We start from the raw sequence: 115,343 nt of genomic DNA on the forward strand, positions 1-115,343 counted from the left end.
CTTATCTGACCCACGTGCTCATCGGCACTAGGTCTGTTCAGCATCACTCTGCCTGGCCGCAGCTACTTCCCTATTATCAGGGGAAGAGGCGGTATGCTCAATATACGAGGTCCGTCATTTCTACACGGGCTCAGCCCTTGTCGTCTGCTACGGTTGAGTTCGTGTAGAAATGACGGACCTGACCCCGGAGTTAGGCAGCAATGAAAAACGGCGCCGCAGCGCCGTTCTGTTTTAGTGGTTGCGGTGCACCGAGAAGTGCGCCAGCTGGAGTAGCGATTCCTTGTAGACGCTGTCCGGCAGGTCGGCAATCGCTTCGGCCGCGCGCCGGGCGGCAATCACGGCCTGTTCGCGCGTGTAGTCCAGCGCGCCGCTACTGGTGATGGCGGCCAGGATGGTGTCGAAGTGCTGCTCGTCGCCCTGTTCGATGCAGGAACGGACCAGCTCGCGCTGTTCGGCCGTGCCGTTTTCCATCAGGTAGATCAGCGGTAGCGTCGGTTTGCCTTCGCGCAGGTCGTCGCCGACGTTTTTGCCGATTTCGCTGGCGTCGCCCGCGTAGTCCAGCACGTCGTCGATGAGCTGGAAGGCGGTGCCCAGCGAGCGGCCGTATTCGCCGGCGGCAGCGATCTGGGCGTCGTTGGCGCCGGCCACCAGGGCACCCAGCTCGGCCGCCGCTTCAAACAGCTTGGCGGTCTTGGAGCGGATCACTTGCAGGTAGCGCTCTTGCGTGACGTCCGGGTCGTGCATGTTCAGCAACTGCAGCACTTCGCCTTCGGCAATCACGTTGGTGGCGTCCGACAGAATCTGCATCACGCGCATATTGTTCAGGCTGACCATCATCTGGAACGCGCGCGAATACAGGAAGTCGCCGACCAGCACCGAGGCGGCGTTGCCGAACAGGGCGTTGGCGGTGGCGCGGCCGCGGCGCAGCGACGATTCGTCGACCACGTCGTCGTGCAGCAGGGTGGCGGTGTGGATGAATTCAACCACGGCAGCCAGTTCGTGGTGGGCGCTGCCCTGGTACGAATAAGCGTTGGCTACCAGCAGCACCAGTACCGGACGGATGCGTTTGCCGCCCGCGCTGATGATGTATTCCGCAATCTGATTAACAAGGCTGACCTCGGAATGCAGGCGTTGACGGATCACCGCGTTGACCGCGTCCATGTCGGCGGCAATGGTGTGGGTGATGTTGTTTTGGGTGGCGTTTGGGTTGGCGGCAGACAAGACGAACCTGTGCAGTTAGACTATTGGTGCCGGGATTATACGCCATGCCCCCGCCTCTAGGGGCGCTAGCCCCTGTTTCGTGCAACTAGATTGTTGTATTGCCAATCATGTCTGGCAGGAAAATTGATTGACATACCACGCTCTCGGCCATTTGTGTATAGTTTTTGACGCAAATTCCGTTCCTGTGTATAATCTGCGGTTCCCCGGTTTCTCCGGGGGATTTTTCCAACATTTGAAGAGGTTTCAAATCATGTACGCGGTCATAAAAACCGGCGGCAAACAATATAAAGTTGCTGCAGGCGAAAAACTCAAAGTAGAACAGATACCGGCAGACATTGGTTCCGAAATCACCATTGACCAAGTCCTCGCCGTTGGCGCGGGCGAAAGCATCAAGTTCGGTGCTCCGCTGGTTGAAGGTGCCAAGGTTCTGGTAACTGTTGTTTCCCACGGTCGTCACGATAAGGTGAAGATCTTCAAGATGCGTCGTCGTAAGCACTACCAGAAGCATCAGGGTCACCGTCAGAACTACACCGAAATCCAAGTTGTTTCGATTAACGCCTAATCGCGTATCGACACTTTTTTAGTCAAGGAGCTTTAGCATGGCACACAAAAAAGGCGGCGGCACTACGCGAAATGGTCGTGACTCAGAATCAAAACGCCTGGGCGTTAAGGTTTACGGCGGCCAAACCATCAATGCAGGCGGCATCATCATTCGTCAACGCGGCACCCCAGTGCGCGCCGGCGAAGGTGTAGGCACCGGCAAAGATCACACCCTGTTCGCTCTGGTGGACGGCGTGGTCAAGTTCGTGAAAAAAGGTGAAGGCTCGAAGCAGTTCGTCACCGTAGTAGCAGCGTAATTTACGCTCCGGCCTACCCGTTAGGCCGTTTGTAAGGCGCAAGCCTTCAATCGAAAGGCTCTGCCCATGGTGGAGCCTTTTAGTTTTATGGCGGTACATTATGAAGTTTATCGACGAAGCAAGAATTGAAGTGATCGGTGGCGACGGCGGCAATGGCTGCTCTTCGTTTTGCCGTGAAAAATTCCGCCCGTTCGGCGGCCCTGACGGCGGCGACGGCGGCAAAGGGGGCTCGATCTGGGCCATAGCGGACCGTAACATCAATACCTTGGTCGATTTCCGCTTCTCCAAAATGCACCGCGCCGGTAACGGCGAAGCGGGCCGTGGCGCTGACTGCTATGGCCGCGGCGCTGACGACATGCACCTGCGCATGCCGCTGGGCACCCTGATTATCGATGACGTCTCCGGCGAAATCCTGGCGGACCTGAGCGAACACGGTCAGCTGGAACTGCTGGCCAAGGGCGGCGAGGGCGGCTGGGGCAACATCCACTTCAAGACCTCGACCAACCGCGCACCGCGCCAGAAGACGCCCGGCAAGGAAGGCGAACACCGCGTCCTGCGCCTGGAACTGAAGGTGCTGGCGGACGTCGGTCTGCTGGGGATGCCGAACGCCGGCAAGTCGACCTTCATTACCGCCGTGTCGAACGCGCGTCCGAAGATCGCTGACTATCCATTTACCACGCTGCACCCGAACCTGGGCGTGGTCCGTGTCTCGCACGAGAAGAGCTTTGTGATCGCCGACATTCCTGGCTTGATCGAAGGCGCTGCCGAAGGTGCGGGCCTGGGCCACCAGTTCCTGCGTCACCTGTCGCGTACCGGCCTGCTGCTGCACATCGTCGACCTGGCGCCGTTCGAGGCGACTGTGGACCCGGTCAAGGAAGCCAAGGCGCTGGTCAATGAACTGAAAAAGTACGACGAAGAGCTGGTCGACAAGCCACGCTGGCTGGTGCTGAACAAGCTGGACATGGTGCCGGAAGAAGAACGCGCCAAGAAGGTCAAGGATTTCATCAAGAAGTTCGGCTTCAAAGGCCCGGTATTCGAGATCTCTGCGCTGAGCCACGACGGCACGCAGGAACTGGTCAACGCCATCCAGAAGCATCTGGAAGAAACCCGTCACGTCGAGCAGCGTGCGGAAGAAACCCATATGACGGAAGAGGCGCGCGCGATTTCGTCGATCGATCCGGACGATCCGCGCTTCAAGATCATCGACTAAGTACTCGACTCCCCACCGCATCACCGGCATAATCAGTTATCAGCTGATTATGCCTTTCCATCTCGGCGCCCGTTCTGCCCACCGCAGGGCCGGCGACTGTTAGCGGCAAAGCAGGGCAACCAGCCCGCCAAAATACAGCAGATCCCCCTCCCGCTTGTTTTGAGAATGTTGTCGCACCCATGAATTCCGTCATACAAAAATCACACCGCATCATCATCAAGGTTGGATCATCGCTGGTCACCAATGATGGCCGCGGACTCGATCACGCTGCCATCGCGCGCTGGGCCGCGCAGATCGCAGGCCTGCGCGCATTGGGCAAGCAGGTTGTACTGGTATCGTCCGGCGCAATTGCCGAGGGCATGCTGCGCCTGGGCTTTGAAGCCCGCCCCACCGATATCCACGAACTGCAAGCCTGCGCCGCCGTGGGCCAGATGGGCCTCGCGCAGATTTATGAAACCAGCTTCCGCGCGCATGGACTGGGTACGGCGCAGGTGCTGCTCACGCACGCCGACCTGGCCGACCGCGAACGCTATCTGAATGCGCGTTCGACGCTGACTACCTTGCTGCGGCTGGGGATCGTCCCGATCATCAACGAGAACGATACGGTGGTTACCGACGAGATCAAGTTCGGCGACAATGATACGCTGGGCGCACTGGTGGCCAACCTGATCGAGGCTGATGCGCTGATTATCCTCACTGACCAGAAAGGCCTGTACAGCGCCGATCCGCGCAAAGATCCATCGGCGGTGCTGATCCAGCAGGGCCGCGCGGGCGATCCGGCACTCGAGGCGATGGCTGGTGGTGCCGGCAGCAGCCTGGGACGCGGCGGCATGCTGACCAAGATCCTGGCAGCCAAGCGCGCCGCCAAATCAGGCGCGCACACGATCATCGCTTATGGCCGCGAGAATGACGTGCTGGCGCGTCTGGCCGCCGGCGAATCGATCGGTACCGAATTGGCGGCGCAGACCGGCCACCTGACCGCGCGCAAGCAGTGGATGGCGGATCATCTGCATACCGTCGGCCAGGTAGTGCTGGACGCGGGCGCAGTGCAGAAGCTGACGGGCGAAGGCAAGTCGCTGCTGCCCATCGGCGTGACGGATGTGAAAGGCGAGTTTGGCCGCGGCGCCGTCATCACCTGCGTGAATTCGGACGGCATCGCGGTCGCGCGCGGCCTGTCAAACTACACCAGCGCCGAAACCCGCCGCATCATGCGCAAGCCTTCGAGCGAGATCGAATCCATCCTTGGCTTCGTCGAAGGCAAGGAACTGATCCACCGCGATAACCTGGTATTGGTTTAAGCGCCTGCTGGCGCGGGCGTTTTGCTGCGGTAGTCGCACAGGTCGACCTGGATGCAATTCCAGCATTCGGGCTTGCGCGCCTTGCAGGTGTAGCGGCCGTGCAGGATCAGCCAGTGGTGGGCGTCCTGCAGGAATTCTTTCGGTACGAATTTCAGCAGCTTCTGTTCGACGATGTCGACGTTCTTGCCCGGCGCCAGGCCGGTGCGGTTGGACACGCGGAAGATGTGGGTGTCCACCGCCATCGTGGGCTGGCCAAACGCTGTATTCAGCACCACGTTGGCGGTTTTGCGGCCCACCCCCGGCAGGGCTTCCAGCGATTCTCTATCCTGCGGCACTTCGCCGCCATGCAGCTCGACCAGCATCTGGCACGTCGCCATCACGTTCTTGGCCTTGGTTTTGTACAGGCCGATGGTGCGGATGTATTCGGTCAGTTCTTCCAGTCCCAGATCCAGTATCGCCTGCGGTGTGTTCGCCACCGGATACAGCTTGCGCGTGGCTTTGTTGACGCCGACGTCGGTCGCCTGCGCCGACAGCAGCACGGCGATCAGCAGTTCGAACGGCGTGGTGTATGCAAGTTCAGTTTCTGGTTTTGGGTTGGCGGCGCGGAAGCGCACAAACATTTCGTAGCGTTTGGCTGCGTTCATTTGTTCTCGGATTCTTTCTTGAGGCGCGCGCGTTCCATGGCGGCGGCGATGATGGCGCGTTTGCGTTCCAGCGCGGCGGCCGATTCGGCATCCGCAGGATCGATGGCATTCACTTTCTCCATCTTGGACTTGGCCTTTTCGGCCAGGCGCGCATCGTTTTCCTGCTTGTCGCGCTGGAGGCGCATGGTGCGGAAGTCGTGGCGCTCGCGCGCGGCGTCGGCGTCGGCTTGCGTCCACGCGTCCCAGCCCGTGGTGTCAGTGACCGGGTACATGACGATGCAATCGACCGGGCAGGGCGAGACGCACAGGTCGCAGCCGGTGCACAGCGACGGCACCACGGTGTGCATCAACTTGCCCGCGCCGATGATGGCGTCCACCGGGCAGGCCTGGATGCACAGCGTGCAGCCGATGCACAGCGATTCGTCGATGTAGGCGACCGCGCGCGGCCGCTCCAGTCCATTTACGGGATTTAGCGGAATCACCTTGCGGCCGGTGACGGACGACAGGCGCGCTATGCCTTCGGCGCCTCCTGGCGGGCACTGGTTGATCTCGGCCGTGCCGGCGGCAATGGCTTGCGCATACGGGCGGCAGCCGTCAAAGCCGCATTTGGTGCATTGCGTCTGCGGCAGGGCATCTTCGATGCGGTCGGCAAGGGATGGGGAGGTGGGCACGGCTTGGCGGATGGCGATAAAACGCCATTATAGTAAAACGCCCCGTTGAACGGGGCGTAAGACCATGTTATCAGCCGTGTTTCTTGATGAACTCGGTGATCTGCGGGCACACCATCTGGCGCCAGCGGCGGCCGGAGAAGATGCCGTAGTGGCCGGCGCCTTGCACCACCAGGTCCTGCTGCTTGTCGGCCGGGATGCCGGTGCACAGGTCGTGCGCGGCCTGGGTCTGGCCGGCGCCGGAGATGTCATCCAGCTCGCCTTCGACGGTGAACAGGGCCACGCTCTGGATGTCCTGCGGGCGCACCAGCTTGCCGCCCACCAGCCATTCGCCTTTCGGCAGCGCGTGGTCCTGGAACACGGTCTTGATGGTGTCCAGGTAGTACTCGGCAGGCATGTCGAGCACGGCGTTGTATTCGTCGTAGAACTTGCGGTGCGATTCTGCGGTTTCCTCGTCGCCTTCCACCAGGTGGTTGTAGAAGTCGCGGTGGCTCTGCGCGTGGCGGCCCGGGTTCATGGCGATAAAGCCGGCGTGCTGCAGGAAGCCTGGATAGACCTTGCGGCCAAAGCCCGGGTAGTTCGGCGGCACCGAGTAGATCACGGTGTTTTCAAACCACGAGAACTTCTTCTCGGTGGCCAGGTTGTTGACTTGCGTTGGCGAGCGGCGTGGATCGATCGGGCCGCCCATCATGGTCATGGTCTTCGGCAGCTTGGGATCATTGTCGCTGGCCATCAGCGCGATGGCGGCCAGCACCGGCACGGTCGGCTGGCACACGGAAATCACGTGGACGTCCGGTCCCAGTTGGCGGATGAAGTCCTGCACGTAGTAGATGTAGTCGTCCAGGTGGAACGGACCTTCCGACATCGGCACCATGCGGGCATCGGTCCAGTCGGTGATGTAGACGTCGTGGTCGACGATCAGGCCGCGCACGGTATCGCGCAGCAGCGTCGAGTGGTGGCCGGACAGCGGCGCCACCAGCAGCACGGTCGGCTGTTTGAGTGCCTTGAACTTTTTATCGTCCAGGTCTTTTTTAAAGTGGATCAGGCGGCAGAACGGTTTGTTCACGGCCACGTGTTCGATGATGCCGACGGTTGCACCCTTGATTTCGGTGCTGTCGATTTCAAATGCTGGTTTCTCGTAGTCCTTGCCCAGGCGGTACATCAGTTCGTAGCCGGCAGCGATGCGCTGCGAGAACGGCGTATGGGCGAATGGCGATACCGGATTGGTGAACAGTTTCGAAGAAGCGTCCGCCCACTGCATCAGTGGCGTGAGGAAGGAACGCTGCATTTCATGGAGTTGGTAGAGCATAAGGCATCCCGGTGGTGAGCTTGGTGCGATGCACCAATAGCTGACATCATAAGCCAAATTATAAGAGCTGTGGCCGTGTCGTTAAAGCATTTCCTTGTGCTGATTGGCAAGACTACGTGGAATCCACAGGCAATCTTGTAAGAAAGAATAATACTGGTTTGGGCATAAAAAAAGCAGCGTTCCCGCTGCTTTTTTGTAGGACAGTTGCTTGTCGTTCAGTCGAAGACTGGCGTTTCCACGCCCAGCACTTTGTGCAGCTTCGGCGAGGTGGTGGTGTACTGCATGTGGATCTTCTTGTCCGGGAAGATGTATGGGGCGGCGCCAAAGGCGGCCAGCGCCGCTTCGTGGAAGCCGGACAGGATCAGTTTTTTCTTGCCTGGGTAGGTGTTGATGTCGCCCACCGCAAAGATGCCCGGGACGTTGGTCTCGAACTTCTCGGTGTTCTGCACTTTCAGCTGGCGGCGCTCGATGTCCAGGCCCCATTCAGCGATCGGGCCCAGTTTTGGCGACAGGCCGTAGAACACCAGCAGCATGTCCAGCGGCACGCGGCGGGTGACGCCGTCGGCAGCGGTAACCTTCAGGTGCTCCAGCTTGCCATCTTCCGAGGTTTCAAAGCCGGTGGCGGTGCCAACCAGCAGCTGCATTTCGTAGTCGTCGCACAGCGCTTTCATCTTCGCGACCGAGGCTGGCGCGGCGCGGAAATCTTCGCGGCGGTGCAGCAGCACGACCGACTCCGCTTTGCCGACGAAGTTCAGGGCCCAGTCCAGTGCGGAGTCGCCGCCGCCGCAGATGACCAGGTTCTTGCCTTCGAACTGCGCCGGGTCCTTGACCTTGTAGTGCAGCTGGCTGCCTTCGAAGACTTCGATACCGTCGACTTTCAGCGTACGGGCCTGGAACGAACCGACGCCGGCGGCGATGAAGATGGTCTTGGTGATGAACTTGGTGCCGAGCGTAGTTTCGACGTCGAAGCGGCCGTCGTCGCGGCGCTCGACCTTGGTCACTTCCTGGCCCAGGTGGAAGGTCGGCTCGAACGGCTCGATCTGCTTGAGCAGGTTGTCGGTCAGTTCCTGGCCGGTGCACGATGGCACCGCCGGGATGTCGTAAATTGGTTTGTCAGGATACAGTTCCACGCACTGTCCACCCACCGCGTTCAGCGAATCGATCACGTGGGCTTTGATTTCCAGCAGGCCGAGTTCGAAGACCTGGAACAGGCCGACCGGGCCGGCGCCAATGATGACGGCATCGGCTTCGATGACGCCAGTAGGTGTAACGGTACTATTCATACGTGGGTTTCCTGTGATTTCAGTGTGGCAGCAGCGCTTTACTCAGCTTAGCGTACCAGCAGGTGCAGTTTTTCTTTGACGTCCTTGAACTGGTCCGCTTCCGCCATCGGAGCGACCGTCTTGGTGATCGAAGGCCATTTACGTGCCAGGTCAACGTTGATCTTGATGAACTGCTGTTGATCGCCTGGGACATCTTCTTCTGCGTAAATCGCGTTCACTGGGCATTCGGCAACGCAGACTGCGCAGTCGATGCACTCGTCAGGATCGATGGCGAGGAAGTTTGGGCCTTGGCGGAAACAATCTACCGGGCAAACATCGACGCAGTCCGTGTAACGGCAGCTGATGCAAGATTCGGTGACAACGTGGGTCATAACAGTCCTATCAATGTTGGTGTGCAGCGGCGTCGGCGGCGGGGCGGTGCCTGGCTAACCTCGGCAAAGCACTGTATTTTAAGGTAATTCGCTATTTCTCACAAACAGCGCTTATATACAATACATATAAGCAAATTCATTCGGGGAAAGCGAAACACTTCCTCAACCCCCTTGTAAACTGGCGCGCCACGGACGCAACTGGCATCATTGCGCCTTTGTTTATTTTGAGCAGAGGGGAGCCGCATGGCCGACATCAACATCGTTCAGGAGCATCACCTGGCGCCGGAGCAGGCCCGCGCGGCCGCCCAGCAAGTGGCCGACAAGCTGGCCGAACAATTCGAACTGACTTGCCGCTGGGACGGCGACGTGCTGCGTTTCGAGCGTAGCGGCGTCAATGGCGCGCTGACCTTGCGGCCCAACCAGGCCCAGTTGCAGATCGCTTTGGGCTTCCCGATCAGCATGATGGCGGCAGCGGTGGAGGCCAAGGTGACGGAGAAAATGCGTCAGCTATTTGTTGCTTAAATAAAATTATAGTTGTTGTTTGCAAAATTTAATTGCAAGCATGCATGGACCGTGTGATAATCGTTTCCAATCGATGTCATTCTTTTACTAACTGAAGGAATTCCCATGCGTTCCATGCTTGCTGTTTCTGCTGTTGTTGCTGCTGCTTTCACTGTTCCAGCCTCGGCCGCCGTGATCGACCTGTCCACGCTGAACCTGGCGGGCAGCGCCGCGCTGGTGGGCAACCAGCTGCAACTGACCAATACCACCAGCCAGTCGGGCGCCGGCTGGGTCAAGAATTCCATCTCGACTTCGCAATCGTTCAGCACCAGCTTCTCGTTCTCGCTGCTGGGGAACGATAGCGGCAAAATGGCGGACGGTATCGCGCTGGCGTTCCAGAATGCCGGCAACAACGTCACCGGCAATGGCGGCGGCGATGTCGGTTACTGGAATATCGGCGGCTCGGGTTCGAGCGCAGTGGGTTCGGTGATCCGCAGCTGGCATAACAATGACTACGGCCTGAGCACCAACGGCGTGGTGCAAGGCCTGAAGACTGGCCCGTTCAACCTGGGCGCGTCGAACAATGTGACCGGCACCGAGACCGTGAGCTACAACGCCACCACCCATGTGCTGACCCTGAGCGGCAACTTCCTGGACGGCAGCACCAACACCTCGTACAGCATCAGCGACAGCAAGGTAGTGGACCTGAGCGCCAAGTTCGGCAGCAGCATGTATATCGGCTTCACTGGCGGCACTGGCGGCACCGACGCCGACCAGCGCATCACCGCATTCAGCATTTCGGCTGTACCTGAGCCGGAAACCTATGCCATGCTGCTGGCCGGCCTGGGCATCATGGGCCTGCTGGCGCGTCGCCGCAAAGCCTGCTAAATCATCTGCACCAAAACAAAAGGCCCTTTAAATTTAAAGGGCCTTTTTTTATGACGTCAGATTGATTACTTCAGATCTTCGATCAGGTCGATGTACAGCTGTTTTGCTTCGTCCTGGGTTTTGCCTTTGAGCTCAGCCCATGCATCGTATTTGGCGCGGCCGACGAAGTCGGTCATGCCGGGACGGTCGCCGGTGGCGTCGCCGCTGGACGCCTGTTTGAACAGCGCGTAGATCTTCAGCAGGGTCATGTTGTCTGGACGCTCTGGCAGATTTTTCGAGTCCGCCTGGGCCTGGTCAAATTGTTCTTGCAAACTCATACCGCGCTCCTTGGTGTAATAGATTGATGCGCCATCATAACCGCAGCTGACATCAAAACCGCTAGAGGACGCGCTCCAAAACAGAACGGCGGCTCATTCAGGACCAAGCCTGCATGAACCGCCGTTGCCGATGCCCTAGACAGGCACTGCGTAAAACTCCGGAAGAATTACTTCTTCTTGGTCGGGTTGACTGCCGATTTCAGCGTGGCGCCAGCCGAGAATTTCGGGGTTTTCGACGCGGCGATCTTGATCGCTTCGCCGGTTGCAGGATTGCGGCCTTTACGTGCAGCGCGCTTGGCTACGGAGAAGGTGCCGAAGCCGGTGATGCCTACCGAGTCGCCTTTTTTCAGACGCTCAGTGATGATGGCGATCAGAGTGTTCACTGCGCCGTTGGCGGCAGCAGCGGACAGCTCGGTGCGTTTCGCAAATTCTGCAATCAGTTCGCCTTTTTTCATTACTACCTCCTTGGTTATTGGAGCGCGCAGATTAGCATAAATATTGTTAAAAGTAATGGTTTCTGTATGAAGTAAGCCTTATATTTATTGTCTCGCTGCGTTGCAGCGCAAATAAAGCCTTGTATTTAAAGGGCTTACGTCATTTCTGCAATCCAGCATCATGAGGAAAAAAAGGTTTATGATGAACGTCTAAAGGACGGGATCATGAGCTTTTCAGACGAGACACTGATCGCATACGCCGATGGCGAACTGGACGAGACTACCCGTCTTGCGGTGGAGGCTGCCATGCGCCAGGACAGCAACCTGGCGCGCCGCGTCGCCCGTTTGCGCGCCGCGCGCGATGAGGGCGTGTACGCCGATCAGCACAATCCTGCCGGCCGGCGCGCGCGCGTCGGCGCGCAAGTCAATGCCAAGGTGGTGCAGCTGTCGGCGGTGCGCGCGCAGCGCCTGGCCTCGCAGCAGGCGGCGCGCAAGGCCGCGCGCCGGCACTGGAGCTGGCTGGAATGGAGCGCCCTGGCGCTGGTGATGGTGCTGGGTCTGGCCGCGGGCAAGTTTGGTTTGTCTCACTGGCAGCCGAACTGGTTTGGCGATCCGGCGCCGGCGCCAACGGAAGTGGTGAGCCGCAATGGCTTGCTGGTGGCGCAGGGCAGGCTGGCCATCGCGCTGAGTCAGCAGCTCGGCGGTGCGGCGCCATCGGATGGCGAAGTGCGCGTGGGATTGAGCTTCTTGTCGAATGAGGGCAGCTACTGCCGCAGCTTTACGCTGGTGGGCATGGCGCAGGATCTGGTGGGGATTGCTTGCCGCGCCAGCGAAGAGTGGCGCATACCGGTGCTGGTGCAGAATCCGCGGCCGCTGCCGGCGATGGGCAATTACCGCATGGCGGGGACGGAGATGCCGACGGCGCTGCTGGAAGCGATCGACCAGCGCATCGTCGGCGGCATGCTCGACACGCGGGCCGAACTGGAAGCGCTGCGCAGGAACTGGCAGCGCTAAGCCTGAATTAAACGCCCAGCAGTTCGACGTCAAAGATCAGCGTTGCGTTTGGCGGAATTACGCCGCCGGCGCCGCGCGAGCCGTAGCCCAGGTCTGCTGGAATAATCAGCTGGCGGGCGCCGCCGATCTTCATGCCTTGCACGCCTTCGTCCCAGCCGCGGATGACCATGCCGGCGCCCAGTGCGAATTCAAACGGATCGTTGCGGTCTTTGCTCGAATCGAATTTCGGGCCTTTGCTGCCGTCGTCGTTTTGCAGCCAGCCGGTGTAGTGCACGGTGACGTTCTGGCCGGCTTTGGCTTCAGCGCCTTCGCCCACGGTCAGTTCGATGTATTGCAGACCGGATGGAGTGGTGATGGTGGACATGATCTTCCTTTCATTAGAAACAGGCCCGAATTGTAGCAGGGGCACAGGTTTGCACGTAAAATAAGGTTTTGCTCTTCTAAGCGATTTTTCATGCTCCGCAGTTTCCGCCGTATCGTCCTTTCCTGCGCCTTGCTGGCTGTTGGCAGCGCCCAGGCCAATGTCGTGGTTGTCCTGAATTCCCGTGACGCCACCATACAGTTGCTGGACCAGGCGACGTACAAGGATCTCTCCACCATCCCGGTCGGCAAGGAGCCGCACCACCTGATGGCCACGCCGGATAATAAGTCGCTGATTGTTGCCAGCTCGGTTGGGAATGAACTGATCTTCCTTGACCCCAAGTCCGGCCAGGTGCAGCGCACCATCAAAAACATTCTCGATCCTTACCAGATCGGCTTCTCGCCGGACCAGAAGTGGTTTGTCTCGAACTCGCTGCGTCTCGACCGCGTCGACCTGTATCAATATGACGGCTCGTCCATGACGCTGGCCAAGCGCATTCCGCTGCCCAAGCTGCCGAGCCACATGGCGTTCAATGCCGCCAGCAATATGGTGTTCATTACCCAGCAGGGCAGCGACCAGGTCAGCGCGATTGACCTGAGCACGCAGACCTTGAAGTGGACGCTCCCGGTCGGCAAGCTGCCGGCGGGGATCGCGATGACACCGGATGACAAATATCTGCTGGTCGGCATCATGGGTGCGGATTATGTCGAAGTCATCGACTGGAAGGCGCAGAAGACCGTCAAGCGCATCAAGACCGGCCAGGGCGCGCACAACTTCCGCTCGGCGGGCGATGGACGCTACACCTATGTGTCCAACCGGGTGTCCAACTCGATTAACATCATCGATCAGAAGACACTGGAAAACGTCGGCCAGATCAATGTGCCCGGCGGCCCGGACTGCATGGAAGTGACCGACGACGGCAAGACCATGTGGGTCACGCTGCGCTGGATTAAAAAGGTGGCGGTGATTGACCTGCCAACGCGCAAGGTGGTCAAGCTGATCCCCGTAGGCCGCTCGCCGCACGGTGTGTTCTTCTTCAACTCCGCCCAGCGCTGATGAAATTTACCGCCGCCCTGACCCTGTTAGCGCTGGCGGTGACGCCCGCTGCGCCCGCCGCCGCGCACTGCAAAGGCACGGTCTATCTCACCTTTGATACCGGCAGCCAGTCGCAGGCCGAGCTGATTGCCGATACGCTCAAGCGCCATCACATCCAGGCCAGCTTCTTCCTGGCCAACGAAAAAACCGTGCGCGGCGATTATTCGCTGGACCCGGCCTGGTCGGCGTTCTGGAAAGCGCGCGTGGCCGAAGGCCATGTGATCGGCTCGCACACCTTCGACCACGCCGTGTTCGTGCGCGATGGCGCGGACGGCCAACTGGTCTTCAAGCCCGGCTTTGGCGAGTCGGCCGGCAAGCAGGTCAGCTGGAGCGCCAGGCAGTACTGCGAACAGCTCCAGCGCGTTGACCAGCGCTTTGTCGAACTGACCGGCAGGCATCTCGATCCCGTGTGGCGCGCACCGGCCGGACGCACCTCGCCACGCCTGCTGGAGGCGGGCAGGGCTTGCGGCTACGCGCATGTGGGCTGGACGCCGGCGGGATTCTCGGGCGATGAACTGTCGAGCGAAAAGTATCCGAATACGGTACTTCTGCAAAAGTCGTTGCGCATGCTGAAGGGCGGCGATATCGTGCTGATCCACATGGGCATCTGGTCGCGCAAAGATCCGTGGGCGCCGGCCAATCTGGAGCCCCTGATTAGCGGTCTGGAGCAAAAAGGCATGTGCTTCGCGACCCTGCGCGAGCATCCCGATTACGCAAGCGTGTTTAAAAAATGATGCAAACCCTCTCGGACTGGCTGGGCATTGCCCAGGGCTGGTTGTTTGAAACCGTGGTCCAGCCGCTGGTGTTCCAGCTCGGCCTGGGCGAATTTATCGAAGACGCTTTCGAAGGCACGGAATGGCTGCTGATCGGCGTACTGGAACTGGCGCTGCTGTTCCTGGTGCTGCGGCCGCTGGAAGCGATGCTCCCGGCGCAGAAGATCACCGATCCGCGCGCGCGCTGGAACGACTTTCTCTATACCGTGCTGCACCGCGTGGGCGTGTTCTCGGTGCTGATCTTCTTCACGCTCGATCCGCTCATGGATGGCGTGGCCGCCGCGTTGCGCTTTGACGGCTTCCATCCGTTCAACCTGGAAGCGCTGTGGCCGGGCATCAGTCCGCTGGGCGCGTTCTTCGTGTATTTCGTGGTGCTGGATTTCTTTGATTACTGGTATCACCGCTCCTCGCACAAGTTCAACTGGTGGTGGGGGCTGCACGGCCTGCACCACAGCCAGCAGAACCTGAACTTGTGGAGCGACAACCGCAACCACATCCTGGACGACCTGCTGCGTGACGTCTACATGGGCGTTATCGCACTGTGCATTGGCGTGGAGCCGGCACAATATGTGATCCTGGTGTCGGTGTCACGCATCCTGCAAAGCCTGCAGCATGCCAACGTGCGTCTGCACTTTGGCTGGCTGGGCGAGCGCCTGCTGGTGTCGCCGCGCTACCATCGCATGCATCATGCGATTGGCGTTGGTCATGAAAATCATGATGGCAAACTGGGCGGCTGCAACTTTGCCGTGCTGCTGCCAATCTGGGACATTGTGTTCCGCACCGCGAACTTCAGGCCGGAATTTGTCGCCACCGGCATCCGCGACCAGCTGCCCGGCACGGGCGCCGACGGCGTGGTCATGCCGGGCCGCGATTATGGCCGCGGCTTCTGGTCGCAGCAGTGGCTGGGATTGAAACGCATGGTTGAATATGCACGCAAGGAGGTGGTTTGATGGTGGGTGTTGTACGCGCATGGGGCCGCGCCTTCCTGTCCCAATGGCACGGCAAGATGCTGCTGATGAGCGTTGCGCCCTTCCTGCTGGCGCTGGGCGTCTGGGCGGTGGCGCTGTATTTCTATCTGCAGCCGCTGATTGATTATGTGCAGGCGCAGTTCGTGGAATATAACGGCTTCAGCTACAGCAGCAGCTGGCTGACTTCGCTCGGCCTGGGCACCTTGAAAACAGTGGTGGTGCCCTTGATCGCGATGCTGGCCCTGCTGCCCTTGATGATCCTGACGTCGCTGATCTTCATTGGCGTGGTGGCCATGCCCATCATCGGCCGCCATGTCGGCCTGCGCCATTATCCGCAGCTGGAACAGCGCAAGGGCGGTTCCATCCTGGGCAGTGTAGGCGTGGCGCTGGGTGGCATGCTGATCTTTATGGGTTTGTGGGTACTCACCTTGCCGCTGTACTTCTTCCCGCCGCTGGCGGTGGTGGTGCAGGCGCTGCTGTGGGGCTGGCTCACCTGCCGCGTGATGGTGTATGACACGCTGGCCGACTACGCCAGCCGCGACGAGCGCCACCAGATCCTGGCCGAACACCGCTGGCGCCTGCTGGCGATTGGCGTGGTTTCCGGCGCGGCCGGTGCGCTGCCCGGCGCGATCTGGCTGGGCGGCGTGATGGCGGTGGTGATGTTCCCGTTCCTGGCTGCGCTGTCGATCTGGCTGTACGTACTGATTTTTATCTTTACCGGTTTGTGGTTCGCGTACTATTGCATGGATGCGCTGGCGCAGTTGCGCGCGCAAGAAGTCATTTCTAAGGAGTAGGCATGGCAATCGGACTCATTATTATTGGCGATGAAATCCTGTCGGGCCGGCGCGTCGACCAGCACTTCCCCAAGGTGCTGCAAATGCTGACCGCGCGTGGCCTGCAACTGACCTGGGCCGAGATTCTGCCGGATGATCCGGTCCGCATCACCGATACGCTGAAACGCACCTTCGCCAGCGATGACATCGTTTTCTGCTGCGGCGGCATCGGCGCCACGCCGGACGATCACACGCGCCAGGCCGCCGCCGACGCGCTGGGCCTGCCGCTGGTACTGCATGAACAGGGCAAGCTCAACATCCAGCAGCGCATCGTGCAGATGGCGCAGGAAGCGGGGCAGACGGCCGACCTGAATTCGGCGGAAAACCTGCACCGCCTGAAGATGGCCGAGTTTGCCGAAGGCGCGGCGCTGGTGCCTAACCCGTACAACAATATCGCCGGCTTTGCGCTGCGCAAGCATTACTTTGTGCCGGGCTTCCCGGTCATGGCCTGGCCCATGATTGAATGGGTGCTGGATAATCACTACGCCGACCTGTTCAACCGCGAGCCGCGGCTGGAGCAGTCGGTGCTGGTGTACGAAACGGCGGAGTCGGCGCTGACGCCGCTGATGGTGGCGCTGGAAAAACAATACCCGCGTGTCAAAGTATTCAGCCTGCCCAGCGTGGGCGATGCCAACACGCGCCGCCATATCGAGCTTGGCGTCAAAGGCGAACCGGTGCAGACGGCCACCGCGTTTATCCAATTGTGCGACGAGCTGCGCAAGCTCAATGTAGAGTTCAGCAACATTTAGTGCGCGCTGTTAATCTGATCTAGTGCAGCGGCGTTCTTTCTTGCGGGAGAACGCCGTTGTTTTTTTGCGAAAAAATAACGGCGCAGTAAAATTATTGTGCGTCTGCTCCGGTTGGCGACGCTCTGATGTGGTGGAATGGAAGCTAGTAAGTTTGAGTAAACATCGACCGGTTTGAATCATATGTTAAGCAATCGTCGTTTCCGCCGGCCCCGTCTCGTTGTACGCGCAGTACGCAAATTGCGTGCAGGTGCGGCAGCATTTGGCTATCGCCGCAAGCGCCATCTTAGTGTGGTGCCGCCACCTACTCCCGAACAAACTGAAGCCCATCTGGCACAGGCGCAAATGGACCCGTTGCCGACGCCGCAAGAGGGCGGTACACCGAAGAAGAGCAAGCGCTCGCGCAATGCCTTTTTGCTGGTGCTGCTGATAGGTATTTCGTTTGCCGCTTACTGTGGCTATCGCGAAACGCTGACCTCGTCCGTGCAGGCGCGCGTGTTCAGCGACCTGGCCGGCAAGATGACTTACAAGGTCGAGCCGGGAGCCAGCAAGTCGATCCGCTTCCCGCACGACAGTCCGTACGATGAACGGCTGGGTTATGCGGGCCTGCCAGACTACATCGGCAAGCTCAGTGCGCGCGACTACCAGGTGTCGGCGCAGGCGCGCATGTCGGCCAAGATGACCGAGCTGGTGGACATGGGCGTGTTTGCCACCTACCGCGAAAAAACCAAGACCGGCCTGACGATCTATGACTGCCGCGCGCAAGAGCTGTTTGCCGCCAGCTATCCGGAACGTATCTACAATAAATTCGAGCAAGCGCCGCCGGTGCTAGTCAGCAGCCTGCTGTTCATCGAGAACCGCGAGCTGCTCGATAACACTTACCCGAAACGCAATCCCGCCGTGGAGTGGGACCGGTTGGGCAAGGCCGTGATCGAGAAAAGCGTGAGCGCCGTGGCGGGCGGCCACCGCGCGGCCGGCGGCAGCACGCTGGCGACGCAGATTGAAAAATACCGGCACTCGCCGGAAGGCCGCACCGGCTCGATGAAGGACAAGCTGCAGCAGATGGTGTCGGCCAGCCTGCGCTCCTACCAGGATGGACCGGATACCAGCAAGGTACGCCGCCACATCGTGCTGGAATACCTGAACACGGTGCCGCTGTCGGCCAAGCCGGGCTATGGCGAAGTCAATGGCATCGGCGACGGCATGTGGGTCTGGTACGGTCGTTCGTTTGATGACGTGAACAAGCGCCTCAACGGCAAGCTGGATCAGCCGGATGCGGAAACCGCGCTGGTGTTCAAGGAAGCGCTGAGCCTGATGATTGCGCAGCGTCGTCCGAGCTATTACCTGGGCGATGGCGCGGCGGACCTGGAAGTGCTGGCCAACAGCCATCTGCGCATCCTGGCCAACGATGGCGCCATCACGCCAGCCATGCGCGACGTGGCGTTGCAGCAGCACCTGCATCCGGCCACCGGCAATGGCTTGCAGCTGGCGCCGCCGCAAACCTTCGTCAGCCGCAAGGCCTCGAATGCGATCCGCAACCACCTGGCCAACCTGCTTGGTGACAACCGCATGTACAACCTGGACCGCCTGGACCTGACCGTGGTCAGTACGCTGGATGCGCAGGCGCAGACGGCCGTCACGCAAGTGCTGCGCGACCTGCGCGATCCGGACAAGGCCAAAGCCGCCGGCCTGACCGGCAAGGGCATGCTGGGCAACGGCGATCCGGCCAATGTGGTGTACAGCTTCACCTTGCTGGAGAAGGGCGAACAGAACAACCTGCTGCGTCTGCAAACCGACAACTTCGACCAGCCGCTGGACATCAACGAAGGCGCCAAACTGGACCTGGGCTCCACCGCCAAGCTGCGCACGCTGGTGACCTATCTGGACATCATGGACCAGCTGCACAAAAAGTACAGCGGCATGGATGCGGCCGCGCTGGGCCAGGTCAAGGTTGACCCGCAGGACAAGCTGACGCAGTGGGGCCTGGACTACTTCAAGGCGCTGCCGATGGACAAGCGCGAACTGACGCCGATGCTGAACGCGGCCATGGAACGCAAGTATTCGGGCAATCCGGGCGAGGGCTTCTTCACGGGCGGCGGTCTGCACCACTTCGGCAACTTCTCCAAGGAAGACAACAGCAAGATCCTGACCGTGACCGAAGCGCTGCGCCACTCGACCAACCTGGTGTTCGTGCGCCTGATGCGCGACGTCGCCAAGTACTATATGTTCTCGGTGCCCGGCTCGTCGGCCTCGCTGCTGTCGGATGCGGATGATCCGCGCCGGGCCGGTTATCTGGCGCGCTTTGCGGACAAGGAAGGCAAGGAATTCCTGGCGCGCTTCTACGCCAAGTACAAGGGCAAGCCGGAGACGGAGCTGGACAAGATCCTGCTGGCGAATATCCGCAGCACACCGGTGCGGCTGGCGGTGATCCACCGCACCGTGTATCCGCTGGCGACGCAAGAACAGTTTGCCGCCTTCCTCAAGGAGAACCTGCCGTCGCAGAACGAGGTACCGGAAGAGCGCGTGGCCAAGCTGTACGACCAGTATGCGATCGACAAATGGTCGCTGGCGGACCGCGGCTACCTGGCCAGCGTGCATCCGCTGGAATTGTGGATGGCGGCGTATCTGCGCCTGCATCCTGGCGCGACCCTGAGCCAGATGACGGCGGCCAGCGAGAAGGAACGGCAGGAGGTGTATCAGTGGCTGTTCAAGACGCACCGCAAGCACGCGCAGGACAAACGTATCGCCGGCCTGATCGAGGTGGAAGGTTTCATGGAAATCCACAAGCAGTGGAAGAAGATGGGCTATCCGTTTGAATCGCTGGTGCCATCGTATGCGACCACGCTGGGCGCGTCGGCGGACCGTCCGGCGGCGCTGGCGGAAATGATGGGGATTATCGTCAACGGCGGCGTGCGCAAGAGTTCGCAACGTGTGACCTCGCTGCACTTCGCCAAAGGCACGCCGTATGAAACGCTGGTGACCAAGGCGCCGCCGACCACCAATGAACAGGTGATCTCGCCTGAGGTGGCGCGCGTGGTGGCGGATGCGATCCGTGGCGTGGTGTCGGATGGTACGGCCAAGCGCGTGAAGTCGGCGTTTGTATCGGCCGATGGGGCGATTATTCCGGTCGGCGGCAAGACCGGTACCGGCGACCAGCGCTTTGATGTGTATGCGGCCGGCGGCCGGTTGATCGAGTCGCGCTATGTGAACCGTTCGGCGACGTTTGTGTTTAACATCGGCGAGCGTTTCTTTGGTTCGATGACCGCGTATGTGCATGGACCGGAGTCGAAGAACTATGACTTCACCAGCGCGCTGCCGGTGCAGCTGCTGGTGGTGCTGGCGCCGCATCTGATGCCCTTGATTGAACCGCATGCTGCGCCCAAACCCGGCGCGACGCCGCCAGCGGTGGTGATGCGTACCGGGGGAACAGCGCCCGTCGCCGTAACGCCGCCACTGCAGGCCTGCGGCGGTTAACCTTACCCCGCAACCTGCAGGCCTGGGTCTGACCCCGTTCGGGGTCAGACCCTTTACTTTTGGGGTTTCCCTTGCGTTGTTGCTTATTTCTTGGCAATGTATCAGCCCATGAAACCTCTGCGCCATCACATGTCCAAGATCCTCAAATTCACGCAGTTCTCGATCCGGGATCTGGTTGTTGCTGCCGCCCCCACGGTGTTGCTGATTGTCGGTGTCTGCCTGCTGGCTTACTGGCTGGTCGATCCGGCGCCGCCGCGCACGGTGCGTCTGGGCACGGGGCAGGAAAACTCCGCCTACGAAGACTTCGGCAAGAAGTATGCAGCTGCGCTGGCCAAGCATGGCGTCAAGGTCGCGCTGGTGCCGTCCGCCGGTTCCAGCGAAAACCTGCGTAACCTGAAAGAAGGCAAGGTCGATATCGCCTTCGTACAAAGCGGCTCCACCAACGAGGAAGCGGCCGAGCGCGAAGGCTTGTCCTCGCTGGGCAGCCTGTTCGTTGAGCCGCTGTGGCTGTTCCTGCGCGAAGAGAAGGGCAAGCCGCCCATCACCCAGCTGACCCAGCTGCGCGGCAAGAAAATCAACTACGGCCCGAAAGGCGCCGGTTCGCCGCGCCTGTTCCGCCAGATTCTTGAGCTAAATGGCGTGGAGAAGGGCGAGGTCGAACGCTTCTCGCTGGCGAATACGCCCGCTACCGTGGAGCTGCTGGAAGGCCGTATCGACGGCCTGGTGTTCACCTCCGCACCGGAAGCGCCGCTGATCCAGATGCTGCTGCAAACACCGGGCATCCGGCTGTTCGACTTCAACCAGGCCGAGGCGTACTCGCGCAAGCTGCCGTTCCTGACGCATGTGATGCTGCCGCAAGGGATTGTCGACCTCGGCCGCAACATCCCGTCCGAAGACTATAACCTGATCGCGCCGACCGCCACGCTGGTGGCCCGCGAAGACCTGCATTCCGCGCTGGTGGACCTGTTCGTGCAGGCGGCCGCCAGCATTCATGGCGGCGCCGGCTGGTTCCAGCAGCAGGGCCAGTTCCCGTCGGCCAAGTACACCGAGATTCCGGTGGATCCGGAAGCGGCCAAGTACTACAAGAGCGGTCCGCCGTTCCTGCAGCGCTACATGACCTTCTGGCTGGCGAATTTCTTTGACCGCATGTGGGTGCTGGTGGTGGCGCTGGGTGCGCTGATCCTGCCGCTGTCGAAAGTGGTGCCGCCGCTGTATGTGTGGCGCATCCGTTCGCGCGTGTACCGCTGGTACGGCCAGTTGCGGGCGGTGGAGCAGAAAGTGGAGGAGGCGCCGCAGGCGACGCGCATGCAGGTGTATGAGGAGCAGCTCAAGCGGCTCAATGAAATCGAAGACCTGGTCAATCAGGTGTCGATCCCGCTGTCGTTTGCCGATGGCTTGTATGGCTTGCGCAGCCACATCCAGTTCGTGCGCAAGCGTATCCTGTTCCTGATGGGCGAGGCGTCACCGACCGCACCGGAAGCCGTCCCTGTTTAACCCGGTACGGCGGGGTCTGACCCCGTACGGGGTCAGACCCCAAAACCGGCGCTGTGCGGGGTCAGGCGCCGATCCAGGGCAGGTCGGCGTGGCACCAGCCGCTGACGTTCTTGCGGTGGCCACGCTCGTCCCTGTCGCCTTCAAAGCCTTCCAGGATGTCGTAGCAGTGCTGGTAGCCGTGTTCGGTGGCCAGCTTGGCTGCACCACGCGAGCGCACGCCGGAACGGCACAGGAACAAAATCACCTGGTCCTTGCGTGCGATTCCGTTCAGCTGCTCAATAAACTCATGGTTGGCGTTGCCGCCAGGGTAAGTATTCCACTGCACCGCACCATGTTGGGCTTCTGGTATCGCCACCCGGCCCACCCAGTCACGCTCGGCGTTGGTACGCACATCGACCAGCTTGACGGCATTTTCCAGACCGATCAGCTCAAACGCTTCCTGCGGCGTCACCGCGCCCGCATAGGGCCAATCCCTGCTGCGGCTACGGGCAAGGGCGAGGATCTCATCTATTTTGCTCATAAGGTGTTCCGGTAATAAGTTTAAGTTTATTATATGGCGTCCGCGCAAACCCGCGACCCCAATGCACCAAAACCATGCGCTTTTCAGAAAAAATCCTAAAATGCACTCATAATGTGCGAAATGCGGGAAATGCACCAAATAGGTGCGCGATTGATCTGCAGTAAATAGCGTTTCGGGCTGGCACGGATACTGCTTAGTAAGGCCTCACGAGTTCCACATATTCCCTTTAGGAGATACGCATGGCAATCACAGCCGCAGAAGTTCTGAAAATGGTCCAGGAAAACGAAGTTAAATTCGTTGATTTCCGTTTCGCTGATACCCGTGGTAAAGAACAGCACGTTACCGTGCCAGTGTCGGCTTTCGACATCGACAAGTTCGAATCGGGTCACGCGTTCGACGGTTCCTCGATCGCCGGCTGGAAAGGCATTGAAGCTTCGGACATGATCCTGCTGCCGGATCCAAACACCGCGCGCATCGACCCGTTCATGGAAGAGACCACCCTGTTCATGCAGTGCGACGTGATCGAACCTGCTGACGGCAAGGGCTATGACCGCGACCCACGCTCCATCGCCAAGCGCGCTGAAGCCTACCTGAAATCGTCGGGCATCGGCGATACCGCTTACTTCGGCCCAGAACCAGAATTCTTCATCTTCGACAGCGTACGCTGGAAGATCGACATGTCGGGCTGCTTCGTCAAAGTGGACTCCGACGAAGCGTCGTGGTCGACCGACAAGGAAATCGAAGGCGGCAACAGCGGCCACCGTCCTACCGTCAAAGGCGGCTACTTCCCAGTACCACCAGTGGACAGCTTCCAGGACATGCGTTCGGAAATGTGCCTGATCCTGGAATCGCTGGGCATCCCGGTGGAAGTGCACCACCACGAAGTGGCTGGCGCTGGCCAGAACGAAATCGGCACCAAGTTCTCGACCCTGGTTGAGCGTGCTGACTGGACCCAGAACCTGAAATACGTGGTCTGGAACGTCGCCCACAGCTACGGCAAAACCGCGACCTTCATGCCGAAACCTATCGTTGGCGACAACGGTTCGGGCATGCACGTGCACCAGTCGATCTGGAAAGACGGCAAAAACCTGTTCGCTGGCGACGGCTATGCCGGCCTGTCGGAAGACGCGCTGTTCTACATCGGCGGCATCATCAAGCACGCCAAAGCACTGAACGCGATCACCAACCCAGGCACCAACTCGTACAAGCGTCTGGTACCTGGCTACGAAGCACCAGTGAAACTGGCGTACTCGGCGAAAAACCGTTCGGCATCGATCCGTATTCCACACGTGGCCAATCCTAAAGGCCGCCGTATCGAAACCCGCTTCCCGGATCCACTGGCCAACGTCTACCTGTGCTTCGCAGCGCTGCTGATGGCAGGTCTGGACGGTATCCAGAACAAGATCCACCCAGGCGAAGCAGCATCGAAAGATCTGTATCACCTGCCGCCAGAAGAAGATGCACTGATCCCAACCGTCTGCGCATCGCTGGAAGAAGCACTGGACAACCTGAACAAAGACCGCGAGTTCCTGACCCGTGGCGGCGTGTTCAGCGATTCGATGATCGATGCTTACATCGAACTGAAAATGCAAGATGTACAACGTATGCGCATGACCACTCACCCTGCTGAGTTCGACATGTACTACTCGCTGTAATCGCAACGCGCCGGCCCGTCCGGCGCCTGCGGTACCAGCAAAGAACGCGGGGCAGGCTGTGCTTTCCCCGCGTTTTTCTTTGGATACTGTATATTCGGGATGGACAGTTTCCACCCACGGATTACGAATGACAACGAAGTTGAAACTCAGTGTGCTGCTGGCGCTGTTGGCCTCATCGGCGGCACATGCACAGATTTACAAATGCCAGCTGCCCGGTGGCAGCGTGGAGTACACCGACACCAATCGTGGCAGCTACTGCAAGCCGATGGACCTGCCCGGCATGACGATACCAGCGCCGCCACGCCGCACCGCGCCTTCACCGCGCAATGCGCAGCCGGCGCCGGTCGCAACACCCGGTAGTTTTCCCCGTGTCGACAGCAGCGAGCAGCGCGCGCGCGACGATGACCGCCGCGGCATTCTGGACGAAGAACTGAAAGCGGAAACGCAAAAGCTGAACGACCTGCGCCGCGAGTTCAACGGCGGTGAGCCGGAACGGCGCGGTGACGAGCGTAATTATGCGAAGTACCAGGAACGGGTGGCGGCGCTGCGCGACAGCATCAGCCGCTCGGAAAAAAATGTCGATGCCTTGAAACGTGAGATTGCCAATATCCGATGAGCATAGTCAGTAACATCGCCGCCCGCGCGGCTGCCGCGATTCACCGCCCGCCATCGCTGGCCGGGCTGGAGCTGCTGGCGTCCGCCGTGGTGCTGCTGGATGGCGAAGGCCATATCGTCTACGTCAACGCCGCCGCCGAGAACCTGCTGGAAAGCTCGCTCAAGGCCTTGTCGCGGCAGACGCTGAGCGCGCAGTTCGTCAATCCCGATGAACTTGAGAATATCTGCACGCAGGCGCGCGAGCACAAGTTTTCCGACCTGCGCCAGGACCTGACGCTGGAACGCGCAGGACGCGATCCGCTGCATGTACACAGCATCGTGTCGGCGCTGGATGAACCGGCCGGTCATCTGCTGATTGAGCTGCGCGAGCATCTGCAGCACCTCAAGCTGGACCGCGAGGAGCGTATCCTCGATCAAAGCCAGGTCAACAAGGAACTGATCCGCAACCTGGCGCACGAGATCAAGAATCCGCTGGGCGGCATCCGCGGCGCCGCGCAGCTGCTGGAGATGGAGCTGCCGGGCGCGCATGCGGTGCAGCTGCGCGAATACACGCAAGTCATCATCAAGGAAGCGGACCGCCTGCAAACGCTGGTGGACCGCCTGCTGGCGCCGCACCGCCGGCCGCACATCGTAGGCGACGTCAATATCCACGAGGTGCTGGAACGCGTGCGCAGCCTGATGCTGGCGGAGTTCCCGTCCGGCCTGACCATCCTGCGCGACTACGACGCATCGATCCCCGAGTTTCGCGGCGATAAGGAGCAGCTGATCCAGACAGTGCTCAACATCGCCCACAACGCGGCGCAAGCGCTGTCGGCCCAGATCGAGGCAGGCGACGCGCAGATCGTTTTCAAGACCCGCGTGGCGCGGCAGGTCACGCTGGCCAAGGTCCGTTACGGGCTGGCATTAGACTTGCATATCATTGACAATGGACCGGGTATCGCACCCCAGATCCGCGACCGCATCTTCTATCCGCTGGTATCTGGCAGGGAGGGCGGTAGCGGCCTGGGACTGACCTTGGCACAGACCTTCGTGCAACAGCACATGGGCGTGATCGAGTGCGAGAGCCGGCCTGGATTTACGGATTTCCGTATTCTGCTGCCGTTGCCATAAGCTGCGGCGGGCAGTGCGGACCGAGTCCCTTGATTGACGATCCATCGCGGAATACACACAACACATGAAGCCAATCTGGATAGTAGACGACGACGAATCGATCCGCTGGGTACTGGAAAAAGCACTGGCCCGCGAGAACCTGGCCACCAAGAGTTTTGCCAACGCGCGCGACGCCATCGCCGCGCTGGAGTACGAGACGCCGCAAGTGCTGGTGTCCGACATCCGCATGCCGGGCGACTCCGGCCTCGATCTGCTGCAACTGGTGAAGTCGCGCTTCCCGGGCCTGCCGGTCATCATCATCACCGCCTTCTCTGATCTGGATTCCGCCGTTGCGGCGTTCCAGGGCGGCGCGTTTGAATACCTGGCCAAGCCGTTCGATATCGACAAAGCGGTGGAGCTGATCCGCCGCGCACTCGATGAGAGCTTGCGCGAAACCAGCGTGGAGTCCGGCCCGGCCGAGACGCCCGAAATTCTGGGCCAGGCGCCGGCGATGCAGGAAGTCTTCCGCGCGATTGGCCGCCTGTCGCAATCGAATGTGACGGTGCTGATTACCGGCGAATCCGGCTCCGGCAAAGAGCTGGTGGCGCGCGCGCTGCACAAGCACTCGCCGCGCGCATCGCAGCCCTTCATCGCGTTGAACACGGCGGCGATTCCGAAAGATCTGCTGGAGTCCGAACTGTTCGGTCACGAGCGCGGCGCCTTTACTGGCGCGCAGACCACGCGCCGCGGCCGTTTTGAGCAGGCGGAAAACGGCACGCTGTTCCTCGATGAAATCGGCGACATGCCATTCGATTTGCAAACGCGCTTGTTGCGCGTGCTGTCGGATGGCCACTTCTATCGCGTCGGCGGCCATCAGCCCTTGAAAGCGAATGTGCGCGTGATTACGGCGACGCACCAGAATCTGGAGCAGCGCGTGCGCGAAGGCTTGTTCCGCGAAGACTTGTATCACCGCCTGAACGTGATTCGCCTGCGCCTGCCCAGTTTAAGGGAGCGCCGCGAAGACATCCCTATTTTGGTGCGTCACTTCCTGGTGCAGAGCGCCAAGCAGCTCGGCGTCGAAGCCAAGCGCATGAGCGACGCAGCGCTGCAGTTCCTGTGCAGCCTTGAGCTGCCGGGCAATGTGCGCCAGCTGGAAAACCTGTGCAACTGGATTACGGTGATGGCGCCCGGCCAGACGGTGGAAGTCAAGGATCTGCCGCTGGAGCTGACGCAGGAAAAGGGCAGTGCATCATCCGGCTCGTCGTCGCCGGCGTCGGTGCCGGAGACGTATAGCGCGCAGCAGCATCATGGCACGGTGACTTCGGTGTCGTCCGCCGCCGAGGCAAGCAGCCCGGCGGGTTCGCCAGATGCGTGGCTAGGTTTGCTGGAGACGCAGGCCGCGCAGATGTTGAGCGGAGGTCAGCAGGAAGTGATGGCAGTGCTGGGCCGCCAGTTTGAATCGGCACTGATCCGCACAGCGCTCAAGCACACGCACGGCCGCAAGAACGATGCAGCGGTACGCCTGGGCATCGGCCGCAACACCATCACCCGCAAGATCGCCGAACTAGGCATCGACGGCGCAAAGGACGACTGACAGCCCCGTCATTCCCGCTTTCGCGGGGATGACGTTAGCTGCTGAGTTGTACTAGCCATCTGACACACGTTGCCTGATTGACGACCGGCAGCATCCGCCCCCCATCTCGGACCTTCGCGTTATTCGTACCTAATCAATCCGAAATTTTTCCCGTCACTAATTCATCTTGAATAGGGCGACGATAAATTTACCTGCAAGTCGACGAAGTTCAAATAATGCGGAGGCAACAAGACCAGCCGCGACAAGGATTGGGCCAATTTCGTTATCGCCGAAGACTAATAATCCAACGCCGACGATGAAGAAAAGTGCGCAGAACGCGTGGTATGCTTTTCTAGTGGAACGTTGCAGCTTTTGCTGCTGCTGCGCACGCTTAGATTCGAATTCAGCTTGACTATTTAGGTCTTCCACCGTCGACTTAATCTCTGTTTCAATATTTTTTAAGTTCCGCGTGTCGAGTATCTTGGACAGTGCTATACGCGCTTCCTCAACTAGAGAGTCCCTCCGGGTGGCAATGAGATAAGCAATTTCATCATCGCTCATTCGGGAGTACGTTTCTTGAAAATAAATGACTTTTGATTGATCCATATTCTGCTCTAATTTCCATCCTTGGGACCGCTTGTGGCCGTTAGCGTCGGTTCAGCTACTCTCGCGCTTTGGTCCCGAAGGACCGGTTTGGACAATGCTACCACCGTAAACGGAAATGTCTTCGTGCTCAATTCGCAAATTCAAATGCCAAACCCAGAGTCCGCACATTCCATCAGCGACGTGATTTAGACGATATCCATCAGCTCCAGCCGCAAACTCGCGCATTTTCGGATCATAGTCAGCAAGAGCTGGCGCCGTTAATAAGAAGGACGAGAGCGCATCGCCTGGGGTAGCTGAGTCGTATTGTTCGTACGCGACAGCGAAGTCAGAAAAAATTCCTGAAACAGTAAAAAGCATACAAGCCTACGTGCCTTCGATTGAAAATTTCAGAAGTAACTTGAAGGCGGCAGTTCCGCTTTTGGCCGTTAGGAGATCGGGAGGATATCATCGGGATACTCCCTCGCTGCATTCCACTCTTCCTCGGTCATACCCTCATGCACAAGGCGACGGCGCCAGGCACGATTGAGGTGCGCAAAAACATGGCCCAGATCAACACGATACGATTCTTCCGAATATTCTGGATCGGATGAAATGGCTTTGATTAAGCTTCCCAAGTGCTCGTGGGCGTCGTCCAGCTCGTACATCAGCATAGCCGAGCCAACCGGATGATCTGTAGGATTAATCATTTGAAAATTTAGTTATTCAGAGGTCTGCTGTTGGCCGGAATCGGTCCCGCATGCTTCTCAATAGCCGTCGGGCAGTTCGATAAATGACAATTTCACCCCGTAGTGTGCCAGTTGTCGCCCCGCCGCGAGTAAGAAATTATGTGCATTGTCATCGGGCTGATGTTTGCAAAATACGCTAATCCTGACTTGTCGATCCGCGGCATCCGGGACTGACTCTAAAAGTTGACCACTTCGTATGAAATCCAGATACCGCCCAATCTTACCTTCGAGTTTTTCGAAATGTTCTGAAGCAGTGTCCCACGGTAGGTGGTCTGAGATTGTGAGCACCACTTCGCCACTCTCTTTCGAAATTCCGAGGCCATCAATTACTTCAAAATTTTCTACCGTCATAAATTTTCCTTGTGGATCAGCGGCAGTTTCTGGCCAAAACTTGAAGTCAGGTTATGACGCATTGCTAACGTTGAGAACTAAAGTGCTCGAAGCAGGCGAGAATACTTGCAGAAGTAGATGGCTTCGGCACCTGCCGTGTTGTGTTGATTTTTTCATTATCAAAGAAATTGTTGTTAAGTGTCGCCTAATGGCCGGAACGGGTTGCGGCCGTCACTGCTCTTTGTACCACTGCGCAAGCGGACCGATATTCCATATATCGTTCTTCGAGGTGAAGCTGAAAGTCGTACGTGAGATGAGTTCCTTAGTTAGACAGAAATTTATCCCTCGAAAACCTTTCGCCAAAAAACCAAAATCAGTCTGAACGAGCCAAGCATGATCCTTTTCGGGGTATGGAGCCATTTCCAGTACACCTGACTGTATATCGGCAATGATTTCATTCGATTCTATCGCTTTGATTTGAAGCCACGCACGATCCGCATCCCGAGGCGCTGAAACATAAAATTGCTTGCCTTTGCATGTTGCAAAGTTGTCGATCACGTGAACCCCAATTCCGTACTTTTCCGCCGTACTTGGATCAATATCATGCTGCACCAAAGGAGCAACCGAAAGACCATAAGCAACGGACGACGTGAACGCGATAAATGTCGTGAGAAGCACTGCCGAGATTTGACGCATTGATTTCATTTTTCTAAAGGTCCGTTATTGGCCAAACCCGGCGAAGTTTATTCAAGGTAAGTCTTAAATCCTGACATAAAAAGCCTCTCCGCGTACGTTTTGGCAGCATCTTCGTCCGAGAAGTCGCAGACATTATTTCGTGACAACGCGCTCTTCCATGAAAATTCTGGCTCAGCGAATGCACGCACCAGCTGCAAACGAAGCTCTCTCCCAATAGGTGTGCCAGCTTCAACTTCCCTCCGTAAGCAGTCCTGCGCGTCTTGTTCGCTAAGACCGATATCTGCAGAAAAATAGTTGCTGAGAATGTAATCTATATTTTTGAACATACCCAAAAGATAAAATTGCAAAGGGCCGGTTCTGGCCGCTAGCGGCAACCATTAGGCGGATTTCCATACTGCCAAGAACATAACGTACCATCGCCAGCTAATTTGAAAATATCAAACTCGCCATATTTTTCTGAAATTGCGATGGCAAATATGCCCTTGCCATAGAAGTATCCGTGGACGACGACCACGTCCTCACAGGCTCTATATTCATTCGGAATCTCAGACTTCCTACACTTATGCTCTGATACCGCTTGCTGAACCTTAAAGGCGCCGCCCTTTTTGACTATGTACTGGGCGAAGTAATCTCCAATCTCAACTTCTACAGCCTGTGCTCGCACATTTTGGTGACGGACGAGCTTATTGCGATACACGATAGCATCAAGTGGTAACCACCCTTGAAGAGGTCGATGATCAATATCTATCCAGTATCCACGAACGAATACCCATTTTTCGCCATTGACCGTTGCAACTGTCAGCACGCACGCTCGATCTCCAAATGAAACCGGCGTCATGTTAGAACTACGGTCTGCAGCGACTGCAAGCAATTCTGGAGAGTCTACTGCTATGAAAGCAGCGCCATCGTTCCTGGCTCGAAAGCAATCCACATCAATGGCCCCGGCTTGGCTAGCCAACGCAAGCGTAATCCCAAAAATGAGTACTTTCATTTGGCGATTTATTTCGATGGTGACTTTATGTATAGCAATTAGAGGTAATCCGAACGGCTGCTTGTGGCCGGTATCAGCCGCGTAGCACTTTAACTTATCTGACAGCTCGTGTCAGATCAAGTCGTGACTACTAGCGCTGAGTGCCACGGCGTCTGCGCCGGCGGCGATACGCATTGGGGGGGCGGCATCCGTCGCTGCCAGCCACACCGCCTCTGCCACATCGATCGCTTCTGTCACTTCCTCCGTCGATTGCGCCCAGCCTGCAAACACGCTATCCGTCAGCTCCGCATAAGCCTCCGATAATTGAATCCGCTGCTTCGCGTTCGCGCCAAAGCTGGTGCCGGGTGCGCGCCCCGGCAGCACCACATGCGCGCGGATGTTGAAGTGCTTGAGCTCCAGTGCCAATGATTCCGTGAACGCATTCACCGCTGCCTTGCTACCTGTGTAGACCGACAACAGCGGCAGCGCTTTCAGGGTCACGCTTGACGTCACGTTAATCACCACACCAGCGCGGCGTTCGCGGAATTGCGGCAGCACTGCTTGCGTCATGGCGATGGTGCCCAGTGTGTTGGTCTCGAAGACCTCGCGTGCGGTGGTCATGCTGCTGCCTTCCAATGCACCCAGCATGCCGATGCCGGCATTGTTAACCAGTATATCGACAGGTCCCGCCGCCTCGATTAGACGGCGAATGCTGTCTGCATCGGTGACGTCCAGCGGCAGCACGCGCAGGTGCGCGGAACGTGGCAGCAGGTCTTCGCGCGGATGGCGCATGGTGGCGATGACGTTCCAGTCGCGCTCCAGAAAATAGCGCGCGGTTTCCAGGCCAAAGCCGGACGAACAACCGGTGATGAGGATGGTTTTCATGTGAACTCCAGTGAGGTGAATGTGCCACCACTGTAGTTGTCTGCCGCAAGACTGACTATAATCGTTAGTCCACGGTTCATTAGCAAGAGTCCAGATATGGTTGATCCACTTGCCGAAGTTGTCACCCTGCTGCAGCCGCGTGCGCGGTTTTCGAAAGTTGTCGGCGCTGCGGGAAGCTGGCGTGTGCGCCGCTCGCACGCGGGCCAGCCTTTCTACTGCGTGGTGCTGGAAGGCGAGAGCTGCCTGACCGTCGGCGGCGAGGCGCCGTTGCCGCTGCAGCAGGGCGATTTTGTGCTGATTCCCGAGTCGCACGACTTTGCCATGACCAGCATGCAGCCGCCACCACACGACGTCCCCGACGCTGCACCGGCTCAGCTGCCACACGGCGAGTTCCGCCTCGGCGACATCGGCGGCGCGGCGCAAACTGTGCTGCTGGTCGGCCATTGCGAGTTCGCTTCGCCCGATGCGACGCTGCTGGTGTCGCTACTGCCGCAGCTCATCCACATACGTGGCGAGCAGCGCCTGGCCACCATCGTGCAATTGGTCAGTGGCGAATCGCGCGCGCAACGGCCGGGGCGCGACGTCGTACTTGCGCACCTGCTGGAAGTGCTGCTGATTGAAGCGCTGCGTTCAAGCGCGGGCACTGCTGCTTCGCCAGGCCTGCTGCGCGGGCTGGCCGATGAACGGCTGGCGCAGGCGCTGCGCCGCATGCATGGAGAAATCACCGCGCCATGGACGGTGGCGCAACTGGCGAAGGAAGCTGCCCTGTCGCGCTCCGCTTTCTTTGACCGCTTCAACCGCGCCGTGGGCGTGGCGCCGATGGCGTATCTGCTGCGCTGGCGGATGGCGCAGGCCAGGCATCTGCTGCGCTCGCAGAACAGCGTGGCCGAGGTGGCGCAGCGTGTGGGCTATGGATCTGCCAGCGCTTTCAGTGTCGCCTTCACGCGGCACGTGGGTTTGCCGCCTGCGCGTTACGCGCTTACGCTGCCGAACGCGCTGCCCGCTTGATCGTCTGTGGCGGCACGCCGTAGGCGCGGATGAAGGCGCGGCGCATGCGTTCGGGATCATCAAAGCCCACTTCGCGCGCCACCACGTCGATGGCGTGATTGCCTTCTTCGATCATGTTGCGCGCCGCTTCCACGCGCAGCGTCTCCACGGCCTTGGCTGGCGATTGCCCTGTCTCCAGCCGGAACGCGCGGCTGAACTGGCGGCGGCTCAGGTGCGCCGCATCGGCCAGTTCGTCCACTGACAAGGGCTTGCGCAGATTGCGCTTGGCGTAGGTCAGGGCGGTCTGGATGCGGTCCGATTTGGGCTCCAGTTCCAGCAGCGCCGAAAACTGCGATTGGCCACCGGTGCGACGGTGATACACCACCATCTTGCGTGCCACCGCGCGCGCCAGTTCAGCGCCGTGATCAGCTTCCACCAGGGCCAGCGCCAGATCGATGCAGGCCGTCATGCCGGCAGAACTCCACACGTTATCGCTCTGGATGAAGATACGGTCTTCCTCCACCTTCGCCTTGGGATACAGGCGTTGCAGCTCGCGCGCCAGCGCCCAGTGCGTGGTAACGCGGCGGCCATCGAGCAGGCCCGCTTCCGCCAGGCAGAACGCGCCGGTGCAGATACTGGCCGTGCGGCGCGATGCCAGGCTGGCTTCACGCAGGAAGTCGAGAAAGCCTGGCGTGGAGCGGATCAGGTCCATGCTGCCTGCGACCATGATGGTATCGAAGGCCGGCGCGTCAAAGCGTTGCGTCACCACCGGCACGCCGGCGGAACTCATCACCGCACCGCCATGCTCGGACAGCATGTGCATGTCGTAATACGGCCCGCCCGGCATGGCGTTGGCCACCTCGAAGACGGTCACCGCTGCCAGGTCGACGATCTGGAAACCGGGGAAAAGCATCAAACCGAGGGATTTTTTCATGATGTCCCAAAATGAGGTATCTACGTCACATGGGCCTTAGTCTGCGCCTCTACACTGGCCCTGTCAACTTAATCAAAGGAGCAGACAACATGACAACCGCAATGATTACCGGCGCGTCCTCGGGCATAGGCGCAGTGTATGCAGACCGTCTGGCCCGCCGTGGCTATGACCTGGTCCTGGTGGCGCGCGATGGCGCCAAGCTGGCCGCACTGGCGGCCCAACTGGAGGCGACCACGGGCCGCAAGGTGGACACCATCGCCGCCGATCTGGGCGTGAACGCAGACCTGCGCCGTGTCGAGCAGCGTCTGGCCAGCGATGGCAGCATCGGCCTGCTGGTCAACAATGCCGGCCTGGGTGCGGTGAAGCCGCTCATCGACTCGACACCGGAAGAACTGGACACCATGATCAATGTGAACGTGACCGCATTGACGCGCCTGACCCGCGCCGTGGCACCCGGCCTGGTTGCGCGCGGCGAGGGCGCCATCATCAACATCGCATCGATTGTCGCGCTCAAGCCGGAGCTGCTGAATGGCGTCTACGGCGGCAGCAAAGCCTTTGTGCTGGCGCTGAGCCAATCGCTGCACCATGAGCTGGGTGGCAAAGGCGTGCAGGTGCAGGCCGTGCTGCCGGGCGCGATTGCGACGCCGTTCTGGGACCGTGCCGGCCATGCAGTCGAGAACCTGCCTGCCGAGTGGGTGATGACGCCGGAAGATCTGGTGGACGCCGCACTGGCAGGCTTCGACCAGCGCGAGCTGGTGACAGTGCCGTCGCTGCCGGACCTGGAAGACTTCAACCGCATGGAGCAGGCGCGCCATGCGCTGGCTGCCAACCTGTCGCGCAACAAGCCGGGCGTGCGTTACTTAACCGCCGCGTAACCCGGCACGGCAACGGTTTGAGGTAAGCTCTTGGCTGACGAAGCCAGGGGCTTCGCTTTTTTGTGATGGAAACCGTATGCTGATTAATTGTGTGGCCTACCAGGATGGCAAGAAACTGGCTGACATACCGGTCGAAGACATCAGCGAGTATGTCGAGAAACCGGAAACCTTTGTATGGGTGGCGCTGCGCGACGCCCTGCCTGAAGAACTGGCCAAGATGCAGGAAGAATTCGGCCTGCACGAACTGGCTGTGGAAGACGCCAGCCGCGGCCACCAGCGCCCGAAGATCGAGGAGTATGGCGATTCGCTGTTCGTGGTGGTGAAGACGATTGAATGCCATGAGGGTGAAGTGGCGGTGGGCGAAGTCGATATTTTCGTCGGCCAGAATTATGTGCTGTCGTCGCGCGACGGCCAGAGCCAGCAAGGCTTCCTGGGCGTGCGTGCGCGCGCCGAGAAAGAGCCGCACATGCTGCGCCTTGGCCCGGCCTTCGTGCTGTACGCGCTGATGGACGCAGTGGTGGACCGCTACTTCCCGGTGCTGGATATGCTGGAGACGGAGCTGGAAAAAATCGAGGAGATGATCTTCACGCAGGGCCGCCAGCGCGACAATATCCAGCGCCTGTATGAGCTGAAGGGCAAGGTCACGCTGGTGCGCCACGTGGTGTCGCCGCTGATGGAAGCGGTGGGACGTTTGCATGGTGGCCGCGTGCCATCGATGTGCCAGGACACGCAGGACTACTTCCGCGATGTGCACGATCATCTGCACCGCATCAGCAGCTCGCTGGACGGCATCCGCGACACCATCGCCACTGCGATGCAGGTCAACCTGTCGATGGTGGCAATAGAAGAAAGCGAAGTGAATAAACGGCTGGCGGCATGGGCGGCGATCTTCGCGATCGTTACCGCGTTTGCGGGCCTGTGGGGCATGAACTTCAAATACATGCCGGAGCTGGACTGGAAGTATGGCTACCCGATGGCGGTCGGCGTGATGGTGGCGGTGTGCCTGTACCTGCACCGGCGCTTCAAGAAATCCGGCTGGCTGTAGACGAAAAAAATCCCGGCGGCCTGAGCATACTCAGGGCCGCCGGGAATCGGCGATCAACGATTAGAAGTCGTAGGTCGCGCGGACGTAAGCAGTACGGCCGGTTGGGTCGGTGTAGCGCGGGTCATAGCCAGCCTGGAAGTGGCCCGACTGGTACGACAGCGGCGGTTCACGGTCAAACAGATTGCGCACGCCAACGGTCAGGGTCAGACCGCGCATTGCGGTCCACGAGCCGTAGCCATCGAACGTGGTGTACGACGCCACGTGGTGGGTTGGATCGTTGTCGGTGACCTGATCGACATAGCCCGATTTGTAGTGACCCGTCAGACCGGCGCCGAACTTGCCCTGATTCCAGTTCAGGTTCAGCGTATTTTGCCAGCGGAAGATAGGACCGTCGCCCGAGTACACGCCCACCTTGTTGTGCATCTCGTCGCCCGCAAAGTTCTGGTACTCATACTTGTGTACCCAGGTACCGTTGTAGGCGAAGGTGAAGTTGCCGTAGTCCTTGGTGCGCAGACGGTAGTTGGCCGAGAGGTCGACACCGTTGGTGTTCATGTCGCCCAGATTCTGGGTGCGCAGGTCCAGGTAGCCGCAGGTGACCGGGTTAGGGCACTGCGAACCATCCACGGCCAGGTTGCCCGAGGCGTTGCGGATGATGTGCGAAGCGAACAGGTCCGGGTTGTTCAGCACGTCGTAGTCAGCCAGGCTGCCGATCTGCTGGGTCAGGCGGATCGACCACCAGTCAGCGCTTACCGACAGGTTGTTGATCGGCTCCCACACCACGCCCACGGTACCGTTTTTCGAACGCTCAGGGCTCAGGCCTTGCTGGCCACCGTTCAGCACCTGGAACTGCTGGTCGCAGTTGGCCGATGCTGGCTTGCCTGGCTGCGGTACGCCGGCCGGGCAGTTTTTCGGATCGTTCAAGGTGTCGGCCGCGTTGGTGTACGCGTTGCCAGCGTTGATGTCATACAGCGACGGCGCGCGGAAGCCCTTCGAGTACGAACCGCGGAACAGCACTTCCTTGGCCGGCTGGAAACGGAAGCCGAGTTTCGGATTGGCGGTATGGCCGAAGTCGCTGTACTTGTCGTAACGCACGGCAGCGGTCACGTCCAGGTTTTTCAGCACCGGCACGTTCAGTTCGCTGAAGAAGGCCGAGACGTTGCGCGAACCTTCGTTCAGGGTGTTTGGATCGATACCGGTGGAGGCGATTACCTTGGCGGCAAATTCAGGATTCGCTGCGCTGCGGAATTCCTGGTGCTCGTATTGCACGCCAACTGCCAGGCCTGCCTGGTGGCCGTTCTGGAACCAGTCGCCGACTTCGCGGCTGAGCTTCAGGTCAGCGCCCTTGCTGGTGCCCTTGGCGTTCTGGATGTTGCCGTTCAGTGCGGCGCTGTTGAGCAGCGCGGTGCCGGCGGCGCTCTGGTCGCCAAACGGATTGATTACGCCATCCAGCACGCCCTGGGTGATGATGCCGCCGTCGCTGTAGCCGTACAGGTTTTCCTTGACCTTGTTTTCATTGTAGGTCACGGCGCCGGTGTAGTCCCAGCCAGCCAGCACGCCGGTCATCGAGACCACCAGGCGTTGCTGCTTGTTGATGTTCTCGTCAGCACGGGCGCCGTTAGGCAGGTCGCGCCAGCGTGCGCTGACGAAGCCAGGCTTGACGCCGGCCGTGGCTGCGCCGTCGGCGTCCATATAGTTTGGATCAAGGCCGGCTGCGGTTGGGAAGTAAGGATTCGGCGTGCCGTCCGGACGCAGGCGATTCATGTACAGGCCGCCGTAAGGGACCGGGGCAATCGCGCTCTGGACCTTGCTCTGGGTCGACAGGAATTCAATGCCCAGCTCGTGGTTTTCATTGATCTTGACGGTAGCTTTGACCAGGCCGGTGGTGCGCTCGCTCTTCGGCACGTAGTCCACGAAGGACGAGGTGGTCATCTGACACTGGCCGTTTTTGCCTGGGATCAGGTGGCTGCCGGTGGTGCAGCCTGGGCCGGCAGGGTTACCCGCCAGGTCGCCTTGCGCCCAGTTGGCCGGGAAGGTCGAGGCCGACAGGCCGCCCGCATAGCGGGTGTTGAAATCACGCTGGGTGCCGCCGATGCGGTGCTGTTCCTGGTGGTCCACCATCGCGAAGATGTTGAAACCGTTCTTGTCCAGGTCGCCCCAGCCGTAGCCGGCATTGAAGTTGTTGGCAAAGCCGCCGTCGTGCTGCGGATTGTCCGCGCCCACGGTGATGGTGCCGCCCTGGTAGTCTTTCTTGGTGATGAAGTTGATCACGCCGCCCACTGCATCCGAACCGTACAGCGCCGAGGCGCCGTCACGCAGTACTTCCACGCGTTCCAGGGCGGCAAACGGGATCATGTTCAGGTCAGGCGCCGAGCTGTCGTAGGCATTGTTCGCCAGGCGACGGCCGTTCAGCAGTACCAGCGTCTTGTTGGCGCCGATGCCGCGCAGGTCGGCAAACGAGGCGCCGCCGGTGCTGGCGCCGACGACCTGGCTGGTGCCCTGGGCCGCTTGCGACACGCTCAGGTTGGCCATGACTTGCTCGATCGTGGTAATGCCTTCCTTCTTCAGGTCAGCCATCTTCACCACGGTGACCGGCACCGCAGTCTCAGCGTCGATACGCTTGATTGCCGAACCGGTAATTTCTACGCGCTGGATCGGCGCGTCTTGGGCAAATGCCGGTTGTGCCAGCATCAGGGCGGCGCCGCTTGCAAACATCACACGCAGCGATCGCGACAAAACAGTTTCCATCATCATTGATCAACTCCTTGGGGGTGTTTCTTGCTTCTTTGTTATTGAAACTTACACTATGAATAATCCATCACTGAAATTATTCAGGCGAGTCATCAGACCACTCGCCGTCGCACACGGTCAATTGTGCTTCTGTAACAGCTTTGAAATAAACAACACTTCCTGCGGTTTTTCCCAAAAATAACGACTTTTTTACACAAAAATACAAAGTATTTGGATATTTATAGCGGGAACGTGCTAGCGCAGGGCGAAATATAAAACCATGTTTACGCGGATAAATAACGATACAATTAACCTGACTTAGCGATGGGGAGTCAGGCAATGAGCGAGCTAGAAGAGGCGGTGCCGCTGTTCGATGCGGCCGATGGGCGGGCGCTGGCTGAGGCTGCGCTGCGGTCGATTACGACGTCAACCTCGCGTGCCCGTGGCGACGACTTCCTGCGCATCCTGGTGCGCGATCTGGCGCATGCGCTGGATGTCACCTACGTCATTGCCGGCCGCGTCATCACCATGGACGACGGCGATGAGGGCATCCGCACGCTGGCCGTATGGGCCGGCCAGGACTATTTGCCGAATATGGAATACAGCCTGCGCCATACGCCGTGCCAGGACGTGACCGACCAGTGCATGTGCTTCCACGCCAGCGGCATCCAGGCCGATTACCCGGAAGACACGCTGCTGGTCGATATGAAGGCGGAAAGCTATATCGGCATGCCCATGATCGATACGGAAGGCAAAACGCTGGGCATCCTGTCTGCCATCGACACCAAACCGATTTCCGAGGACAAGCGCCTGCTGGCGCTGTCGCTGCTGTCGATTTTCGCGGCGCGCTGTGCCGCCGAGTTGCAGCACCAGGAGCGCGAGCAGCAGCTGGAAGCCAAGGTGCAGCGCCGCACCGAGGCGCTGCTGGCAGCCCAGGCGACACTGGTGGAGCAGGAAAAAATGGTGGCGCTGGGAACGCTGGTGGCGGGTGTGGCGCATGAGGTCAATACGCCGATCGGCGTGGCGGTCACGGCCGCGTCCACCATGACCAGCTATGCCGAGGATTTATTCAAATGCGTCAGCGGCGAGCGCGTCAGCCGTTCCGAACTGCTGGTGACGGTGCAGCGCTTGCGCGAAGGCGCCCAGCTCATTGAGCGCAATCTGGCGCGCGCGGCCGACCTGATCGGCAACTTCAAGCAGTTGGCAGTCGACCAGGGCAGCCAGCATGAATCGGAGGTGCGGCTGCGCGAGCATGCGCTGAGCGTGGTGTCGGCCCATGGACCGGAGTTGCGCAAGGTGGGCATTACAGTGGAGGTCGATATCGCCGCCGATCTGCGCACTCGGCTGGACACGGGGCGCTGGTCGCAGGTGTTGTCGAACCTGCTCATGAACGCGGCCAAGCATGGCTATCCCGATGGTGGTCCGGGCAAGGTGACGCTGGCCGCGCACATGGCGCTGGAAGGCGGCGCCTACTGGCTGCTGCTGGAGTTTGCCGATGACGGTATCGGCCTGACGCAGGAAGTGCGCGAGCGCCTGTTTGAACCCTTCTTCACCACCAAGCGCGGGCAGGGCGGTTCCGGGCTCGGCATGCACATCGTGTACACGATTGTGCACCAGATGGGCGGGCAGGTGGCGGTGGCGCCAGGGACGCCGGGCGCCGGCTGCCGCATCAGGCTGCGGCTGCCGGTCCGGAGTGCCAAGACTTAGGCTTGTTGCGCGGCCATCGACAGCGCCACAGCTTCCGCCACCTTGATGCCATCCACGCCGGCGGACAGGATGCCGCCCGCATAGCCCGCGCCTTCGCCGGCCGGGAACAGACCCAGCGTGTTCAGGCTTTGCAGCGTATCGTCACGGCGCTTGATGCGGATCGGCGACGAGGTGCGAGTCTCCAGGCCCGTCAGCACGGCGTCATGCTTGAAGTAGCCCTTGATCTGCTTGTCGAACGCTGGGAAGGCTTCGCGCAGCGCGGTCACGGCGTACTCCGGCAGGATCTGCGCCAGGTCGGTCAGCGTGATGCCCGGTTTGTACGACGGCACCACGGCGCCGAACTCGGTGGACGCGCGGCCGGCCACAAAATCCCCCATCAGCTGGCCTGGCGCATTGTAGGTGCCGCCGCCTAGCTTGAAGGCTTGCTCTTCGAGGTCGCGCTGCAGGGCGATGCCGGCCAGCGGATGGCCCGGATAATCGACTTCCGGTGAAATGCTGACCACAATCGCGCTGTTGGCGTTGCGCTCGTTACGCGAGTACTGGCTCATGCCATTGGTGACCACGCGGCCCGGTTCGGACGCCGCCGCCACCACCGTGCCGCCCGGGCACATGCAGAAGCTGTACACGGCGCGGCCATTGGACGCGTGGTGCACCAGCTTGTAGTCGGCCGCGCCCAGGATCGGGTGGCCGGCGCTGGGACCGAAGCGGCAGGCGTCGATCAGCGATTGCGGGTGTTCAACGCGGAAGCCGATCGAGAACGGCTTGGCCTCGATATACACGCCGCGCTCGTACAGCATCTCGAAGGTGTCGCGTGCGCTGTGGCCGATGGCCAGGACCACGTGATTGGTGACGATCTGCTCGCCGCTCTCCAGCGTGATGCCACGGATCTGGCGGCCGTTGGCGGTTTCTGCCACATCGATGTCGGTGACTTTGCTCTCGAAGCGGTATTCGCCGCCCAGCGCCTCGATGGTTTCACGCATCGATTCCACCATCTTGACCAGGCGGAAGGTGCCGATGTGGGGCTTGCTCACATAAATGATCTCTTCCGGCGCCCCGGCCTTGACGAACTCGGTCAGCACCTTGCGGCCGTAGTGTTTCGGGTCCTTGATCTGGCTGTACAGCTTGCCGTCCGAGAAGGTGCCGGCGCCGCCTTCGCCAAACTGCACGTTCGATTCCGGATTCAGCTTGCGCTGGCGCCAGAAACCGAAGGTATCGACAGTACGCTCACGCACCACCTTGCCGCGCTCGACAATGATAGGGCGCAGGCCCATCTGCGCCAGGATCAGCGCGGCCAGCAGGCCGCACGGGCCGATGCCGATCACCACCGGGCGCTGGAAGTCCGGGTGGGCGGCCAGCGCCTTGCCGTCGGCAACGAATTTATAGGCGGTGTCCGGCGACGGCATGATGTGCACGTCGTTGTGATGACGCTGCAGTACAGCGGCTTCGTCCCTGAGCGCGATATCCAGCGAGTAGATCAGGACGATCGCCGACTTTTTGCGGGCGTCGTAACTGCGTTTATACACGGTAAAGCCGAGCAGGTCGTCGGCCGTGATGCCCAGGCGCGCAATGATGGCGGGCGGCAGTTGTTCTTCCGTATGGTCCAACGGAAGCTTGAGTTCATTCAGTCTCAGCATGGTGAGTGTTCCGGCAGGTGATAGGGCTCCGTAGCTAGCGGAGAGCGTCGCGGCCAGTCCCCTCGGACAGCGGCCGCAGGCGTTATTTTACCTGCTCAGGCGGGGTGCGGTCTAATCCCTGAATTGGTTCATGAATTGATTTTTTAAAGATAATGCCGGGATTATTAATCTGGATTATGTGGGGTTTATTTTATATTTAAATCAGATAATCCGATAAAACATACTTCATTAATAAAGTTAAAAATGCACCTCGATATGCACCAATTTCGGGCGGATGCACCTAAAACGGGCGTTGCGGGAAAACAACGATAATGCTTTTGGGTAATAAACGTTGCTATAACCATTTTGACATGCCCATGACAGTCAAGCGCAGTTTTGTAACAACAATGATACACAAGGTGCATTGCGCTGCACAAATATTAAGTAAAATTCAATTGAATGTCGGCAATATCAATGCAAATAATTACCTTGATTATCAATATTTAATTTTGATTTACGTCGATTTACATAAACAAAAGTATTGTTACATCTCGGGTTGGTAGATGTGCAATGAAATACCTTGCAGTGCAGCAAAAGAAAATTGCGTAAAGTTCTTGCATTGTTGCGCTGCTTACGTTCCGTTGTTTTCACGAAACATTGCTCCCCCGTTGTTGACAGTTTTGGCGGCCCAATGGTTTCATGCACTGCACCTGCAAATAACCATTTTGTCAGGTTTAATAAGTGAGATTCAGCACCGTTGATAATCGACCCAGGGCGGTTCAGCCCCATGGTTAATATCCATCACAGGTTAAAAGAATCCTTAGGGCTGGCCACGCAATATGCCGGTTTTTTTAAATAAAACATGGCCTTTTGATGGTTTAGGTTTCTCCTCCAACCGGGGAGTTTAATAATGGGAGTTTTACAATGATTCAAGAGAAAATGATGTCGCGTACCTTGCGTACTGTGTTCGCCAGCTCGATGCTGGTGGGCATGACCGCAATGATGCACAACGCTATTGCACAGGACGCGGCACCGCAGCAGAAGATTGAATCGGTGCAAGTGACCGGTACCCGCATTACCACCCCAGGTACGACTTCGACCAGCCCGATCTCGTCGATCAGTGCGGAAGAAATCAAACAGTCCCAGCCTGTCGCTGTTGAGGAATTCGTCAAGGCACTGCCAGCGGCCGTGCCATCGATCGGCCCTGGCACCAACAATGGTACCGGCGGTGGCGCTACCATCGACCTGCGTGGTCTGGGCGCAAACCGTACCCTGGTGCTGATTAACGGCCGCCGCATGGTGCCGTTCAACCTGAACGGCACGGTCGACACCAACGCCATTCCAATCGCGCTGCTGAGCCGCGTTGACCTGCTGACCGGTGGCGCATCGGTGGCCTACGGCGCGGACGCAGTGGCCGGCGTGGTCAACTTTAATCTGAAGAAAAACTTCCAGGGTCTGGATATTTCGACCTCCTACGGCGGCACCGCTGATCAGCATGACGGCAAGCGCAAGCGTACCGACCTGACCTGGGGCGCCAACCTGGACGACGGCCGCGGCAATGTGGTACTGAGCGTCGGCAAGACCTCGGTTGATGCGGTAACCCAGGGTTCGCGCGACTACGGTAAAGTCAGCCTGAGCTCGGTGAGCGGCAAGGCCACCGGTTCCGATACCGGTATTCCGTCGACCTTCATCATCAGCCCGGTGAAAGGCGCCAAGGGCGGCCTGGATGGTACTTACCAGATCGATCCGACCACCGGCAAACTGTTCACCCCATCGGTGCCATATAACACCAATCCGCTGAACTACTACCAGACCGGTCTGGACCGTACCCAGGCAACCGCGATGGCCAACTACAAGGTCAACGATTACGCTGACGTGTACAGCGAAGTGTTCTACACCACCAGCAAAGTGGCGTCGACGCTGGCGGAGTCGGGCACCTTCCAGAACTCCTACAACGTGCCGATCGGTAACCCGTACATTCCGGCAGCAGCGCGTCAACAGATCTGCGACCAGCGCGGTATCGCTGCGGCAGACTGCGTGGTCGGCGGCACCACCATCGTTCCGATGACCATCGGTCGCCGTTTTGTTGAGCTGGGCCCACGTATCAATGCCTTCGACAACAAGACCCTGCAATACACCCTGGGTGTCAAAGGCGATGTGGCCTGGGACTGGACCTACGATGCATCGTGGACCCGTGGCGTGTCGGACCAGGTTCAGCTGAAGCAGAACTGGGGTTCGCTGTCGAAAGTGAACCAGGCGCTGAATGCCCTGAACACCACCACTTGCGTCAACACCGCCAACAAGTGCGTACCACTGAACGTGTTCGGTGCCGCCGGCTCGATTACGCCAGAACAGCTGGCCTTCATCAACTCGAGCGCGATCTCGATGCAGCACGTGCAGCAGGACGTGGCCTCGATCAACTTCTCGGGTGACTTCGGTAACAAGTTTGTCAGCCCATGGGCAGGCGCGCCGATTGCGATGGCAATTACCGCTGAAGAGCGCAAAGTGGAAGCCGGCAACCAGTCCGACGCGGCCACCCAGATCCAGGGTGAAGTGCTGGGTTCGGGCGCACCGACTCCAGACCGTAACGGTAAATTCACGCTGCGCGAACTGGCCATCGAAACCCAGATCCCGCTGGTCAAGGACAAGCCGTTTATCCGCGCCCTGAATGCTGACCTGGGCTACCGCGAAACCGAGTTCAAATCGGGCTCGAACGGTTCGCAGAACTACAGCAGCTGGAAAGTTGGCGGCGAATGGGAACCGGTCAAGTCGATCCGCTTCCGCGGCATGGTACAAAAAGCCACCCGTGCACCAAACGTCAACGAACTGTTTGCGCCACAGGTGACCAACCTGTCGAATCTGGCGGTTGACCCTTGCGGCAAGGATGACAAAAACCCAGCCCAGGCCAACAAGGCGGATGCCAACAAGGCGGGTACCCTGTCGAACCTGTGCCGCCTGACCGGTGTGCCAGAAGCGACCATCGGTTCGCTGGGGCAGCCATCCTCGGGCCAGATCAACAATCTGACCGGCGGCAATCCTAACCTGGGCCCTGAACAAGCCAAAACCAAGACCCTGGGTCTGGTGTGGGAGCCGATTCCTAAGCTGGCGGTGAGCCTGGACTGGTACCAGATCAAGATCACCAAGGCGGTGTCGAGCCTGAGCGTGTCGGACGTGATTGACGGTTGCTACAAAAACAACCCAACCTACGTCATGAACGACTACTGCGCGATTGTCGGCCGCGACCCAGCAACGGGCGGCTTCAACGGTGTGGGCTCGAAGGGCGTACAAACCCCGCTGTCGAACGCCGGTTCGCAAGAAACCTCCGGTATCGACCTGGGCGTGCAATACAAGCTGCAGGCTAAGACGCTGAACCTGGATCCTAAGTTCGGCAACTTCGACCTTGGCCTGAACTACACCCAGGTACAGCGCTTCACCTTCCAGGGCACCCCGACCTCGATCAACCGCGACTGCCTGGGCTACTACTCTGTCGCTTGCGGCAACGTGGCAAATGCTCCAGTGTTCAAGCGCAAGTTCAACCAGCGCACCACCTGGAACGTTGGTCAGTTCGCTCTGGGCTACAACTGGCGTTACACCAGCGCGGTCGACATCGAACCGCTGGCGCAGTTCCCTAAAGCTGGCGCGGCACCGACCTTCCTGGATCAGTTCACGCACATCAAGGCCTACAACTATGTGGACCTGTCCGGTGTGTACAACTACTCGAAGAACGTGCGTCTGAGCCTGAGCGTCAACAACGTGGCTAACAAGAAACCACCTATCGTTGGCGCCAACGTCAGCACCACGTCGGTTGACAGTGGTAACACCTTCCCGCAGACCTACGATGCCATCGGTCGTTATGTCACCTTCGGTGCAAACGTGAAGTTCTAAGCTTCAGCGTTGCATAGAAACTAAAAACCCCTCGCAAGAGGGGTTTTTTTATTGGTGCTTATATATTAGAGGCCGCCCCAGGCCGCACTTAATATGGCGACCGCGGCCAGCGCGGCGGTCTCGGTGCGCAGGATGCGCGGCCCCATGGCCAGCGGCAGGGCGCCGTGGCGGATCGCCAGCGCTTCTTCCTGGTCGCTGAGACCGCCTTCCGGCCCGACCACCAGCGTGACCGCCTGCGGCGGCTGGTGGCGCGCCCAGTCGGCCAGCGACTGTTCGGCGCGCGGGGTCAGGATGATGCGCCGGTGCAGGTCCTGCTGGGTGATCCACTGCTTGTAGTCCTGCGGCGGCGCCAGCTGGGCCAGGCGGTTGCGGCCGCTCTGTTCGGACGCCGAGACGATGATGCCGCGCCAGTGGTCCAGCTTCTTTTCCGCGCGCTCGGCCGATAGCCTGACCACGCAGCGCTGCGCCGCCAGCGGCTGGAAGCTGGACACGCCCAGTTCGATGGCTTTTTCGATAATCCACTCCATCTTGCTGCCTTCGGGCAGGGCCTGGGCCAGGGTGACGGCAAACGGCAACTCGGCCTCGCGCGGCGTATGCGCCTTGATTTCGGCGTTGGCGCTGCGGCGCGCAATGTCGGTCAGCGCCGCCGCGTACTCGCCGCCGTCGCCATTAAACAGGGTGATCAGGTCGCCCGGCGCCAGTCGCAGCACCTGGATGTGATGGGCAACGGCCTCGGGCAGGGCGACAAGCTGGCCGATCGCCAGGGGCTGGGGGCAGAAAAAGCGGGGCATGGCGTGGTATCCGGTCAGGTTAGAGCCGCAATTTTAAATGGTGGATGTCATCGTCTGGTAAAATAATGGGCTCAGCAAGCGTCGAGCGCGTGCCAGCACCAGCGCCCCTTGTGCCCAGTTTCCATACTTTCGTGATATCAACGATGACTTCTACGCTCCCACACACCCAAATGGCTAACGCGATCCGCGCGCTGGCAATGGACGCCGTCCAGAAGGCCAACTCCGGCCACCCAGGCATGCCGATGGGCATGGCTGAAATCGCAGTGGCACTGTGGAGTGGCCATTACAGCCACAACCCGGCCAATCCGAAATGGGTGAACCGCGACCGCTTCCTGCTGTCGAACGGCCACGGCTCCATGCTGCACTATGCGCTGCTGCACCTGAGCGGCTATGCGGTGAGCATGGATGACATCAAGGCCTTCCGCCAGATGCATTCGAAGACCCCGGGCCACCCGGAAGTCGGTTACACCCCGGGCGTGGAAACCACCACCGGTCCGCTGGGCCAGGGTATCGCCAACGCGGTCGGCATGGCGCTGGCTGAATGGCTGCTCGCGAGCGAATTCAACAAGCCAGGCCTGGACGTGGTCGATCACTACACCTACGCCTTCGTCGGCGACGGCTGCCTGATGGAAGGCATCTCGCACGAAGCGTGCGCGCTGGCCGGCACCCTGGGCCTGAAAAAACTCATCGCGCTGTACGACGACAACGGCATCTCGATCGACGGTAAAGTCGAAGGCTGGTTCACCGACGACACCCCGGCCCGTTTCGAAGCCTATGGCTGGAACGTGATCCGCGCGGTTGACGGTCACGACGTTGCTGCTGTCTCGGCTGCCATCGCGGCCGCCAAGCAGGCCGGCAAGCCGACCCTGATCTGCTGCAAAACCGTGATCGGCAAAGGCTCGCCTAACCTGCAAGGCGGCGACAAGGTGCACGGCGCCGCACTGGGCGAAAAAGAAGTCGCTGCTGTGCGCGAATACATCGGCTGGAGCGCCGCCCCATTTGAAATCCCGGCAGACATCTACAGCGCATGGGATGGCAAAGCCAACGGCGCCAAGCTGGAAGCCGACTGGGCCGCCAAATTCGCGGAATACAGCGCCAAGTTCCCGGCTGAAGCCGCTGAACTGAGCCGCCGCATGGCCGGCGACCTGCCAGGCAATTTCGATGCGGCGCTGGCCGCCGGCATCGCCTCGACGGTCGAGAAGAAAGAAAACATCGCCACCCGCAAGGCCAGCCAGAACGCCATCCAGGCACTGGCGCCGGTGCTGCCGGAATTCCTGGGCGGCTCGGCCGACCTGACCGGCTCCAACCTGACCAACTGGAAGGAAATCGTGCCCGTGCGTTCGGGCCAGCCAGGCAACCACATCAACTACGGCGTGCGCGAGTTCGGCATGTCGGCGATCATGAACGGCGTCACCCTGCACGGCGGCTACATCCCGTTCGGCGCCACCTTCCTGACCTTCGCCGACTACAGCCGCAACGCGCTGCGCATGGCCGCGCTGATGAAACAGCGTTCGATCTTCGTGTTCACCCACGACTCGATCGGCCTCGGTGAAGACGGCCCGACCCACCAGTCGGTCGAGCACGTCTCGTCGCTGCGCCTGATTCCTAACCTGGACAACTGGCGTCCATGCGACACCACCGAATCGATGGTGGCCTGGGGCGCGGCAGTCAAGCGCCAGGATGGTCCTTCGACGCTGATCTTCTCGCGCCAGAACTTGCCGTACCAGGAACGCAGCGCGGCGCAGATCGCGGACATCCAGCGCGGCGGCTATGTGCTGCGCGAAGCGGCTGACGCCAAAGTCACGCTGATCGCCACCGGTTCGGAAATCGAACTGGCCCAGGCTGCCGCCTCGGCGCTGGCCGCGGAAGGCATCGTGGCGCGTGTGGTGTCGATGCCATCGACCGATGTATTTGACCGTCAGGACGCTGCTTACAAGGCGGCGGTATTGACCAAAGGCGTACCACGTGTGGCCATCGAAGCTGGCGTCACCGATTTCTGGTACAAGTACGTTGGCCTGGAAGGCGCTGTGGTCGGCATCGATACCTTCGGTGAGTCGGCTCCCGCAGGCGTGCTGTTCAAGCACTTCGGCTTCACGGTAGAAAACGTGGTGGCGAAAGTCAAATCTGTCATTGCTTAATCTATAATTGCTTGTTGCATTACCTATATTTTTAATCAGGAGCAAAGTATGACGATCAAAGTTGCAATCAATGGCTATGGCCGTATCGGCCGTAATGTGCTGCGCGCTTTCTACGAAGGCGGCAAGAAACAAGACATCCAGATCGTGGCAATCAACGATCTGGGCGATGCCAAATCGAACGCCCACCTGACCCGCTACGACACCGCCCATGGCAAGTTCCCTGGCACCGTGGAAGTCGACGGCGACAACATGATCGTGAACGGCGATGTGATCCGCGTGTTCGCGCAGCGCAACCCGGCTGAAATTCCATGGGGCGACCTGGGCGTGGACGTGGTGCTGGAGTGCACCGGCTTCTTCACCACCAAGGAAAAAGCCTCGGCCCACCTGAAAGGCGGCGCCAAGAAAGTCATCATCTCGGCCCCAGGCGGCAAAGATGTGGACGCGACCATCGTCTACGGCGTCAACCACGGCGTGCTGAAAGCGTCGGACACCGTGATCTCGAACGCGTCGTGCACCACCAACTGCCTGGCCCCGCTGGTCAAGCCGCTCAACGATGCGATCGGCCTGGAAAACGGTCTGATGACCACCGTGCACGCTTACACCAACGACCAGGTGCTGACCGACGTCATGCATGAAGACCTGCGCCGCGCCCGTTCGGCCACCCAGTCGATGATCCCGACCAAGACCGGCGCTGCTGCCGCGGTCGGCCTGGTGCTGCCAGAGCTGAACGGCAAGCTGGACGGCTACGCAATCCGCGTGCCGACCATCAACGTATCGATCGTTGACCTGTCGTTCATCGCCAAGCGCGACACCACCGTGGACGAAGTCAACGCGCTGATGAAAGCTGCTGCCGAAGGCCCGCTGCAAGGCGTGCTGACCTACCAGACCGAACCGCTGGTGTCGGTCGACTTCAACCACAACCCGGCTTCGTCGAACTTTGACGCTACCCTGACCAAAGTGTCGGGCCGCCTGGTCAAAGTATCGTCGTGGTATGACAACGAGTGGGGCTTCTCGAACCGCATGCTGGACACCACCGTGGCACTGATGAACGCCAAGTAATTCCCGGCGTCATTGCGCCCAACCCTCGCGCGTGCCAGTACTTGCAGTACTGGCCGCAGCGAGGGTTTTTTTTTAAGTCCGCTTGTGTGGACGCCAGCCAACCAGGCAAGCAATTGTGAAGTCGTCCGCGCGTTCTTTTGCCTGTCTTGCACCTCAGTTAAGAAGAGCGCAATATTTATCGCGATGGGTCCTATGGAAACTCCATCTCACGCGATGGCAGGGAGAGTGCTATATTGTCAATTGCAAATAACACAATTTCATTCCATGAATCTTCTGATGATCACCGGCTTAGTGCTGGCTACCTCGGCGCCGCTGCCGGTGCAGGCGCCGCTCAGCACGCCGGCGCAATTCCGCCAGATTGCCCGCCATCCGAGTTTCAACGTGGTGGTGCAGCCACCGGGAACCCGGCACATCCTGCTGGTGGGCAGCATCGATGCCAATATGGCGGCCATGTTTCAGCAAGCCCAGGCCCATGACCCGCAGATCGATACCGTGATGATCGACTCCTACGGCGGCAACATCAACAGCGCGATGGAGATTGCCGCCTTGATCCGGCAGCGCAAGCTGCACCTGATCGTGGATGGCCGCTGCCTGTCGGCGTGCGCCAATTACCTGTTTCCCGCTGCGCTCAGCAAGACAGTGCTGCCGGGCTCGGTGGTGGCTATCCACGGCCTGAGCGCCACGTATTATGATGATGGGCAGCTCAAATCGGCGACTGAGTCGCAGGCGTACGATGTGTTCCGTTCGTCGTCCCGCACCGCTGACCGCGAGGTGTTCAACCGCCAGCTGGCGCGGCAAAGCGAATTTTACCGGCAGCTAGGTTTGCGGCCGGAGGCACACAGCACCTTCAGTCATTATCTGGCGCATCGCAAGGCGCTGTTTGGCACGGATATGATAGACGCAGCCCAGCACGCGCCTGGCTGTCCGCCAGCGCAGATGTGGGCGCTCGATCAGCAGCAATGGCAGGCGATGGGCGTGAAGGGCATTACCGCGTACTGGTATCCGGCCACCAGCGAACAGCGGCAGCAATTGCTGCGCGACCTGGGCATGCCTGCCGATTATTTTTACTACGGTGCCGGCGCTGATCTGGAGCAGCTGTGCCGGCCTTCGCTGGCGACGCGCATCCGCAACTGGTTTGTGAGCCGCTAATAAAAAAGCCTGCCGGGCGCAAACCCGGCAGGCTGTTGCCGCTGCCCCGAAGGGCAGGGAGGCATAGGATTACAGCGAAACGCGCAGACCCAGGTAGTAGCGGCGGCCGATCGGATCGTAGGTCGATGCGTCGGTCTCGGTACCGGTGGTGTCGCCTGGCAGACCACTGATGATTGGTGGCGCTTTGGCGTTGAACGCGTTGTTGATACCCAGGTAGACCTGTACCGATTTCTTCACGTCATAGGTGAATTGGAAATCGTTGTAGGTACGGGAACCAACACCCACGCTGCCTGGTGCAATGCTCAGGCTCTTCAGGAACTGGTCATCCAGTGCCACTGGGCCGGTGTAGGTTGCGGTCCAGGTGGCGCCGAAGCTACCCCATTTGTAGGCGGTGTTCAGCACAGCCTTGCTGCGTGGCGCGTTGATCTGCGCCGAGGTGACTTCGCCAACGTCGTTATTGCGCTCTGCGTCAGGCGTGGCTTTGTTCCACAGTTCACGCAGATAGGTGTACGACAGCTGGGCGCTCAGACGGCCAGGGCCGACGCGGTCAGCCCACGACGCGGTCAAGTCCAGACCTTCGGTGCCGGTGCCACCGCTGTTGGTGACGGCGGTGTTGCTGTACTGGATAGAACCGGCGCTCAGGTTACCCGTTTGCGCAGGACGGCGGGTGATGAATTTGCAGAAGGTCTGATTGTTCTGGTTGTAGCACTGGTCCAGAGCATACTGACGGTCGGTCGACACGATGGCGTCCGAAATCTTGATGTTGAAGTAGTCCGCCGTGAAGGTGAACTTGCTCAATACCGGGATCGAACGTGGGGTGACAACGAAACCAATGGTCGTCGAACGGCCTTTTTCTGCCTTCAGGCCCGGGTTGCCGCTGTTGTAGCCGCTAATACCTTGCTGATCCGCTTGGCCCAGCGTGAAGACGCCGCCGTGGGCTGCCATATTTGCTGCGACGCCTGGTGCGGCTTTGCAGTTGGTGGCCAGGGCCGAAGTGGCCGACGACGACACGCCTTCGCATGGGTCGACCAGGCCAGTTGGGAAGTCCTGGCTAGGTGCGGTGTACAGCTCGTTGATGTTCGGCGCACGGGTCGACTGGGCACGGGTACCGCGGATCTTGAAGTCCGAGGTCACCGCCCACTCACCACCAGCATTCCAGCTGTTGGTGCTACCGACGGTCGAGTAGTCGCCATGGCGGAAGGTACCCAGGAAGCTCAGTTCCTTGGCGAACGGCTTATCCTTCAGGATAGGCACGCGGGTTTCAACGAACGCTTCACGGACGGTGAAGTTACCGAAGGTTGGTGGAATCGCGTTACCAGCGTTCAGGCCAGCCTGGGTCAGCGGGTCAGGGATGGAGCTCGAATCTTCGCTGCGCCATTCGAAACCGGCAGCCAGGCCAACTTTACCGGCTGGCAGGTCGAACAGCTCACCGTTGATCGAAGCGCCGGCCAGCTTCTGGGTCACGGCAGTTTGCAGCGAGCCAGGTGCGGTCACGTATTTCAGTGCATCGGGCGAGATGGTGTTGTAGCCAAAGATGTTGATTGGTACGCAACCTTCTGCTGCGGCGTTGGCGTCACGGCAGACTGGTTTGCCACTGGCGTCAGGCACGGCATCCAGCGCGTAGCGCAGGTTAGGAATGTTGACCTGGCCGGTCGAGCTTTGCGCTTCCTTGGTTTTGCCGTACGAGATGTAGGTCTCGTAGTTCCATTCTTTGGTGAATGGCAGCGTGCCTTTCAGGCCGGTGGCCAGACGGAAGGTGCTGCGGTCCGCGTCAGAGTGGCGTGGGCCGAATTCCGACAGGCGGCGGGTGAAGAAATAGTCAGGAATACCGTCGCCGTCGTTGTCGCTGATGCGGTCCCACAGGTATTGCGGCACCAGCGGGTTTTTCACCAGCTTGCCGTTGACGATGGCGCCTGCAGGCACCTGGCCGCCCGTACCTTTGTAGATCTGGTCCGAACCCAGCGGGAAGGACTCGATATTGGTCGAGACCTTGGTCTGCGCGTAAGTACCTTCAAAGAAGGCGCTGTGGTTTTCGTTCAGCGCGCGGGTACCGTTCAGCGAGAACAGATAGCGTTCGGTCGGGACAGCGATGGTACGCAGGGCCGAGCGGTTGTAACCGGTCGCGGCGCCGCCGTTGGTGCCGTTTTGGTTCCAAGGAATGACGTTACCGTTCTTATCGTAGGTAAAGTCGCTCGCGTCGCTGTAGAAGTGGCCTTGTGGCGCGTAGCCCGAGTAGTTCGGGCTCTTGGCCACGAAGGCCAGGTCAGGACGGCCTTTGACGATGGCCGAAGTCTGGTCGAGCGCCGAAGCATCGCGGTCGCGCGAGAACACCGGACCCTGCTTCGAGTAGCCGAAGTGGCCCATGATGTTGCTGGCGCCGTCGGCGCTGCTGGTGCCGAAGGTCAGCGCGATCTTGCGCTTGTTGTCGTCGCCTTCGCTGCTGCGGCCGCCCTGGGCATCCAGCAGCACGCCTTCGAAGTTTTTCTTCAGGATGATGTTGACCACACCGGCCACCGCGTCCGAACCGTAGGTTGCGGAGGCGCCACCGGTCAGCAGTTCAACGCGTTCGATGAAGTCGGTTGGAATGGTGTTCAGGTCGACTGCGCTGCTGCCTGGCACGCCAGACACAAAGCGACGGCCATTGACCAGCACCAGGGTACGCGAGTCACCCAGGTTACGCAGGTTGACGGTCGATACACCGCCACCCGAAGTCAGGAAGTTCGAGTTGGTACGGCTCAGGCTTGGGGTACCCATGGTCGGGTTTTTCTGCAGCAGATCTTGCAGGTTGACGGCGCCGGAGGCGGCGATGTCAGCCGAGCTCAGAATCTGCAGCGGCGATGGCGATTCGGCGCCTGGCGAGGCAATGCGCGAACCGGTAATCTGGACTTTCTGTACGGCTTCCGCCGGTGCAGCTTCCTGGGCAAATGCTGCTTGTGCGCTCATCGCCATGCCGACTACGCAGATCATGCGTACGGAACGGGACAACACTGTTTCCTTCATCATTGCGGAACTCCTTAGGTGTATTGAAACAACTCTCCGTTATTTTTTTGTTAAAGTTTAAGTTTAACTGGTCAACTTTAACGAGTTCGCAGGCATGTTGTAAACGTAAAAGGCCGTAAAAAAGCAGCTATTCGCAAAAAAGCAACAGTACCACCGTTGTAACAAATTGTTTCGATTTGGCATGTGGAAATAAACCTGGATTAACTCAGGCGAAGTTAATCAAGCCCCGTAATAACCGGGAAATGCCTTATCTGATTGAACCCTGAAATAGTGCGCTGGCCGCACCGACCTGTATAGACGTATTCAGCGCATTGGGGCAGGGGACAGGGCGGGAAAAACCTACGCGAATTACGTAAGGGCGATTCTTAAAAAATGTCGGATATAACCCATGTGAAATACGGTGAACTGCTAATTTTTAGCGGGTTTATGCTAAAAATCGTCGTATTTTACTCGGGACTGCACCAGCGTAGGGCAGTGTAAACACAGGGGGAAGGCCCGGTCCGGACGGACCAGGCGGGGGCGGGCGCAGATGCTTACTTGTAAATGCCGGAACCGATCAGGAAGTCATCGACACGTTCGACATAACCCGATTTGGATTCAACCGCTTTAGTAACTGGATTAGGCCATTTAAAATCGACCCAGCCCTTTCCTTTATTTTTAGCGGTATCCACCATTTCCTTAATCATGGCCTTGCCTTCATTATCTTTTAAACCGATTAAAGGCTTGCCGACCATTTTGGGATTATTACCGTGCGCTAAAGCCACGCCATTCAGGTCATACACATATATATACAGGTCGCGGTCATGGAAGGTGGGGTTGGCCGGGTCCGAGATGGCGGCGAAGGTCTTCTCCTTGCCGTCCGACTTGACCATGGCCACCGCCTTCTTGACCATGGCGACGGCCTCGTCCGCAGTTCCGCGGTCGGCCGCCAGCGCGGGGCCGGACAGGATCATGCAGCTGAACGCCAAAGCAGAGGCGCCGAAAAGTGCTCTCATATCGATCTCCTTTATGTGGTGAAACTGCTTCCTGAAGTATTGCACCTTTTGAAAAAGTTATTGTTGTTGATCGGCAACATTAACGCCGAAGATGGCTTGCCATAGCGCGGATACCTGGGCCGCGTGCTGTTCCACCAGCTCGGGCGCGATACGCGCCAGGTCCTGGCCTTGCAGGCGCAGCTGGTGCTGCAGCTTGCGGTATTGGCGGTAGGCATCGGCCACCCTGGCGGCCAGCCCGGCGTCGATCAGGCCCAGTTCGCCGCACATGCGCAGCAGCGCGATATTGCCGAAATTGGCGGTAAGTTCAGGATAGGCCGCCGCATGCTGCAGCACCAGGAACTGCACGATGAACTCAATGTCGATCATGCCGCCCGGGTCCTGCTTCAGGTCAAACAGGGCGCTGTGGTTGGGCTTGGCGTCGTACATGCGTTGGCGCATGGCCAGCACCTCCTGCTTGAGCGGACCATCGGCCGGCCGTTCCTTGCGCAGCACCGCCTCGCGGATCTGTTCGAAGCGCTGGCCGATGGCGGTGTCGCCCGCGCAGTAGCGCGCGCGCGTGAGTGCCTGGTGTTCCCAGACCCAGGCGGAATTGCTCTGGTACTTCTCAAACGAGGCGACACTCGACACCAGCATGCCGCTGGCGCCGTCCGGGCGCAGCGCGGTGTCGATGTCAAACAGGATGCCGGCCGAGGTGTGCGAGGTCATCCAGGTGATGAAGCGCTGCGCCAGCTTGGCGTACTGGGCCGGCGCATCCTGGTCGGCATCGTCGTACAGGAAAATCACGTCGAGGTCGGATACATAGCCCAGCTCCTTGCCGCCCAGCTTGCCATAGGCGATCACTGTGAACAGCGGCACGTCGCGGTGGCGTGTGGCCACGGTATGCCACACCGCCTTGATGGTGGCGGCGACGATGGTGTCGGCCAGCGCCGACAGGTAGTCGGCCAGCTTTTCCACGGTGAGGTCGCCGGCCAAGTCCTGCGCCAGCAGGTGGAACAGCTGGGCGTGGTGGATTTCCCGCAGAATATCCATCTGTCGCTCGGTGTCGCCGGGCGCGGCCGCCAGCTGGGTGTCGATGTCGGCGGCCAGCGCCACCGGGTCGAACACGGCGTTGCGGATGCGGTCGTCGAGCAGCTCATCGAGCAGGATCGGGTGCTGACTCAGGAACTGCGCGGCCCAGCCGCTCGCATGCACCATGCGGATCACGCGCGCCAGCGTGTGCGGGTATTCGGTCAGCAGCGACAGGTAGGCCGAGCGCCGTGCAATCGCTTCCAGGAAATCCAGCAGCCGGCCCAAGGTGGCCAGCTGGCTGCCGCCGCTGGATTCCTGCGCCGCCTGCACGATCAGCGGCAGCGCCGTGTTGATCAGACCTTGCAGCCGGTTGCGGCTGGCTTCCGGCATGGATTGCAGGCGTGGCGCCTGCCACGTGGCGATCAGGCGCTTGGTGGCCGCTTCCGGATCGTCAAAGCCCAGCGCATGGAAGCGCGCCACCATGACTTCGCGGTTGTCGGGATCGGCGCATTCATTGCTCGACTGCAGTTCGATATCGTTGTCGCTGGTTTCAGTCTTGTCCGAAAACATTTCGTCAAACTGGCCGGCAACGAAATGGCGGTGCGCTTCGAGCTGGCTCAGCAGGGTGGCCACATCAGGCAGGCCCATCATTTCAGCGACGGTCTGGCGGTCAGTGTCGTTGGCGGGCAGGGTGTGGGTCTGGGCATCGTCCAGGTATTGCAGGCGGTGCTCGAGGTTGCGCAGGAAGGTGTAGGAAGCCAGCAGCTGGTAGACGATGGCGTGGCTTAGCAAGCCTTTCTCGGCAATGATGCGCAGCGTGGTGCGCGTCGAACGGTCGCGCAGCGCGGCGTCGCGGCCGCCGCGTATCAGCTGGAATACCTGGGCCAGGAACTCGATCTCGCGGATGCCGCCGCGGCCCAGCTTGACGTTGTTGCTGCGGTCGGGATGCAGCCGCTCCTGGCGGTTCACTTCGGCGCGGATCTGCGCATGCATATTGCGGATGGCGTCGATCACGCCAAAGTCCAGGTAGCGGCGGAAGCAGAACGGCCGCACGATGGCGTCGAGCGCGGCGATGTCCTCGGCGCGGCCGGTGACGGCGCGTGCCTTGACCCAGGCATAGCGCTCCCACTCGCGGCCCTGGACGATGAGATAGCGTTCGACCATGCCCAGGCTGGCCGCCAGCGGGCCGGAGCCGCCGTTGGGCCGCAGCGCCATGTCAACCCGGAAGGTGTAGCCGTCTTCGGTGATTTCGGCCAGCGCGGCAATCAGCTTCTTGCCCAGGCGCACAAAGAATTCGTGGTTGGACAGGCTGCGCTGGCCCGGGCCGGCCGCCGTATCGCCGTCTTCCGGGTAGACAAAGATCAGGTCGATGTCGGACGAGACATTGAGTTCGCCGCCGCCTTGCTTGCCCATGGCCAGCACGATCATTTCCTGTGGCAGGCCGGAATCGCGGCCGATCGGCTGGCCGTGTGCGGCCACCAGTTCCACTTGCAGTTCGGCCATGTGTTGCTGAATGGCAAAATCAGCAAAGCGCGTCATGGCTTCCACCACCTCGGCCAGGTTGGCCTTGCCCTCGAGGTCGCGCCGGATCAGGGTGCACACCAGCAGGTTGCGCAGCCGGCGCATGGCGCGCATCAGCGGCAGTGGCGGGGCGCCTGAGGGAACGGCCTGGGCTTCTTTGGCTAAAAAGTCAGCAAGATTGATCTGGGCAAGCGATAATTGCGCCAATTCATCAGTTTTGGCGGCGCGGTCGGGAGCGGCAGCCAGCCAGCGCTGATAAAAACGGGAGACAGACGGTGAACTCATGCGCGGGATGTTTCCTCTATTGGTAACGGCGTGTAAAGCATGGTAATCCGGCGCATTTCTCCCCCTCCGGGGCGCGGTTTCAGCGGGGGGATGGGGTAGAATTGCTGCGCAGGCATAAAAGCTTGAAAACCGAGTTTAGCGATTTATTTACCGCATGGCCTGATTTATTAGCGTATTGATGCAAAAACCAGAGGAGGAGACCGTGACAGGCGAGGGGCCATTGGCCGCGCGCTGGCATCGGCTTCGTGCCGCCTACCGTATCTGCAACCTGGCCACCCATCACGTGCTGGGCTTCACCTTGAAGCTGGCGCTGGTGTTGTATTTCGCTTTCACCATTCTGTTCCTGACGCTGCGCTATGCGGTGCTACCGAATATCGACCACTACAAGGGCGATATCGAGCAGGCCGCGAGCCGCGCGGTCGGCAATCCCGTCACCATTTCCCGTGTTTATGCCTCCTGGAACGGCTTCCGCCCCAATCTGTTCCTGGGCGACGTGGTGCTGCACGACCAGCGCGGCCGCCCGGCGCTGAGCTTGCCGAGCGTGTCGGCCACGCTGTCCTGGTGGACGCTGGTCACGGCCAATCTGCGCTTCCACGCGCTGGAACTGACGCGGCCGGAACTGGACATCGTGCGCGAAGCCGATGGCAAGCTGTACGTGGCCGGCATTTACCTCGACCTCAACCAGCCCAGCGACGGCAAGGGCCTGGACTGGCTGCTGCTGCAGCGCGACATCGTGATCCGCGAAGGCCGCCTGCAATGGACCGACCGTCAGCGCGCCGCGCCACCGCTGGTGCTGGACAATGTGGCCGTGGTACTGCGCAACCAGTGGCTGCACCACCAGTTCGCGGTCCACGCGACGCCGCCGGCCGCACTGTCGGCGCCGCTGGACCTGCGTGCCGACTTTACGCACCCAGCCTTTGGCGCGCGCACTTCCAACGTCTCGATGTGGAAGGGCGAAGTCTATGCCGACATCCGCAATACCGATTTGCTGGCGTGGAAAGCCTGGGTCGATTATCCGTTTGAACTGAGCAGCGGCACCGGTTCGCTGCGCGCGTGGGTGGGCGTGGACCAGTCGCGCCTGACCAGCTTTACCGCCGACGTTGGCCTGAGCAACATCACCGCTGTGCTGGGCAAGGAATTGCCACTGCTGGACTTGCAGCAAATGAGCGGCCGCATTGCCGCGCGTGAAGACATCCGCCCGCCGCTGGCGCGCAAGGGCGCAGTGACGCCAGCATTTGGTGCGCTGGCCCACAGCATCGAACTCAACAACCTGACCCTGACCACGCGCGATGGCCTGGTGATGGCGCCCACCTCGCTGTCGGAAAGCTATGTGGCCGCGGCTGGCGCCAGGCCGGAGCGCGTGGAAGTGCGCGCGCGCCAGCTGGACCTGCAAACGCTGGCCGGTCTGGCCGAGCGCCTGCCGCTCAACGAGCATCAGCACAAGCTGGTGGCCAGCTTTGCGCCGCGTGGACTGCTGCAAAACTTTTCCGCCGAATGGCAGGGCGCGTTCCCGGCCTTGCAGACCTACCGCGTCAAGGGTGACCTGGTTGGACTGGGCCTGAAACCGCAGCCGCCACGCCCGGCGCAAGCGAAAAATGGCAAGACGCCAGCAATTGCCGGCATGCCGGCGCTGCCCGGCTTCGACAACCTGAGCGGTGCGATCGACGCCACCGAAAAAGGCGGCAGCTTCCAGCTCAACTCGCAGCAGCTGGTGCTGCAAATGCCGGACTACTTCGACCAAGCCTCGATGCCGTTCGACCATCTGAACCTCAAGGCGCGCTGGTCGTTTGAAGCGGACAACCAGCTGCTGTTCCAGATCGACGCCATGGACTTCGAGCAGGAAGGCTTGCGCGGCACGCTGCAGGGCACGCACACCATCCCGCTGGCGGGCAAGGGACCGGGCAAGGCCGACCTCAGCGGCACGCTGACCGGGTTCCAGCTGAACCGCATCGGCCGCTACCTGCCGGTGCAGACCCCGCACGACCTGCGCCACTGGCTGACCGGCGCACTCGAAGGCGGCGTGGCGACCGACGTTGCGCTGCGTCTGCGCGGCGACCTGGCGCACTTCCCGTTCCACGGCGACAGCAATGCCGACAAGGCGCGCGGCGAATTCCGCGTGGCCGGCAAGCTCACCGAAGGCAAGCTCAACTACGAACCGGGCCACTACCATCTCGATGGCAAGGAACTGGGCAAGGATGGCAAGCCGCTGCCGCTGTGGCCACAAGCCGAGCACATCAAGGGCAGCTTTGTGTTCGAGGGCGCGCGCATGGAAATCCGCGGCGATACCGCCACCACGGGCGGTGTTGCGCTGAGCAATGTGAAGGCGGTGATTCCCGACCTCGGCATCCACGACTCGATGCTGGAAATCGATGGCAATGCGGCCGGGCCGATGCAGGAGTTCCTCAAGTACGTGGCCAACAGCCCGGTGCTGGAATGGATCTCGCACTTCACCGATGAAACCCAGGCCAGCGGCAATGCCAAGCTGGCGCTGAGTTTGCGCATCCCGCTGGCGCACGCGATCGATACCAAGGTGCAGGGCACGCTGCAGCTGGCCAACAACGACATCACGCTGATGAGCGACCTGCCGGTGGTGCAGTCGTCGCAGGGCAAGATTGAATTCAACGAGCGCGGCGTCAACCTCAACCAGCTGAGCGGCAACTTCCTCGGCGGTCCGGTGTCGATTACCGGCGGCAGCCAGAAGGACAACGCCATCATCGTCAAGCTGGGCGGCCTGATGACGGCCGACGGCTTCCGCCAGGCGTATCCGATGCCGGCCATGCAGCGCCTGGCGGACCACTTCTCGGGCAGCACGCGCTACAGCGGCACGGTGACGGTGCGCGACCATCAGGTGGTGGTGGCGGTGGATTCCAGTCTGACCGGCTTGGGCCTGAACCTGCCCGCGCCCGTCAAGAAAACCCAGACCGACAACATGCCGCTGCACTTCGTGCTGGCCAGCGGCCTGACGCCGGACGCTGCCGGCCTGCTGCATGACGATATCCGCATTGGGCTGGGCAGCAACATCGCGGTGCGCTACCAGCGCCAGAAGCTGCCCAAGCAGCACTGGAAACTGGTGCGCGGCGGCATCGGCGTGAATGCGCCCGCGCCCGAACCGGACAGCGGCCTGACCTTCAACATCAATCTGCGTGAACTCAATGTCGATCACTGGCTGGACTTTGGCGACCTGATCGGCGGCAAGGGTGCACCGGCGACACCGGTACCGGCAGCGGCTGCAACGGACGCCACCGACATCACGCAGTATGTGATCCCGGACGCGGTTGCCGCGCGCGCCAGCGAGCTGGTGATCGGCGACCGCAAGCTGGAAAACGTGGTGATCGGCGTGACGCATCAGAAATCCATCTGGCAGGCGAATATCGATGCCACCCAGGCCAGCGGCTACCTGACGTGGTCCGAGCCGTCCACCGGCGCCGGGCTGGGCAAGGTGACGGCCCGTTTGTCATCGCTGGTGATCCCGGAGTCGGCGTCAAACGAAGTGCAGGACCTGCTGGATGGTAAGAGCGCAGCGGCCACCATCCCGGCGCTGGACGTGGTGGTGGACCGTTTTGAACTGTTCAACAAACAGCTGGGCCGTCTGGAACTGCAAGCCAATAATGCGCTGCTGCCGAATACGCGTGAATGGCGCGTGAGCAAACTGTCGCTGGCCAATCCGGACGGCGAGCTGACCGGCACCGGCAAGTGGATCAGCAAGGATGGCACGCACAACACCAGCCTGAATTTCAATCTGGCCATCAACGACGCCGGCAAGCTGCTGGACCGCTTTGGTTTTGCCGATACGCTCAAAGGCGGCAAGGGCTCGCTCAAAGGCGACATTGCCTGGAAGGGCTTGCCTTACGCGCTGGACCTGCCGAGCCTGTCCGGCCAGATCACCATGAATGTCGAGAAAGGCCAGTTCCTCAAACAGGACCCGGGCGCCGCCAAGCTGCTCGGCGTGCTGAGCCTGCAAGCCTTGCCGCGCCTGCTCAAGCTGGACTTCCACGACGTGTTTTCGGAAGGCCTGGCGTTTGACGGCATTAGCGCCAACGCCAGCATCAACCACGGCATTGCCAAGACTGACAACCTCAAAATGCATGGCGTCGCCGCTACCGTGCTCATGGACGGCAGTGCCGACATCGCCAATGAAACCACCAATCTGCACGTGGTGGTGATCCCGGAAGTGAACCTGGGCACGGCGCCGCTGGTGTATGCGCTGGCGGTCAATCCCGTGATCGGCCTGGGCAGTTTCCTGGCGCAGCTGTTCCTGAGTGCGCCAGTCATGAAAGCACTGACCTATCATATGCAGGTGACCGGCCCGTGGAAAGCGCCGGTGGTCACCAAGCTCGACGCCGCCAAAGCAGACCTTCCGCCCAAAGGAGCGCCATGAATACCGTAGCCGCCATACAAATGATTTCGTCGCCATCGGTGAGCGACAACCTTGCCACCGCGCGCCGGCTGGTGAGCCAGGCCGCGCAGGATGGCGCCCAGCTGGTGCTGCTGCCGGAGTACTGGGCCATCATGGGCCTGAACGACAGCGACAAGGTCAAGGTGGCCGAGCCGCTCGGCAGCGGACCGATTCAGGACTTCATGTCCGGCCTGGCGCGTGAACTCAAGATCTGGCTGATCGGCGGCACCCTGCCGCTGGCCTCGGAGGATGCCGAGAAAGTCATCAATACCACGCTGGTCTACAACCCGCAGGGCGAGCATGTGGGCCGCTACGACAAGATCCACCTGTTCGGCTTTACCAAGGGCACGGAGTCGTACAACGAATCGAAGACCATCGTGCCAGGCCAGCATGTGGGCGTGTTTGACGCGCCGTTCGGCAAGGTCGGTCTGTCGGTGTGCTACGACCTGCGCTTCCCGGAATTGTTCCGCGCCATGGGACCGGTGGCCTTGATTGTGTTGCCGGCGGCCTTCACCTACACCACTGGCATGGCGCACTGGGAAATCCTGTTGCGCGCGCGCGCCATCGAAAACCAGTGCTATGTGCTGGCGGCGGCGCAGGGCGGCAACCATCCGAATGGCCGCCGTACCTGGGGCCACAGCATGCTGATCGACCCATGGGGCGCGGTCAAGGCCGTCTTGCCCGAGGGCGAGGGCGTGGTGCGCGGCGAGATCGACCTGGCCTATATGGACGGCGTGCGCGAGAGCTTGCCGGCACTGAAACACCGCACCATGTGATATCCACTACAATTGCGGTAACACCTAACAGAAAGCATCACCATGAAGCCATTTGAACCGAACCTGTCCTCCCTGGCCGTTGCGCGCGATATCCTGCTGACGCCGTTCGGGCTGGACGAGGGCAAGCTGCTCAAGACGCTGGGCAGCATGTTCACCCACAAAGTCGACTACGCCGACTTGTATTTCCAATTCACTAAAAACGAGGGCTGGAGCCTGGAGGAAGGCATCGTCAAGACCGGTAGTTTTTCTATCGATCAAGGCGTCGGCGTGCGCGCCGTGTCGGGCGACAAGACGGCTTTCTCGTACTCGGATGAAATCTCCGAAGCAGCGCTGCTGGATGCCGCTGCCGCTACCCGCACCATCGCCCGCGTTGGCGCTGGCAAGATCAAGGTTGCCGGTTCGATGAACCATGTGGGCGGCCGTTCGCTGTACCTGCCGCATGATCCGCTGGTGTCGCTGGACGCCACCGCCAAGGTCAAGCTGCTGGAGCGCATTGAAAAAATGGCGCGTGCCAAAGACCCGCGCGTGGTGCAAGTCATGGCCAGCCTGGCCGGCGAGTACGACGTGGTGCTGGTGGTGCGCAGCGATGGCGTGCTGGCCGCGGATATCCGTCCGCTGGTGCGCGTCTCGCTGACCGTGATCGTCGAACAGAACGGCCGCCGCGAAGTGGGCTCGGCGGGCGGCGGTGGCCGCTACGACTACGGCTACTTCAGCGATGCGTTGCTGGACCAGTACGCCACCGAGGCCGTCAAGTCGGCCGTGGTGAACCTGGATGCGCGGCCGGCGCCGGCAGGTCCGATGACCGTGGTGCTGGGCCCTGGCTGGCCAGGCATCCTGCTGCACGAAGCGATCGGCCACGGCCTTGAGGGCGACTTTAACCGCAAAGGCTCGTCGACCTTCGCCGGCCGCATCGGCGACCGCGTGGCCGCCAAAGGCGTGACCGTGGTGGATGATGGCACGCTGGCCGACCGCCGCGGTTCGCTGAATATCGACGACGAAGGCAATCCGACCCAGTGCACCACGCTGATTGAAGACGGCATCCTCAAGGGCTACATCCAGGACACCATGAACGCGCGCCTGATGAAGATGCCGGTGACCGGCAATGCGCGCCGCGAATCGTTCGCGCACCTGCCGATGCCGCGCATGACCAATACCTACATGCTGGGCGGCGACAAGGATCCGGGCGAGATCCTGGCATCGGTGAAGAACGGCCTGTATGCGGTCAACTTCGGCGGTGGCCAGGTGGACATCACCAATGGCAAATTCGTGTTCTCGGCCAGCGAGGCGTACATGATCGAGAATGGCAAGATCACCTATCCGGTCAAAGGCGCGACGCTGATCGGCAATGGTCCGGAAGTGCTGAACCGCGTCTCCATGATCGGCAACGACATGAAGCTCGACCCTGGCGTGGGCGTGTGCGGCAAGGAAGGCCAGAGCGTGCCGGTGGGCGTCGGCCAGCCGACGTTGCGTATCGACGGGGTTACCGTCGGCGGCACCGCCTGATTTTTTTTGCCCCCGGCGCCGGGGGTAAAGTTTTGTGGGGAGGCGTTCTGGCCGAAAAAAATTGCTTGCCAAGGCGCGAACTATGGCGTTATAGTCAATCCATGACCAAATTCTTCTTTACCGGCTGGTTTTACTTTAGCTTTCCAACCCAAAGGCGGTGGAGTAGCGGCCGGTGCACGTAGAAGCAAAAACGAGTCCCAGCAGAATCCCAAAAAAACCGCCTCCCGATGAGGCGGTTTTTTTTTTACCCCGATTTTTTTAGATCACTTGGAGAACAGCAATGCCCCGTACCGATGATTTGCGCATCCGCGAGATGAAGGAACTGACGCCACCGTCCCACCTGATCCGCGAATATGCGTGCACGGAAGCGGCTGAGCAGACGGCCGCCAACGCGCGTATCGCGCTGCACCGCATCCTGCACGGCCAGGATGACCGTCTGATGGTGGTGATCGGCCCGTGCTCGATCCACGACCCGAAAGCGGCCATGGAATACGCGCGCCGCCTGGCGCCGCTGCGCCAGGCGCTGGCGGGCGACCTGGAAATCGTGATGCGCGTCTACTTCGAGAAACCGCGCACCACGGTGGGCTGGAAGGGCCTCATCAACGACCCCTACATGGACAGCAGCTTCCGCATCAACGACGGCCTGCGCATGGCGCGCGAACTGCTGCGCGACATCAACGAACTGGGCCTGCCGGCCGGCACCGAGTACCTCGACGTGATCAGCCCGCAGTACATTGCCGACCTGATTTCCTGGGGCGCGATTGGCGCCCGCACCACCGAGTCGCAGGTGCACCGCGAGCTGGCGTCCGGCCTGTCCTGCCCGGTTGGCTTCAAGAACGGCACCGATGGCAACACGCGCATTGCGGTCGATGCGATCAAGGCCGCGTCGCAGCCGCACCACTTCCTGTCGGTGACCAAGGGCGGCCACTCGGCCATCGTCTCGACCAATGGCAATGAAGACTGCCACATCATCCTGCGCGGCGGCAAAACGCCGAACTACGATGCGGCCAGCGTCGACGAAGCCTGCAAGGCGATCGCGGCCCAAGGCCTGGCGCCGCGCCTGATGATCGACGCCTCGCACGCCAACAGCTCGAAGAAGCCGGAAAACCAGATCCCGGTGTGCGCCGACATCGCCGGCCAGGTGGCGGGCGGCGACAACCGCATCGTTGGCGTGATGGTGGAGTCGCACCTGGTCGGCGGCCGCCAGGACCTGGTGCCAGGCAAGGAACTGACCTACGGCCAGTCGGTCACCGATGGCTGCATCGATTGGGACAGCAGCGTGCAAGTGCTGCAAGGCCTGGCTGCCGCCGTGCGCCAGCGGCGGCTGGCCACGCAAGCTGCTGAAAGCGCTTCCAAATAAGCCTCTGCGGCCCCAATGGCAAATTGGGGCCGTTTTTTTTGCGTTTGACTAGCAAGGTTGTTGTACGTACGCCAATCGTTACATATGTACGGTTGACAGTTAATTTACTGGCATGTTTTTATATTAACCATGGCCGGTGCCGTTGCTCACCTTCCTGATGTAATTCCCCAAATTTAAAGAATTCCCGCGTTCCAGCTTATCCAGCTCAGGGCGTTGGATTGTTGCATCCTAAAAAAACAACTGGAGGTTAGATATGATTCAAGAAAGAGTGCTGTCCCGTTCGTTGCGGTTGATGTTTTCGGGCGGTGTGGTTGCCAGCATGGGCCTGCTGGCGTTGCCTGCCATGGCGCAAAACGCGCCAACGGACAATCAACCGATGCAGCGGGTGGAGATCACCGGGTCGTCGATCAAGCGCATCCAGAAGGAGGGCTCGCTGCCCGTCCAGGTGCTGACGGCGGCCGAGATCAAGCAGACTGGCGCGACCTCCGCCACTGATCTGATCCAGATGCTGCCATCGATGCAGGGCTTCGTGCCGGCCTCGAGCTCAGTCAACGGCGGCGGCGCCGGCGTGACGACCGCGTCCTTGCACTCGCTGCCCTCGAAATACACGCTGGTGCTGCTGGACGGCCAGCGCGTGGCGCCTAGCGCCCTTGGTACGGGGCAGGGCGGCGGCTATTCGGTCAACCTGTCCAGCATCCCGCTGGAAGCGATCGAGCGTGTCGAGATCCTGACCGATGGCGCTTCCGCGCTGTACGGTTCGGACGCGATTGCCGGCGTGGTCAACTTCATCACCAAAAAGAACCTGACCAAGGGCGAAGTATTTGCTACCTATGGTCAACCGAAAAAGAATGGCGGCAAGTGGAGCAGTGCCGGCCTTACCAAAGGCTGGGGTGACCTGGAGTCCGATGGCTGGAACGTACTGGCCTCGTACAGCCACGAAGAGCAGCAGCGGATTGCCGCCTTGCAGCGCGATTTTTCAGCGCCCGGCGCGTTCTTCAAGTTCAGCTCCAATGGCAAGCAGTACTATTACGACCAGCGTACCGGCAACACCGAGCCGGCCAACATCCTGTTCAATGCCCGTCCTAAAGGCACGACAGCTGATACTGCAGGCTACGCCATCAATCCTTACCTGGCCGCCAATGGCAACTGCGGCAATCCGCTGGCGGGCCCATCCGGTACGCAATGCCTGTTCAACTACGCGTCCACCGTGGAAGATGTGCCCGGCACCGTGCGCGACAGTGGCCTGCTGAAGGGGACGCTGAAAATCAATGAAAACACCACCGCCTGGGCGGAGCTGGTGTTGTCACAGTTTGCGATGACCGCGCAATACGCACCGTCGGCACAGCAGATGGGCGTGAATGCCACCGACCGCTTCCCGGCCCTGTACCAGAAATATGTGCAGTCTTACCTGGACGCCAACGGCCTGGAAAACCCGAGCGGCAACGCCACGCTGAACTATCGTTCGGTGCTGATCGGCGGCCGTGCGGACAAGTATGAGACCACCGCGCGCCACTTCGCTACCGGTATCGACGGCTCGGCATTTGGCTGGACCTACAATGCGGCGCTGATCCTGTCGGAAAGCAAAATCAAAGACACGGCCGCTGGCGGCTACACCGACTTCGGCATGCTCAATGACCTGGTCGCACAGGGCAAATACGATCCGGTCACCGGCCAGGGCGCGAGCCAGCTGCAGCCAGCGCTGTTGAACGGCACGGTATTCTCGCGCACCAAATCGACGCTCAATACCTTGCATGCGGGCGTACAACATGACCTGTTCTCGCTGCCAGGCGGCACCTCCATCATCTCGCTGGGCGGCGACTATACCAAGACCAAGTACACCACCGATTACCATCCGCTGATCCTGTCCAACTCGGGTTTTGTGACCCAGCCGGCGTCGAGCAATTATCCGGTGGGCGGCAACTATGGCCAGGTGCCGTTCAGCGCCAAGCGCGACAACTGGGGCCTGTTCACCGAAGTGCTGCTGCCACTGCATAAAACTGTGGAAGCGACCGTGTCTGGCCGTTATGACAGCTATGACAAAGTGCACAGTGACTACATCTTTGGCAGCGTACCAAACGCCGACGGTCTGCTCCCGCTTTTGCCTAGCGGTGATATTGGCAATACCGCCAGCGCCGGCACGTACAAGCTGAGCCTGAAATGGACGCCGACCGATACTTTGCTGCTGCGTGCTGCTTACGGTACCGGTTTCAAGACCCCCAACCTGAGTGACGTCGCCGGTGCCAATACCTACAACGGCAGCACCGCCGGCAGCTATATTTGCCCGTTCCCCGGTTCGGCAGGCTGCCAGCCACGGCAATCGCAGTACGATCTGCTGATCGGCCCCAACAGCCAGAGCGGCTCCGCTGGCCTGCAGCCTGAGAAATCCAAGCAGTGGACTCTGGGCGGCCGGATTGAACCACTGCCGGGCCTGTCGCTGGGCCTGGACCTGTGGAATGTGCAGATCCGCGACCAGATCCTGTCGGCCGGTGTGCCGGAGCAGGAAGGTTTCCGTGATCCGCAGACGTATAAAAGTCTGTTCGTGAATCCTTACTATGATCCTGCCGGCTACACCACGATTGCTTATCTGCAGGCGCCAGTCAACGGCGGCGTCGCCAACTACCGCGGTATCGACTGGGACTTCAGCTACCGCAGCAAGACCGCTATCGGCGATCTGCGCGCGGCCTGGAACGGCACCTATATGCTCAAGCAGAATTACACTACGCAAGGCAACGGTACGGTGTATTCTGACCTGGGCCGTTTTGGCCAGGACAATGCCGTGGTGTTCCGCGTCCAAACCAATCTGAGCCTGAGCCTGACCAACGGCAAGCTGACCAATTTACTGACCGCGCATTACAAGTCGGGCTACCGCGACCAGGAATACCCATTTGGTTCGGCGATATCAACGGTGAATCCGGATGGCAGCGTTGGCGATCCGATCGCCTTCAATGGGAGAGACGGCGCACCTGAACCGCTGCGCGTGCCGTCGTACACCACCTTCGATTGGCAAGGCAAGTATGACTTCGGTAACTTTGCGCTGACGGCCGGGATTAAAAACCTGTTCGACCGCAATCCACCGCTGACCTTGCAGAACGCCGGTGGCGGTAACCAGGTGGGCTACGATGGCCGCTACACCGATCCAGCCGGCCGTTCGTTCTACATCACGGGCAACTACAAGTTCTAAGTTGGTTCGTGACGCAAAAAAAATCCCGGCAGTGCCGGGATTTTTTTTTGCTACTACTGCTGATGCGATCAGAACGCGTAGCTGCCGCGCAGGTACAGCGAACGGCCGACCGGATCCGTGTAGCGTGGATCGTAGCCTTTCTGGAACAGCGTGCCCTGGTTCGAGAACGGTGGCTCTTTGTCCAGCAGGTTTTTCACGCCGGCGGTCAGGGTCACACCCTTGAAGCCGGTGTAGCTGCCCGACAGGTTCCACAGCGCGTACGATGGCACCTGGTTCTTGTACTGGTCAGGGATGTCCAGATTCTGGTCGGTGTAGCCGGACTTGAACGACTGTGCCAGCGTGGCGTTCCAGACACCCAGGCGCCAGTTCAGCGCCAGGTTGTGCTTCCAGCGGAACACCGGATTGTTGGCAGCGTAGCGGCCGACGTTCTGGATGAATGGACCATCGCGCTCGTCCTGGTACTCATACTTGTGGACGTAGGTGCCGTCCAGCGTCAGCGTGAAGTTGCCGGCGCTGGTGGCGCCCGAACGCAGGGTCAGGGCGACGTCGACGCCGTCGGTATTGACCTTGCCCAGGTTTTCCTTCAGGTCCAGGATGGCGTACGGCGAGCCGTCAGGATTGCGCAGGAAGCGCGCCTTGTATTTCTGGTAGTCGCCATAGATGGCTTCTTCCGGCAGCGCGTTGATCTTGTCCTTGAGGCGGATGTTCCAGTAGTCGATGGCCAGCGTGGCTTGCGGAATCGGCTCCAGCACCATGCCGACCGAGAAGGTCTTCGATTTTTCCGGGCTCAGGTTCTGATTGCCGCCCTGCAGTTTGAACTGTTGCAGGTCGCAGTCACGCAGCGGGTTGGCGATCGGGTTGGACGACAGCACACCGCCCGGGCACAGGACCGGATCGTTGTACGAGTTGTTGGTGTCGTTCTTCGATTGCGGCGCGTTCTTTTCAAACAGCGTCGGTGCACGGAAGCCGGTCGAGGCCGAACCGCGCAGCAGCACCTGCTTGGTCGGCTGGTAGCGCACCGCCAGTTTCGGATTGGTGGTGCTGCCGACGTCGCTGTAGTTGTCGTAACGGACTGCCGCGTTGACATCCAGGTCCTTGATCAGCGGCAGGCTGATCTCGCCGAACACGGCCTTGATGGTGCGCGCGCCATCGGTCGACTGCGAACCCGACAGGCCCGACGAGGCGGCCTGGCCGGCGATGTCGCGGTTGACGAAGAAGTCCGCTTCTTCACGGCGCAGTTCGGTACCGACCGCCACTGCCATCTTGCCGCCACCCATTTCCATGAGTTCGCGGCTGGCTTTGGCGTCGATGCCGGTGTTGCGGGTCTTGCCGTTCTGGACCTGGCCGCGCAGCGCAGTGGTTTCCAGATAGGCCTTGCCGGCGGCGTCCTGTTTGCCGAACGGATTCAGGATGCCATTCGCCACGCCGGCGGCAAACTTGGCGTCGTTGACGTAGCCGCCCGTGAAGTACTCGGCCGAACGGCTTTCCGACACGGTGAAGCCCGCCTTGTAGTCCCAGTTCTTGAACAGGCCTTCGGCCGCAATGCTCAGACGGTCAGCCGCGCCCTTGGAGTTGATCTCGCGCTGACCGGCTTCGGTCGGACGCCAGTTGACCGACAGCGGCTCGCCGGACAGGCCAGGCATGGCCGGTACACCGCCCGAATTGCCTGGATAGTATTTGCTGGTTTTCGGCAGTAGCAGGCTGGTCTGCGGTGGCGGTGCGGTGTGCGATACCACATCGTTTTCCGAGTGCAGGTACTCGACCGAGGCCAGGTGGTCGCCGTTGATCTTGAAGGTGGCCTTGCCGAAGAACGAGGTCTGCTTTTGTTCCGGCAGATCGTCGATCTGGCGCGTGTAGTCCTGGCGGCAGGTGCCGTTGCTGGCGCGCGGCACCGAGTTGGGCGCGTCGCAACCGGTGGCAAAGCCCGGGTTGCCGGTGGCGCCCGATTTCGGATCGAAGTAGTTGCCCGGGAAGGTGGTGCCCGAGGTCAGGTTCAGGCCGCGCGACGGGATCACGCCGGTCTTGGAGAAGTCACGCTGCTGCGAGGTCAGGATCTCCAGTTTGTGGTGGTCGAACACGCCGAACACGTTGTAGCCGTCTTCGTCCAGATTGCCGAAGCCGCTCGAAATATTGATGCGCTTTTCATCAGCGCCGACTTTGCGCGGCAGGATCGCTTCCGCAGTGATCGTGGTGGTCTGCACCGAGCGTTTGGTGATGAAGTTGATCACGCCGCCAATCGCGTCGGTACCGTAGATCGCCGAAGCGCCGTCGCGCAGCACTTCCACGCGTTCCAGGGCCGCGACCGGAATGATGTTCAGGTCGACGCTGGCGCCATCGTAAGGGTGATTGGCGATGCGGCGGCCATTCAGCAGCACCAGGGTTTTGTCGCCGCCCAGACCGCGCAAGTCTGCGCTGGACTGGCCGCCGGTTGGCAGGCCCGAGCTATTGCCGCCGACCACGTTGCCGGAGGTAAAGCTGGAGCTGTTGGAGGGGATGCGGTCCAGTACTTCCTGGGCCGTGGTCAAACCTTGTTTGACAAAGTCGTCCGCCTTGATGACGCTCAGCGGGTTGGCGGTTTCCGACACCAGACGCTTGATCGAGGAACCGGTCACTTCAACGCGCTGGATTGGCGCGTCGTCTTGCGCCTGGACGGCCGGCGCGATCAGACCCAGACCCAGCAGGCCGCCAGCATATATGCGACGCAGGGAACGGGACAGAATAGTTTCTTTCATCATTACTCTCAACTCCCAAAACGAACATCAATATTTTTATTCACCCACCGCTTGGTAGGGGCGGGTACGTGCTCGTGACCATCGGTTAAGTGACGGTCAGGGTGTTGATAATTTCATTACGGCGCTAGCGGTGTCAATCATGAAACCTTATCTGTTTATATAAAACAACGCTTAGTAGCATTTGTGTCGCCAATAAAAAAGGGCTCCCGTAGGAGCCCGTAAAAATTTCCGCTTTGATGACTAACTGATCAGAACTTGTAGGAACCGGTCAGGTAGAACTGACGACCCAGCGGGTCGGTGTAACGGCCATCGTAGCCCGACTGGTTACCACCGCCGGCGTTGCGGATGGTGAATGGCGGTGCGATGTCAGCAATGTTTTTCACACCAGCGATCAGCGTGAACTGCTTGCTCAGCTGCGCCTTGGTCTGCCAGTCGAACGTGGTGTACGACGCTACCTGGCGTTTCATTGGCACATAGTCGCCCAGCGAACCATCGGCCAGCACTTCACGCACCACCGAGTCATCCTCGTTGTACACCTGGTCGGTGTAGCCCGAGTGGTAGTTGGCGGTCAGCGCGTGGGTGAAGCGGCCGGTATTCAACGAGGCGGTCAGCTTGGAGATCCAGCGGAACGTCACGTTGGCGTAGGAGTTGAAGCGGCCGATGTTTTTCTCCACGCCGCTGCCAGGGGTTTCCTGTTCAGCCTTGGTCATGAAGGTACCGGTCCACTGCACGGCGACTTTGCCCAGCGTGGTGTTGGTCTTGTAGGTGTGATCCCAGTCGATACCCTGGTAGTGCGAGCTGGCCAGGTTGAATGGGGTCAGCGCGGCCACCAGCACGTTCTGCTTCTGGATCGGGTCGAAGTAGGTGCGCAGCAGGCTGTCGTAGATGGCCGGGTTGTTGAATACCAGGTCTTCCGACAGGGTCTGGATCTGGTTGCGCAGTTTCACGTCCCACAGGTCAAAGCCCAGCGACAGGCTGCTGATCGGCTCAACGCGAATGCCCAGGGTTGCCTGTTTCGATTCTTCCGGTTTCAGGGCGCCAGCGCCCACCGAGGCGTTACCACCGGTCAGCAGGCCGTATTCCGACGAACCTGGGTTGCACAGCTTGAAGCGCGGATCGCTGGCGCTGGTGATCGGGCAAGCGTGGAACTGCGACGAACCGCCGTTGACCAGTGGCTTGACGATGTTGCTCATGGTCGGCGCCTTGAAGCCGGTGCCATAGGAGCCGCGGATCAGCACCGATTCCACCGGATTCCAGCGCAGCGCCAGTTTGTAGGTGGCTTTGCTGGCCGACTCGCCTTGCTTGCCTGGGGCAATCAGATTGCCGTCCGCATCGAAGTTCTTGTCGTTGGTGACGGCGCTGAAATCGTCGTAACGGCCGGACACGGTCAGGTCCATGTTTTTCAGCACTGGCAGCAGCAGCTCGCCGTAGGTACCCCAGTTTTTACGGCTGGCGTCGATTGGCAGGGCACCGGCGCTGCCGCCCACGATGGCGTCGGTGAAGTTAGGCTGCTGCTTGTTCTGGCCTTGGGTGAAGGCGTCTGGCGCTTCCGAGTAGGCCTGGCGGGTGAAGTCGGCACCCAGTGCCAGCTGGGCGGCGCCGGCCGGCAGCTGGAACACTTCGGTCGAGGCGCTGGCTTGCACCATGTCGATCTTCGACTTGGTCTCGCTCAGCTGGTTGTGCAGCACGGCAGGCGCCAGCACGTCTTTCGAGGTGCCTGGTGGCGCAAACGGATCAAACTTGCCGGAGGTGACCAGCGCGTCAAACGCGTTCAGGCTCATGTAGCCGCCAGCGGCAGTATCGGTCTGCTTGTTTTCCGAATGGGTGTAGGCAGCGCGGTAATCGAAGCCTTTGAACGAACCATCCACGCCCAAGGCCAGGTGCTTGGCGATGGTTTTGTATTCGTCGGCACGGCCGCCGGCATCGACCAGACGCAGGTTCATGGCGACGCTGGTAACGCTGGCCGGATTGGTGATGCCCAGGCGGGCCAGGTAAGGCGCGATCGATTTTGCATACAACGCGCTGCTCAGCGGCACGCCCAGCGGCTGGGCCGGTGCGGCGTACTGTGCGGTGTTGCTGAACGACGAGATCAGGCCTTCAGCGAAGAAGTTGGTGTTCTCGTTGATCTTGAAATTGAGCGAGGCGAAGCCGCTGTCGCGTTTCAGACCTGGCGTGTTTTCCACGGTGGCGGCGTAGTCGTACAGGCAGCGGTTGCCGACCTTGAACAGGTTGGCGCCGTTGCAAGTGCCGGTGGCGAACAGGTTAGGGCTGAAGGCAGCGCTGGACGGGGTGCCGTCGGCCTTGGTGTACTTGACGGTGGCGACGCCAGGAATCGAGTTCGAGCTCAGCTGGTACAGGCTGTACGCCTTGCCATTGGCAGTGAACGGGATCACGCCGCTTTGCGAGAAGTCGCGCTCGCGTGCATACGAAGCCTTGCTCTCGTCGTGCGAAGCCGACAGCAGCAGGTTGAAGCCGTCCTTGTCCAGGTCGCCCCAGCCTTTGGAGATCGAGGCGGTCGAGGTGGCGCCGCCGCTGCTGCGTGGCTGGTTGTACGAGGCTTCGACAATCGCGTCGGTCTGGTTTTTCTTCAGGATGAAGTTGACCACGCCGGCAATCGCGTCCGAGCCGTACAGGGTGTTGGCGCCGTCGGTCAGGATCTCGACGCGCTCGACAGCGGCCAGAGGGATGCTGGCCAGGTTGACGGTGGAACCGGAGGTGGCAGGTGCCAGGCGGCGGCCGTTCAGCAGCACCAGGGTATAGCCTTCGCCGATCGAGTGGATCGATGCCGTTTGCAGACCGCCGCCGCCGCCGTTGACCGACATCGACGAGGTGGTGAAACCTTGCATTGATGGCAGGGTCGCGATCAGGTCGGCGACGTTGCTGGCGCCGGACTGCTCGATCTGCAGCTTGGACAGGGTTTGCACAGGCAGCGCACCTTCAGCGGAAATACGCTTAATGCTCGAACCGGTAATTTCTACGCGCTGGATAGGCGCGTCCGTGTTTTGTGCCACGGCGGCATGCATGCCCAGCGCCAGGCCACTGGCGCAGATCAGGCGTACCGACCGCGACAATACGGTTTCAACCATCATTATTTAGCTCCCAAAATAAAACGATGAACAACGGGTGTGTTTATATATTTTTTATAGGCAATTTTTTGCCTTAGAAAAAAACATGTTCGTTCTTTTCGTTTTTCATCAAATCATTTGGGCGGAATTACTGTCAATGTGGAAACCCTTATGAACTTAGTGAAACGTTATTATTTACTGTCAGTCAACAATGCTCCAAGCCAAGCCAAAAAAACGCTCTAATTTGGTGCGTACCGGCATAAAAACGATGGAAAGATTGATTCAACATCAAAAAAGAAACAAATATACGGTTGCTACCGTCTTGCAATGCACCATTCTGGGGCGTGTTAAATTTGGTTAATCTGTGTTCATGCTGTCACTGAGCGTTACATTTATGCGACAAATAAAAAGCCCGAATTTGCCGCAAAGCAAATCCGGGCTGGCAGACCTAAGTCCTTATTTAATAAGTATTAAAACTTATACGAACCGCTGAGATAGAACGTGCGGCCGAGGGCGCTGGAGTACGACGGGTTGTAACCCACCTGGTGCGAACCGGTGTTGCGCAGCGTGAACGGCGGGTTGCGGTCGAACAGATTGATCGCGCCAGCGGTGATTTCCACATTCTTGACTGGGCGGTAAGCCGACTGCAGGTCAAACGTGGTGTAGCTCGGTACGTCCAGCGTGATGTCGTAGCACGACTGCGCCGCGTCCGCCGTGGTCACCGCGCAGTCATCGGCGTTCTGATGCTTGTCGGTGTAGCCGTTGCGGTAGTTGGCCGTCAGCGTGTGGGTCCAGGCCGTGTTGGCCCACGAGGTGCTGGCCTTGATCACGTTGCGGAAGCTGACCTTGTCGTTGGAACCGTAGCGGTTCAGGCTGGTTTCCCACTGGTCGTCCGTGCCCGGCGTGGTGTAGCGCGAGCGCAGCAGATAGGTACCGGCCAGGCGGTTGGTCAGGCGGCCGTCAAACAGCTTGATCTTCTGGGTGAAGTCGTAGTCGATGCCCCGGTTTTCCACCTTGCCGATATTAATTGGCAGCAGTTTGATGGCCAGCACGTCCAGGCCCGTCGAGGCGATGTGCTTGGTGGTGAACAGGTTGGCGTACTTGGCCGGGTTCTCGAAGATCAGGCCTTCCGAGACCGAGGTCACCTGGTCGCGGATTTCCACATTCCACAGGTCGATCGCCACGCTGGTGGTGCTGGTTGGCTCCCACACGGCGCCAATCGACCATTGCTTGGATTTCTCCGGTTTCAGGTCTGGATTGCCGCCCTGGAATACCTCAAACTGGCCACGGCTGGCTTCGCAGTACTTGGCCAGCGGATGGCCGGCCAGGCCGTTGGCCGCCGTCAGCGGGCAGTTGTAGGTGCCGCCGGTGACGCCGAACTCTTCCAGCGGGCCAGCGATTTCCTGCATGCTGGCCGCGCGGAAGCCGGTACCGGTGGCGGCGCGCAGCATCAGGTTCTTGGCCGCTGAGTACTTGGTCGACACTTTATAGGTGCCGGCGCTGGCGGAGTCGCCCACATCGTGGCCGGCCAGCTTGTCCTTGACGGCGCCGATGTTGTCGAAGCGGCCTGAAGCCGTGACTTCCCACTGCTTGTTAATCGGCAGCAGCAGCTCGGCAAAGGCGCCGGCGTTGGCACGCTCGTAGTGGTTGTCGTAGACCGGGCTGTCAAACAGGATCAGGGCCTTCTTGGCCACGTCCTGCTGGTCGGTGCTGAAGCTGGTTACACGGTAGTCGGCGCCCACGCTGACCATGGCGGTGCCGCCTGGCAGTTCAAACGCGCTGCGCGAGGCATGGGCGTCAGCACCCTTCATGACCACGGTCTGGGTGTTGTACAGGCCGGTGTAGCCGGTGGCGTTGAGCTGGTCGCGCATGGCTTGCGGCATGTCGCCCTGGGCGTAGCCGAACGGGTCGAAGTTGCCGCTGTTGAGCAGGGTGTCGAACTTGTCAGCCAGCGGGAAGCCGGACAGGTATTTCTGTTCCTGCTTGTTGCGCGACCAGGTCAGCGCGCCATTGATGTCCCAGCCGAAGGCCGCACCGTCCACGCCCGCTACCAGGTGGGTCGCCTTGGTGCCGTACTCGTAGCCACGGTCGCCCATTTCGTACAGGCGGTATTTGACCGCCACCGAGCTCACGCCCGCGCGCTGTTCCGGCGTCAGGTAAGGCGATACATATTTGCTGTACAGCGGCGAGCTGGTCGACAGCGAGAAGTCGGCCGGATATGGCGCGATGCGCGCGGTGATCTTGGCTTCGGTGTAGGCGGCGTCAAAGAAGCCCTGGAAGCCGCTGTTGCCCAGCTTCAGGCGGCCCGAGCTGAAGATCGAGTCGCGGCTCGATTCCGGATTGATCTCGATGGTCGAGGTGTAATCGTAGTAGCACTGGCCGTCGCCAAACGCATCGACGTTGGCGGTGGCGCATTTGCCGTTGATGAGCGCGTACGGGTTCAGGTTGACGGTGCCGGCCTTGCCGTCCGCGCCGGTGTACTTGACCGAGGCATTGGCCGGGATCGCGCGCGAGGAGCCGTTCAGGAACTGCAGCGCCTTGCCGGTTTTCGGATCGGTGAAGTTGATCATGCCGGTCTTGGCGAAATCGCGCTGCGAGGCTTTGAGCTGCTTTTGCTCATCGTGGCTGACCGAGACGAACACGCTGTAGCCGTCGTCCTCGATATCGCCAAAGCCCTTGCTCAGGCTCAGCGAATTGCTCTTGCCGCCAGCCTTCTCAGGCGAGCTGTACTTGGCGTTGATTTCCCATGGCGCCGCGCCTTTTTTGAGGATGAAGTTGACCACGCCGGCAATCGCGTCGGCGCCGTACAGGGCCGAGGCGCCGTCGGTCAGCACTTCCACGCGCTCAATCGCGGACAGCGGAATCGAGTTGAGGTCGATCACGGTGCCCGAGTTGGCTGGCGCAATGCGGCGGCCGTTCAGCAGTACCAGGGTGTAGGAGGCGCCGATATCGTGGATCGACGCGGTGGTCACGCCACCGCCGCCGCCGCCGACCGAGTCAGCGGCGACCGAGAAACCCTGCATCGCAGGCAGTTGCTGGATGAAGTCGGTCACGGTGGAAACGCCGGTCTGCTTGATGTCCTTGGCGCTGAACGATTGCACCGGCAGCGAGGATTCGGCAGCGATGCGTTTGATGCTGGAGCCGGTGATTTCGACGCGTTGCATCGCGGGTTCGCCGGCTTCCTGGGCGAAGGCATGGCCCAGGGTCATGGCCAGTCCACCGGCAAACATCACGCGCAGCGAACGGGACAAGATTGTTTCTTTAATCATGTTGCTAAGTGCTTTCTCAAGTGGTTCAGCTTGCGAGGCAAAATCTAACCAATTCTCACAAGGGCCGTTATCAGACCACTTTTAGGCCACTCTTGTCAAACTTTATGCGGCTTTATGTAAAAAACTAATAGATTTGTGCTAAGAATAAAAAAAGGACAGCGATTTCTCGCTGTCCTTCTTGTCGTGCGACTAATAAAGTTTAGTCAAACTTGTATTGCAGACCAATCTTCACATAACGGCCGGTGGCGCCGGAAGCGTCCATCGGGTTGAAGCTCATGCCGCCGTAGGTCAGTGCATCCAGCGGAGCGATCTTGTCGAACACGTTGTTCATCGACGCGTACAGCTGCAGCGATTTGCTCCAGTTGTAGCGGGTCGACAGGTCCAGCGTGGTGAACGATGGCGTACGGCAAGCACCGTTAGGCGATGGCGTACCGTCGGCGAACAGCACCGCGCAAGGTGCGCCTTCGTAACGGATGTTCTTCATGTCCGAGCGGTAGTTGACGCTGCCCGATACATTCCAGTTACCCTTGTCCCAGGAGCCGATCAGGTTGATCTTGTCCTTCGGCGTGCCGGCGCAATCCGAGGTGTCACAGTTGCCGTGGGTGCCGGCAAACTGGAATACCTGGTTCTTGTCAGCGCGTACCCACGAGGCCACGTGCGACCACACCAGGTTCAGCGTGGCTTTGCCGTAGTCGCCCAGGCGCAGACGCTGTTTGACGTCCAGGTCAATCCCTTTGACTTCGGTGTAGCTCGAGTTCTGGTACGGTGCTTTGGAGATCAGCAGGGTGCCAGTGTTCGGGATCACCACGCCATTGACCACCAGGTTGTTGTCGGCGCGAACTGCGGTTGGCAGGGCTGCGGCTTCAACATACGACAGTGGGTTGATCTCGTTGGTGCGGCGGATTTTCCACGCGTCCAGCGACAGGTTGGTGTCATTCAGCGGATCCCAGACCAGGCCCAGGGTGTAGCCTTTCGACTTCTCTGGCGCCAGGTTCGGATTGCCCACTTTGACTGCGCCGATCTGGATGTTGCAATCGAGCGTGGTGGCGCCGCCTGCTGCCGGCACTTTGCCGCCTGGGCAACGTACTGGATCGACCACCGACGAGGTGCCGGTCGATTGGCTTTCCGCATTGGCTTCAGCCACGCCAGGTGCACGGAAGCCGGCGGTGTAAGTGCCGCGCAGTGCGAAGCTCTTGACCGGGGTCCATTTCGCGCCCAGTTTCGGCGTGGTCGAGTTGAAGTTGCTGTAGTGGTCGTAACGCAGCGCGCCGCTCAGTTCCACAGTTTTCAGCACTGGCGCCAGCACCTCGGCGTAGATCGCCGAAACCTTGGTGTCGCCCTTGGCGGCCACGTAGGAAATGTTGGTCGAGCCATCTTCCGAACCGGTCAGCGATGGGTTGTCCAGCTGCTCGTGGCGGTGTTCGCCGCCGATTGCCAGGCCCAGGTTACCGCCTGGCAGCGCGAACAGTTCACGCGAGGCCTTGAAGTCGACGATGTCCAGCTTGGTGGTCGAGTTCGACGACGCGTTCACGCGCATCGCTGCGTACAGCGAGGCCGGGTTCTTGTAGGCTTGCGAGCCGATGTAGTACGGGAAGTACTGGCTAGTCGGATCGCCCAGCGCGGACTTCAGCACTTTCATGTTCAGCTGGTTGGTCCACTCGATGTACAGCTTGGATTCCGAGTGGGTGAAGCCGGCATCCCAGTCCCAACCGTAGTTGCTGCCCTTGGCGCCCAGCACGATGCGGCTGAAGTCGTTGTTGGCGATGTGGTTGCTTGGGCCCAGGTCAAACATCGAGTAGCGCAGACGGGTGTCGGTGCCAAAGATGTTTTGCGGGTGCTTGCCGGACATCAGCAGATCGTTGCTGTACAGGATGATGCCGTTCGGGTTCGCGGCGGTGGCCGGGAAGGTCACGTTTGGCGTGGCCGATACTGGCGCCAGCATGAACGAGCTGTTGCGGGTCGCGTAGCCCAGTTCGGTGTACACCTGCAGGTCGGAATTGACTTGCAGGGTGCCGCGCGTGTACAGGTTCAGCGATTCAACGTTCGGTTGCAGGTCGCGGAACTGGTCTTGCGACCACAGGCAGCCGCCAGCAGCGTCTTGCTTGACGGTCTGCGAGAACTGCGAGCAGCCGCCCAGCGACACGTAGTTGCCGGTCTTCGGATCGCGCAGGGCGCCGGTTGGCGTCGCGGTCGATGCGCCCGGGGTGATGTAACCGCCCATGTACTGGGTGTTCTGGTTGTAGCCCCATGGACGGATGTCGCCGTGGCCGATCCAGCCGCGGTCCTTGCGGTCAGCGGCTGCCAGCTCGTCGGACTTCTTGTATTCGACGTTGAATACCAGGTTGTACTTGTCGTCGTCCAGGTTGCCCTTGCCCACGGTGACAGCGATATTGTTTTGTTTGTTGTCGCTGTAACGGGAGGCGCCGGTATCGGCTTTGATGGTCACGCCTTCAAAGTCCTTGCGCAGGATGATGTTGACCACGCCGGCAATTGCGTCGGCGCCGTAGGTCGAGGAAGCGCCGTCTTTCAGCACTTCGATGCGTTCCACCAGCTGCATCGGAATGGTGGACAGGTCGGTGAAGCTCTTCTGGCCATCGTCAGCACGCGCGAACGGTGCCATGCGGCGGCCGTTCAGCAATACCAGGGTGGAGGTGGCGCCCAGGCCGCGCAGCGAAATGGCGGTCGAGCCGGCTGCGAAGCCGGTGCCGAAACCGGATGGCAGCGAACCAGCGCCGTCCACGGTCAGGCTTTGCAGGAATTCCGCCACGGTGGTTTTGCCGGACTTCATCAGTTCGTCGCGGGTGATCATCTGCACCGGCGAGGCGGTTTCAGCGGATGCGCGCTTGATGCTCGAACCCGTGATTTCAACGCGCTGGATCGGGCCGGTCGGCTCGGCGTTCTGCGCGAAAGCTGGCATGGCCAGGACTGCTGCTACGGAGCCCGAGAACATCAGGCGCACGGAGCGGGATAAAACCGTTTCCATCATCATAAACAATACTCCAAGAAAGTTTTTTCTTTTCTAAAATATATACAAGTGAAATATTTAGGAAAGGCGCGCATCAAAACATTGCCGCAAGAGCACTGTCAAACGAAATCGATTACTTTGACGCGTAAAAACAACGGTTTATGTAAAAAATACATGGGTTTTTGTAAGGCGATGGTGCGCTGCAAAGTCAGGCATGCTGCGGGATGGCGTGACTGAATGCTGCGGCGCGTCACAGAATCTGCTTGACTGCACCAAAATGGGGCGCGGCATGGCATTCCTGCCAAGTAAAAAGTGCGGTATTGTGAAGGCCAGACAGGCGGCGTGAGGATGGGTATGCGGGGCGTAAAAATGGCCGCGGCAGCGGGCATGATGATGGCTGCTGCCTGGGCATGAGCTGCGGCGCCGGTAAAGACACTGCACTATATTTTGCCGGCCGCGGAAGCCAGCTTTGATCCCGCATTGGGACGGGATCTGTACACCGGCCACATCACCGAAGCGATCTTTGAAACCCTGTACACCTACGACTATCTGGCCCGCCCGGTCCAGCTGGCGCCAGAAACGGCCGCTGCCTTGCCGGAAGTCGCCGCCGATGGCAAAACCTATCTGATCCGCCTGAAGCCGGGCACGTATTTCACGCCGGATCCCGCCTTCCACGGCAAGCCGCGTGAGCTGACCGTGGCCGATTATGTCTATGCGTGGAAGCGCCTGTTCGATCCGCGCCTGGCGTCGCCGAATGCCTGGCTGCTGGAAGGGAAGGTGCTGGGTCTCGACGCGCTGGCCGAACAGGCCCGCCAGACCGGCCGCTTCAACTACGATGCGCCGGTGGCCGGGCTGGAAATCATCGATCCCTACACCTTGCGGATTCACCTGACGCGCACCGACTTCAACCTTGGCATGATACTGGCCTATGCGCCGCTGGCGGCGGTCGCGCGCGAGGTGGTGGACCTGTATGGCGACAGCAAGGGCGAAGTGGCGGGGCATCCGGTCGGCACCGGCGTGTACAAGCTGGGCCAGTGGATACGCGGCAGCCGGATTGTGCTCGAAGAGAATACTGGGCACCGCGCCGAAGTGTGGGACTTCCACGGCGACGCCGTGATCGAGCAGCAGATGAAGGGCAAGAAGATCCCGCAGATCGGCCGCATCGAGATCAGCGTGCAGATCGAGGACCAGTCGCGCTGGCTGTCTTTCACGAGCGGCGAGGCGGACCTGTTCTGGCTGGACGGCCCGCTGGCGCCGAAAGCGCTGGTCGATGGCAAGCTGCGGCCCGAGCTGGCCGAGCGCGGCATCCAGCTGTCGCGGATTGTCGATCCGGGGCTCAGCTATTACTACTGGAATATGCGTGATCCGGTCGTCGGCGGCTTCAGCAAGGAAAAGATCGCGTTGCGCCGTGCCATCGCCATGGCGCACGATGTGGACGAGGAAATCCGCCTGGTGCACAACGGCGAAGCGCAGCGTCTGACGTTTCCGATTCCGAGCGGCGTGGCGGGGCATGATCCCGAGTACCAGCCGCTGCTGCGCTACGATCCGGTGCTGGCCAACCAGCTGCTGGACCGGTATGGCTACAGGAAGGGCGCCGATGGCTGGCGCATGCAGCCGGATGGCAAGCCGCTGGTCATCAGCTACACCTCGCGCAACGAAGCCAATGGCGTGCTGATGGCCGAGCTGTGGCGCAAGACGTACCAGCGCATCGGCATCCGCATGGACAACCCGCGCATGATTTTCAGCGACATCCAGCGGGCCGAAATGCTGTGCAAGATCCAGACCCGTACCTACGAGTGGCTGGCCGATTACCCCGACGGCGACAATTTCATGCAGCTGTTTTACGGCGGGAATATCGGCCAGAACAACAACGGCTGCTACCAGGACCCGCAGTTCGACGCCTGGTACGAAGCCAGCCACGGCATGCCGCCCGGCCCGCAGCGCGATGCGCTGTACCGCAAGATGGCGCGTCAGCTGGAAGTGCAGGCGGCGGTCATGCCGGCTTTCTCGCGCTACCGGAATATGCTGGCGCAGCCGCGTGTGCTGGGGTATAAAAAGCATCCCATCCTGCATCAGGAATGGAAGTACATCGATATCAAGGACTGAGACAAGATGCTGGCCTATATAGTTCGCCGCCTGTGGCAAATGCTGCCGACCATGCTGGGCGTGGTGGTGCTGGTGTTTGTGCTGTTTAACTGGGTGGGCGGCGACCCGGCTTATATCCTGGCTGGCAAGATGGCCAATGCCGAGAGCATCGCCAACATCCGCCGCCAGCTTGGCGTCGACCAGCCTTACCATGTGCAGCTGTGGATTTTCGTCAAACAGATCGTGACCTTCGACTTTGGCGCGAGCTGGGCGACCAGCGAGCCGGTGTCCAACATCATCGCGACCCGGCTGGGACCTTCGCTGACGGTGCTGATTCCGTTGACGCTGCTGGAGACGCTGATCGGCGTTGCGCTGGCGCTGGCCGTCGCGTTTGTGCGCGGCTCGCTGACGGACCGCCTGGTGATGATGGTCTGCACGGTGGGTATGTCGGTCAGCATCCTGGTGTACATCATCGCATTTCAGTATGGGCTGGCGTATCAGCTGGGCTGGTTTCCGGTGCAGGGCTGGAGCGATCATTTTGCCGAGAACCTGCTGCGCTATTCGGCCTTGCCGGTGCTGATCGGCCTGGCGGTGTCGGTGGCGCCGACCTTGCGCCTGTTCCGCAGTTTTGTGCTGGACGAGGTAGGGCAGGATTATGTACGTACCGCGCGCGCCAAGGGCCTGGGCGAGCGGCGCGTGATGTGGGTGCACGTGCTGCGCAATGCGGCGATTCCGATTCTGACGTATGTGATGTCGAACCTGCCGGCCTTGCTGATCGGCGCGTTTTTGCTGGAGCGTTTCTTTGGCATTCCGGGCATTGGCCGCGAGGTGATCCTGGCCGTGGAGCGCAGCGACTTCCCGGTAATCAAGGCAATCACGGTGTATGTGGCGGCGGCGACCATGGTGTTTAATCTGCTGACAGATCTGCTGTATCAGGCCGTCGATCCACGGGTGAAGCTCGCATGAGGGCGCAAGGCTTGTGGGCGCTGGCCTGGCGCAGATTGCGCGCGGACCGGGTGGCGATGGTGTCGCTGGCGGTGGTGCTGGCCTTCCTGCTGATGGTGGTGCTGTCGGCCTCGGGCCTGATTGTCGCGGACTGGGAACAGGAAGTCGGGGTGAGCTATGCGCCACCGGGATTTGCCGCCACGCCGGCCGCCGGCACGACTGTCACGCCGGCCGCGCCGGCCGCGCCGCCGCAGGCCTTGCCGGACAACGTCTTCGATCCCATCGCTGACGACATCCGCGCACTGCGCGCGCAGCTGGCGGCACGGCAGGGCCATGGCGGCGCAGCAGCCGACGCGGTTGAGATGTATGGCGTCGTCGATCCGCTGGCGGACGACCTGGCGGCGTTGCGGGCGCAAGCGGGCGAGGGCCAGGGCGGTGTAGTAGCTGGCGGCGGGCGCCGCGCGACCCTGCCGTTCGGCGCCGACAAGTGGGGCCATGACATCATCAGGAAAACCATCAAGGGCGGCGAGACCTCGATTGTCGTCGGCGTGGTGGCTGCGTTGCTGGCGGTTGGCCTGGGCACCCTGTTCGGCGCGCTGTCCGGTTACTGCGGCGGCGTGGTGGATGATCTGTTCAACTGGTTCTACAGCATCTTCACCGCCATCCCGTCGGTGCTCATGATACTGGCCGTGGCGGCGGTGTTGCAGCAGAAGGGCGTGCTGACGATGGTGCTGATACTCGGCCTTACCGGCTGGACCGGTCCGTACCGGCTGATCCGCGCCGAGTACATCAAGCACAAGACGCGCGAATATGTGCTTGCCGCCGATGCCATCGGCGCCTCGCACTGGCGCAGGATGTTTGGCCACATCTTCCCCAACGTCAGCCATGTGGCGCTGGTGCAAATGTCGATCCTGGTGGTGGGCTTTATCAAGGCGGAGGTCATCCTGAGCTTCCTGGGCTTTGGCGTGCCGGTGGGCGTGGTGTCGTGGGGCAGCATGCTGAACGAAGCGCAGAATGAACTGATCCTCGGCCGCTGGTGGCAGCTGACGGCCGCCGCCATCGCCATGGCCTTGCTGGTGACGGCGTTCTCGCTGTTCACCGATGCCCTGCGCGACGCGCTCGATCCCAAGGTGAAGCAATGAACCTGCTCGAAGTCCGCCAGTTGCACGTGGCGTTCCGCCTCGACCGCAAGACCACGGCGGAAGCCGTCAAAGGCATCTCTTTTGATGTGCCGCGCAATGCCACCGTGGCGCTGGTTGGCGAATCCGGTAGCGGCAAGTCGGTCAGCTCGCTGGCGGTGATGGGGCTGCTCGACGCGGCCGCCATTGTCAGTGCGGACAGCAGCATCCGGTTCGATGGCCGCGAGCTGCTGGCGCTGAACAGCAAGCAGCGGCGCGCCCTCTGCGGCAAGGACATCGCCATGATCTTCCAGGAGCCGATGTCGTCGCTGAACCCGGTCTTCACCGTGGGCGCGCAGATTGCCGAGGTACTCATGCTGCATTTGCGCATGAGCCGCGCGCAGGCACTCCGCCGGACGCTGGAACTGCTGGACGAGGTTGGCATCCCGGATCCGGCGCTGAGGATCGCCGCTTATCCTGGCGAGCTGTCCGGCGGCCAGCAGCAGCGCGTGATGATTGCCATGGCCATCGCCTGCGAACCGCGGCTGCTGATCGCCGACGAGCCCACCACCGCGCTCGACGTCACGATACAACAGCAGATCATGGAGCTCATCGCGCGGCTGCAAAAGCGTCATGCCATGTCGGTGCTGTTCATTACGCATGACCTCGGGCTGGTAGCGCAGATTGCCGACCACGTCATCGTCATGCGCCATGGCGAGGTGCGTGAAGCCGGACCGGCGCAGCAAGTCCTCAACCAGCCCGCCGATGCCTACACGCGCGCGCTGCTGCATTGCCGGCCGACGCTGGATGCGCGCCCGCATCGCTTGCCGGTGATTGCCGACTATCAGACGGGAATTCCTGCAGAGCCGGACGGCATCGCCAGCATGGACTCTCGGGTGCGCGGGAGCGACGGCAAGCCGCTGCTGGAAGTGCGCAACCTCAGCAAGAGCTTCTATCTGCGCGAAGGCTGGTTCGGCCAGCGCGAAGTCAAGGCCGTCAAGGATGTCTCCTTCACGCTGGCGCGCGGCCAGACGCTGGGCGTGGTGGGTGAATCCGGCTCGGGCAAGACCACGGTCGGCCTGACGCTGTTGCGGCTGCATCAGGCCAGTGGCGGCAGCGCCATGTTCGACGGCCGCGACCTGCTCAGAATGTCCGCGCGCGAATTCCAGGCCTACAAGCGGCGCATCCAGATCATCTTCCAGAACCCGTATGCGTCGCTTAACCCGCGCTTCACGGTGGGCGACATTTTGCTGGAACCGCTGCGCATTCACCGCATCGGCGCCGACAACCGCGCGCGCGCAGCCATCGCCCATGCGCTGCTGGACAAGGTGGGATTGTCCGCATCGGCGTACACCCGCTACCCGCATGAGTTCTCCGGCGGCCAGCGGCAGCGCATTGCCATCGCGCGCTGCCTGACCCTGCAGCCGGAAATTCTGGTGTGCGACGAATCGGTTTCCGCGCTCGACGTGTCGGTGCAGGCGCAGGTGCTCAATCTTTTGCGGGATTTACAGGATGAGCTGGGCCTGTCATACATCTTCATCTCGCACGACCTGTCGGTGGTGAAATACATGGCCGACCAGGTCATGGTGATGCGCCAGGGCGCGGTGGTGGAACTGGCCGATGCAGACGCGCTGTACCGCAACCCGCAACAGCCCTACACGCGGGCGCTGCTGGCGGCGATCCCCGGCCACGGTTAAGCGATTTTTAAGTTAAGATATCCGTATGGCGAATTTAATCCTCCTGCTGCAAGAATATGGCGTCCTGATCGTGTTCGGGGTGGTGCTGGTCGAGCAGATCGGCTTGCCGATTCCTGCCTTCCCGATCCTGATTGTGGCGGGCGCCATGTCGATCGACGGCGACACCCATTGGCCGGCCGTGCTGGCCGTCAGCATGATCGCTTGTCTCATCAGCGACTATTTCTGGTTCCGCGCCGGTCAGTATTACGGCAAGCGCATCCTCAAGCTGCTGTGCAAGATTTCGCTGTCGCCCGATTACTGCGTGAGCCAGACCGAAGACAACTTCAACCGCTGGGGACCGAAAGCGCTCATCGTCGCCAAGTTCATCCCGGGCTTTAACACCATTGCACCGCCGCTGGCCGGCGCCATGGGCACGCGTGGCGGCACCTTCCTTGGTTTTAGTTTGCTGGGCGGCTTGCTGTGGAGCGGCGCCGGCATCGCGCTGGGCGCCTTCTTCCACACCAGCGTCGACCAGCTGCTCGACATCCTGAGCACCATGGGAACCACCGCGCTGATCGTGCTGGGCGTGCTGCTGGCCCTGTTCGTTGCGTTTAAATATGTGGAGCGCAAACGCTTCCGCCAGTCGGTGGAAATCGAGCGCATCACGATCGATGACTTCAGGCAGCTGCTGGAGCAGGGCACGGAGCCCATCCTGATCGACGCCCGCAGCGCTACCGCGCAAATGCTGGACCCGGCCGTGCCTGGCGCGTTGCTGTTCAATGGCGGCGAGCTTAATCCGGATGCCCTGGGGCTGGACAAGGGCCGCCACATTATTGTGTACTGCAGCTGCCCGAACGATGTGACCGCCGCCCATGTGGCCAAGGGACTCATCAGCCAAGGCTACCATCGCGCGCGGCCGCTGCATGGCGGGCTGGACGCCTGGAACGCCGCCTTCCGCGCACCGCGCGACACGCTGGCCGAAGACAACACCGCTTCCGCATAAAACAGAGTGCGCCGCCTATCCGCGGCGCTTTTTTTACGGTATGTTGGAATCGATTCCAATTGGCTTGTGGTAGTCATACTACGGAAAAAATATCTCTGAATGCAAAGTTATGTAGCAAACTGTACTAAAACTACAAACATCTCTTGCTTGTGATAGCAAAAATACTTTAAGCTTAAGTTTCAACTCATTTCGATCCATCATGACTGCTCAATCCGTACAAACGCCTCCCTCCCTGACCACGGTTTTTCCTGGTGGCCCGCGTCTGCTGGCGGATATCGGCGGCACGAATGCGCGCTTTGCGCTGGAAACCGCTCCGGGCAGGATTGAGGCGATCGAAGTGCTGGCGTGTGCCGCCTACCCAACCTTGGCCGCCGCCCTGGTTGCGTATCTGGCCTCGCCAACCGTAGCCCAGGCCGGCGTCACCGGCATCCGGAATGGCGCGATTGCGATTGCCAATCCGGTCACCGGCGACATGGTGCGCATGACGAACCACCACTGGGCATTCTCGATTGAGGCGCTGCGCCGCGAAGTTAACTTTGACACCCTGGTGGTGGTCAATGACTTCACCGCGCTGGCCAGCTCGTTGCCGCAGTTGTCGGCAACGCAAAAACATCAGGTCGGTGGCGGCGCCGGCGTGCCGGGCACGCCGCTGGGCCTGATCGGCGCCGGCACGGGTCTGGGCGTTTCGGGCCTGATTCCGGGCAAGGACGGCTGGACTGCGCTGCTGAGTGAGGGCGGTCACGTGACTTTCTCGCCCGCCAATCCGACCGAAGTCGCCATCCTGCAATATGCCTGGAAAGAATTCGAGCATGTGTCGGCGGAGCGTCTGATGTCCGGCGCTGGTATCGAACTGATCTACCGCGCGCTGGCCGACCATGGCGACCTGCCGGCGGGAAAACTCAGCGCCGCCGACATCTCGCGCCGCGCCCTGGCGGGCGAGTGCTCGCTGTGCGACGAGGTGATCGAAGCCTTCTGTTGCATGCTGGGCACGATTGCCGGCAACATCGCCGTTACGCTGGGCGCGCAGGGCGGCATCTATATTGGCGGCGGCATCGTGCCCAAACTGGGCGAACGCTTCGACCGTTCCGGCTTCCGCGCCCGCTTTGAAGCCAAGGGCCGTTTCAATAAATACCTGGCGGCGGTACCGACATGGGTCATCACGGCGGAATACCCGGCGTTCGTTGGTGTTTCGGCAATCTTGTCGGAAAGACTTGCCTCTGTGTAAGCTCAATTACATTTCGATGCGGTCGAAATGCGCGTTTCGGCGTTTTATCAGGTACAATTCGCGTTGTTGTATGAAACGTCTGGCTTCCTGCCCACGTTTCACGTAGAAAGCAACGGTTAAGGCCGTTGCCGGCATGTCCCTCTCTCCCGCCGGGTACGCATAGGCCTTGGCGTCGGAAAAGCAGCTTCAGCGAGTCCTCCCGCCAGCCTCACTGAATGTGATTGATTTCTTTCGATTTTGCTTATGGATAATCTTGAGGCTAAAAAAGTCCTCGAAACCGCCTTGCTATGCGCTCGTGAGCCGTTATCGATCCACAGTCTGAAAAAGCTGTTTGTCGAACTGGACGACCAGGACCGGCCGCGCGGCCCCGGCATAGGCGCCGATACGATCAAGGAATTGCTGGAAGCATTGCGGTCCGACTGGGCTGGCAAGGGTGTGGAAGTCATCAGCCTGTCGACCGGCTGGCGCTTTCAGAGCCGCCCCGAGATGAAGTTGTATCTCGACCGCCTGAATCCGGAAAAACCACCCAGGTATTCGCGGGCGACGCTGGAAACGCTGGCCATTATTGCCTATCGCCAGCCCGTTACCCGGGGTGATATTGAAGAAATACGCGGCGTTGCCGTGAATTCGCAGACGATCAAGATGCTGGAAGACCGTGGCTGGGTAGATGCCATCGGCTATCGGGATGTCGTCGGGCGCCCGGCTTTGCTGGGAACCACCAAGCAGTTTTTGGATGATCTGGGCTTGAATTCGCTGTCCCAGCTGCCGCCTTTGCAGCAAATCAGTGATGGGCAAAACGCCATGGAAACACTGGAGGCGGCCCTGCAAGAGAATTTTGAAAAAGCGGCGCAAGAAAGCGCTGTGCCAGAACCCGGCCCTGCGCCAGATTTAACGGTTGACGCTGAGCACAACCAAGAAACGAATAATGAACAATCCTAATACCTCTGAGACAGTCAACGACGCGGCAGCGGCCGAAGTTGTCGCCAAGCCTAAACGTCGCACCAAAGCGCAAATCGAAGCGGACAAGGCGGCTGCTGCCGCCGCAGGCGAGGCGCCTGCCGTCAAGCCTAAGCGCAAGACCAAGGCGGAAGCCGACGCCGCCGCAGATGCGCCGGCGCCAGTGAAGACGCCGCGCGCCAAGAAGGCCGATGCCGCCGAAGCCGTTGCTGACGGTGCGGAGCCGGCTGCCAAGCCAGTCAAGCCGCGCGCCAAAAAAGCTGCTCCGGTCGCCGAGACCGCTGTCGCTGCTGAAGCGCCAGCGTCCGCCGCACCGGTGGGCGAGGCATCTGCGGCGCCAGCCGAAGCGGGCGAGCGCGCCGAGCGCCAGCGCCCACGTGGTCCGCGCCAGATGCGCGCCCAGCGCGCGCTGCGTGAAGCATCGATGCCGCCCCGTGTGGAGCCGGTCGTTGCAGAAGGTGTGATATCGGAAGAGGGTGCTCCGGCAGCTGCGCCGCAGGAGGCCAAGCCGCGCCAGGAGCGCGCCGAGCGTCCTAATAATAACCAGCGCAATGGCAAGCGTGGCAAGAATGGCAAGCCGCGTAACGGCCAGCAGGCTGGTGGCGCCAAAGGCAATGATGCGGACGCTGCATTCTCTTACGTCACGTCGGACGCGTTTGACAGCGATGAGGGCAAGTCCCGCCATCAGCAAAAAACCGTGCGCCGCGACCTGACGGCGGAAGACGATGCGCCTAAGCTGCACAAAATCCTGGCAGAATCCGGTCTGGGTTCGCGCCGCGATATGGAAGAGCTGATCCTGGCTGGCCGCGTGTCGGTCAACGGCGAGCCGGCCCATACCGGCCAGCGCATCCTGCCGACTGATGCAGTGCGTATCAACGGCAAGTTGATTCAGCGCCGTGTCAGCAAAAAGCCGCCACGCGTGCTGATTTACCACAAGCCAGCTGGCGAAATCGTCTCGATGGATGATCCGGATGGCCGTCCATCGGTGTTTGAGCGCCTGCCGACCATGAAGGCCGGCAAATGGCTGGCCGTTGGCCGCCTGGACTTCAACACCGAAGGCCTGCTGCTGTTCACTACGTCTGGTGACCTGGCCAACCGCCTGATGCACCCGCGCTACGGCATCGACCGTGAGTACGCCGTGCGTACGCTGGGCGAGCTGGAAGAGGGCATGCGCCAGAAGCTGCTGGCCGGCGTTGAGCTGGAAGACGGCATGGCGCAGTTCTCGAAAATCGCCGACGGCGGTGGCGAGGGTATTAACAAATGGTACCGCGTAATCATCGGCGAAGGCCGTAACCGCGAGGTGCGCCGCATGTTCGAGGCGATCGGTCTGACCGTGTCGCGCCTGATCCGTACCCGCTACGGCGCCATGACCCTGCCAAGCAGCCTGAAACGCGGCCGCTGGGAAGAGATGGAAGAAAACGCCGTGCGCGCGCTGATGGCGGCCTATAGCATCGAGAAAAAAGTCGCTCAGCCTGCGGCCGGCAAGACTCCGCAGCAAGCCAAGCCAGCCCAGAACAAAGGGCCGGAAAAGCGTCAGCGTAACGGCAGCAATCGCGACCAGCAAGCCGAGCGCGGCAATCGCCGCGAAGAGCGCGACTACTACGATGATGACGAGGACGATGAAAACGAGCCTAACTTCAATCGTGCCGATCTGAGCAACGCCAACGCGCTGCCATTCGCCAAACCTGCGCGCGGCAACGGCCGTGGTCAGGGACAGGGCGGTTTTGGTGGCAATGGCGGCAACGCTGGTGGCAATGGCAACCGCGGCGGCAAGGGTCGTGGTCAAGGCCAGGGCCAAGGCGGTCAGGGCGGCCAGGCATCCGGTCGTCCGGGTGGTCGCCCGCAAGGCATTGGTGCTTACGCCGGCGGTCGTCCGCTGGGCGAGGCGCCAGCTCCGCGCGCGCAAGGTCAGGGCAACCGCAGTCAGGGTGGTCAGGGGCAAGGGCAGGGCCAGGGCCAGGGCCAGGGACGCGGTCAGCAATCCAAGGGACCAAGCCGTGGTCCGCGCCAGCCAGATCCGTTGCAAACCACGTTTGGTTTCGGTGCGACTGGCGGTCAGCCACGCCGTGGCCAGCCGCCGCGTGGTGGTGCCGTAGACCACGGTATGCCGCGCCGCCGCAAGGGCTAAAACACGCTCTTCGCCTTGTTGTTTGCCTGCCATGTCGCCCGTGCGGCATTGCAGCGCAAACCATATAAGGTTATAATATCCAGCCTAGTAGAGGTTCTGCACAGGTTAATCCCGATGCAGCCTTTCATCTGGCTAGGTGTTTTAAGAAGATGGGCAGATGCCCATTTTTTTTTTGTTGAACCGTTTTAAACGGCTTGTTGTGCACCACATTAACAGGCCTTGAACTGGAGAATTTTCTTGCAGCTGCCGGAATTAATTGAAAAGACCGTCGCCGGTCTGGGCTATGAGCTGGTTGATGTCGAACGGGCCGAGCGTGGACTGCTGCGCGTGTTTATCGATTTCAGCGCAGAAGATGCCGAAGAAAAAGGTCCGATTACCGTGGAGGATTGTGCCACGGTGAGCCATCAGCTGTCGCACTTGTTGACGGTTGAGAACATTCCCTATGAGCGTCTTGAAATCTCGTCGCCAGGGCTGGACCGTCCGCTGCGCAAGCTGTCGGATTTTGCACGTTTTGCCGGTTGCGAAGTAGTGATTAAACTGCGCGCAGCCATGCCGGGTACGAACAACCGGAAATCGTTCACGGGCGTCCTGCTGGCGCCTGAAGGCGAAAATTTGTCGTTGGAATTTGAAAGCAATGAAGGTCCGGCGCAGTTGGATTTCACACTCGCCGATGTGGATAAGGCACGCTTGGTGCCGCAGGTGGATTTTAAGGGACGCAAAGCATGAGTCGCGAAGTTTTGTTATTGGTAGACGCGCTGGCGCGTGAAAAGAACGTCGATAAAGATGTGGTTTTCGGTGCACTGGAGTTCGCGTTGGCGCAAGCCACGAAGAAACGTTATGAGGGTGAAGTAGACATCCGCGTTTCGATCGACCGCGAGTCGGGTGAGTTCGAATCCTTCCGTCGCTGGCACGTGGTGCCTGACGAAGCCGGCCTGCAACTGCCAGACCAGGAAATCCTGCACTTCGAAGCCAAGGAACAGATTGCCGACATCGAAGTGGACGACCACATCGAAGAGCCGATCGAGTCCGTGGAATTCGGCCGCCGCTTTGCCCAGGACACCAAGCAGGTCGTGCTGCAGCGCGTACGTGACGCCGAGCGCGAACAGATCCTGGCCGACTTCCTGGAACGCGGCGACTCGCTGGTCACCGGCACCATCAAGCGCATGGAGCGCGGCGATGCCATCGTTGAATCCGGCAAGATCGAAGCCCGTCTGCCACGCGACCAGATGATCCCGAAAGAGAATCTGCGTATCGGCGACCGCGTACGTGCCTACATCCTGCGCGTCGACCGCAATATGCGCGGCCCGCAAGTGATCCTGTCGCGCACCGCGCCAGAATTCATCATGAAGCTGTTCGAACTGGAAGTGCCAGAGATCGAGCAAGGCATGCTGGAAATTAAATCGGCGGCCCGCGACGCTGGCGTGCGTGCCAAGATCGCCGTGTTCACCGCTGACAAGCGTATCGATCCGATCGGTACCTGCGTGGGCATGCGCGGTTCGCGCGTGCAGGCAGTCACCGGTGAGCTGGGTGGCGAGCGTGTCGACATCGTCCTGTGGTCGGAAGATCCGGCGCAGTTCGTGATCGGCGCACTGGCCCCGGCCAACGTGTCCTCGATCGTCGTCGACGAAGAGAAGCACGCGATGGACGTGGTGGTGGACGAAGAGAATCTGGCCATCGCCATCGGCCGCTCGGGCCAGAACGTACGCCTGGCGTCCGATCTGACCGGCTGGAAAATCAACATCATGACGGCCGAGGAATCGGCCGACAAGGCAGCCCAGGAAACCGCCGCGATTCGCGCGCTGTTCATGGAAAAACTGGACGTCGACCAGGAAGTGGCCGACATCCTGGTGGAAGAAGGCTTTGCCAGCCTGGAAGAAATCGCTTACGTGCCGATCTCCGAAATGCTGGAAATCGAATCGTTTGACGAAGATACCGTCAACGAACTGCGCACCCGCGCCCGTGACGCCCTGGTCACCGAAGCCATCGCTTCGGAAGAAGGCCTGGAAGGCATGGACGAGGCGCTGGTCGGTCTGGAAGGCATGGACCGCATCACCGCCGGCAAGCTGGGCCTGGCTGGTATCAAAACAGTAGAAGCGTTTGCCGGCCTGGCTTACGACGAATTTGGCGCCATCCTGGCGTTGTCGTCGGACCGCGCACGCGCACTGATTACGAGTGAATTTGAAGATGTGACCGACGATGAGATGAAGTTGGTTGACGCGAAATATGACGACCGCGCCAAAGGCTTGCAAGCCAAGGCCTGGAGTCTGGCTGAATCCGCAAAGGCTTAATTTGAGTATCTTTATCATCTCCGCGACACATAGAAAAGAGGACTGAATGGCGAGTAACAACGTAGCCCAATTTGCCACCGAACTGAAGATGCCTGCAGATTTGCTGCTGACGCAGCTGCGTTCTGCCGGCGTCGAGAAAAGTTCGGCGTCAGATCCATTGTCGAAAGAGGATAAGGATAAGCTGCTCGAACACCTGCGCCGCACCCACGGCGCCGGTGAGCCGACTGAAAAGAAAAAGATCACGCTGACCCGCAAGGAAACCACCGAGATCAAACAGGCGGACGCCAATGGCAAAGCCCGCACCATCCAGGTGGCGGTCAAGAAAACGCGCACCTTCGTCCAGCGCGACGAACCGCTGACGACCACCGCTGCCGCCCCGGCCGCGCCGGTGATCGACGCGGCTGAAACCGCACGCCGCGAGGAAGAAGCCCGCAAGCAAGCGGAGCTGATCGCGCGTCAGGAAGCCGAACTGCGCGAGAAGCAAGAGCGTCTGGCCAAGCTGGAAGCCGACAAGGCAGCCCAGGCCAAGGCGACTGCCGAAGCAGAAGCTGCTGCCAAGAAGGAAGCCGAAGACGAAGCCAAGAAAGCTGCTGCCGCCAAGGCCGCTGCTGCCTCGGCGCCGGCTGCGCCTGCGGTCGATACCGCGGCGGAAGAAGCCAAGCAAAAAGCTGCTGCGGAAGAAGCCAAGAAGAAGGCTGCTGCAGTGGCCAAGGAAGCTGCTGAACAAGCTGCTGCCACCGAGCGCGCACGCCAGGCGGTAGCCGATGAAGTCGCCCAGATCAAGGCCATGATGAATGCGCCGCGCCGCGCCATCAAGGCACCGGAGCCGGCACCGGCACCGGTCAAGCCGAAAGTTGCTGAAGGCACGCTGCACAAGCCGGCGACCGCCGCCAATGCAGCCAAGCCCGGCGAGAAAAAAGACGACAAGAAACCAGCGGTTGCTGGCGACAAGAAATCGATCAAGTCGGCGAATGTGTCGTCGACCTGGCAGGACGACGCCAAGAAACGTGGCGCACCAGGTGGTGGCAAGGGCCGTGGCGGCAACGCTGGCGCTGGCGCCAGCACGGGCCGCGACAGCTGGCGCGGTGGCAAGGGTGGCCGTCGCCATCATCAGTCGGACGACCGCGAAAGCAACTTCCAGGCGCCAACCGAAGCCATCGTCAAGGATGTACACGTTCCTGAAACCATTACCGTGGCCGAACTGGCGCACAAGATGTCCGTCAAGGCATCCGAGGTCATCAAGCAGCTCATGAAGCTGGGCCAGATGTGCACCATCAACCAGGTGCTGGACCAGGAAACCGCGATGATCGTGGTGGAAGAAATGGGCCACAAAGCCCACGCTGCCGAGGAAGACGATCCGGAAGCAATCCTGGCCGACCAGGGCGAGCACGCGCACTTCGAGTCCGTCTCGCGCGCACCGGTGGTGACCGTCATGGGTCACGTTGACCACGGTAAAACCTCGCTGCTGGATTACATCCGCCGTGCCAAAGTGGCGTCGGGTGAAGCCGGTGGCATTACCCAGCACATTGGCGCCTATCACGTGGAGACCCCGCGCGGCATCGTCACCTTCCTGGATACGCCAGGTCACGAAGCCTTTACGGCCATGCGTGCCCGCGGTGCGAAAGCCACCGACATCGTGATTCTGGTGGTGGCAGCGGACGACGGCGTGATGCCGCAAACCAAAGAAGCGATCGCTCACGCGAAAGCGGCTGGCGTGCCTCTGGTGGTGGCGATCAACAAGATCGACAAACCGGGCGGCAACGTCGACCGCGTCACGCAGGAGCTGGTTGCCGAGAGCGTGGTGCCGGAAGAATACGGTGGCGAATCGCCATTCGTGCCGGTATCGGCCAAGACCGGTGAAGGTATCGACAACCTGCTGGAGCAAGTGCTGCTGCAAGCTGAGGTGCTGGAACTGAAAGCCCCGATCGATTCGCCGGCCCGTGGCCTGGTGGTTGAGGGCCGTCTGGATAAAGGTAAGGGTCCGGTCGCAACCGTGCTGGTGCAATCCGGTACGCTGAAGCGCGGCGACGTGATCCTGGCAGGTTCTTCGTATGGCCGGGTGCGTGCAATGCTGGACGAGAACGGCAAGCCGATTACCCAGGCTGGTCCATCGATTCCGGTCGAAATCCAGGGTCTGACCGAAGTGCCGCAAGCTGGTGAAGAAGTCATGGTCATGGCGGACGAGCGTAAAGCCCGTGAGATTGGCCTGTTCCGTCAAGGTAAGTTCCGCGACGTCAAACTGGCGAAACAGCAGGCCGCGAAACTGGAAAACATGTTCGACCAGATGGCCGAAGGCGAAGTGAAAAACCTGCCGCTGATCATCAAGACCGACGTGCAAGGTTCGCAAGAAGCGCTGGTGGGCTCGCTGCAGAAACTGTCGACCTCGGAAGTACGCGTACAGATCGTGCACGCCGCAGTCGGTGGCATCACCGAGTCGGACGTCAATCTGGCGGTGGCCTCGAAAGCGGTCATCATCGGCTTCAACGCCCGTGCTGATGCCCAGGCGCGCAAGCTGGCCGAGTCGAACGGCGTGGACATCCGCTACTACAACATCATTTACGATGCGATCGACGAGATCAAGTCGGCGCTGTCGGGCATGCTGGCACCGGAAAAACGCGAAACCGTTACCGGCCAGGTCGAAGTACGCCAGGTCATCCTGGTCTCCAAAGTCGGCGCAGTGGCCGGCTGCCTGGTGACCGATGGTGTGGTCAAGCGTTCGTCGTCGGTGCGCCTGCTGCGCAACAACATCGTGGTGTGGACTGGCGAGATCGACTCGCTCAAACGCTTCAAGGACGACGCCAAGGAAGTCCGCGCCGGCCTGGAGTGCGGCCTGTCGCTGAAGAACTACAACGACATCCAGGTGGGCGACTCCCTGGAAGTGTTCGAAGTCCAGGAAATCGCGCGTACCCTGTAATTTCGGGGGGGCAAAGCAGTATCTGGTAAAGTGGACGGGCCCTCCCGTCCACTTGCCGTTTATGGAATCATCATGGCAAAACATAGCAAAAACATCCCACAGCGCGGCCTGCGCGTGGCTGATCAGATCCAGAAGGACCTGTCCGAACTGATCGCCTTTGAACTCAAAGATCCGCGCGTCGGCATGATTACGCTGGCAGAAGTGCAACTGACGCCGGACTACGCCCACGCCAAAATCTACTTCACCATGCTGAAGGACGATGCGGAAACCGTGAAGAACACCTTGGCCGGCCTCAACGCCGCCGCGGGCTATCTGCGCAACCAGCTGGGCAAGCGTCTGCACATTCACACGCTGCCGCAGCTGCACTTTGTGCATGACACCTCGGCCGCGCGCGGCATGGCGATGTCGGCACTGATCGACCAGGCCAACAGCACCCGCTCACTGGATGACGGCGTCGACGACGGCGAAGCGTAATGAATCAGGCCCGTGTAAAACGTGTCCGCGACCTCGTGGACGGCGTGCTGCTGCTCGACAAACCGGTGGGTCTGTCCAGCAATGACGCGCTGATCAAGGCCAAGCGCATCCTCAACGCCAAGAAGGCGGGCCATACCGGCACGCTCGATCCATTTGCCACCGGCCTGCTGCCGCTGTGCTTTGGCGAAGCCACCAAGTTCTCGCAGGACTTGCTGGAGGCGGACAAGAGCTACGACACCACCGTCCATCTGGGGCAGACCACCGATACCGGCGACACCGAAGGCCAGGTGCTGGAAACGCGCGAGGTCCATGTCACGCTGGCGCAGATTGAAGCTGTGCTGGCGCAATTCCGCGGCCCGATCAAGCAGGTGCCGCCGATGTACTCGGCGCTCAAGCGCGACGGCAAGCCCTTGTATGAATACGCGCGCGAAGGCATCACGCTCGAGCGCGAGGCACGCGATGTGGTGATTCACAAGCTGGAACTGATTTCCTACGAAGCGCCGTTCCTGAAACTGTCGGTCACCTGCAGCAAGGGGACGTATATCCGCGTGCTCGGCGAAGATATCGGCGCCGCGCTCGGCTGCGGTGCACACCTGAACGCACTGCGCCGCACGCAGGTAGGCGAACTCACCACGGACCGCATGATTACGCTGGACGATCTGGCCGCGCACGCAGCGCCGCTGGACCTGTTGTCGCCGGTGGATGCCTTGCTGTCGAGCTTCCCTTCGCTGCAGCTGAATGCCGATCTGGCCAAGCGTTTCCTGAATGGCCAGCGCCTGCCGCTGGGCAAGGAACCGTCGATCACGGTGCCGCAGTATCAGGGCAGGGTGCGGGTCTATCTGGACGACAAGCTGCTGGGTACCGCCATCCTTGGCGAATACAGTATTCTCGCGCCAGAACGTTTAATCGCATTTACGCCGCAATAAAGCGATAAAGTTGCAACGCAACATGCTATACTAGAAGGCTTCGCGTACCTCGCGTACCCACTCGCAGTTTTTCCGCACATATACAACCATGTCTAATACTAAACGCGCAATTCGCAATATTGCAATCATCGCCCACGTTGACCACGGTAAAACCACCCTGGTTGACCAGCTGCTGCGCCAGTCTGGCACTTTCCGTGAGAACCAGGCTGTCGACACCCGAGTCATGGACTCGAACGATCTGGAAAAAGAACGTGGCATCACGATTCTGTCCAAGAACTGCGCGGTTGAGTACGAAGGCACCCACATCAACATCGTTGACACCCCAGGCCACGCTGACTTCGGCGGTGAAGTGGAGCGTGTGCTGTCGATGGTGGACTCGGTTCTGCTGCTGGTGGATGCCCAGGAAGGCCCAATGCCACAGACCCGTTTCGTGACCCGCAAGGCACTGGCCCTGGGCCTGAAGCCGATCGTGGTGGTCAACAAGGTGGACCGTCCAGGCGCGCGCGCTGACTGGGCCATCAACCAGACCTTCGAACTGTTCGACAAACTGGGCGCTACCGACGAGCAGCTGGACTTCCCGATCGTCTACGCATCGGGTCTGAACGGCTACGCCGGCCTGACCGAAGACGTGCGCTCGGGCGACATGAAGCCACTGTTCGACGCCATCCTGGAACACGTGCCAGTCCGTGACGACAATCCAGACGGTCCGCTGCAAATGCAAATCACCTCGCTGGACTATTCGTCGTACGTGGGCAAGATCGGCATTGGCCGTATCAACCGCGGCCGCGTCAAAACCGGCCAGGACGTGATCGTTCTGAACGGTCCAGGCGCCACCCCGATCAAAGGCCGTATCAACCAGGTGCTGAACTTCAAAGGCCTGGAGCGCGTGCTGGTCGACGACGCAGTCGCCGGCGACATCGTGCTGATCAACGGTATCGAAGAAATCGGCATCGGTTCGACCGTTTGCGCACCGGACACCCCGGACGCGCTGCCTATGCTGACCGTTGACGAGCCGACCCTGACCATGAACTTCATGGTCAACAACTCGCCACTGGCTGGCCGCGAAGGCAAGTTCGTGACCTCGCGCCAGCTGCGCGACCGTCTGGACAAAGAACTCAAGGCCAACGTTGCTCTGCGCGTTGCACCGACCGAAGACGACACCACGTTCGAAGTATCGGGCCGTGGCGAGCTGCACCTGACCATCCTGATCGAAAACATGCGTCGTGAAGGTTTCGAGCTGGCCGTATCGCGTCCACGCGTCGTGTTCAAAATGGTCGATGGCGTACGCCACGAGCCGTTTGAGCAACTGTCGGTCGACGTTGAAGAAGCCAACCAGGGCGGCGTCATGGAAGAACTGGGCCGTCGTCGTGGCGACCTGCAAAACATGGAATCGGACGGCAAAGGCCGTGTGCGTCTGGAATACCGTATTCCAGCACGTGGCCTGATCGGCTTCCAGGGCGAATTCATGACCCTGACCCGTGGTACCGGCCTGATGTCGCACGTGTTTGACGCGTACGCACCAGTCGACAATAGCAAAGGCGAACTGGGCGGCCGTCGTAACGGCGTGCTGATTTCGCAAGACGACGGCGCTGCTGTTGCTTACGCCATCTGGAAACTGCAAGACCGCGGCCGTATGTTCGTGGTCCACAACGACCCAGTGTACGAAGGCATGATCATCGGTATCCACTCGCGTGACAACGATCTGGTGGTCAACCCGATCAAGGGCAAGCAGCTGACCAACGTGCGTTCGTCGGGTACCGACGAAGCCGTACGCCTGGTACCGCCGATCCAGATGTCGCTGGAATACGCAGTCGAATTCATCGACGACGACGAACTGGTGGAAATCACCCCGAAATCGATCCGTCTGCGCAAGCGTCACCTGAAAGAGCATGAGCGTAAAAAAGCTTCGCGCGAAGCGTAAGCGCTCAACCCGCACTGCCCTCCGCTGCGGGGTTTGACCCCGTACGGGGTCAAACCCCTCTCACGGTGGAGGGGTAAAACAGCCGCCTACGGGCGGCTTTTTCATTTGCCTTTTCGCTCTTACTGGGGTACTTTTGTGCGTGGCAGCAAAAACGCAACGGAGGATCATGGTGAGCGATGACAAGAGCAACCCCTGGCTGAACTGGCCGGGTAATCCCTTCAACCTGGTACAGCAGGCCAGCGACTATTGGATCGACGCTGCCCAGCGCTCGGTCCTGTTCATGGAAGTGCTGCGCGAGCGCGGCGACGAGCGCAATCACCGCGCCGAGCAGACCGCGCCGCACGTACTCAGTTTCAAATTTGAGGTCGTGATGGATGGCCGCCATCTTGAGCGCCCTGTCAATTACGGCCTGCTGCACATCTTGCAGCCCGACGGCATCACCCCCGATCCCAGCAAACGTCCCTTCATCGTGTTCGACCCGCGCGCCGGCCATGGCCCCGGCATCGGCGGCATGAAGCACGACAGCGAAATTGGCGTGGTCCTCAAGGCTGGCCATCCCTGCTATTTCGTCGGCTTCACGCCGCACCCGGTACCAGGCCAGACGATTGAAGACGTGTGCCGCGCCGAAGCGCGATTCATTGCCAAGGTCGCTGAACTGCATCCGGAGGCGGATGGCAAACCTGCATTGATCGGCAATTGCCAGGCCGGCTGGCAGATCATGATGACCAGCGCCTTGAATCCCGACCTGGTCGGCCCGCTGGTGCTGGCCGGTGCGCCGCTGTCCTACTGGGCTGGCGTGCGCGGCAAGAATCCGCTGCGTTATCTGGGCGGGGCGCTGGGCGGCACGTGGATGACGGCGCTCGCAGGCGACCTGGGGAACGGCATTTTCGACGGCGCACAGCTGGTCGAGAACTTTGAGAAGATGAATCCGTCCAATACCCTGTGGAGCAAAAACTACCACGTCTATTCCAAGATCGACACCGAAGCGCAGCGCTTCCTCGACTTTGAAAAATGGTGGGGCAATCCGGTGCTGCTGAATGCCGGCGAGATGCAATACATCGCCGACTCGCTGTTCGTCGGCAACCGCCTCAGCGATGCCGCGCTGCTCGACAGCGATGGTCACCGCATCGACCTGCGCAACATCAAGTCGCCGATCGTGGTGTTCTGCTCATGGGGCGATGACATTACGCCGCCGCAGCAGGCGCTGGGCTGGGTGCTGGATCTGTACGAGGACGACGCCGCGCTGGTGGCAGGTGGCCAGACCATCATCTACTCCATGCACCAGAGCATCGGCCACCTGGGCATCTTTGTGTCGGCCTCGGTGGCCAACAAGGAGCACGAGGAATTCACGGCCGCGATGGACATGATCGACATCATGCCGCCAGGCTTGTACGAAGCCGTCTTCCTCGACAAGGACGAGGAAATGCTGCAGGCGGAAATCGCTGCGGGCGACCTGGCCGCTGGCGACTATGTGATGCGTTTCGAGCGCCGCAATCTGGAGGCGCTGCGCGCGCTGGGCGGCAACGACGTGGCGGACGAACGCCGCTTCGCCACGGTGGCGCGCGTCTCGGAAATCAACAAGGGCCTGTACCAGACTTTTGCCAGTCCGATCGTGAAAAGCCTGGTCACGGAAGCGACGGCCGAACGCCTGCGCGAAGCCCATCCGCTGCGCATGCGCTACACCATGTTCTCCAGCAAAAATCCGCTGCTGAACAAGATACCGGAACTGGCCGAGAAGGTCCGCGCCGAGCGCCGTCCTGTGGCGCAGGACAATATCTTCCTGCAGATGCAGGAAGCGTGGTCGAAGCAGATCGTTGATGCGCTGGACCGCTACAAGGACATCCGCGACCAGGCCACCGAAAACATATTCCTGGGCGTCTACGGTTCGCCGGTGCTGCAGGCGCTGGTCGGCTTGAATACGGACGGCGGCAAGCCGCGCCGCATCGGCCGCGACATCGCGCGCGAAGCCGCGATTACCGCCAACCGCGCGGCGCTGGCCTTGCGCACGAAAGAGGGCGGCCTCACCGAGGGCATCATCCGCGCCTTGCTGTACATCTTCCGCAGCCCGGAAATGAGCGCGGCCGACGAGCGCGCGTTCGCCGCCATGCGCCAGTTGCGCCTGCGTACCTCGGATGACAAGGTGATGAGCGTGACGCTGCTGAAGAAGATCCTGCGCGAGCAGTATCTGATGCTGCAGGTGGATGAAGAAGCTGCTGTCAACGATCTGCCGCTGCTGCTGCCGGAAGAGCCGGAAGCACGTCAGGAAGCGCTGGGCATCGTGCGCCAGGTGGCCGGTGCCACCGGCACGCTGACCGGTGAGGCGGCGACGCGGCTGGAGCGCATCGCTACCATCTTTGGTCCAGCCACGCCGAAGCTGGCGGTAGTGCGCAAGAAGAAGGGCGACCCGACGGCCGCTTAATTCAGTGCCTTGCGCATGAAGACGCTGTGCGGATCGTCCGGGTAATCGCCGTACGGTCCGCAGCGTTCAAAGCCATGACGTTCATACAGGGCCAGCGCTTCCGGCTGTTCTGGTCCGGTCTCCAGCACCATCTGCGGACAACCCGCACTACGTGCAGCCTGCTCCAGCGCTCCCATCAATTGCCTGCCCATGCCGGTGCCGCGCGCAGCAGGCCGCACATACATGCGTTTGATCTCGGCGTAGTCTGGCGTCAGCACCACGGCGCAACAGCCGACCACGTTGCCGTCATCACTGCGCGCCACGGCAAACTGGATATTTGGTTGCAGCAGTTCCTGGACGTTCAAGGCGTACACGGCTTCCGGCGGATAGCGTTCCAGCAGGTAGATGTCCAGTTCTGCGATGAGCACGTGGACGTCGTGCTGATCCGGGGTTTCAAAGGCGATAGGCATGGCATGTCATTTTGTTGGATAGTAAATCCAGTATAATGGATTTTATGGATATCAATCAACTCATTGCCAGCCGCGTGCTGGCCCTGCGCACGGCGGGCGGCCTGTCGCTGGCGGCGCTGGCAGAACGTAGCGGCGTCAGCCGTTCCAATATTTCCCTGATCGAGCGCGGCGAAAGCAGCGCCACCGCCACCGTACTGGACAAGCTGGCCAGCGCGCTGGGTGTGACACTGGCCTCCCTGTTTGAGACGGAGAGCGCGGCGCCATCGCCGCTGAGCACGTTTGCGCAGCAGCCTGTGTGGACCGATCCGGATTCGGGCTATCAGCGGCGCCAGTTGTCGCCCGGCGTGCGCTCGCCGCTGCAACTGGTGGAAGTGGTGTTTCCGCCGGGGCGGCGGGTGGCGTACGACCAGTCGCCGCACAGCGCCGACATCTATCAGCAAGTCTGGCTGCTGGCGGGCGAGCTGGAAGTGACCACGGGCGAGCAGCGCTGGCGCATGCAGGCGGGCGACTGCCTGGCCTTCCGCGAGGGGCAGTTCATCGCCTACGAAAATCCCGGCGCCGTGCCGGCCCGCTACCTGGTCGGATTAGTGACGCTGCCTTTTGCGCTATAATGTCGACCCTTCTGCGTACCCCTTAGCGTTGCCACCATGACCATCATCATCGACCAGCCGACCGCCGCCCCAGCACCTGTAGTGCCAAGCCGCCGCCTGTCCGTCGCGCCGATGATGGACTGGACCGACCGTCACTGCCGCGTGTTCCACCGCGAGATCACCAAGCACACCTGGCTGTACACCGAAATGGTGACCACCGGCGCGCTGGTGTATGGCGATGTGGAGCGCCACCTGCGCTTCAATGAAGAAGAGCATCCGGTGGCCCTGCAACTGGGCGGCAGCGATCCGGCCGACCTCGCCACCAGCGCCAAGCTGGGCGAGAAGTGGGGCTACGACGAAGTCAACCTCAACTGCGGCTGCCCGTCGGAGCGCGTGCAAAAGGGTGCGTTTGGCGCCTGCCTCATGGCCGAGCCTCAGCTGGTGGCCGACTGCGTCAAGGCCATGCGCGACGCGGTATCGATCGATGTCACCGTCAAGCACCGCATCGGCATCGACGATGTGCAAAGCTATGACTTCGTGCGTGACTTCGTCGGCAAGGTGGCGGACGCCGGCTGCACCACCTTCATCGTGCATGCCCGCAACGCCATCCTCAAAGGCCTGTCGCCAAAGGAAAACCGCGAAATCCCGCCGCTGAAGTACGAGTACGCCTACCAGCTCAAGCGCGACTTCCCTGACTTCGAAATCATCATCAACGGCGGCATCAAAACCGAGGCCGAAATTGATGAGCACCTGCAGCACCTGGACGGCGTCATGCTGGGCCGCGAGGCGTATCACAACCCGTTTTTGATGGCCAATTTCGACCAGCGCTACTACGGCGACACGTCCGAACCCAAGACGCGCGAGCAGGTACTGCAAGCCATGGTGCCGTATATCCAGGCGCAGCTGGCGCAGTACGGCCCGCTGGGTCTCAAGCTCAATTCCATCACCCGCCACATGCTCGGCATCATGACCGGCTTGCCCGGCGCCCGTGCCTTCCGCCAAACCCTGTCCGATTCCAAAAAGCTCGCCGCCGGCGACGCCCAACTGCTGCTCGAAGCTGCCGCCCGTTTGCGTATTACTGCGTAGAAATAGCCCTTTTGGCAAACTTTAGATGGGTGTGGCGAAATTTCCACGCGGAAAATTCGTTTGCGTATTTTTGAGGCAGTAATTGCTTGCTTTGAAGCAAAATTTGCATCTATAATTCCTGAATATACACACATATCCACCGACTTCAGTGGTGTATTGCCGGTTCCAAAAAACTACATGTGGGCTGCTGGTGGAGCTGCAAATTTTTGCATTCGCAGTCATTGTTTGCTACTGTCATAGTATATTACTTAGCAGCAAGGGTTTTGTTTGGGTGGCCTAGCCAAAAGTCGCGTCATCCGAGGCAACTTCATCAACAGTGTCAATTACGAAAAAGACGAAATGAATTTAGCAAAAATGAAAGTCGGTACTCGCCTGGGCCTCGGTTTCGCTCTGGTACTGCTGTTTTTGGTGGCGGTGACTGCCGTAGGTATTCTGCGCATGTCACAGATCCAGAACCGTCTCGATCACGTGATTAGCGTGAACAACGTCGTATCGCGCCTGGTGGTCGATATGCGTAACAACGTCGGCGAACGCATCAACTCGCTGCGCGTACTGACCATGATTGCTGACCCGGCTGACATGGAACAAGACATGAACCGCATCAAGGAACTGGCTGGCAAGTATGCGGATGCACAGAACAAACTGAGCGCACAGTTCGCGCAGGAAGCCACCGCAGAAGAAAAAGCGCTGCTGGCGACCGTGAAGGAAAGCGAAGGCGTGGCCATGCCAGCCATCGCCAAAGCCTCGGAACTGTGGCTGGCGGGTAAAGCGGAAGAAGCAACCCGCGTGCTGGTGAAGGAAATCCGTCCAGCGCAGAAAAAATGGATGACCGCGCTGGAACAACTGGGCGCGCTGGAAGACAAGATGAACGCGCAGATGCAGGTGGATGCCGCCAACGGCTTCTCCAGCGCCCGTACCTTCATGATCATCATGGGCCTGCTGGCTGTGGCAATCTCGGTAGCCGCTGCACTGGTCATCACCCGCGGCCTGCTGAAACAGCTGGGCGGCGAGCCTGACTACACCGCATCGATCGCTGGCAGCATTGCCAATGGCGACCTGTCGGTATTGATCGACACCAACAGCGGAGACAAAGACAGCCTGCTGGCGGAAATGAAAGAAATGCGCAACAGCCTGGTGGACATCGTTGGCCAGGTCCGTACCGGCACCGAAACCATCGGCACCGCGTCGCGTGAAATCGCGGCTGGTAACGTTGACCTGTCGTCGCGTACTGAAATGCAGGCATCGTCGCTGGAGAAAACCGCGTCGGCCATGGACGAGCTGACCTCGACCGTGAAACAGAATGCCGACAACGCCCGTGAAGCCAACCAGCTGGCCTCGGCCGCATCGGATGTGGCAGTCAAAGGCGGCCAGGTAGTGTCGCAAGTGGTTGATACCATGAGCTCGATCGACGCATCGGCCAAGAAAATTGTGGACATCATCGGCGTGATCGATGGCATCGCCTTCCAGACCAACATCCTGGCACTGAACGCGGCAGTCGAAGCCGCCCGTGCCGGTGAACAGGGCCGCGGCTTCGCCGTGGTGGCGTCGGAAGTGCGTAACCTGGCGCAGCGCAGCGCTGCGGCAGCAAAAGAAATCAAGGCACTCATCGATGACTCGGTCGAGAAAGTCGGCGCCGGTACCAAACTGGTCGGCCAGGCCGGTATGACCATGGACGAAGTGGTGTCCTCGGTGCGCCGCGTTACCGACATCATGGGTGAAATCGCCAACGCCAGCCAGGAACAGAGCGCTGGTATTGCCCAGGTCAACCAGTCCATCATCGAGATGGACAGCATGACCCAACAGAATGCCGCGCTGGTGGAAGAAGCCGCCGCCGCAGCACAAAGCTTGCAAGATCAGGCCGGCGAGCTGGCTCGCGTGGTCAGCATCTTCAAGCTCGTGGAAGGTGAAGAGCGCATTGCTGTTGCTGCGCCAGCATTTGCCACCAAGGCCGCCACGGTCAAACCGATCGCGGCAGCCCGCGCTCCAGTGAAAAAGCTGGCTACCAAGCCAGCCGCTGCACCGGCAGCCAAACCGAAAAAAGTCGCCTCGGCAGCCAGCACCGCCGGCAGCGACGAGTGGGAAGAGTTCTAAGTTCTGAAAATTTTGCCGCAGTCTGCCGTCCACCCTTGTGGACAGATGGCCCGCTGTGGAGTTCGTTTAACTAGTGTTTAAAAACAATTTAGGAAATCATATTATGAACAAGTCTGTATTCGCCGCCGTCATCCTGTCCATCGCTTCGTCCGCCTTCGCTGGTGAAGTACCTGCCTCGCTGGCCGATAAAAACTGCAAAGCTGAATATCCAAAAGCTTCGCTGATGAACGAAGAACAGGGCGATGTCACCATGGCCTTCCTGGTTGGTGCCGACGGTAACGTCGTCGAGTCGAAAGTAGAAAAATCGTCCGGTTTCAAGAACCTGGACAAAGCAGCCCTGAAAGCCCTGAGCGCCTGCAAATTCAAACCTGGTACCAAAGACGGCTCGATCGCCCAGACCTGGACCAAAGTCGACTATAGCTGGAAGCTGTAATTCAATCTCAGAGGCGGCCGTGCGGGTGCATGGCCTGAGTGCCGGATAAAAACACTTGGGGGTTCAGATGTCTATCAATAAGCGTTGGATGAGTGTTATTGCAGCAGTGCTCGTATCGGGCGCACCGGCAGCTTTTGCCGCAGAGGTTCCTGCCAGTTTTGATGCTAAAAACTGCAAGGCCGAATACCCGAAAGCTTCGTTGATGAATGAAGAGCAGGGCACCGTGTCGATGTCGTTCCTGGTCAAGTCGGATGGTACTGTTGCGGATTCCAAGGTTGAGAAGAGCAGCGGTTTCAAAAATCTGGACAAGGCCGCCATCAAAGCCCTGAGCGCCTGCAAATTCAAACCCGGCACCAAGGACGGCGCCCCCGCCGAAACCTGGACCAAGGTCGATTACGCCTGGAAACTTGACTGATTTCCGGCCGCCACTGAGCAAAAAAGGAACCGCCTGAGGTTCCTTTTTTTTCGCTTGAGTAAAGTGGTGTAACAAGCTGTAATGGGCCGCGAACGGCGTATGATTTCCTTATATAGTACGATCTGGAATGAGGAGATTGCCATGAAAACTATCGTTGCAGTAGTTGCCGCCCTGGCGGCGCTGACTGGCTGTGCGACCCAGCAGCGGCCAGCGTATTACACCACGACCCGCGTGCAAGACCCCTATCAGTGGCATACCGTGTCGGTCATGCCTTCTGGTAGCCAGGCACAGTCGGGCACCTGGACCGAAGAGCTGCCGGCACAACAGCCATCGCGCGTCACGTACAGCACGGAGCCGGCCTATACCACCACCACGACTTACGTCAGCCAGCCGGTCTACTATGCACCCGCACCGGTGTATTACGCGCCGGCGCCGGCCTATTACTACCCGCCGGTATCGATCGGACTGGACTTCTCGTTCGGCCACTGGTGCTGCCGGGGCGGCTGGGGCCACCGCGGCTACTACCGTCACCGTTAAGCAGCAACACCGCCGCCTATGCGGCGGTTTTTATTTGGAGCCCGCGTATTTGTGGGTTGCCACGCGGGCACTGGCCGGCGCCATGCCGGCTTTCTTTTTGAAGTACAGCGTCACGCTTTCCTTGAGCTGGTCGAGTTTGCTTTTTTCAACAAACATCCCCTTGTTCTGCCGTACCGGATCGAGCACATAGCGCGATTCCGCAATGAAGCGCGTGCATTCGGTGAGCAGCGGGTCCAGATGCTGGCGCTTGTTCTTTTCCCACTCGGCCATCCAGCCGTCCTCGATGATGTTGTCGCACAGGATGTTCAGCACATTGCTGGTGGTGTTGTTGGCCAGGTAGTAGGCGCCCAGCAGCGGCGACACCTTGAAGATGTTCGAGGTCAGCGCCTCCATCGCGTGGTTGGACAGGATCAGGTTGACCTTCTTCACCTCCTTGTAACGCGCTCCCATAATCATGATCTTCTGGCAGGTGGTGGCGATCGCGCTGGCCGCCGCGACGGCCGGGCCGGTCGCACCGCCCAGGTCGGCAAACAGGCCGGCGGTGGAGACTGCCAGCTGCGTGGTCTGGATGGTCGCCAGCGCGGCGTGTTCGTTGCGGCTGGTGCGCAGCAAGTCGGCCACGGCATCGCAGGCGTCGCGCGCATCGCCGGGCAGCAGGAAGCCGCGCTGCACCGTGGTCTTGCGCGACTTGTGCCAGTCCATGGCGGCCGTGCCCCAGTTGCTGGCAGCCTTGGCCCCGGCCTTGACCTGCTGCACCAGCGGCAATGCCGAGCTGATGAACTCGGACATGAACTCAATGCCCAGCTCGGTGATGATGACGTTGAGGTCAACGCAGTCGAACAGTTCAAACAGCAGCCGCAGCACTTTATCGAAACCGGGAATCTCCAGCATCCTGGGGAAATCGATGCCGGGGATGTGGATGGCGCTGAAGTCGATGCTGCCGAGGTCGATTTCGGGCAAGTCCACATTGGGCAGATGGACCTCGGGCAGGTTGATGTCCGGCAGCGCCAGGTGCGGCAGGCGGATGGTCAGGTCGATGTTGAAGAAGTCCGGGAACAGGTCGCGGATATTCGGGAACAGCAGGTTGAAGTCGATGTCGAAGATGCGGCTCAGGTCGTACAGGATGGCGGGGATGTTCACATCCGGGAAGCGCGCCAGGATTTTGTACACCAGCGCACGCAGCGATATATCCGGCAGCAGGTCCTTGAACTTGAGGATGCCCTTCAGGTTCAGCCTGATCTTGGGCAGGTTGAAGCCGGGCAGGTGGCCCAGCTTGATATCGGGGATCAGGTTGATGTCAAAGTTGGGAATCGGGATGCGCGGCATGGTGAAGTCCACCAGCTGCCGCAAGTCCAGCCCCTTGAACAGGTTCAGGTTCAGCGACGGCAGATTCATGTCCGGCAGGCTCAGATCGGGCACGCCGACGCCGGGAATCGCAGCCAGGCTTTTCTTGGCGTCCTTGGCAGACTTGGCCAGCGTCTTGGCATCCTCTACCCGGCTCTTGGGCCGCAGATGGGTGTCATTGAACATGGCCCGCAACGACTCTCTGCGTTCACGTTCGATGGCGCTAAAGGCTTCCCGTAACTTCGTTTCTTCCTGAAAGGTCAGCGGCATGCCAGTCTCCCGTACGTGTGCGAAAAAAAAGCAGAATGAGTACGTTTTTATAACAGAAGACTATGTCTCAGTCATCACAAATGCTTAATTTCGGCAAGTTTGTTGCGTGAGCCGCGCATGCACCCCGGCCATGAAGGCGGAGTCCTTGAAACGCCGGATCAGGAAGGTGAACAGCAGCGAGGTCAGCACGAAATACAGGCTGCAATACAGGTAGACCGGCACCATGACGCTGGTGCCGGTGGCGGCGATCACCGTGTTGCAACGGCTGACCAGTTCACTCACGCCCACCAGTGACGAGGCGCTGGAAGCGACAAAGGAAATCAGGAACACATTGATCCAGGTGGGGATGAACAGCAGCGCCGCGCCGATGTCGCCGCGCTGCCAGGCGCGGTAGGCCACTACCAGGCTTTCCGACGTGAACGACAGTGGTGCGGCGGCCAGCCCGATCACCGCCTTGCTCCATTGCGGGATGTGGACCACCGTGCTGCCAAGCGAGAATTCGGTCGGCAGCACGAACACCGCGTAAAAAATCAGCGCCAGGGTGGGCACGCCACGGAAGAAGGTCGAGAGCTGTTCGGCAGCCGTGGCGATGGCGCCGCTCTTGCGTACGCGCAGCCAGGCCAGTCCGGCGCCCAGCAGCGAGCCCAGCGTTACAGCGCAGATGGCGATGAAAATATTCCACATGAAGCCTTGCAGCAGGAACGGCGTCCACGTGATGAGAAAGCTCAGCGTTTCGCTGTTCATGGTTGCCCCGCCGGCAGCAGCGCTTTTTCAGCGTAGTTGAAGAGGCGTGTCCACAGGCTGGTGATGAGGTAGAAGGTCAGCACCAGCATGGTCATGGTCAGGAAGATGTTGCCCTTCTCGGCGATCAGCAGGCTGGCCGCGCTGAGCAGTTCAGGAATGGCGATGGCTGAAGCGATCATGGTCTGCTTGGTCAGGTTGATGAGCGCCTGCTTGATCGGCCAGTTGGCATAGGTAGCGGTGCGCGACAGGTTGTGCAGCCGCAGCACGAAGCCGGCGTCATAGGTGCGGATGTGCGTGGACGCTTCCAGCAGCGCGCGCATCACCAGCCCCGCCGTGTAATAGCCTGAGCAGAACGAGGCCACCGCAAACGCTGGCAGCTTGATGCCGTACTCGCGCATGGTCCAGCCGCCCAGGCCAAAGAAGATCAGATACATCATCAGCAGCGGCGGCGTCAGGCGGCCGTATGCCATGATGGCGTGGATCGCCTTGGCGCCCCAGCCGCTACGGTGATCCACGGCGACCGACACAGCCACGCCCAGCACCAGGCTGATGGCGATGCTGCAGGCGATCAGCAGCATGGTGTAGGCGATACCCGTGATGAACTGCTTGCGGTCGTAGGGGTCGTAGATGAAGTTGAGATCCACATCCAGCTGTTCCTTGAGCCACAGGCCGACCGCCTGCAAACCGCTGACCTCGGTGCTGGAGACATACTCGGTATTGCGGCACGCCGCCGGCCAGCGGCCAGCAGCGTTGCGCGTGCACAGGTAACGGCCTTGCTCGTCGCGCTCAAGGAACAGTGTCTGCTGCGTGTGCAGCCAGCCGGTGGAGGTGATGCCCCAGCGCTGGCTGGCTGCCAGCAGCCAGCCGGTACGGTGCAGGTCGGCCAGGATATCGCCCAGCGCGACATCCAGCGCGCCGCCTTGCTCGTTGCGCGGAATGAAAATGGCCATCGGCGTGACGAGCGCATTGGGCAGCGTCATGCGGTAGCCCTGCCACTCGGGCAGCTGGACAGTGTTGGCCAGGGCCGCCGTCGCATACAGGAAGCCGGCGCACTGGCCATCGCGCAGTGCCAGATGGGCGTCGCGCACGGTCTTGTAGGTTTGCAGTTCTAGCAGATAGCGCTCGGCCATCGGCTTGTTGAAGTAGCTGCCTTGCACCGCGCAAATGGTTTGCTGGCGGATGTTGGCCCAGCTGTCCACCGCCTTGCCCGGCGCGAACAGCAGGTTGACGCTGGTTTCGGAATAGCCGGGCTCCACTGCGGTGGCGATCGTGCGGCGGGACGGCGTGTCGCCGACGGTGGCGATCAGGATATCGACATCGCCCAGCTCCAGTTTCTGAAAGCGGTTTTCGGTAGTGATGCTGACCTTCTTCAGGCCCACGCCCAGGCGCTCGGCAATCAGGGTCGCGATGTCGCTTTCAAAGCCGATCACCTCACCTTTGGCATTCAGGGAATTGAATGGGCTGAAGTCGGTTTTGACGCCCACGCGGATGACATGCTTCTTGCGAATATTGTCGAGCGTCGGGCTGTCCGCGCCCTGTGCTGCCAGCGACAGAAAAAGCAAACCGATCAACCCCAGTAGTTTCAAAAAGGCGCGGTTCATGGGCGTTTTCTATAGGCTGGTGTTCACTTTCCATGCTACCTGAGCCACTGCCTTGGTGCAACGAAAGCGAGGCCGGCAGTGGCCGGGATTGTGGCTTAACCGCAGTTTGCGTTGTCAAGCTGCTCATGTTATTGTCGCCGGACCAAGGTTCAAGCAGGAACTCCCATGCTGCATCCACTGGCCAGCTTATGGCGCCACTCCAGCCGTGTTACTTTCTACGAATCTGGTGGACAGATGGGGCAGGTATTGGCGTATGGCGGTGGCGGCATGGCCGGCGGCCGACGCCGCTTTGCCTCGGCGGCCGACGCCTATACCTACCTGCGCTACTGGATGGGCGAACCTGCCGCCCGCGCTGAACTTCAATGGATATTGCAACGCTCCGGCCCTTCGCTGGCGACGGCGAACGCGGGCGCGGATGGCTGGCTGCACGCGCTGGCCGGACGTTTGCAAAGCGGTGCTGTGCTGGTGTACGAAGAACTGAATCGCCAGGCACGCCCCGGGCGTCTGGTGGCGCCGTCGTCAGGCGCCGCCGCCGCAGCCTTGTCGGCACTGCCTGCGCTAAGCGCGCTGCCGCAGATCCCGGTGGTGCCCAACCTGCTGCCGTTGCTGGAGGAGGTGCAGATCGAAGGCGCCGAAGTGCTGCCTGAGCTGAACCAGGCGCTGGCCGAAGTGAAGGCCACTATCGCCACGGTGGGTTCGGCATCGTTGTCGCTGGACCCGGCGCCGTCCAAGGTGGCGGCGATCAAGGCGGCGCTGAGTGACGCCACGTCGCGCACCACGTCCACACTGGATACACTGTAGTGAAAGTCATCGACCACGCCGTCGAGGTATTGCCTCAATGCCCGCCGAATATCGCCGCTGCGGTGCAAAAGGCGGCGGATACTGTGGTGGAGCAGGGTAAGGGCTTTGCCGACGACGTCACCACCACCGTCGATTCCGCCAAGGCAGACATGCAGAAGGTGGTGGAGCAGATGAAGGCGATTCCCGATCTGCTGAATCCCCAGGCCATACTCGATTGCTGCACCGGCGTGCTGGAACAGGCGGTCGCGGACCTGCGCAAGCTGGCCACCGATGCCGCCGCGATTCCGCAACGTTTGCTGGACCAGACGGCGGGCGTGCAGGCCGTGGTGGACAGTGCCAACCAGGCGGTGGCGTCGCTGAGCACCACGCTGCCCGAACTGCAGGCGCTGGTGCCGGACTTCAGCGCGCAAATGGCCTTCTTTAACAGCATGCCCTCGCGCGGCCAGGCGCTGGCAGATCTGGCCAAGCGCAGCGGCGCGATGGTCGAGCAGTATGGACGCGATCTGCTGCCGCTGTCGCAGCAACTGAAAACGCTGGCCAAGCTCGAGGGCGGCGCGGGCGCCGGCAACGCAGCGGTGCAGGATGTGATCTCGCGTGCCGAACATCTGCAATCGGATACGCTGGCGCAGATCAAGTCCCTGCGCGATACGCTGGATGGCAACGTCACCGATCTGGACTCGGCGATGCAGGATGCGACCGAGCTGGCGACCAAAACCATCGGCGGCGTTTCCGATCTGCTCAACGATAAAGCCAGTGCGCTGCTGGACCCGTTGCAGGCCTCGATGGATTTGGTCGATCACATCAACCGCGCCATCGGCGATGAGGCGCGCAATTGCGAGGCGCTGTTTGATGACGCCAGCGCGCAGCTCGATCGTGTGAGTGACATTCTGTTCAAACCGCTGGCCGAAGCACGCGCGCAGGTTGATAAAGTCATCGACCAGATCTCCGATGCGGCAGCCACGGTGGATACGCTGATACACCGTGTGATGGAGCCCATCGATGCGCTGGAAACGCGCGTGCACAACATCGAGGCAGCGTTGCAGGCGGTGCTGGACACCATACGCGGCGAGATCGACAAGGTGCTGCAACTGATGCGCGAGCTGGATGAGGAGGCGGAAAATGCCAAGGCCACGCTCAGGCAACTGCCGGACAACTTCATCCCGGTGCGTACGGCGATTGCCGATGCGATTGCCATGCTCACGCAAGTGAAGGACAGCATTCCACCATTCGTGGCGGAGGCCAACGGCTTGCTCGATACGGCATCCAGCGAACTGGATCAGGCGGATGTGCTGTGCACGAACGCGATTGAGATTTGCACGCGTTATCAAATGAAGGCGCCGCCGTTGATGGTGGCGCGTGGGCTATTCGTCGGCATCAAGGGCATGATCCCCGGTGTGAAGACTGCCATCGCCAGTGCGCGTACGGCGGTGAAGACGGCGGCGGACAAGGCGAGTGCCCTGATGGATCAGGCGATCGGTGTGGTCGATGGGCTCAATCCCTTGCTGGAGCAGGCGGTGGCGCAGGTGCAGGTGGCGATTGATACGCTGATTGGTTTGCTGGAGAAGATGCAGGCCGCGCTCAAGCAGGTGAGCGATGCGGCGGAAAAGATTCCGCCGCTGGTGCAGGAGCAGTTTGATAAGGCCACCGCAGCGGTGCAGCAGATTCTGGATCAGGTGCGTTCGACCGTGCAGCAGTGCCTGGAGAAGCTGCAGTGCGAGGCGCTGGTGCAGCGTTTGAAGCAGCAGCTGTCGGATTTGCTGGATCAGACCTTCAAGCCGCTGGAGGAACAGATCAAGGCTGCTGGTGCGCCGCTGAAGGATGTGCTGGCGCAGGGCAAGCAGAAAGTAGGGCAGGCTGCAGCGATGGCGCAGGAGGGCCTGGACAAGTTGAGCGCCACGCTGGCGACCGTGCAGCAGCAGGCGCGCCAGCCGGTGCAGAAGCTGACCGATATGCTGTCGCAAGCCAGTGCGCAGGTGGATTCGGTCAGCGGCACGGCGCGGCAGCAGGTGCGGCAGGGCGCGGATCAGGCGCTGTCGTATGTGGATCAGGCGTCGAAGGCGATTGAGGATTTGCCGATACGCGAGGTCGGCGAACAGGTCGCGCCGTTTGCGCAGTTTTATGATGATGTGGCGGGAACATATCAGCAGGCGGCGTCTCAGGTGCAGCAGGCGGGTGATGTCGCGGACAAGGTGAATCAGTGGAAGACGCAGGCACAGGCGGCTGCGGGCGATCTGTTGGCACAGGCCAAGGCTGCGGCTGGGGAGGCATTGCAGGGCGCGGCCGGTGTGCAGTCGGCGGCGGATGAAACTAAGGCGGGAGCGCAGCAGGCCAGCGATTCGATGTCGTCGGATAGTTCGGTGTCGGAGCAGGTGCAGGCTTCGTTCGATAGCATGAAGCAGGATGCCGATAGCGTGGCGGCGGAGTCGGATGGGGCGATGGCGCAGATGTCGTCGTCGCTGGAGGAGTCGCGCGCGCAGTCGGCGGATGCGATGGCGCCGCATGCGCCTGATCCTG

86 protein-coding genes (1 of these 86 running past the window's edge) are annotated in these 115,343 nt (G+C 60.5%); 54 read left to right on the forward strand and 32 right to left on the reverse strand.

Going from position 1 to position 115,343, the window contains the following annotated elements:
• Positions 1–231: 231 nt before the first annotated feature.
• Positions 232–1,221, reverse strand: coding sequence for an octaprenyl diphosphate synthase (gene ispB, locus GTP58_RS26930; protein ID WP_072784894.1), 990 nt, complete (start codon positions 1,219–1,221; stop codon positions 232–234).
• 250 nt (positions 1,222–1,471) lie between these two features.
• Between ispB and rplU the strand changes: the two genes are divergently transcribed.
• From rplU to proB, 4 genes are all read left to right on the forward strand, one after another.
• Complete coding sequence (gene rplU, locus GTP58_RS26935; RefSeq protein WP_072784892.1) at positions 1,472–1,783, forward strand: 50S ribosomal protein L21; 312 nt, start codon at positions 1,472–1,474, stop codon at positions 1,781–1,783.
• A gap of 37 nt (positions 1,784–1,820) precedes the next feature.
• Positions 1,821–2,078: a 50S ribosomal protein L27 gene (gene rpmA / locus GTP58_RS26940; RefSeq protein WP_072784890.1), complete on the forward strand. Its 258-nt coding sequence runs from the start codon at positions 1,821–1,823 to the stop codon at positions 2,076–2,078.
• A gap of 100 nt (positions 2,079–2,178) precedes the next feature.
• The gene (gene obgE, locus GTP58_RS26945) at positions 2,179–3,288 is read left to right on the forward strand and encodes a GTPase ObgE (RefSeq protein WP_161080099.1); all 1,110 of its coding nucleotides are present in this window, start codon (positions 2,179–2,181) and stop codon (positions 3,286–3,288) included.
• A gap of 179 nt (positions 3,289–3,467) precedes the next feature.
• Complete coding sequence (gene proB / locus GTP58_RS26950; protein ID WP_161080100.1) at positions 3,468–4,586, forward strand: glutamate 5-kinase; 1,119 nt, start codon at positions 3,468–3,470, stop codon at positions 4,584–4,586.
• On the opposite strand, the gene nth is transcribed toward proB, so the two are convergent.
• From nth to fdxA, 5 genes are all read right to left on the reverse strand, one after another.
• The gene (gene nth / locus GTP58_RS26955) at positions 4,583–5,230 is read right to left on the reverse strand and encodes an endonuclease III (protein ID WP_072784883.1); all 648 of its coding nucleotides are present in this window, start codon (positions 5,228–5,230) and stop codon (positions 4,583–4,585) included. The two genes, proB and nth, sit on opposite strands and share 4 nt — an antisense overlap.
• Complete coding sequence (rsxB, locus tag GTP58_RS26960) at positions 5,227–5,901, reverse strand: electron transport complex subunit RsxB (RefSeq protein WP_161080101.1); 675 nt, start codon at positions 5,899–5,901, stop codon at positions 5,227–5,229. Before rsxB ends, nth begins: the two co-directional genes overlap by 4 nt.
• Before the next feature lie 70 nt (positions 5,902–5,971).
• Positions 5,972–7,207, reverse strand: coding sequence for a polyhydroxyalkanoate depolymerase (locus tag GTP58_RS26965; protein WP_161080102.1), 1,236 nt, complete (start codon positions 7,205–7,207; stop codon positions 5,972–5,974).
• A gap of 215 nt (positions 7,208–7,422) precedes the next feature.
• A complete protein-coding gene (locus tag GTP58_RS26970) occupies positions 7,423–8,490 on the reverse strand; it encodes an NAD(P)/FAD-dependent oxidoreductase (protein WP_161080103.1) in 1,068 nt (355 codons plus the stop codon).
• 47 nt (positions 8,491–8,537) lie between these two features.
• Entirely contained in the window at positions 8,538–8,861 is a 324-nt protein-coding gene (fdxA, locus tag GTP58_RS26975; RefSeq protein ID WP_161080104.1) for a ferredoxin FdxA, read from the reverse strand.
• Between the two features lie 243 nt (positions 8,862–9,104).
• Between fdxA and GTP58_RS26980 the strand changes: the two genes are divergently transcribed.
• Together GTP58_RS26980 and GTP58_RS26985 are read left to right on the forward strand one after the other, a co-directional pair.
• Positions 9,105–9,383, forward strand: coding sequence for a polyhydroxyalkanoic acid system family protein (locus GTP58_RS26980; RefSeq protein WP_161080105.1), 279 nt, complete (start codon positions 9,105–9,107; stop codon positions 9,381–9,383).
• A gap of 105 nt (positions 9,384–9,488) precedes the next feature.
• A complete protein-coding gene (locus GTP58_RS26985) occupies positions 9,489–10,250 on the forward strand; it encodes a PEP-CTERM sorting domain-containing protein (RefSeq protein ID WP_161080106.1) in 762 nt (253 codons plus the stop codon).
• 65 nt (positions 10,251–10,315) lie between these two features.
• Here GTP58_RS26985 and GTP58_RS26990 read toward each other — a convergent pair whose 3' ends face one another.
• Positions 10,316–10,567, reverse strand: coding sequence for an acyl-CoA-binding protein (locus GTP58_RS26990; protein ID WP_072784869.1), 252 nt, complete (start codon positions 10,565–10,567; stop codon positions 10,316–10,318).
• 167 nt (positions 10,568–10,734) lie between these two features.
• Positions 10,735–11,040 (reverse strand): HU family DNA-binding protein, encoded by a 306-nt coding sequence (locus tag GTP58_RS26995; protein ID WP_343730338.1) that lies wholly within the window; start codon positions 11,038–11,040, stop codon positions 10,735–10,737.
• A gap of 186 nt (positions 11,041–11,226) precedes the next feature.
• On the opposite strand from GTP58_RS26995, the gene GTP58_RS27000 reads away from it, so the two are divergent.
• Positions 11,227–12,015, forward strand: a complete 789-nt coding sequence (locus GTP58_RS27000; RefSeq protein WP_161080107.1) for a hypothetical protein — start codon at positions 11,227–11,229, stop codon at positions 12,013–12,015.
• A gap of 7 nt (positions 12,016–12,022) precedes the next feature.
• On the opposite strand, the gene GTP58_RS27005 is transcribed toward GTP58_RS27000, so the two are convergent.
• Positions 12,023–12,379, reverse strand: coding sequence for an FKBP-type peptidyl-prolyl cis-trans isomerase (locus tag GTP58_RS27005; RefSeq protein WP_072784861.1), 357 nt, complete (start codon positions 12,377–12,379; stop codon positions 12,023–12,025).
• Between the two features lie 90 nt (positions 12,380–12,469).
• On the opposite strand from GTP58_RS27005, the gene GTP58_RS27010 reads away from it, so the two are divergent.
• The 7 genes from GTP58_RS27010 to GTP58_RS27040 all read left to right on the forward strand — a co-directional run bounded on the left by GTP58_RS27010 (position 12,470) and on the right by GTP58_RS27040 (position 21,759).
• Positions 12,470–13,432, forward strand: a complete 963-nt coding sequence (locus tag GTP58_RS27010) for a cytochrome D1 domain-containing protein (RefSeq protein WP_161080108.1) — start codon at positions 12,470–12,472, stop codon at positions 13,430–13,432.
• Complete coding sequence (locus GTP58_RS27015) at positions 13,432–14,205, forward strand: polysaccharide deacetylase family protein (RefSeq protein WP_161080109.1); 774 nt, start codon at positions 13,432–13,434, stop codon at positions 14,203–14,205. The genes GTP58_RS27010 and GTP58_RS27015 overlap by 1 nt, the downstream gene beginning before the upstream one ends.
• Positions 14,202–15,194, forward strand: coding sequence for a sterol desaturase family protein (locus tag GTP58_RS27020; RefSeq protein WP_161080110.1), 993 nt, complete (start codon positions 14,202–14,204; stop codon positions 15,192–15,194). Before GTP58_RS27015 ends, GTP58_RS27020 begins: the two co-directional genes overlap by 4 nt.
• Complete coding sequence (locus GTP58_RS27025; protein WP_072784852.1) at positions 15,194–16,006, forward strand: EI24 domain-containing protein; 813 nt, start codon at positions 15,194–15,196, stop codon at positions 16,004–16,006. Before GTP58_RS27020 ends, GTP58_RS27025 begins: the two co-directional genes overlap by 1 nt.
• Before the next feature lie 2 nt (positions 16,007–16,008).
• Positions 16,009–16,794, forward strand: a complete 786-nt coding sequence (locus GTP58_RS27030; RefSeq protein ID WP_161080111.1) for a molybdopterin-binding protein — start codon at positions 16,009–16,011, stop codon at positions 16,792–16,794.
• A 342-nt stretch (positions 16,795–17,136) separates the two neighbouring features.
• Entirely contained in the window at positions 17,137–20,265 is a 3,129-nt protein-coding gene (locus tag GTP58_RS27035; protein WP_161080264.1) for a transglycosylase domain-containing protein, read from the forward strand.
• Between the two features lie 129 nt (positions 20,266–20,394).
• Positions 20,395–21,759 (forward strand): TAXI family TRAP transporter solute-binding subunit, encoded by a 1,365-nt coding sequence (locus GTP58_RS27040; RefSeq protein WP_161080265.1) that lies wholly within the window; start codon positions 20,395–20,397, stop codon positions 21,757–21,759.
• Positions 21,760–21,820: 61 nt separating this feature from the next.
• Here GTP58_RS27040 and GTP58_RS27045 read toward each other — a convergent pair whose 3' ends face one another.
• Entirely contained in the window at positions 21,821–22,279 is a 459-nt protein-coding gene (locus GTP58_RS27045) for a rhodanese-like domain-containing protein (protein ID WP_161080112.1), read from the reverse strand.
• A 239-nt stretch (positions 22,280–22,518) separates the two neighbouring features.
• Here GTP58_RS27045 and glnA point away from each other — a divergent pair, with 239 nt between their 5' ends.
• The 4 genes from glnA to ntrC all read left to right on the forward strand — a co-directional run bounded on the left by glnA (position 22,519) and on the right by ntrC (position 27,232).
• Positions 22,519–23,934, forward strand: coding sequence for a type I glutamate--ammonia ligase (gene glnA, locus GTP58_RS27050; RefSeq protein WP_072784841.1), 1,416 nt, complete (start codon positions 22,519–22,521; stop codon positions 23,932–23,934).
• A 127-nt stretch (positions 23,935–24,061) separates the two neighbouring features.
• Positions 24,062–24,550, forward strand: a complete 489-nt coding sequence (locus tag GTP58_RS27055; protein ID WP_161080113.1) for a DUF4124 domain-containing protein — start codon at positions 24,062–24,064, stop codon at positions 24,548–24,550.
• Positions 24,547–25,659, forward strand: coding sequence for a nitrogen regulation protein NR(II) (glnL, locus tag GTP58_RS27060; RefSeq protein WP_072784839.1), 1,113 nt, complete (start codon positions 24,547–24,549; stop codon positions 25,657–25,659). Before GTP58_RS27055 ends, glnL begins: the two co-directional genes overlap by 4 nt.
• A gap of 64 nt (positions 25,660–25,723) precedes the next feature.
• Positions 25,724–27,232 carry a nitrogen regulation protein NR(I) gene (ntrC, locus tag GTP58_RS27065; RefSeq protein WP_161080114.1) on the forward strand — a complete coding sequence of 503 codons (1,509 nt, stop codon included), beginning with the start codon at positions 25,724–25,726 and terminating at the stop codon, positions 27,230–27,232.
• A gap of 156 nt (positions 27,233–27,388) precedes the next feature.
• Here the strand turns inward: ntrC and GTP58_RS27070 are convergent, their stop codons facing one another.
• The 6 genes from GTP58_RS27070 to GTP58_RS27095 form a co-directional block, all read right to left on the reverse strand.
• The gene (locus GTP58_RS27070; protein ID WP_161080115.1) at positions 27,389–27,817 is read right to left on the reverse strand and encodes a hypothetical protein; all 429 of its coding nucleotides are present in this window, start codon (positions 27,815–27,817) and stop codon (positions 27,389–27,391) included.
• Positions 27,818–28,242: 425 nt separating this feature from the next.
• Entirely contained in the window at positions 28,243–28,503 is a 261-nt protein-coding gene (locus tag GTP58_RS27075) for a hypothetical protein (protein WP_161080116.1), read from the reverse strand.
• A 57-nt stretch (positions 28,504–28,560) separates the two neighbouring features.
• Positions 28,561–28,893: a DUF6572 domain-containing protein gene (locus GTP58_RS27080; RefSeq protein ID WP_161080117.1), complete on the reverse strand. Its 333-nt coding sequence runs from the start codon at positions 28,891–28,893 to the stop codon at positions 28,561–28,563.
• 210 nt (positions 28,894–29,103) lie between these two features.
• Positions 29,104–29,568, reverse strand: a complete 465-nt coding sequence (locus GTP58_RS27085) for a hypothetical protein (RefSeq protein ID WP_161080118.1) — start codon at positions 29,566–29,568, stop codon at positions 29,104–29,106.
• 364 nt (positions 29,569–29,932) lie between these two features.
• Positions 29,933–30,559 carry a hypothetical protein gene (locus tag GTP58_RS27090; RefSeq protein WP_161080119.1) on the reverse strand — a complete coding sequence of 209 codons (627 nt, stop codon included), beginning with the start codon at positions 30,557–30,559 and terminating at the stop codon, positions 29,933–29,935.
• A gap of 111 nt (positions 30,560–30,670) precedes the next feature.
• Positions 30,671–31,423, reverse strand: coding sequence for an SDR family oxidoreductase (locus tag GTP58_RS27095; protein ID WP_161080120.1), 753 nt, complete (start codon positions 31,421–31,423; stop codon positions 30,671–30,673).
• A 96-nt stretch (positions 31,424–31,519) separates the two neighbouring features.
• Between GTP58_RS27095 and GTP58_RS27100 the strand changes: the two genes are divergently transcribed.
• Positions 31,520–32,431 (forward strand): AraC family transcriptional regulator, encoded by a 912-nt coding sequence (locus tag GTP58_RS27100; protein ID WP_161080121.1) that lies wholly within the window; start codon positions 31,520–31,522, stop codon positions 32,429–32,431.
• Here GTP58_RS27100 and GTP58_RS27105 read toward each other — a convergent pair.
• Positions 32,403–33,344 (reverse strand): GlxA family transcriptional regulator, encoded by a 942-nt coding sequence (locus tag GTP58_RS27105; protein ID WP_161080122.1) that lies wholly within the window; start codon positions 33,342–33,344, stop codon positions 32,403–32,405. The genes GTP58_RS27100 and GTP58_RS27105 overlap by 29 nt on opposite strands.
• 89 nt (positions 33,345–33,433) lie before the next feature.
• Between GTP58_RS27105 and GTP58_RS27110 the strand changes: the two genes are divergently transcribed.
• Positions 33,434–34,219, forward strand: coding sequence for an SDR family oxidoreductase (locus GTP58_RS27110; RefSeq protein WP_161080123.1), 786 nt, complete (start codon positions 33,434–33,436; stop codon positions 34,217–34,219).
• Between the two features lie 76 nt (positions 34,220–34,295).
• On the forward strand, positions 34,296–35,264 hold the full coding sequence (gene corA / locus GTP58_RS27115; protein WP_161080124.1) for a magnesium/cobalt transporter CorA: 969 nt from the start codon (positions 34,296–34,298) through the stop codon (positions 35,262–35,264).
• A gap of 60 nt (positions 35,265–35,324) precedes the next feature.
• Here corA and GTP58_RS27120 read toward each other — a convergent pair whose 3' ends face one another.
• Positions 35,325–38,015 (reverse strand): TonB-dependent receptor, encoded by a 2,691-nt coding sequence (locus tag GTP58_RS27120; RefSeq protein ID WP_161080125.1) that lies wholly within the window; start codon positions 38,013–38,015, stop codon positions 35,325–35,327.
• A 315-nt stretch (positions 38,016–38,330) separates the two neighbouring features.
• On the opposite strand from GTP58_RS27120, the gene GTP58_RS27125 reads away from it, so the two are divergent.
• A complete protein-coding gene (locus GTP58_RS27125; RefSeq protein WP_202413878.1) occupies positions 38,331–39,698 on the forward strand; it encodes a GAF domain-containing sensor histidine kinase in 1,368 nt (455 codons plus the stop codon).
• On the opposite strand, the gene GTP58_RS27130 is transcribed toward GTP58_RS27125, so the two are convergent.
• Both GTP58_RS27130 and GTP58_RS27135 read right to left on the reverse strand, forming a co-directional pair.
• Positions 39,695–41,332: an NAD(P)/FAD-dependent oxidoreductase gene (locus GTP58_RS27130; protein ID WP_161080127.1), complete on the reverse strand. Its 1,638-nt coding sequence runs from the start codon at positions 41,330–41,332 to the stop codon at positions 39,695–39,697. The genes GTP58_RS27125 and GTP58_RS27130 overlap by 4 nt on opposite strands.
• 450 nt (positions 41,333–41,782) lie before the next feature.
• A complete protein-coding gene (locus tag GTP58_RS27135) occupies positions 41,783–42,100 on the reverse strand; it encodes a hypothetical protein (RefSeq protein WP_161080128.1) in 318 nt (105 codons plus the stop codon).
• A 135-nt stretch (positions 42,101–42,235) separates the two neighbouring features.
• Here GTP58_RS27135 and GTP58_RS27140 point away from each other — a divergent pair, with 135 nt between their 5' ends.
• A complete protein-coding gene (locus tag GTP58_RS27140) occupies positions 42,236–45,196 on the forward strand; it encodes a TonB-dependent receptor domain-containing protein (RefSeq protein ID WP_161080129.1) in 2,961 nt (986 codons plus the stop codon).
• A 65-nt stretch (positions 45,197–45,261) separates the two neighbouring features.
• On the opposite strand, the gene GTP58_RS27145 is transcribed toward GTP58_RS27140, so the two are convergent.
• The gene (locus GTP58_RS27145) at positions 45,262–45,987 is read right to left on the reverse strand and encodes a 16S rRNA (uracil(1498)-N(3))-methyltransferase (protein ID WP_161080130.1); all 726 of its coding nucleotides are present in this window, start codon (positions 45,985–45,987) and stop codon (positions 45,262–45,264) included.
• 143 nt (positions 45,988–46,130) lie between these two features.
• Here GTP58_RS27145 and tkt point away from each other — a divergent pair, with 143 nt between their 5' ends.
• From tkt to GTP58_RS27160, 3 genes are all read left to right on the forward strand, one after another.
• Positions 46,131–48,125, forward strand: coding sequence for a transketolase (gene tkt, locus GTP58_RS27150; RefSeq protein WP_161080131.1), 1,995 nt, complete (start codon positions 46,131–46,133; stop codon positions 48,123–48,125).
• A 48-nt stretch (positions 48,126–48,173) separates the two neighbouring features.
• Complete coding sequence (gene gap, locus GTP58_RS27155; protein WP_161080132.1) at positions 48,174–49,184, forward strand: type I glyceraldehyde-3-phosphate dehydrogenase; 1,011 nt, start codon at positions 48,174–48,176, stop codon at positions 49,182–49,184.
• Between the two features lie 276 nt (positions 49,185–49,460).
• On the forward strand, positions 49,461–50,333 hold the full coding sequence (locus GTP58_RS27160) for a hypothetical protein (RefSeq protein ID WP_161080133.1): 873 nt from the start codon (positions 49,461–49,463) through the stop codon (positions 50,331–50,333).
• Positions 50,334–50,402: 69 nt separating this feature from the next.
• Here the strand turns inward: GTP58_RS27160 and GTP58_RS27165 are convergent, their stop codons facing one another.
• The 3 genes from GTP58_RS27165 to glnE all read right to left on the reverse strand — a co-directional run bounded on the left by GTP58_RS27165 (position 50,403) and on the right by glnE (position 57,142).
• Entirely contained in the window at positions 50,403–53,336 is a 2,934-nt protein-coding gene (locus GTP58_RS27165) for a TonB-dependent receptor domain-containing protein (RefSeq protein ID WP_072784823.1), read from the reverse strand.
• 530 nt (positions 53,337–53,866) lie between these two features.
• Positions 53,867–54,328, reverse strand: a complete 462-nt coding sequence (locus tag GTP58_RS27170) for a cache domain-containing protein (protein ID WP_072784821.1) — start codon at positions 54,326–54,328, stop codon at positions 53,867–53,869.
• 57 nt (positions 54,329–54,385) lie between these two features.
• The gene (gene glnE / locus GTP58_RS27175; RefSeq protein ID WP_161080134.1) at positions 54,386–57,142 is read right to left on the reverse strand and encodes a bifunctional [glutamate--ammonia ligase]-adenylyl-L-tyrosine phosphorylase/[glutamate--ammonia-ligase] adenylyltransferase; all 2,757 of its coding nucleotides are present in this window, start codon (positions 57,140–57,142) and stop codon (positions 54,386–54,388) included.
• A gap of 178 nt (positions 57,143–57,320) precedes the next feature.
• Between glnE and GTP58_RS27180 the strand changes: the two genes are divergently transcribed.
• The 5 genes from GTP58_RS27180 to GTP58_RS27200 all read left to right on the forward strand — a co-directional run bounded on the left by GTP58_RS27180 (position 57,321) and on the right by GTP58_RS27200 (position 68,358).
• The gene (locus GTP58_RS27180; protein ID WP_161080135.1) at positions 57,321–61,520 is read left to right on the forward strand and encodes a YhdP family protein; all 4,200 of its coding nucleotides are present in this window, start codon (positions 57,321–57,323) and stop codon (positions 61,518–61,520) included.
• On the forward strand, positions 61,517–62,314 hold the full coding sequence (locus GTP58_RS27185; protein ID WP_161080136.1) for a carbon-nitrogen hydrolase family protein: 798 nt from the start codon (positions 61,517–61,519) through the stop codon (positions 62,312–62,314). Before GTP58_RS27180 ends, GTP58_RS27185 begins: the two co-directional genes overlap by 4 nt.
• Positions 62,315–62,356: 42 nt before the next feature.
• The gene (gene tldD / locus GTP58_RS27190) at positions 62,357–63,817 is read left to right on the forward strand and encodes a metalloprotease TldD (protein ID WP_072784816.1); all 1,461 of its coding nucleotides are present in this window, start codon (positions 62,357–62,359) and stop codon (positions 63,815–63,817) included.
• 280 nt (positions 63,818–64,097) lie between these two features.
• A complete protein-coding gene (gene aroG / locus GTP58_RS27195) occupies positions 64,098–65,177 on the forward strand; it encodes a 3-deoxy-7-phosphoheptulonate synthase AroG (RefSeq protein WP_072784815.1) in 1,080 nt (359 codons plus the stop codon).
• Positions 65,178–65,430: 253 nt separating this feature from the next.
• Positions 65,431–68,358, forward strand: a complete 2,928-nt coding sequence (locus GTP58_RS27200; protein WP_161080137.1) for a TonB-dependent receptor domain-containing protein — start codon at positions 65,431–65,433, stop codon at positions 68,356–68,358.
• Between the two features lie 68 nt (positions 68,359–68,426).
• Here GTP58_RS27200 and GTP58_RS27205 read toward each other — a convergent pair whose 3' ends face one another.
• The 4 genes from GTP58_RS27205 to GTP58_RS27220 all read right to left on the reverse strand — a co-directional run bounded on the left by GTP58_RS27205 (position 68,427) and on the right by GTP58_RS27220 (position 80,413).
• Positions 68,427–71,093 carry a TonB-dependent receptor gene (locus GTP58_RS27205; RefSeq protein ID WP_308937378.1) on the reverse strand — a complete coding sequence of 889 codons (2,667 nt, stop codon included), beginning with the start codon at positions 71,091–71,093 and terminating at the stop codon, positions 68,427–68,429.
• A gap of 245 nt (positions 71,094–71,338) precedes the next feature.
• Positions 71,339–74,179 (reverse strand): TonB-dependent receptor domain-containing protein, encoded by a 2,841-nt coding sequence (locus tag GTP58_RS27210; protein WP_161080138.1) that lies wholly within the window; start codon positions 74,177–74,179, stop codon positions 71,339–71,341.
• Between the two features lie 446 nt (positions 74,180–74,625).
• Positions 74,626–77,406: a TonB-dependent receptor gene (locus tag GTP58_RS27215; protein WP_161080139.1), complete on the reverse strand. Its 2,781-nt coding sequence runs from the start codon at positions 77,404–77,406 to the stop codon at positions 74,626–74,628.
• Positions 77,407–77,623: 217 nt separating this feature from the next.
• Positions 77,624–80,413, reverse strand: coding sequence for a TonB-dependent receptor (locus GTP58_RS27220; protein WP_229215769.1), 2,790 nt, complete (start codon positions 80,411–80,413; stop codon positions 77,624–77,626).
• Between the two features lie 423 nt (positions 80,414–80,836).
• On the opposite strand from GTP58_RS27220, the gene GTP58_RS27225 reads away from it, so the two are divergent.
• From GTP58_RS27225 to GTP58_RS27295, 15 genes are all read left to right on the forward strand, one after another.
• The gene (locus GTP58_RS27225) at positions 80,837–82,495 is read left to right on the forward strand and encodes an ABC transporter substrate-binding protein (RefSeq protein ID WP_308937379.1); all 1,659 of its coding nucleotides are present in this window, start codon (positions 80,837–80,839) and stop codon (positions 82,493–82,495) included.
• 6 nt (positions 82,496–82,501) lie between these two features.
• A complete protein-coding gene (locus GTP58_RS27230; protein WP_161080140.1) occupies positions 82,502–83,440 on the forward strand; it encodes an ABC transporter permease in 939 nt (312 codons plus the stop codon).
• Positions 83,437–84,561 carry an ABC transporter permease gene (locus tag GTP58_RS27235; protein WP_161080141.1) on the forward strand — a complete coding sequence of 375 codons (1,125 nt, stop codon included), beginning with the start codon at positions 83,437–83,439 and terminating at the stop codon, positions 84,559–84,561. Before GTP58_RS27230 ends, GTP58_RS27235 begins: the two co-directional genes overlap by 4 nt.
• Positions 84,558–86,234 carry an ABC transporter ATP-binding protein gene (locus GTP58_RS27240; RefSeq protein ID WP_161080142.1) on the forward strand — a complete coding sequence of 559 codons (1,677 nt, stop codon included), beginning with the start codon at positions 84,558–84,560 and terminating at the stop codon, positions 86,232–86,234. The genes GTP58_RS27235 and GTP58_RS27240 overlap by 4 nt, the downstream gene beginning before the upstream one ends.
• A gap of 25 nt (positions 86,235–86,259) precedes the next feature.
• A complete protein-coding gene (locus tag GTP58_RS27245; protein WP_161080143.1) occupies positions 86,260–87,216 on the forward strand; it encodes a VTT domain-containing protein in 957 nt (318 codons plus the stop codon).
• 199 nt (positions 87,217–87,415) lie between these two features.
• Entirely contained in the window at positions 87,416–88,441 is a 1,026-nt protein-coding gene (locus GTP58_RS27250) for a glucokinase (RefSeq protein WP_161080144.1), read from the forward strand.
• Positions 88,442–88,684: 243 nt separating this feature from the next.
• A complete protein-coding gene (gene scpB, locus GTP58_RS27255) occupies positions 88,685–89,380 on the forward strand; it encodes an SMC-Scp complex subunit ScpB (protein WP_161080145.1) in 696 nt (231 codons plus the stop codon).
• Positions 89,367–91,526 (forward strand): pseudouridine synthase, encoded by a 2,160-nt coding sequence (locus GTP58_RS27260; RefSeq protein ID WP_161080146.1) that lies wholly within the window; start codon positions 89,367–89,369, stop codon positions 91,524–91,526. Before scpB ends, GTP58_RS27260 begins: the two co-directional genes overlap by 14 nt.
• Positions 91,527–91,763: 237 nt before the next feature.
• On the forward strand, positions 91,764–92,252 hold the full coding sequence (gene rimP / locus GTP58_RS27265) for a ribosome maturation factor RimP (RefSeq protein WP_072784796.1): 489 nt from the start codon (positions 91,764–91,766) through the stop codon (positions 92,250–92,252).
• Positions 92,249–93,814 (forward strand): transcription termination factor NusA, encoded by a 1,566-nt coding sequence (gene nusA / locus GTP58_RS27270; RefSeq protein ID WP_072784794.1) that lies wholly within the window; start codon positions 92,249–92,251, stop codon positions 93,812–93,814. The genes rimP and nusA overlap by 4 nt, the downstream gene beginning before the upstream one ends.
• A 46-nt stretch (positions 93,815–93,860) precedes the next feature.
• The gene (infB, locus tag GTP58_RS27275; protein ID WP_161080147.1) at positions 93,861–96,728 is read left to right on the forward strand and encodes a translation initiation factor IF-2; all 2,868 of its coding nucleotides are present in this window, start codon (positions 93,861–93,863) and stop codon (positions 96,726–96,728) included.
• A gap of 72 nt (positions 96,729–96,800) precedes the next feature.
• The gene (gene rbfA, locus GTP58_RS27280; RefSeq protein WP_072784790.1) at positions 96,801–97,202 is read left to right on the forward strand and encodes a 30S ribosome-binding factor RbfA; all 402 of its coding nucleotides are present in this window, start codon (positions 96,801–96,803) and stop codon (positions 97,200–97,202) included.
• Complete coding sequence (gene truB / locus GTP58_RS27285) at positions 97,202–98,128, forward strand: tRNA pseudouridine(55) synthase TruB (RefSeq protein ID WP_161080148.1); 927 nt, start codon at positions 97,202–97,204, stop codon at positions 98,126–98,128. Before rbfA ends, truB begins: the two co-directional genes overlap by 1 nt.
• 88 nt (positions 98,129–98,216) lie before the next feature.
• The gene (typA, locus tag GTP58_RS27290) at positions 98,217–100,049 is read left to right on the forward strand and encodes a translational GTPase TypA (RefSeq protein WP_161080149.1); all 1,833 of its coding nucleotides are present in this window, start codon (positions 98,217–98,219) and stop codon (positions 100,047–100,049) included.
• A 166-nt stretch (positions 100,050–100,215) separates the two neighbouring features.
• On the forward strand, positions 100,216–102,468 hold the full coding sequence (locus tag GTP58_RS27295) for a DUF3141 domain-containing protein (protein WP_202413879.1): 2,253 nt from the start codon (positions 100,216–100,218) through the stop codon (positions 102,466–102,468).
• Here GTP58_RS27295 and GTP58_RS27300 read toward each other — a convergent pair.
• Positions 102,465–102,917, reverse strand: coding sequence for a GNAT family N-acetyltransferase (locus GTP58_RS27300; RefSeq protein WP_161080150.1), 453 nt, complete (start codon positions 102,915–102,917; stop codon positions 102,465–102,467). The genes GTP58_RS27295 and GTP58_RS27300 overlap by 4 nt on opposite strands.
• Before the next feature lie 44 nt (positions 102,918–102,961).
• Here GTP58_RS27300 and GTP58_RS27305 point away from each other — a divergent pair, with 44 nt between their 5' ends.
• The 6 genes from GTP58_RS27305 to GTP58_RS27330 all read left to right on the forward strand — a co-directional run bounded on the left by GTP58_RS27305 (position 102,962) and on the right by GTP58_RS27330 (position 108,069).
• The gene (locus GTP58_RS27305) at positions 102,962–103,528 is read left to right on the forward strand and encodes an XRE family transcriptional regulator (protein ID WP_161080151.1); all 567 of its coding nucleotides are present in this window, start codon (positions 102,962–102,964) and stop codon (positions 103,526–103,528) included.
• Positions 103,529–103,564: 36 nt separating this feature from the next.
• Positions 103,565–104,593: a tRNA dihydrouridine(20/20a) synthase DusA gene (dusA, locus tag GTP58_RS27310; protein ID WP_161080152.1), complete on the forward strand. Its 1,029-nt coding sequence runs from the start codon at positions 103,565–103,567 to the stop codon at positions 104,591–104,593.
• A 339-nt stretch (positions 104,594–104,932) separates the two neighbouring features.
• Positions 104,933–106,684 carry a methyl-accepting chemotaxis protein gene (locus GTP58_RS27315; protein WP_202413880.1) on the forward strand — a complete coding sequence of 584 codons (1,752 nt, stop codon included), beginning with the start codon at positions 104,933–104,935 and terminating at the stop codon, positions 106,682–106,684.
• A gap of 103 nt (positions 106,685–106,787) precedes the next feature.
• A complete protein-coding gene (locus tag GTP58_RS27320) occupies positions 106,788–107,117 on the forward strand; it encodes an energy transducer TonB (RefSeq protein ID WP_072784777.1) in 330 nt (109 codons plus the stop codon).
• Positions 107,118–107,184: 67 nt separating this feature from the next.
• Positions 107,185–107,532 carry an energy transducer TonB gene (locus tag GTP58_RS27325; RefSeq protein WP_202413881.1) on the forward strand — a complete coding sequence of 116 codons (348 nt, stop codon included), beginning with the start codon at positions 107,185–107,187 and terminating at the stop codon, positions 107,530–107,532.
• A gap of 141 nt (positions 107,533–107,673) precedes the next feature.
• Entirely contained in the window at positions 107,674–108,069 is a 396-nt protein-coding gene (locus tag GTP58_RS27330) for a hypothetical protein (protein WP_072784775.1), read from the forward strand.
• A gap of 30 nt (positions 108,070–108,099) precedes the next feature.
• On the opposite strand, the gene GTP58_RS27335 is transcribed toward GTP58_RS27330, so the two are convergent.
• The 3 genes from GTP58_RS27335 to GTP58_RS27345 form a co-directional block, all read right to left on the reverse strand.
• The gene (locus tag GTP58_RS27335; RefSeq protein ID WP_161080153.1) at positions 108,100–109,683 is read right to left on the reverse strand and encodes a hypothetical protein; all 1,584 of its coding nucleotides are present in this window, start codon (positions 109,681–109,683) and stop codon (positions 108,100–108,102) included.
• 84 nt (positions 109,684–109,767) lie between these two features.
• Entirely contained in the window at positions 109,768–110,427 is a 660-nt protein-coding gene (locus GTP58_RS27340) for an ABC transporter permease subunit (RefSeq protein ID WP_161080154.1), read from the reverse strand.
• Complete coding sequence (locus GTP58_RS27345) at positions 110,424–112,028, reverse strand: transporter substrate-binding domain-containing protein (RefSeq protein ID WP_229215770.1); 1,605 nt, start codon at positions 112,026–112,028, stop codon at positions 110,424–110,426. Before GTP58_RS27345 ends, GTP58_RS27340 begins: the two co-directional genes overlap by 4 nt.
• Positions 112,029–112,193: 165 nt before the next feature.
• Between GTP58_RS27345 and GTP58_RS27350 the strand changes: the two genes are divergently transcribed.
• The gene (locus GTP58_RS27350) at positions 112,194–112,829 is read left to right on the forward strand and encodes a hypothetical protein (protein ID WP_161080155.1); all 636 of its coding nucleotides are present in this window, start codon (positions 112,194–112,196) and stop codon (positions 112,827–112,829) included.
• Positions 112,829–115,343: the 5' portion of a hypothetical protein gene (locus GTP58_RS31755; RefSeq protein WP_161080156.1), read on the forward strand. 1,265 nt of this gene lie beyond the right edge of the window; 2,515 of the gene's 3,780 nt are visible here — the first part of the coding sequence; its start codon is at positions 112,829–112,831; its stop codon lies off the right edge, out of view. Before GTP58_RS27350 ends, GTP58_RS31755 begins: the two co-directional genes overlap by 1 nt.

It is taken from the genome of Duganella sp. CY15W (genome assembly GCF_009857555.1).
Lineage (GTDB): Bacteria > Pseudomonadota > Gammaproteobacteria > Burkholderiales > Burkholderiaceae_D > Rugamonas > Rugamonas sacchari.

Excerpts from the sequence above, each read along its gene's own strand:
- GTP58_RS27095 (WP_161080120.1), bottom strand. The coding sequence starts at position 31,423 with ATGAAAACCATCCTCATCACCGGTTGTTCGTCCGGCTTTGGCCTGGAA.
- corA (WP_161080124.1), top strand. The coding sequence starts at position 34,296 with ATGCTGATTAATTGTGTGGCCTACCAGGATGGCAAGAAACTGGCTGAC.
- GTP58_RS27305 (WP_161080151.1), top strand. The coding sequence starts at position 102,962 with ATGGATATCAATCAACTCATTGCCAGCCGCGTGCTGGCCCTGCGCACG.
- GTP58_RS26965 (WP_161080102.1), bottom strand. The coding sequence starts at position 7,207 with ATGCTCTACCAACTCCATGAAATGCAGCGTTCCTTCCTCACGCCACTG.
- GTP58_RS27010 (WP_161080108.1), top strand. The coding sequence starts at position 12,470 with ATGCTCCGCAGTTTCCGCCGTATCGTCCTTTCCTGCGCCTTGCTGGCT.
- GTP58_RS27120 (WP_161080125.1), bottom strand. The coding sequence starts at position 38,015 with ATGATGATGGAAACTGTTTTGTCGCGATCGCTGCGTGTGATGTTTGCA.
- GTP58_RS27025 (WP_072784852.1), top strand. The coding sequence starts at position 15,194 with ATGGTGGGTGTTGTACGCGCATGGGGCCGCGCCTTCCTGTCCCAATGG.
- fdxA (WP_161080104.1), bottom strand. The coding sequence starts at position 8,861 with ATGACCCACGTTGTCACCGAATCTTGCATCAGCTGCCGTTACACGGAC.
- GTP58_RS27170 (WP_072784821.1), bottom strand. The coding sequence starts at position 54,328 with ATGAGAGCACTTTTCGGCGCCTCTGCTTTGGCGTTCAGCTGCATGATC.
- GTP58_RS27055 (WP_161080113.1), top strand. The coding sequence starts at position 24,062 with ATGACAACGAAGTTGAAACTCAGTGTGCTGCTGGCGCTGTTGGCCTCA.
- GTP58_RS27250 (WP_161080144.1), top strand. The coding sequence starts at position 87,416 with ATGACTGCTCAATCCGTACAAACGCCTCCCTCCCTGACCACGGTTTTT.
- truB (WP_161080148.1), top strand. The coding sequence starts at position 97,202 with ATGAATCAGGCCCGTGTAAAACGTGTCCGCGACCTCGTGGACGGCGTG.
- GTP58_RS27220 (WP_229215769.1), bottom strand. The coding sequence starts at position 80,413 with ATGATGATGGAAACGGTTTTATCCCGCTCCGTGCGCCTGATGTTCTCG.
- GTP58_RS27210 (WP_161080138.1), bottom strand. The coding sequence starts at position 74,179 with ATGATGGTTGAAACCGTATTGTCGCGGTCGGTACGCCTGATCTGCGCC.
- GTP58_RS26980 (WP_161080105.1), top strand. The coding sequence starts at position 9,105 with ATGGCCGACATCAACATCGTTCAGGAGCATCACCTGGCGCCGGAGCAG.
- proB (WP_161080100.1), top strand. The coding sequence starts at position 3,468 with ATGAATTCCGTCATACAAAAATCACACCGCATCATCATCAAGGTTGGA.
- GTP58_RS27245 (WP_161080143.1), top strand. The coding sequence starts at position 86,260 with ATGGCGAATTTAATCCTCCTGCTGCAAGAATATGGCGTCCTGATCGTG.
- GTP58_RS27160 (WP_161080133.1), top strand. The coding sequence starts at position 49,461 with ATGATCACCGGCTTAGTGCTGGCTACCTCGGCGCCGCTGCCGGTGCAG.
- GTP58_RS27140 (WP_161080129.1), top strand. The coding sequence starts at position 42,236 with ATGATTCAAGAGAAAATGATGTCGCGTACCTTGCGTACTGTGTTCGCC.
- GTP58_RS27340 (WP_161080154.1), bottom strand. The coding sequence starts at position 110,427 with ATGAACAGCGAAACGCTGAGCTTTCTCATCACGTGGACGCCGTTCCTG.
- GTP58_RS27200 (WP_161080137.1), top strand. The coding sequence starts at position 65,431 with ATGATTCAAGAAAGAGTGCTGTCCCGTTCGTTGCGGTTGATGTTTTCG.
- GTP58_RS27100 (WP_161080121.1), top strand. The coding sequence starts at position 31,520 with ATGGTTGATCCACTTGCCGAAGTTGTCACCCTGCTGCAGCCGCGTGCG.
- GTP58_RS27080 (WP_161080117.1), bottom strand. The coding sequence starts at position 28,893 with ATGACGGTAGAAAATTTTGAAGTAATTGATGGCCTCGGAATTTCGAAA.
- GTP58_RS27090 (WP_161080119.1), bottom strand. The coding sequence starts at position 30,559 with ATGAAAGTACTCATTTTTGGGATTACGCTTGCGTTGGCTAGCCAAGCC.
- nth (WP_072784883.1), bottom strand. The coding sequence starts at position 5,230 with ATGAACGCAGCCAAACGCTACGAAATGTTTGTGCGCTTCCGCGCCGCC.
- glnE (WP_161080134.1), bottom strand. The coding sequence starts at position 57,142 with ATGAGTTCACCGTCTGTCTCCCGTTTTTATCAGCGCTGGCTGGCTGCC.
- GTP58_RS27075 (WP_161080116.1), bottom strand. The coding sequence starts at position 28,503 with ATGATTAATCCTACAGATCATCCGGTTGGCTCGGCTATGCTGATGTAC.
- glnL (WP_072784839.1), top strand. The coding sequence starts at position 24,547 with ATGAGCATAGTCAGTAACATCGCCGCCCGCGCGGCTGCCGCGATTCAC.
- typA (WP_161080149.1), top strand. The coding sequence starts at position 98,217 with ATGTCTAATACTAAACGCGCAATTCGCAATATTGCAATCATCGCCCAC.
- GTP58_RS27345 (WP_229215770.1), bottom strand. The coding sequence starts at position 112,028 with ATGAACCGCGCCTTTTTGAAACTACTGGGGTTGATCGGTTTGCTTTTT.
- GTP58_RS27070 (WP_161080115.1), bottom strand. The coding sequence starts at position 27,817 with ATGGATCAATCAAAAGTCATTTATTTTCAAGAAACGTACTCCCGAATG.
- GTP58_RS27325 (WP_202413881.1), top strand. The coding sequence starts at position 107,185 with ATGTCTATCAATAAGCGTTGGATGAGTGTTATTGCAGCAGTGCTCGTA.
- tkt (WP_161080131.1), top strand. The coding sequence starts at position 46,131 with ATGACTTCTACGCTCCCACACACCCAAATGGCTAACGCGATCCGCGCG.
- GTP58_RS27260 (WP_161080146.1), top strand. The coding sequence starts at position 89,367 with ATGAACAATCCTAATACCTCTGAGACAGTCAACGACGCGGCAGCGGCC.
- GTP58_RS27130 (WP_161080127.1), bottom strand. The coding sequence starts at position 41,332 with ATGCTGAGACTGAATGAACTCAAGCTTCCGTTGGACCATACGGAAGAA.
- GTP58_RS27030 (WP_161080111.1), top strand. The coding sequence starts at position 16,009 with ATGGCAATCGGACTCATTATTATTGGCGATGAAATCCTGTCGGGCCGG.
- GTP58_RS27125 (WP_202413878.1), top strand. The coding sequence starts at position 38,331 with ATGAGCGAGCTAGAAGAGGCGGTGCCGCTGTTCGATGCGGCCGATGGG.
- GTP58_RS27085 (WP_161080118.1), bottom strand. The coding sequence starts at position 29,568 with ATGCGTCAAATCTCGGCAGTGCTTCTCACGACATTTATCGCGTTCACG.
- GTP58_RS27240 (WP_161080142.1), top strand. The coding sequence starts at position 84,558 with ATGAACCTGCTCGAAGTCCGCCAGTTGCACGTGGCGTTCCGCCTCGAC.
- GTP58_RS27045 (WP_161080112.1), bottom strand. The coding sequence starts at position 22,279 with ATGAGCAAAATAGATGAGATCCTCGCCCTTGCCCGTAGCCGCAGCAGG.
- glnA (WP_072784841.1), top strand. The coding sequence starts at position 22,519 with ATGGCAATCACAGCCGCAGAAGTTCTGAAAATGGTCCAGGAAAACGAA.
- GTP58_RS27005 (WP_072784861.1), bottom strand. The coding sequence starts at position 12,379 with ATGTCCACCATCACCACTCCATCCGGTCTGCAATACATCGAACTGACC.
- GTP58_RS27000 (WP_161080107.1), top strand. The coding sequence starts at position 11,227 with ATGAGCTTTTCAGACGAGACACTGATCGCATACGCCGATGGCGAACTG.
- obgE (WP_161080099.1), top strand. The coding sequence starts at position 2,179 with ATGAAGTTTATCGACGAAGCAAGAATTGAAGTGATCGGTGGCGACGGC.
- GTP58_RS26990 (WP_072784869.1), bottom strand. The coding sequence starts at position 10,567 with ATGAGTTTGCAAGAACAATTTGACCAGGCCCAGGCGGACTCGAAAAAT.
- nusA (WP_072784794.1), top strand. The coding sequence starts at position 92,249 with ATGAGTCGCGAAGTTTTGTTATTGGTAGACGCGCTGGCGCGTGAAAAG.
- GTP58_RS26970 (WP_161080103.1), bottom strand. The coding sequence starts at position 8,490 with ATGAATAGTACCGTTACACCTACTGGCGTCATCGAAGCCGATGCCGTC.
- GTP58_RS27335 (WP_161080153.1), bottom strand. The coding sequence starts at position 109,683 with ATGCCGCTGACCTTTCAGGAAGAAACGAAGTTACGGGAAGCCTTTAGC.
- GTP58_RS27315 (WP_202413880.1), top strand. The coding sequence starts at position 104,933 with ATGAATTTAGCAAAAATGAAAGTCGGTACTCGCCTGGGCCTCGGTTTC.
- rpmA (WP_072784890.1), top strand. The coding sequence starts at position 1,821 with ATGGCACACAAAAAAGGCGGCGGCACTACGCGAAATGGTCGTGACTCA.
- aroG (WP_072784815.1), top strand. The coding sequence starts at position 64,098 with ATGCCCCGTACCGATGATTTGCGCATCCGCGAGATGAAGGAACTGACG.
- GTP58_RS27110 (WP_161080123.1), top strand. The coding sequence starts at position 33,434 with ATGACAACCGCAATGATTACCGGCGCGTCCTCGGGCATAGGCGCAGTG.
- GTP58_RS26985 (WP_161080106.1), top strand. The coding sequence starts at position 9,489 with ATGCGTTCCATGCTTGCTGTTTCTGCTGTTGTTGCTGCTGCTTTCACT.
- GTP58_RS27135 (WP_161080128.1), bottom strand. The coding sequence starts at position 42,100 with ATGGGGCTGAACCGCCCTGGGTCGATTATCAACGGTGCTGAATCTCAC.
- GTP58_RS27230 (WP_161080140.1), top strand. The coding sequence starts at position 82,502 with ATGCTGGCCTATATAGTTCGCCGCCTGTGGCAAATGCTGCCGACCATG.
- GTP58_RS27235 (WP_161080141.1), top strand. The coding sequence starts at position 83,437 with ATGAGGGCGCAAGGCTTGTGGGCGCTGGCCTGGCGCAGATTGCGCGCG.
- GTP58_RS27165 (WP_072784823.1), bottom strand. The coding sequence starts at position 53,336 with ATGATGAAGGAAACAGTGTTGTCCCGTTCCGTACGCATGATCTGCGTA.
- gap (WP_161080132.1), top strand. The coding sequence starts at position 48,174 with ATGACGATCAAAGTTGCAATCAATGGCTATGGCCGTATCGGCCGTAAT.
- rbfA (WP_072784790.1), top strand. The coding sequence starts at position 96,801 with ATGGCAAAACATAGCAAAAACATCCCACAGCGCGGCCTGCGCGTGGCT.
- GTP58_RS27300 (WP_161080150.1), bottom strand. The coding sequence starts at position 102,917 with ATGCCTATCGCCTTTGAAACCCCGGATCAGCACGACGTCCACGTGCTC.
- infB (WP_161080147.1), top strand. The coding sequence starts at position 93,861 with ATGGCGAGTAACAACGTAGCCCAATTTGCCACCGAACTGAAGATGCCT.
- GTP58_RS27035 (WP_161080264.1), top strand. The coding sequence starts at position 17,137 with ATGGACCCGTTGCCGACGCCGCAAGAGGGCGGTACACCGAAGAAGAGC.
- GTP58_RS27015 (WP_161080109.1), top strand. The coding sequence starts at position 13,432 with ATGAAATTTACCGCCGCCCTGACCCTGTTAGCGCTGGCGGTGACGCCC.
- GTP58_RS27295 (WP_202413879.1), top strand. The coding sequence starts at position 100,216 with ATGGTGAGCGATGACAAGAGCAACCCCTGGCTGAACTGGCCGGGTAAT.
- dusA (WP_161080152.1), top strand. The coding sequence starts at position 103,565 with ATGACCATCATCATCGACCAGCCGACCGCCGCCCCAGCACCTGTAGTG.
- GTP58_RS27020 (WP_161080110.1), top strand. The coding sequence starts at position 14,202 with ATGATGCAAACCCTCTCGGACTGGCTGGGCATTGCCCAGGGCTGGTTG.
- tldD (WP_072784816.1), top strand. The coding sequence starts at position 62,357 with ATGAAGCCATTTGAACCGAACCTGTCCTCCCTGGCCGTTGCGCGCGAT.
- GTP58_RS27180 (WP_161080135.1), top strand. The coding sequence starts at position 57,321 with ATGCAAAAACCAGAGGAGGAGACCGTGACAGGCGAGGGGCCATTGGCC.
- ntrC (WP_161080114.1), top strand. The coding sequence starts at position 25,724 with ATGAAGCCAATCTGGATAGTAGACGACGACGAATCGATCCGCTGGGTA.
- GTP58_RS27350 (WP_161080155.1), top strand. The coding sequence starts at position 112,194 with ATGCTGCATCCACTGGCCAGCTTATGGCGCCACTCCAGCCGTGTTACT.
- rplU (WP_072784892.1), top strand. The coding sequence starts at position 1,472 with ATGTACGCGGTCATAAAAACCGGCGGCAAACAATATAAAGTTGCTGCA.
- GTP58_RS27205 (WP_308937378.1), bottom strand. The coding sequence starts at position 71,093 with ATGATGAAAGAAACTATTCTGTCCCGTTCCCTGCGTCGCATATATGCT.
- GTP58_RS27330 (WP_072784775.1), top strand. The coding sequence starts at position 107,674 with ATGAAAACTATCGTTGCAGTAGTTGCCGCCCTGGCGGCGCTGACTGGC.
- GTP58_RS27320 (WP_072784777.1), top strand. The coding sequence starts at position 106,788 with ATGAACAAGTCTGTATTCGCCGCCGTCATCCTGTCCATCGCTTCGTCC.
- GTP58_RS27105 (WP_161080122.1), bottom strand. The coding sequence starts at position 33,344 with ATGAAAAAATCCCTCGGTTTGATGCTTTTCCCCGGTTTCCAGATCGTC.
- GTP58_RS27145 (WP_161080130.1), bottom strand. The coding sequence starts at position 45,987 with ATGCCCCGCTTTTTCTGCCCCCAGCCCCTGGCGATCGGCCAGCTTGTC.
- GTP58_RS27185 (WP_161080136.1), top strand. The coding sequence starts at position 61,517 with ATGAATACCGTAGCCGCCATACAAATGATTTCGTCGCCATCGGTGAGC.
- GTP58_RS27040 (WP_161080265.1), top strand. The coding sequence starts at position 20,395 with ATGTCCAAGATCCTCAAATTCACGCAGTTCTCGATCCGGGATCTGGTT.
- scpB (WP_161080145.1), top strand. The coding sequence starts at position 88,685 with ATGGATAATCTTGAGGCTAAAAAAGTCCTCGAAACCGCCTTGCTATGC.